General features: G+C 61.9%; 114 protein-coding genes and 2 pseudogenes (2 of these 116 only partly in view). 62 read left to right on the forward strand and 54 right to left on the reverse strand.

The genetic code is table 11. The annotated features are described in order from the left end of the window. The 5 genes from J2045_RS01065 to J2045_RS01085 form a co-directional block, all read left to right on the forward strand. A protein-coding gene (locus tag J2045_RS01065) for an ABC transporter substrate-binding protein (protein ID WP_307368235.1) crosses the window boundary here: on the forward strand, positions 1-823 show its 3' portion. The gene continues 335 nt to the left of window position 1, outside the view; 823 of the gene's 1,158 nt are visible here — the last part of the coding sequence; the start codon falls outside the window, past its left edge; the stop codon is at positions 821-823. A 182-nt stretch (positions 824-1,005) separates the two neighbouring features. Beyond that, entirely contained in the window at positions 1,006-1,995 is a 990-nt protein-coding gene (locus tag J2045_RS01070) for an ABC transporter ATP-binding protein (protein ID WP_307368238.1), read from the forward strand. Further along, a complete protein-coding gene (locus J2045_RS01075; RefSeq protein WP_307368241.1) occupies positions 1,992-2,942 on the forward strand; it encodes an ABC transporter permease in 951 nt (316 codons plus the stop codon). The genes J2045_RS01070 and J2045_RS01075 overlap by 4 nt, the downstream gene beginning before the upstream one ends. After that, the gene (locus J2045_RS01080) at positions 2,932-3,747 is read left to right on the forward strand and encodes an ABC transporter permease (protein ID WP_307368244.1); all 816 of its coding nucleotides are present in this window, start codon (positions 2,932-2,934) and stop codon (positions 3,745-3,747) included. Before J2045_RS01075 ends, J2045_RS01080 begins: the two co-directional genes overlap by 11 nt. A gap of 69 nt (positions 3,748-3,816) precedes the next feature. Further along, positions 3,817-5,241 (forward strand): gamma-aminobutyraldehyde dehydrogenase, encoded by a 1,425-nt coding sequence (locus J2045_RS01085; protein ID WP_307368247.1) that lies wholly within the window; start codon positions 3,817-3,819, stop codon positions 5,239-5,241. A 68-nt stretch (positions 5,242-5,309) separates the two neighbouring features. On the opposite strand, the gene J2045_RS01090 is transcribed toward J2045_RS01085, so the two are convergent. After that, entirely contained in the window at positions 5,310-7,235 is a 1,926-nt protein-coding gene (locus J2045_RS01090) for an FUSC family protein (RefSeq protein ID WP_307368251.1), read from the reverse strand. Continuing rightward, positions 7,232-7,687, reverse strand: coding sequence for a MarR family winged helix-turn-helix transcriptional regulator (locus tag J2045_RS01095; RefSeq protein WP_307368254.1), 456 nt, complete (start codon positions 7,685-7,687; stop codon positions 7,232-7,234). The genes J2045_RS01090 and J2045_RS01095 overlap by 4 nt, the downstream gene beginning before the upstream one ends. Positions 7,688-7,833: 146 nt before the next feature. On the opposite strand from J2045_RS01095, the gene J2045_RS01100 reads away from it, so the two are divergent. After that, entirely contained in the window at positions 7,834-8,262 is a 429-nt protein-coding gene (locus J2045_RS01100) for an SH3 domain-containing protein (protein ID WP_307368257.1), read from the forward strand. Positions 8,263-8,417: 155 nt separating this feature from the next. Here J2045_RS01100 and J2045_RS01105 read toward each other — a convergent pair whose 3' ends face one another. Both J2045_RS01105 and tal read right to left on the reverse strand, forming a co-directional pair. Next, positions 8,418-8,822 carry a GFA family protein gene (locus J2045_RS01105; protein WP_307368260.1) on the reverse strand — a complete coding sequence of 135 codons (405 nt, stop codon included), beginning with the start codon at positions 8,820-8,822 and terminating at the stop codon, positions 8,418-8,420. A 90-nt stretch (positions 8,823-8,912) separates the two neighbouring features. After that, positions 8,913-9,869: a transaldolase gene (gene tal, locus J2045_RS01110; RefSeq protein WP_307368264.1), complete on the reverse strand. Its 957-nt coding sequence runs from the start codon at positions 9,867-9,869 to the stop codon at positions 8,913-8,915. A gap of 176 nt (positions 9,870-10,045) precedes the next feature. Here tal and J2045_RS01115 point away from each other — a divergent pair, with 176 nt between their 5' ends. Together J2045_RS01115 and J2045_RS01120 are read left to right on the forward strand one after the other, a co-directional pair. Further along, on the forward strand, positions 10,046-11,023 hold the full coding sequence (locus tag J2045_RS01115) for a sugar-binding transcriptional regulator (protein ID WP_307368268.1): 978 nt from the start codon (positions 10,046-10,048) through the stop codon (positions 11,021-11,023). A gap of 67 nt (positions 11,024-11,090) precedes the next feature. Continuing rightward, complete coding sequence (locus tag J2045_RS01120) at positions 11,091-12,044, forward strand: class I SAM-dependent methyltransferase (RefSeq protein ID WP_307368271.1); 954 nt, start codon at positions 11,091-11,093, stop codon at positions 12,042-12,044. A gap of 18 nt (positions 12,045-12,062) precedes the next feature. Here the strand turns inward: J2045_RS01120 and J2045_RS01125 are convergent, their stop codons facing one another. Both J2045_RS01125 and J2045_RS01130 read right to left on the reverse strand, forming a co-directional pair. Beyond that, on the reverse strand, positions 12,063-12,947 hold the full coding sequence (locus tag J2045_RS01125) for a methylated-DNA--[protein]-cysteine S-methyltransferase (protein WP_307368274.1): 885 nt from the start codon (positions 12,945-12,947) through the stop codon (positions 12,063-12,065). Between the two features lie 80 nt (positions 12,948-13,027). Beyond that, entirely contained in the window at positions 13,028-13,525 is a 498-nt protein-coding gene (locus tag J2045_RS01130) for a DUF2244 domain-containing protein (protein ID WP_307368277.1), read from the reverse strand. A gap of 22 nt (positions 13,526-13,547) precedes the next feature. Here J2045_RS01130 and nth point away from each other — a divergent pair, with 22 nt between their 5' ends. Beyond that, the gene (nth, locus tag J2045_RS01135) at positions 13,548-14,330 is read left to right on the forward strand and encodes an endonuclease III (protein WP_307368280.1); all 783 of its coding nucleotides are present in this window, start codon (positions 13,548-13,550) and stop codon (positions 14,328-14,330) included. On the opposite strand, the gene J2045_RS01140 is transcribed toward nth, so the two are convergent. Next, positions 14,317-14,892 (reverse strand): TetR/AcrR family transcriptional regulator, encoded by a 576-nt coding sequence (locus tag J2045_RS01140; protein ID WP_307368282.1) that lies wholly within the window; start codon positions 14,890-14,892, stop codon positions 14,317-14,319. The two genes, nth and J2045_RS01140, sit on opposite strands and share 14 nt — an antisense overlap. An 85-nt stretch (positions 14,893-14,977) precedes the next feature. On the opposite strand from J2045_RS01140, the pseudogene J2045_RS01145 reads away from it, so the two are divergent. Continuing rightward, positions 14,978-15,403, forward strand: a pseudogene (locus tag J2045_RS01145) (VOC family protein). On the opposite strand, the gene J2045_RS01150 reads toward J2045_RS01145, so the two are convergent. Then, complete coding sequence (locus J2045_RS01150) at positions 15,386-16,108, reverse strand: sulfate transporter family protein (RefSeq protein WP_307368284.1); 723 nt, start codon at positions 16,106-16,108, stop codon at positions 15,386-15,388. The pseudogene J2045_RS01145 and the gene J2045_RS01150 overlap by 18 nt on opposite strands. Positions 16,109-16,171: 63 nt before the next feature. Next, the gene (locus J2045_RS01155; protein WP_307368287.1) at positions 16,172-16,960 is read right to left on the reverse strand and encodes a carbon-nitrogen hydrolase family protein; all 789 of its coding nucleotides are present in this window, start codon (positions 16,958-16,960) and stop codon (positions 16,172-16,174) included. 160 nt (positions 16,961-17,120) lie between these two features. Between J2045_RS01155 and J2045_RS01160 the strand changes: the two genes are divergently transcribed. Further along, entirely contained in the window at positions 17,121-17,609 is a 489-nt protein-coding gene (locus J2045_RS01160) for a hypothetical protein (protein ID WP_307368290.1), read from the forward strand. Between the two features lie 48 nt (positions 17,610-17,657). Here the strand turns inward: J2045_RS01160 and J2045_RS01165 are convergent, their stop codons facing one another. Beyond that, positions 17,658-19,493: an ABC transporter ATP-binding protein gene (locus tag J2045_RS01165; protein ID WP_307368293.1), complete on the reverse strand. Its 1,836-nt coding sequence runs from the start codon at positions 19,491-19,493 to the stop codon at positions 17,658-17,660. Between the two features lie 44 nt (positions 19,494-19,537). After that, complete coding sequence (locus tag J2045_RS01170) at positions 19,538-20,701, reverse strand: M20 aminoacylase family protein (protein ID WP_307368297.1); 1,164 nt, start codon at positions 20,699-20,701, stop codon at positions 19,538-19,540. Positions 20,702-21,024: 323 nt separating this feature from the next. On the opposite strand from J2045_RS01170, the gene J2045_RS01175 reads away from it, so the two are divergent. From J2045_RS01175 to J2045_RS01185, 3 genes are all read left to right on the forward strand, one after another. Continuing rightward, positions 21,025-22,731: a peptide ABC transporter substrate-binding protein gene (locus J2045_RS01175; protein WP_307368300.1), complete on the forward strand. Its 1,707-nt coding sequence runs from the start codon at positions 21,025-21,027 to the stop codon at positions 22,729-22,731. 75 nt (positions 22,732-22,806) lie between these two features. Next, the gene (locus tag J2045_RS01180) at positions 22,807-23,817 is read left to right on the forward strand and encodes an ABC transporter permease (RefSeq protein WP_307368303.1); all 1,011 of its coding nucleotides are present in this window, start codon (positions 22,807-22,809) and stop codon (positions 23,815-23,817) included. Positions 23,818-23,878: 61 nt separating this feature from the next. Further along, a complete protein-coding gene (locus tag J2045_RS01185) occupies positions 23,879-24,736 on the forward strand; it encodes an ABC transporter permease (RefSeq protein WP_307369221.1) in 858 nt (285 codons plus the stop codon). Positions 24,737-24,757: 21 nt separating this feature from the next. Here J2045_RS01185 and J2045_RS01190 read toward each other — a convergent pair whose 3' ends face one another. Then, the gene (locus J2045_RS01190) at positions 24,758-25,459 is read right to left on the reverse strand and encodes a phosphatase PAP2 family protein (protein ID WP_307368306.1); all 702 of its coding nucleotides are present in this window, start codon (positions 25,457-25,459) and stop codon (positions 24,758-24,760) included. A gap of 439 nt (positions 25,460-25,898) precedes the next feature. Here J2045_RS01190 and J2045_RS01195 point away from each other — a divergent pair, with 439 nt between their 5' ends. From J2045_RS01195 to J2045_RS01210, 4 genes are all read left to right on the forward strand, one after another. After that, a complete protein-coding gene (locus tag J2045_RS01195) occupies positions 25,899-26,897 on the forward strand; it encodes a P1 family peptidase (protein WP_307368309.1) in 999 nt (332 codons plus the stop codon). A 401-nt stretch (positions 26,898-27,298) separates the two neighbouring features. Then, complete coding sequence (locus J2045_RS01200; protein WP_307368312.1) at positions 27,299-28,663, forward strand: bifunctional enoyl-CoA hydratase/phosphate acetyltransferase; 1,365 nt, start codon at positions 27,299-27,301, stop codon at positions 28,661-28,663. After that, a complete protein-coding gene (locus tag J2045_RS01205; RefSeq protein ID WP_307368315.1) occupies positions 28,660-29,835 on the forward strand; it encodes an acetate/propionate family kinase in 1,176 nt (391 codons plus the stop codon). The genes J2045_RS01200 and J2045_RS01205 overlap by 4 nt, the downstream gene beginning before the upstream one ends. An 81-nt stretch (positions 29,836-29,916) precedes the next feature. Then, entirely contained in the window at positions 29,917-31,110 is a 1,194-nt protein-coding gene (locus J2045_RS01210) for an alpha-D-ribose 1-methylphosphonate 5-triphosphate diphosphatase (protein WP_307368318.1), read from the forward strand. Between the two features lie 18 nt (positions 31,111-31,128). On the opposite strand, the gene J2045_RS01215 is transcribed toward J2045_RS01210, so the two are convergent. After that, a complete protein-coding gene (locus tag J2045_RS01215; RefSeq protein WP_307368320.1) occupies positions 31,129-32,181 on the reverse strand; it encodes a dipeptidase in 1,053 nt (350 codons plus the stop codon). Positions 32,182-32,300: 119 nt separating this feature from the next. After that, positions 32,301-33,740 (reverse strand): amidase, encoded by a 1,440-nt coding sequence (locus J2045_RS01220; RefSeq protein WP_307368322.1) that lies wholly within the window; start codon positions 33,738-33,740, stop codon positions 32,301-32,303. 435 nt (positions 33,741-34,175) lie between these two features. Between J2045_RS01220 and J2045_RS01225 the strand changes: the two genes are divergently transcribed. The 8 genes from J2045_RS01225 (at position 34,176) to J2045_RS01260 (ending at position 43,376) form a co-directional block, all read left to right on the forward strand. Then, the gene (locus J2045_RS01225) at positions 34,176-35,276 is read left to right on the forward strand and encodes an ABC transporter ATP-binding protein (RefSeq protein WP_307368324.1); all 1,101 of its coding nucleotides are present in this window, start codon (positions 34,176-34,178) and stop codon (positions 35,274-35,276) included. An 11-nt stretch (positions 35,277-35,287) separates the two neighbouring features. Continuing rightward, on the forward strand, positions 35,288-36,202 hold the full coding sequence (locus J2045_RS01230) for an ABC transporter permease (protein WP_102018921.1): 915 nt from the start codon (positions 35,288-35,290) through the stop codon (positions 36,200-36,202). After that, entirely contained in the window at positions 36,195-37,004 is an 810-nt protein-coding gene (locus J2045_RS01235; RefSeq protein WP_307368326.1) for an ABC transporter permease, read from the forward strand. The genes J2045_RS01230 and J2045_RS01235 overlap by 8 nt, the downstream gene beginning before the upstream one ends. A 32-nt stretch (positions 37,005-37,036) precedes the next feature. Then, the gene (locus tag J2045_RS01240; RefSeq protein WP_102018521.1) at positions 37,037-38,071 is read left to right on the forward strand and encodes an extracellular solute-binding protein; all 1,035 of its coding nucleotides are present in this window, start codon (positions 37,037-37,039) and stop codon (positions 38,069-38,071) included. Positions 38,072-38,138: 67 nt separating this feature from the next. Next, positions 38,139-39,320 (forward strand): serine hydrolase domain-containing protein, encoded by a 1,182-nt coding sequence (locus tag J2045_RS01245; protein WP_307369226.1) that lies wholly within the window; start codon positions 38,139-38,141, stop codon positions 39,318-39,320. Between the two features lie 17 nt (positions 39,321-39,337). Beyond that, the gene (locus J2045_RS01250) at positions 39,338-41,008 is read left to right on the forward strand and encodes an amidohydrolase (protein ID WP_307368329.1); all 1,671 of its coding nucleotides are present in this window, start codon (positions 39,338-39,340) and stop codon (positions 41,006-41,008) included. Between the two features lie 14 nt (positions 41,009-41,022). After that, positions 41,023-42,699: an amidohydrolase gene (locus J2045_RS01255; RefSeq protein WP_307368333.1), complete on the forward strand. Its 1,677-nt coding sequence runs from the start codon at positions 41,023-41,025 to the stop codon at positions 42,697-42,699. Continuing rightward, positions 42,696-43,376 (forward strand): TetR/AcrR family transcriptional regulator, encoded by a 681-nt coding sequence (locus J2045_RS01260; protein ID WP_307368336.1) that lies wholly within the window; start codon positions 42,696-42,698, stop codon positions 43,374-43,376. Before J2045_RS01255 ends, J2045_RS01260 begins: the two co-directional genes overlap by 4 nt. On the opposite strand, the gene J2045_RS01265 is transcribed toward J2045_RS01260, so the two are convergent. Together J2045_RS01265 and J2045_RS01270 are read right to left on the reverse strand one after the other, a co-directional pair. Continuing rightward, positions 43,373-44,212 (reverse strand): amidohydrolase family protein, encoded by an 840-nt coding sequence (locus J2045_RS01265; protein WP_307368339.1) that lies wholly within the window; start codon positions 44,210-44,212, stop codon positions 43,373-43,375. The genes J2045_RS01260 and J2045_RS01265 overlap by 4 nt on opposite strands. 28 nt (positions 44,213-44,240) lie before the next feature. Then, entirely contained in the window at positions 44,241-45,041 is an 801-nt protein-coding gene (locus J2045_RS01270; RefSeq protein ID WP_307368342.1) for an IclR family transcriptional regulator, read from the reverse strand. Between the two features lie 134 nt (positions 45,042-45,175). Between J2045_RS01270 and J2045_RS01275 the strand changes: the two genes are divergently transcribed. The 4 genes from J2045_RS01275 (at position 45,176) to J2045_RS01290 (ending at position 48,085) form a co-directional block, all read left to right on the forward strand. Next, a complete protein-coding gene (locus J2045_RS01275) occupies positions 45,176-45,904 on the forward strand; it encodes an SDR family oxidoreductase (protein WP_307368345.1) in 729 nt (242 codons plus the stop codon). 21 nt (positions 45,905-45,925) lie between these two features. Then, entirely contained in the window at positions 45,926-46,768 is an 843-nt protein-coding gene (locus tag J2045_RS01280) for a fumarylacetoacetate hydrolase family protein (protein ID WP_307368348.1), read from the forward strand. Between the two features lie 106 nt (positions 46,769-46,874). Then, positions 46,875-47,327 (forward strand): DUF6978 family protein, encoded by a 453-nt coding sequence (locus tag J2045_RS01285; RefSeq protein ID WP_307368351.1) that lies wholly within the window; start codon positions 46,875-46,877, stop codon positions 47,325-47,327. Next, on the forward strand, positions 47,324-48,085 hold the full coding sequence (locus J2045_RS01290) for a DUF1829 domain-containing protein (protein ID WP_307368354.1): 762 nt from the start codon (positions 47,324-47,326) through the stop codon (positions 48,083-48,085). Before J2045_RS01285 ends, J2045_RS01290 begins: the two co-directional genes overlap by 4 nt. Positions 48,086-48,156: 71 nt before the next feature. Here the strand turns inward: J2045_RS01290 and J2045_RS01295 are convergent, their stop codons facing one another. Further along, complete coding sequence (locus J2045_RS01295; RefSeq protein ID WP_307368357.1) at positions 48,157-49,656, reverse strand: NAD(P)(+) transhydrogenase (Re/Si-specific) subunit beta; 1,500 nt, start codon at positions 49,654-49,656, stop codon at positions 48,157-48,159. Positions 49,657-49,677: 21 nt separating this feature from the next. Next, entirely contained in the window at positions 49,678-51,249 is a 1,572-nt protein-coding gene (locus J2045_RS01300; RefSeq protein WP_307368360.1) for a Re/Si-specific NAD(P)(+) transhydrogenase subunit alpha, read from the reverse strand. Positions 51,250-51,506: 257 nt separating this feature from the next. On the opposite strand from J2045_RS01300, the gene J2045_RS01305 reads away from it, so the two are divergent. Continuing rightward, the gene (locus J2045_RS01305) at positions 51,507-51,671 is read left to right on the forward strand and encodes a DUF1328 family protein (protein WP_307368363.1); all 165 of its coding nucleotides are present in this window, start codon (positions 51,507-51,509) and stop codon (positions 51,669-51,671) included. A 78-nt stretch (positions 51,672-51,749) separates the two neighbouring features. On the opposite strand, the gene J2045_RS01310 is transcribed toward J2045_RS01305, so the two are convergent. Then, complete coding sequence (locus J2045_RS01310) at positions 51,750-52,505, reverse strand: Crp/Fnr family transcriptional regulator (protein WP_307368366.1); 756 nt, start codon at positions 52,503-52,505, stop codon at positions 51,750-51,752. 123 nt (positions 52,506-52,628) lie between these two features. On the opposite strand from J2045_RS01310, the gene J2045_RS01315 reads away from it, so the two are divergent. Further along, positions 52,629-53,024, forward strand: coding sequence for a response regulator (locus tag J2045_RS01315; RefSeq protein WP_307368369.1), 396 nt, complete (start codon positions 52,629-52,631; stop codon positions 53,022-53,024). Here the strand turns inward: J2045_RS01315 and J2045_RS01320 are convergent. Next, on the reverse strand, positions 52,992-53,558 hold the full coding sequence (locus tag J2045_RS01320; RefSeq protein ID WP_370872950.1) for an RNA polymerase sigma factor: 567 nt from the start codon (positions 53,556-53,558) through the stop codon (positions 52,992-52,994). The genes J2045_RS01315 and J2045_RS01320 overlap by 33 nt on opposite strands. Then, positions 53,558-53,767: a NepR family anti-sigma factor gene (locus tag J2045_RS01325; RefSeq protein ID WP_307368372.1), complete on the reverse strand. Its 210-nt coding sequence runs from the start codon at positions 53,765-53,767 to the stop codon at positions 53,558-53,560. The genes J2045_RS01320 and J2045_RS01325 overlap by 1 nt, the downstream gene beginning before the upstream one ends. Before the next feature lie 182 nt (positions 53,768-53,949). On the opposite strand from J2045_RS01325, the gene J2045_RS01330 reads away from it, so the two are divergent. Further along, positions 53,950-54,114: a DUF1328 domain-containing protein gene (locus J2045_RS01330; protein WP_006724652.1), complete on the forward strand. Its 165-nt coding sequence runs from the start codon at positions 53,950-53,952 to the stop codon at positions 54,112-54,114. Between the two features lie 82 nt (positions 54,115-54,196). Here the strand turns inward: J2045_RS01330 and J2045_RS01335 are convergent, their stop codons facing one another. The 5 genes from J2045_RS01335 to J2045_RS01355 form a co-directional block, all read right to left on the reverse strand. Then, the gene (locus J2045_RS01335) at positions 54,197-54,388 is read right to left on the reverse strand and encodes a hypothetical protein (protein ID WP_307368380.1); all 192 of its coding nucleotides are present in this window, start codon (positions 54,386-54,388) and stop codon (positions 54,197-54,199) included. Further along, entirely contained in the window at positions 54,385-54,720 is a 336-nt protein-coding gene (locus J2045_RS01340; RefSeq protein ID WP_307368383.1) for a hypothetical protein, read from the reverse strand. The genes J2045_RS01335 and J2045_RS01340 overlap by 4 nt, the downstream gene beginning before the upstream one ends. Positions 54,721-54,812: 92 nt before the next feature. Then, positions 54,813-55,874 (reverse strand): zinc-binding metallopeptidase family protein, encoded by a 1,062-nt coding sequence (locus J2045_RS01345; protein WP_307368386.1) that lies wholly within the window; start codon positions 55,872-55,874, stop codon positions 54,813-54,815. A 42-nt stretch (positions 55,875-55,916) separates the two neighbouring features. Next, positions 55,917-56,894: a sensor histidine kinase gene (locus J2045_RS01350; protein ID WP_307368389.1), complete on the reverse strand. Its 978-nt coding sequence runs from the start codon at positions 56,892-56,894 to the stop codon at positions 55,917-55,919. A 98-nt stretch (positions 56,895-56,992) separates the two neighbouring features. Continuing rightward, positions 56,993-57,787 carry a response regulator gene (locus tag J2045_RS01355; RefSeq protein WP_307368391.1) on the reverse strand — a complete coding sequence of 265 codons (795 nt, stop codon included), beginning with the start codon at positions 57,785-57,787 and terminating at the stop codon, positions 56,993-56,995. A gap of 152 nt (positions 57,788-57,939) precedes the next feature. On the opposite strand from J2045_RS01355, the gene J2045_RS01360 reads away from it, so the two are divergent. Continuing rightward, on the forward strand, positions 57,940-58,128 hold the full coding sequence (locus tag J2045_RS01360) for a NepR family anti-sigma factor (RefSeq protein WP_166598814.1): 189 nt from the start codon (positions 57,940-57,942) through the stop codon (positions 58,126-58,128). A gap of 58 nt (positions 58,129-58,186) precedes the next feature. Here the strand turns inward: J2045_RS01360 and J2045_RS01365 are convergent, their stop codons facing one another. Both J2045_RS01365 and J2045_RS01370 read right to left on the reverse strand, forming a co-directional pair. Beyond that, positions 58,187-58,639: a hypothetical protein gene (locus tag J2045_RS01365; RefSeq protein ID WP_307368398.1), complete on the reverse strand. Its 453-nt coding sequence runs from the start codon at positions 58,637-58,639 to the stop codon at positions 58,187-58,189. A gap of 2 nt (positions 58,640-58,641) precedes the next feature. Next, positions 58,642-58,995 (reverse strand): ElaB/YgaM/YqjD family protein, encoded by a 354-nt coding sequence (locus J2045_RS01370; RefSeq protein ID WP_307368401.1) that lies wholly within the window; start codon positions 58,993-58,995, stop codon positions 58,642-58,644. Positions 58,996-59,214: 219 nt separating this feature from the next. Here J2045_RS01370 and J2045_RS01375 point away from each other — a divergent pair, with 219 nt between their 5' ends. Continuing rightward, positions 59,215-59,412: a CsbD family protein gene (locus J2045_RS01375; protein ID WP_307368405.1), complete on the forward strand. Its 198-nt coding sequence runs from the start codon at positions 59,215-59,217 to the stop codon at positions 59,410-59,412. Between the two features lie 57 nt (positions 59,413-59,469). On the opposite strand, the gene J2045_RS01380 is transcribed toward J2045_RS01375, so the two are convergent. Further along, the gene (locus J2045_RS01380; protein ID WP_307368408.1) at positions 59,470-60,327 is read right to left on the reverse strand and encodes an aromatic ring-hydroxylating oxygenase subunit alpha; all 858 of its coding nucleotides are present in this window, start codon (positions 60,325-60,327) and stop codon (positions 59,470-59,472) included. Positions 60,328-60,444: 117 nt separating this feature from the next. Here J2045_RS01380 and J2045_RS01385 point away from each other — a divergent pair, with 117 nt between their 5' ends. The 7 genes and pseudogenes from J2045_RS01385 to J2045_RS01415 all read left to right on the forward strand — a co-directional run bounded on the left by J2045_RS01385 (position 60,445) and on the right by J2045_RS01415 (position 65,734). Continuing rightward, positions 60,445-60,726, forward strand: coding sequence for a hypothetical protein (locus tag J2045_RS01385; RefSeq protein WP_307368411.1), 282 nt, complete (start codon positions 60,445-60,447; stop codon positions 60,724-60,726). Then, positions 60,723-61,394: a Rieske 2Fe-2S domain-containing protein gene (locus J2045_RS01390; protein WP_307368414.1), complete on the forward strand. Its 672-nt coding sequence runs from the start codon at positions 60,723-60,725 to the stop codon at positions 61,392-61,394. The genes J2045_RS01385 and J2045_RS01390 overlap by 4 nt, the downstream gene beginning before the upstream one ends. Further along, positions 61,394-62,020, forward strand: a complete 627-nt coding sequence (locus J2045_RS01395) for a glutathione S-transferase family protein (RefSeq protein ID WP_307368417.1) — start codon at positions 61,394-61,396, stop codon at positions 62,018-62,020. Before J2045_RS01390 ends, J2045_RS01395 begins: the two co-directional genes overlap by 1 nt. Before the next feature lie 59 nt (positions 62,021-62,079). Further along, positions 62,080-63,035 (forward strand): annotated as a pseudogene (locus tag J2045_RS01400) (D-2-hydroxyacid dehydrogenase). 72 nt (positions 63,036-63,107) lie between these two features. Continuing rightward, positions 63,108-64,181, forward strand: a complete 1,074-nt coding sequence (locus J2045_RS01405; RefSeq protein WP_307368420.1) for an enoyl-CoA hydratase/isomerase family protein — start codon at positions 63,108-63,110, stop codon at positions 64,179-64,181. 224 nt (positions 64,182-64,405) lie between these two features. Beyond that, positions 64,406-64,918, forward strand: a complete 513-nt coding sequence (locus tag J2045_RS01410; RefSeq protein WP_307368423.1) for a hypothetical protein — start codon at positions 64,406-64,408, stop codon at positions 64,916-64,918. Positions 64,919-65,353: 435 nt separating this feature from the next. Then, positions 65,354-65,734 (forward strand): DUF7674 family protein, encoded by a 381-nt coding sequence (locus tag J2045_RS01415; RefSeq protein ID WP_307368425.1) that lies wholly within the window; start codon positions 65,354-65,356, stop codon positions 65,732-65,734. A 36-nt stretch (positions 65,735-65,770) separates the two neighbouring features. On the opposite strand, the gene J2045_RS01420 is transcribed toward J2045_RS01415, so the two are convergent. The 3 genes from J2045_RS01420 to J2045_RS01430 form a co-directional block, all read right to left on the reverse strand. After that, positions 65,771-66,175: a hypothetical protein gene (locus tag J2045_RS01420; RefSeq protein WP_307368428.1), complete on the reverse strand. Its 405-nt coding sequence runs from the start codon at positions 66,173-66,175 to the stop codon at positions 65,771-65,773. Between the two features lie 13 nt (positions 66,176-66,188). Next, positions 66,189-66,434: a hypothetical protein gene (locus J2045_RS01425; RefSeq protein WP_307368432.1), complete on the reverse strand. Its 246-nt coding sequence runs from the start codon at positions 66,432-66,434 to the stop codon at positions 66,189-66,191. Positions 66,435-66,546: 112 nt separating this feature from the next. Beyond that, on the reverse strand, positions 66,547-67,956 hold the full coding sequence (locus J2045_RS01430; protein WP_307368436.1) for a helix-turn-helix domain-containing protein: 1,410 nt from the start codon (positions 67,954-67,956) through the stop codon (positions 66,547-66,549). Between the two features lie 134 nt (positions 67,957-68,090). On the opposite strand from J2045_RS01430, the gene J2045_RS01435 reads away from it, so the two are divergent. The 7 genes from J2045_RS01435 to J2045_RS01465 all read left to right on the forward strand — a co-directional run bounded on the left by J2045_RS01435 (position 68,091) and on the right by J2045_RS01465 (position 74,518). Beyond that, a complete protein-coding gene (locus J2045_RS01435; protein WP_307368439.1) occupies positions 68,091-69,623 on the forward strand; it encodes an acyl-CoA carboxylase subunit beta in 1,533 nt (510 codons plus the stop codon). Between the two features lie 104 nt (positions 69,624-69,727). Further along, positions 69,728-70,639 (forward strand): glutathione-dependent disulfide-bond oxidoreductase, encoded by a 912-nt coding sequence (yghU, locus tag J2045_RS01440; protein ID WP_307368442.1) that lies wholly within the window; start codon positions 69,728-69,730, stop codon positions 70,637-70,639. 9 nt (positions 70,640-70,648) lie between these two features. Next, positions 70,649-71,026: a hypothetical protein gene (locus tag J2045_RS01445; protein WP_307368445.1), complete on the forward strand. Its 378-nt coding sequence runs from the start codon at positions 70,649-70,651 to the stop codon at positions 71,024-71,026. 4 nt (positions 71,027-71,030) lie between these two features. Next, positions 71,031-71,444 carry a hypothetical protein gene (locus J2045_RS01450; RefSeq protein ID WP_114365133.1) on the forward strand — a complete coding sequence of 138 codons (414 nt, stop codon included), beginning with the start codon at positions 71,031-71,033 and terminating at the stop codon, positions 71,442-71,444. Positions 71,445-71,532: 88 nt separating this feature from the next. Continuing rightward, positions 71,533-72,111, forward strand: a complete 579-nt coding sequence (locus tag J2045_RS01455; protein ID WP_307368450.1) for a tetratricopeptide repeat protein — start codon at positions 71,533-71,535, stop codon at positions 72,109-72,111. Next, positions 72,108-74,117 (forward strand): acetyl-CoA carboxylase biotin carboxylase subunit, encoded by a 2,010-nt coding sequence (locus tag J2045_RS01460; RefSeq protein WP_307368452.1) that lies wholly within the window; start codon positions 72,108-72,110, stop codon positions 74,115-74,117. Before J2045_RS01455 ends, J2045_RS01460 begins: the two co-directional genes overlap by 4 nt. Then, positions 74,114-74,518 carry a hypothetical protein gene (locus J2045_RS01465; protein WP_307368455.1) on the forward strand — a complete coding sequence of 135 codons (405 nt, stop codon included), beginning with the start codon at positions 74,114-74,116 and terminating at the stop codon, positions 74,516-74,518. Before J2045_RS01460 ends, J2045_RS01465 begins: the two co-directional genes overlap by 4 nt. A gap of 269 nt (positions 74,519-74,787) precedes the next feature. Here J2045_RS01465 and J2045_RS01470 read toward each other — a convergent pair whose 3' ends face one another. Next, entirely contained in the window at positions 74,788-75,129 is a 342-nt protein-coding gene (locus J2045_RS01470; protein WP_307368458.1) for a type II toxin-antitoxin system RelE/ParE family toxin, read from the reverse strand. After that, a complete protein-coding gene (locus tag J2045_RS01475) occupies positions 75,119-75,388 on the reverse strand; it encodes a ribbon-helix-helix domain-containing protein (protein ID WP_307368461.1) in 270 nt (89 codons plus the stop codon). The genes J2045_RS01470 and J2045_RS01475 overlap by 11 nt, the downstream gene beginning before the upstream one ends. Positions 75,389-75,500: 112 nt before the next feature. Between J2045_RS01475 and scpA the strand changes: the two genes are divergently transcribed. Further along, positions 75,501-77,636: a methylmalonyl-CoA mutase gene (gene scpA, locus J2045_RS01480; protein WP_307368464.1), complete on the forward strand. Its 2,136-nt coding sequence runs from the start codon at positions 75,501-75,503 to the stop codon at positions 77,634-77,636. Positions 77,637-77,658: 22 nt separating this feature from the next. Next, complete coding sequence (locus tag J2045_RS01485; protein WP_307368467.1) at positions 77,659-79,254, forward strand: GMC family oxidoreductase; 1,596 nt, start codon at positions 77,659-77,661, stop codon at positions 79,252-79,254. A gap of 9 nt (positions 79,255-79,263) precedes the next feature. Here J2045_RS01485 and J2045_RS01490 read toward each other — a convergent pair whose 3' ends face one another. The 5 genes from J2045_RS01490 to speB all read right to left on the reverse strand — a co-directional run bounded on the left by J2045_RS01490 (position 79,264) and on the right by speB (position 84,442). After that, positions 79,264-80,064: an ABC transporter permease gene (locus J2045_RS01490; RefSeq protein WP_307368470.1), complete on the reverse strand. Its 801-nt coding sequence runs from the start codon at positions 80,062-80,064 to the stop codon at positions 79,264-79,266. After that, positions 80,061-80,915, reverse strand: a complete 855-nt coding sequence (locus J2045_RS01495) for an ABC transporter permease (protein WP_307368473.1) — start codon at positions 80,913-80,915, stop codon at positions 80,061-80,063. The genes J2045_RS01490 and J2045_RS01495 overlap by 4 nt, the downstream gene beginning before the upstream one ends. Then, on the reverse strand, positions 80,912-81,946 hold the full coding sequence (locus tag J2045_RS01500) for an ABC transporter ATP-binding protein (protein ID WP_307368476.1): 1,035 nt from the start codon (positions 81,944-81,946) through the stop codon (positions 80,912-80,914). Before J2045_RS01500 ends, J2045_RS01495 begins: the two co-directional genes overlap by 4 nt. 268 nt (positions 81,947-82,214) lie before the next feature. Next, positions 82,215-83,303, reverse strand: coding sequence for an ABC transporter substrate-binding protein (locus J2045_RS01505; protein ID WP_370872951.1), 1,089 nt, complete (start codon positions 83,301-83,303; stop codon positions 82,215-82,217). Between the two features lie 86 nt (positions 83,304-83,389). Continuing rightward, the gene (speB, locus tag J2045_RS01510) at positions 83,390-84,442 is read right to left on the reverse strand and encodes an agmatinase (protein ID WP_307368479.1); all 1,053 of its coding nucleotides are present in this window, start codon (positions 84,440-84,442) and stop codon (positions 83,390-83,392) included. A gap of 173 nt (positions 84,443-84,615) precedes the next feature. Between speB and J2045_RS01515 the strand changes: the two genes are divergently transcribed. The 3 genes from J2045_RS01515 to J2045_RS01525 are packed head-to-tail and all read left to right on the forward strand — an operon-like array spanning position 84,616 to position 88,018. After that, a complete protein-coding gene (locus J2045_RS01515; RefSeq protein ID WP_307368481.1) occupies positions 84,616-85,602 on the forward strand; it encodes a LysR substrate-binding domain-containing protein in 987 nt (328 codons plus the stop codon). Between the two features lie 19 nt (positions 85,603-85,621). Next, positions 85,622-86,797, forward strand: coding sequence for an aminotransferase (locus J2045_RS01520; protein ID WP_307368484.1), 1,176 nt, complete (start codon positions 85,622-85,624; stop codon positions 86,795-86,797). 6 nt (positions 86,798-86,803) lie between these two features. Then, positions 86,804-88,018 (forward strand): TIGR03862 family flavoprotein, encoded by a 1,215-nt coding sequence (locus tag J2045_RS01525; RefSeq protein WP_307368487.1) that lies wholly within the window; start codon positions 86,804-86,806, stop codon positions 88,016-88,018. 3 nt (positions 88,019-88,021) lie between these two features. Here the strand turns inward: J2045_RS01525 and J2045_RS01530 are convergent, their stop codons facing one another. The 7 genes from J2045_RS01530 to J2045_RS01560 all read right to left on the reverse strand — a co-directional run bounded on the left by J2045_RS01530 (position 88,022) and on the right by J2045_RS01560 (position 95,447). Continuing rightward, entirely contained in the window at positions 88,022-88,552 is a 531-nt protein-coding gene (locus J2045_RS01530; protein ID WP_298463554.1) for a DUF3833 family protein, read from the reverse strand. Positions 88,553-88,667: 115 nt separating this feature from the next. Beyond that, a complete protein-coding gene (iolB, locus tag J2045_RS01535; RefSeq protein WP_307368492.1) occupies positions 88,668-89,477 on the reverse strand; it encodes a 5-deoxy-glucuronate isomerase in 810 nt (269 codons plus the stop codon). 22 nt (positions 89,478-89,499) lie between these two features. Then, positions 89,500-89,766 carry a hypothetical protein gene (locus J2045_RS01540; protein ID WP_307368496.1) on the reverse strand — a complete coding sequence of 89 codons (267 nt, stop codon included), beginning with the start codon at positions 89,764-89,766 and terminating at the stop codon, positions 89,500-89,502. Between the two features lie 100 nt (positions 89,767-89,866). After that, positions 89,867-90,760, reverse strand: coding sequence for a myo-inosose-2 dehydratase (gene iolE, locus J2045_RS01545; RefSeq protein ID WP_307368499.1), 894 nt, complete (start codon positions 90,758-90,760; stop codon positions 89,867-89,869). Between the two features lie 2 nt (positions 90,761-90,762). Next, positions 90,763-92,583 (reverse strand): 3D-(3,5/4)-trihydroxycyclohexane-1,2-dione acylhydrolase (decyclizing), encoded by a 1,821-nt coding sequence (iolD, locus tag J2045_RS01550; protein WP_307368502.1) that lies wholly within the window; start codon positions 92,581-92,583, stop codon positions 90,763-90,765. Next, positions 92,580-94,508, reverse strand: coding sequence for a bifunctional 5-dehydro-2-deoxygluconokinase/5-dehydro-2-deoxyphosphogluconate aldolase (locus tag J2045_RS01555; protein ID WP_307368505.1), 1,929 nt, complete (start codon positions 94,506-94,508; stop codon positions 92,580-92,582). The genes iolD and J2045_RS01555 overlap by 4 nt, the downstream gene beginning before the upstream one ends. A gap of 120 nt (positions 94,509-94,628) precedes the next feature. Beyond that, the gene (locus J2045_RS01560) at positions 94,629-95,447 is read right to left on the reverse strand and encodes a MurR/RpiR family transcriptional regulator (protein WP_307368509.1); all 819 of its coding nucleotides are present in this window, start codon (positions 95,445-95,447) and stop codon (positions 94,629-94,631) included. Positions 95,448-95,652: 205 nt separating this feature from the next. On the opposite strand from J2045_RS01560, the gene iolG reads away from it, so the two are divergent. Next, positions 95,653-96,648: an inositol 2-dehydrogenase gene (gene iolG, locus J2045_RS01565; protein WP_307368512.1), complete on the forward strand. Its 996-nt coding sequence runs from the start codon at positions 95,653-95,655 to the stop codon at positions 96,646-96,648. A gap of 225 nt (positions 96,649-96,873) precedes the next feature. Further along, on the forward strand, positions 96,874-97,761 hold the full coding sequence (locus J2045_RS01570; RefSeq protein ID WP_307368515.1) for an MBL fold metallo-hydrolase: 888 nt from the start codon (positions 96,874-96,876) through the stop codon (positions 97,759-97,761). A 51-nt stretch (positions 97,762-97,812) separates the two neighbouring features. Here J2045_RS01570 and J2045_RS01575 read toward each other — a convergent pair whose 3' ends face one another. Both J2045_RS01575 and J2045_RS01580 read right to left on the reverse strand, forming a co-directional pair. Beyond that, positions 97,813-98,871 carry a Gfo/Idh/MocA family protein gene (locus J2045_RS01575; RefSeq protein WP_307368518.1) on the reverse strand — a complete coding sequence of 353 codons (1,059 nt, stop codon included), beginning with the start codon at positions 98,869-98,871 and terminating at the stop codon, positions 97,813-97,815. Next, on the reverse strand, positions 98,868-99,653 hold the full coding sequence (locus tag J2045_RS01580; protein WP_307368520.1) for a ThuA domain-containing protein: 786 nt from the start codon (positions 99,651-99,653) through the stop codon (positions 98,868-98,870). The genes J2045_RS01575 and J2045_RS01580 overlap by 4 nt, the downstream gene beginning before the upstream one ends. Before the next feature lie 346 nt (positions 99,654-99,999). Between J2045_RS01580 and J2045_RS01585 the strand changes: the two genes are divergently transcribed. From J2045_RS01585 to J2045_RS01595, 3 genes are all read left to right on the forward strand, one after another. Further along, positions 100,000-101,028: a substrate-binding domain-containing protein gene (locus J2045_RS01585; protein WP_307368523.1), complete on the forward strand. Its 1,029-nt coding sequence runs from the start codon at positions 100,000-100,002 to the stop codon at positions 101,026-101,028. Beyond that, entirely contained in the window at positions 101,025-101,891 is an 867-nt protein-coding gene (locus J2045_RS01590) for a PfkB family carbohydrate kinase (RefSeq protein WP_307368525.1), read from the forward strand. Before J2045_RS01585 ends, J2045_RS01590 begins: the two co-directional genes overlap by 4 nt. A gap of 304 nt (positions 101,892-102,195) precedes the next feature. Beyond that, positions 102,196-102,438: a hypothetical protein gene (locus J2045_RS01595; protein WP_307368529.1), complete on the forward strand. Its 243-nt coding sequence runs from the start codon at positions 102,196-102,198 to the stop codon at positions 102,436-102,438. A gap of 18 nt (positions 102,439-102,456) precedes the next feature. On the opposite strand, the gene J2045_RS01600 is transcribed toward J2045_RS01595, so the two are convergent. Continuing rightward, positions 102,457-103,395, reverse strand: a complete 939-nt coding sequence (locus J2045_RS01600) for an ATP-grasp fold amidoligase family protein (RefSeq protein WP_307368532.1) — start codon at positions 103,393-103,395, stop codon at positions 102,457-102,459. A gap of 129 nt (positions 103,396-103,524) precedes the next feature. Between J2045_RS01600 and J2045_RS01605 the strand changes: the two genes are divergently transcribed. The 3 genes from J2045_RS01605 to J2045_RS01615 are packed head-to-tail and all read left to right on the forward strand — an operon-like array spanning position 103,525 to position 106,683. After that, on the forward strand, positions 103,525-104,202 hold the full coding sequence (locus tag J2045_RS01605; RefSeq protein ID WP_307368535.1) for a response regulator transcription factor: 678 nt from the start codon (positions 103,525-103,527) through the stop codon (positions 104,200-104,202). Continuing rightward, entirely contained in the window at positions 104,189-105,583 is a 1,395-nt protein-coding gene (locus J2045_RS01610; RefSeq protein WP_307368539.1) for a sensor histidine kinase, read from the forward strand. Before J2045_RS01605 ends, J2045_RS01610 begins: the two co-directional genes overlap by 14 nt. After that, positions 105,580-106,683 carry an ABC transporter substrate-binding protein gene (locus tag J2045_RS01615; RefSeq protein ID WP_307368543.1) on the forward strand — a complete coding sequence of 368 codons (1,104 nt, stop codon included), beginning with the start codon at positions 105,580-105,582 and terminating at the stop codon, positions 106,681-106,683. The genes J2045_RS01610 and J2045_RS01615 overlap by 4 nt, the downstream gene beginning before the upstream one ends. A 49-nt stretch (positions 106,684-106,732) precedes the next feature. On the opposite strand, the gene J2045_RS01620 is transcribed toward J2045_RS01615, so the two are convergent. From J2045_RS01620 to J2045_RS01640, 5 genes are all read right to left on the reverse strand, one after another. Beyond that, positions 106,733-108,238, reverse strand: coding sequence for a tripartite tricarboxylate transporter permease (locus J2045_RS01620; RefSeq protein ID WP_307368546.1), 1,506 nt, complete (start codon positions 108,236-108,238; stop codon positions 106,733-106,735). A gap of 10 nt (positions 108,239-108,248) precedes the next feature. Next, positions 108,249-108,707 carry a tripartite tricarboxylate transporter TctB family protein gene (locus tag J2045_RS01625; protein ID WP_166598855.1) on the reverse strand — a complete coding sequence of 153 codons (459 nt, stop codon included), beginning with the start codon at positions 108,705-108,707 and terminating at the stop codon, positions 108,249-108,251. 102 nt (positions 108,708-108,809) lie between these two features. After that, positions 108,810-109,790, reverse strand: coding sequence for a tripartite tricarboxylate transporter substrate binding protein BugD (locus J2045_RS01630; RefSeq protein WP_307368551.1), 981 nt, complete (start codon positions 109,788-109,790; stop codon positions 108,810-108,812). Positions 109,791-110,012: 222 nt separating this feature from the next. Next, positions 110,013-111,362, reverse strand: coding sequence for a sigma-54-dependent transcriptional regulator (locus tag J2045_RS01635; RefSeq protein WP_307368554.1), 1,350 nt, complete (start codon positions 111,360-111,362; stop codon positions 110,013-110,015). Continuing rightward, on the reverse strand, positions 111,359-111,988 hold the end of the coding sequence (locus J2045_RS01640) for a sensor histidine kinase (RefSeq protein WP_307369229.1). It continues 1,143 nt past the right edge of the window; 630 of the gene's 1,773 nt are visible here — the last part of the coding sequence; the start codon falls outside the window, past its right edge; the stop codon is at positions 111,359-111,361. The genes J2045_RS01635 and J2045_RS01640 overlap by 4 nt, the downstream gene beginning before the upstream one ends.

Consider the following 111,988-nt stretch of genomic DNA (forward strand, 5'->3'; position numbering starts at 1 on the left):
CACGGCCCTCATCCCCTCCTGGAGCACCATCGACGAGCGCCTGCAGAACGCCCCCTGGCACACCAAGGACGGCGTCCATTACGGCACGCCTTACGTCTGGGGCCCGAACGTGCTGATGTACAACACCAAGGCCTTTGGTGACAAAGCCCCTGACAGTTGGAACGTCGTCTTCGAAGAGATGACGCTTGCCGACGGCAAGTCCAACAAGGGCCGCGTCCAGGCTTATGACGGCCCGATCCATGTCGCCGACGCCGCCAACTACCTGATGTTCCACAAGCCGGAACTCGGCATCAAGGACCCCTTCGATCTCAACGAAGACCAGTACAAGGCAGCCCTTGATCTGCTGCGCGGCCAGCGCCAGCTCGTCAGCCGCTATTGGCACGATGCCTTCATCCAGATCGACGACTTCAAGAATGAAGGCGTTGTCGCCTCCGGCTCCTGGCCCTTCCAGGTCAACCTCCTGAAGGCCGACCAGCCCATCGCCTCCGTATTCCCGAAGGAAGGCGTCACTGGCTGGGCCGACACCACCATGCTGCATGTCGACAGCGAGCATCCGAACTGCGCCTATATGTGGATGGAGCATTCGCTCTCGCCCAAGGTCCAGGGTGACGTCTCGGCTTGGTTCGGCACAGTTCCTTCCGTTCCTGCAGCCTGCAAGGGCAATGCGCTCCTGACCGACGCTGGCTGCACCAACAACGGCTTCGACAACTTCGAAAAGATCAAGTTCTGGAAGACCCCGGTCTCCAAATGCGAAAGCCAGGGTGAATGCGTCCCCTACCACCGCTGGGTTTCCGACTACATCGGCGTGATCGGCGGACGGTAACATCCCACCTCCCCCTTGAGGGGGGAGGTCGCGCGGAACGCGCGGGTGGGGGTGATCTGTGGTTCAATAGAACGCTGGCGGTCACCCCACCCCGGACCTCCGGTCCGACCCTCCCCCTCGAGGGGAGGGTGTAGACCCACGCTGGCCTTGTGCCGGCACCCTGCTGAAATTCTGGAGTCCCCATGACCGCAGCCGTCTCCTTTTCGAAGGTCTCGCGCCATTTCGGCAACGTGAAAGCCGTCGATGCCGTCGACCTGACGGTCGAACCAGGCGAATTCTTCGCCATGCTCGGCCCATCCGGCTCCGGCAAGACGACCTGCCTGCGCCTGATCGCCGGCTTCGAACAGCCGACCGCGGGCCATATCGAGATCTTCGGCGAGACCGCCGAGGGCGTGCCGCCCTATCGCCGCAACGTCAACACGGTCTTCCAGGACTATGCCCTCTTCCCGCATTTGAACATTCTCGACAACGTCGCCTATGGCCTGATGGTCAAGGGCGTCGCCAAGGCCGAGCGCCACCGTGAGGCCGAGAAGGCGCTGGAAATGGTCAAGCTACCCGGCTACGGCGCCCGCAAGCCCGGCCAGCTCTCCGGCGGCCAGAGGCAGCGCGTGGCGCTTGCCCGTGCGCTGGTCAACAAGCCCAAGGTTCTCCTGCTCGACGAGCCGCTCGGCGCGCTGGACTTGAAGCTGCGCGAGCAGATGCAGGAGGAGCTGAAAAGCCTGCAACGCTCGCTCGGCATCACCTTCGTCTTCGTCACCCACGACCAGGGCGAAGCGCTGTCCATGGCCGACCGCGTCGCGGTCTTCAATGCCGGCAAGATCGTCCAGGCGGGGACGCCGCACGAGATCTACAACCGCCCGCGCACCCGCTTCGTCGCCGATTTCGTCGGCTCCTCGAATGTGATTGCACCAGACGCGATGAAGGCACTGGGCGGCGAAGCCCGCTGGACGAGCCTGCGCCCAGAAGCGATCCGCATCGTCTCTGAAGGTGGCGTGGAGGCGACGGTGCGCTCGACCAGCTTCCTCGGCGCTTCGACCAAGCTCTTCGTCGAGACCGCGGTGACCGCTCTCACGCTCTCGCTGCCCGCAGGCCAGGCAGCACCGCAGGCCGGCGAAAGCATCCGCATCACGTGGTCGGCGTCCGACCCGCATTACATGGAGGCCGGCGCATGACGGCGATCTCCACATCTGCCATCACCCCTGGCCGTCAGGGCCTGATGGGGCGGCTCTCGGATCTGTTCTGGCGGAGGCCCAACCTGCTGCTGGTTCTGATGCTGGTGCCGCCCCTGCTCTGGCTCGGCATCATCTATGTCGGTTCGCTGGTGGCGCTGCTCCTGCAGAGCTTCTTCTCAATCGACGAATTCTCCGGCCTGATCAATTACGAGTTCACGCTGGCAACCTATGGCGAACTGCTCCGTCCGGCCAATTTCGACATCATCCTGCGCACGCTGCTGATGTCGGCTGCCGTCACGCTGGCCTCCGCCGTCATCGCCTTCCCGATCGCCTATTACGCCGCGCGTTATGCCCGGGGGCGCTGGAAGGCCGTCTTTTATCTCGGCATCATGCTGCCGCTCTGGTCGAGCTATCTCGTCAAGGTCTATGCCTGGAAGCTGATCCTCGCCAAGGAAGGCATCCTCACCTGGATCTTCGCCAAGCTGCATCTCACCTGGCTGCTCGATGGGCTGCTCGCCATTCCCGTCATCGGCGGCAACTCCCTGTCGATCAGCTATCTCGGCACCTTCATCGTCTTCGTCTATGTCTGGCTACCCTTCATGATCCTGCCAACCCAGGCAGCCCTGGAACGTGTGCCCGGCAACCTGATCGAAGCCTCGGGCGATCTCGGCGCCGATAGCCGCCAGACCTTCCGCCACGTGCTCTTTCCCTTGGCGCTGCCCGGCATCGTCGCCGGCTCGATCTTCACCTTCTCGCTGACCATGGGTGATTACATCATCCCGCAGATCGTCGGCACCTCCAGGCTTTTCATCGGCCAGGCCGTCTATGCCCAGCAGGGCACCGCCGGCAACATTCCGCTCGCTGCCGCCTTCTCGGTCGTGCCGATCGTCATCATGGGCATTTATCTCACCATCGCCAAACGCATGGGGGCCTTCGATGCGCTCTGACCGCTCCCAATCCGCAGGTCTGTCGCTTAAGATCGCCGCCGGCGCCGGCCTTGCCTTCCTGCATCTGCCGATCCTGCTGATTTTCGTCTATGCCTTCACCACGGAGGAAAAGAGCTTCCAGTGGCCGCCGCCGGGCTTCACCAGCAAATGGTTTGCCGTCGCCTGGAACCGCCCCGACATCTGGGAAGCGCTGTGGCTCTCGGTCAAGGTCGCCAGCATCGCCACCGTGATTGCGCTGGTGCTCGGCACGCTTGCCGCGGCCGCCGTCGCCCGCACCAAGTTCTTCGGCCGCGAAGTCATCTCGCTCCTCGTCATCCTGCCGATCGCGCTGCCCGGCATCATCACCGGCATTGCGCTGCGCTCGGCCTTCTCGCTGGCGGATATCCCCTTCTCCTTCTGGACGATCATCCTCGGCCACGCCACCTTCTGCGTCGTCGTGGTCTACAACAATGCGGTGGCCCGCTTCCGCCGCACCTCCGGTTCGCTGATCGAAGCCTCCATGGATCTCGGCGCCGATGGCTTCCAGACCTTCCGCCATGTGATCCTGCCGAACATTGCAACGGCGCTTCTGGCCGGCGGTATGCTCGCCTTCGCGCTTTCCTTCGACGAGGTCATCGTCACCACGTTTACCGCCGGCCAGCAATCGACACTGCCGATCTGGATGCTGGAAGAATTGATCCGCCCACGCCAGCGCCCGGTCACCAATGTGGTCGCGATGCTTGTCGTGATCGTCACTTTCCTGCCGATCCTGGCGGCCTATTATCTGACCCGCGATACCGACCAGATCGCCGGCAGCGGCAAATGATGAACCACCGAACCCGTGCAGCCTCGGCTGCCGGTTTCGCAATTGAAGTCTGATAAAAGGGAGAACGACATGGACACCCAGATGCTGATCGGCGCCAAGTTCGAAGCCGGCACAGAGACGGACGAAAAGATCCTGAACCCTAGAAACGGCGATGTCATCGTCGATCTCCCGGAAGCCTCGCTCGCCCAGGTCGAGGCGGCCGTCGACGCTGCCGAAGGCGCCTTCGTCTCCTGGTCGCAGACGACGCCCGGCCAGCGCGCCGGCTACCTGCTCGCGATTGCCGATGCGATCGAAAAGGACGCCGCCGGTTTCGCCGCACTCGAAAGCCTCAACTGCGGCAAGCCGATCAATGCCGTTCTGAACGATGAAATCCCGGCGATCGTCGACTGCTACCGCTTCTTCGCCGGCGCAATCCGCACGCTGCAGGCTCCGGTATCAGGCGAATATCTGCCGGGCTTCACCTCGATGATCCGCCGCGATGCCGTCGGCGTCATCGGCTCGATCGCGCCCTGGAACTACCCGCTGATGATGATGGCCTGGAAGCTCGCACCGGCCCTTGCCGGCGGCAACACCGTGGTCTTCAAGCCCTCCGAGCAGACGCCGCTGACGGCACTCAAACTCGCCAAGGTCATGGCCGACATTCTGCCGGAAGGCGTGGTCAATGTCGTGCTCGGCCGTGGGGAAAGTGTCGGCAATGCGCTGATCAACAACCCGAAAATCCAGATGCTGTCGATCACCGGCGATATCGCCACCGGCAAGAAGATCATGACGGCAGCCGCCAAGACCGTAAAGCGCACGCACCTGGAACTCGGCGGCAAGGCCCCGGTCATCGTCCATGACGATGCCGATATCGACGCCGCCGTGGCCGCCATCCGCACCTTCGGCTATTACAATGCCGGCCAGGACTGCACCGCCGCCTGCCGCATCTATGCGAGCGACAAGATCTATGACCGCTTTGTCGCCGATCTGGCCGCCGCCGTGTCCACCATCAAGTTCAATCAGGCCGACGACGCCGAAAACGAGATCGGCCCGCTGATCTCCAAGCGCCAGCGCGACCGTGTCGAAAGCTTCGTGACGCGGGCTGCCGAACACAAGCACATGGAAGTGGTCGCCGGCGGCAAGCTCGGCTCCGACAAGGGCTTCTTCTACACCCCGACCGTCATTGCCGGCGCAACCCAAGACGACGAGATCGTCCGCCGCGAAGTCTTCGGGCCGGTCGTCTCCGTCACACGCTTTACGGAAGCCGAACAGGCCGTCGCCTGGGCAAACGACAGCGACTACGGCCTTGCCTCCTCCGTCTGGACCAAGGATATCTCCCGCGCCATGCAGACCGCCGCCAAGCTGCGCTATGGCTGCACCTGGATCAACACCCACTTCATGCTCTGCAACGAAATGCCCCATGGCGGCATGAAGCAGTCGGGCTATGGCAAGGACATGTCGATCTATGCACTGGAAGACTACACGACCGTCCGCCATGTGATGATTGCGCATTGAGCTGACGGAAACCGTCAGACCATCAACAACAAAGGGCGTGATCCGTCAAACGGTTCACGCCCTTTCCATCAGACAGGGCCTGCGGCTGTAAAAAACTGCCGCTCGACGTCAAGCGCCTGCGCCCCGGCCCCGACAATCCGCGCCCGCCCATCATGCCGCGCCTGCAGACGCATCGCGACACGCGCAAGCGCCGTCTGCGCCTTGTCCGGATCAGGCTGCAAGTGTTTCAGCCGCTCCAGGGCGGCCAGCGCAGCGCGCGTCTCGCCAGGATTGAGCTGCTTGCCCAGCACCGCTTCCTGCAAGGCCACAATGGCCTCGCCGACCGCGAGAACCGCAATCCCGCCCTCGATCATCTCCGGGCTCGACGTGCCGCTGCGTTCGGCATGACGCACAAGCCTGAGAAGCCGATGATAGAGCCTTGCCCGCCAGACCAGACGATGGCGCGAGGCATCCTCTTTGCGTGCCATGATCTGCAGCTCGTCGATCATCATCCGGATCAGCGTTGCCAGACGTCGCTTTGTGGTGAGCGGGTAGATCAGCCGGAAGACGCCGTAAGCAACAACAGGTGCTCCGACCAGGGCGGCAACCGTAAAGAGCGACTGGAGGAAATCGCCGGTGACCGGATAATGCGGATGCAAAAGCAGAAGCGAGACCATGGCATAATCGAAGGCTGAAGCCACGGTATGCCGATGCGAAAAAAGAAGCGGCGCCGCGAGAATGAAGGGCAGGGTCAAGAGCACCACCTGGAATTCGCTGCCGGCGAGCGGCCAAACAAGATAATGGCAGATAAGGGCGGCACAGCAGCCATAGACCTGCCCCAGGAAGACGGCCCGCAGGATCTGCGTCGGATTGTCGAAGGTGGAGAAGATCGTCACCATGATCGACAGCCCGAGCAGGAGGAAGGCAAGCGACGACCAACCCGTCGCAACCCAGACCAGCCCGGTGAGGAGAAGACTGACGCTTGCCCGGATGCCTGCCTCGCGCGCACCGATCCAGTCGCGATGCATGACGCCCGGATAGGCAGCCGGCGGCTCCAGCGTCTTGGCGGCAAGGCTTGCGCGATGGGCGCGGATGCCGCCGGCAAGCGCGCTGAGCGCCTGGGCGAGGTCCGGCAGACCATCCGCCTCAGCCGCCGCCTGATCCAGAAGCCTTAGCGGCTCTTCCGACAGATCGAGTGCGGCAAACCGTGCAATCGCAAGGTCAAGCGTCGCCGCACACGCCTCCTGCCCGCCGGTTTCGATCCGTCTGGCGGCCAGGAGCAGCGAAATCTGCATCGACAGGATGGAGCGGATGGCCCGCACCGTCTGTCGGCGCCGCAAGGAGCCCGCCGCATGCGGGTCACACTGCTCGTCAATGGCGGCCATGTCCGACAGGAGCGCCATCTCGTCGACCGTCAACCCAGGAGATCCGCCATGGCGCAAGCGATCGGCCAGACGCTCCAGAAGCCGGATCGTCAGGCGCCGCATCCGCCCGACCATCTCCTCTTCGGCAGCCGCAGGCGTCAGCAGGAAACCGATGACTACGGCCACCACAACCCCGAGAAAGATCGTCGCCGCACGATCGAGACCGAGGACGAAGACATGGCCCGGCTGACCGAAATCGAGAAGGGCGACCATCGCCGCCGAATAGCCGGCCAGGATGACGCCGTAGGATATCAGACCTCGCAACAGGTTGCCGGCGGTGACACAGATCCCGATCCACACTGCAAGCCCGAGCACCAGAACCAGCGGCGCCCCATCCGCCATCAGCAGCAGACCGACCCCGGCCAGAACCCCGATTGCGGTGCCGATTGCCCGAAACAGGCCCTTTTCCAGCAATTGCCCCCGCGTCGGCTGTGAAGCCGCCCAGACCGTCATCGCCGACCATTGCGGATGGTCGAGACCCAGCCGCCAGGCGATGAGAAAGGCGATGCAGGCCGCAATGGCGGTGTGAAAGGCAAAACGCAGTCGCGGCAGATCAAAGCCGAGCCCTGTCCAGAACGCGGTGGATGTCATGTCCGCTCCTCCCGCGCTGCCGTGGCGGCCAGCCGCGCCTCGATCCGTACAAAGGCCTGCAGCAGCGCCTCTGTCGCCGCGTCGTCGAGATCCTGCAGCAAGTCGTCCTCCAGCGGTTCGACCAGACCGCGGATCCGCGCCACCTGAGCATGGCCGGCAGGGGTCAGGAACAGGCGCTTGGCCCGCCGGTCATGCGGATCTGGTTGCCTCTCGACCAGTTCCCGTGCCTCAAGAATATCGAGCAAACGCACAAGACTGGAGACATCAAGGCCAACCCTCGCAGCAAGATCGCGTTGCAGCAGCCCCTCACCGGCCCGATGCAGGTGCATCAACGGCGCCCATGTGGCATCGCTCAGCCCGGAACTCGAAAGCTGCATATCGAGATATTGGCGCCAGCGCCGGGCAAGTCCCACCAGCCGGATACCAAGGACACGTTTCGGATTCTCTGTCATGCAAACTACTTTGTATCAATATAATTTGTATAGCAAGCATTTGACGACAGACTGCAACTCTCTTCGCGTTTACCCTGCCGTGCCAAACCGGTAGCGACCGTGCCGAAGCCCCGTTATGCTGCATGGTGACCACACCGGAGAACCGCATGCGCCAACTCTTCATCCTGGGACTGGGACTGACCCTTGCCCTGACCGCCGGCACAGCGTTGGCACAGGAACCGCAAGTCATTCCGGCACCGGAGCTTGGCAACGGCGCATTGATGGACACCTATCTCTGGCATGTCCGTGGGCTGCCACCCGGCCAGCGCCTGGCCGTCCATTCCGGCGCCGGCCCCGATTTTCGCGTCATCCATGCGCTTGATGAAGGCACGCCGATTGAGCGTTTGTCCTGCAAGGACAGTCGCGGCGGCTATTGGTGCCGCATCGCGACCGTTGATCTACCCCGCATCTCCGGCTGGGTCGACGGACGTTTCCTGCTGGAAGAACCGGGTTTCGCTCCGCCTGACGATCTGCGCAATCCATCCTTCGAGCCGGAGATCGTGATCGATCCATTCCTGCGGCCGAGACGGCCTTGAGGGGCGGTCCGACGTCCCTCAGCCAAGCAGGACGAAAAACCGGGGGCTTGAGCGCTGCGCCAGCCGCCTGAGGCTCGGATGTCCCGGTGAGGGGCAGGCGCTGCGGCCATCAGAGGACGCATGCGCTGGTCTAGTCGGTCGACTTTGCTTCGTCCTTATCTTTCACAGGAGGGAAAGGAAGCCCCCTCGCCCGGCCGGTCATGCTCGTAGCGGAGCTCCACCGGAAAGGTTGGCAGCCAGCTCTCCCGCCGGATCGTCCAGAGTTCGTAGCTCGGCTGAAACACGTTGATGTCGTCGAGAGCCCCGAGATGAAGCTCGACCTCATTGCCGGAGCGGTTGAAAACTCGTGATCCGCAGGTCGGGCAGAAATGCCGGCCGGCATACATCTGCGTCTCACCCGTGACCCTCACTTGAGTATCCGGATAGATCGCTGCCGCATAGAACAGAGCACCGTGAGACTTCCGGCAATCGAGGCAATGGCAGATGCCGACGCGGTCCGGCTCGCCTTCAGCCTCGAACCGCACCTTGCCGCAGACGCAGCCACCCGTAGCGATCGCCATGTTCTTCCTCCTATGCGTCCCGCCAAATGGAAAATGGCCGCAGCTTTCGCCCCGGCCATCCCCAAACTCAGAACGAAAGGCTTTGCCAACTTAGGCAGCGAGCGCCTTCGCGATCTGGCCGCGCAGCGTGCCCAGATCCTTGGCAAAGCCGCGAATGCCTTCGGCGAGCTTTTCGGTCGCCATGGCATCCTCGTTCATCGCCCAGCGGAAGGCCTTTTCGTCGAGCGAAACCAGTGGCTCGGTCTTGATCGTGTCGGGCGACAGCGCGCGGGTGAGAGTGCCTTCGGCAGCATTCAACTCGTCAAGCAGCTGCGGGCTGATGGTCAGGCGGTCGCAACCGGCCAGCGCTGCGATTTCGCCGGCATTGCGGAAGGAGGCGCCCATGACGATCGTGCCGATGCCGTTCGCCTTGTAGTAATTGTAGATCGAGCGGACAGAGACGACGCCCGGATCGGTCTCGGACGTGTAGTCCTGACCGGTCGACTTCTTGTACCAGTCGAGGATGCGGCCGACGAAGGGCGAGATGAGGAAGACCTTGGCTTCGGCGCAGGCAATCGCCTGGGCCTTGGAGAAGAGCAACGTCAGATTGCAGTCGATGCCTTCCTTCTGCAGCACTTCGGCAGCGCGGATGCCTTCCCAGGTGGAGGCGAGCTTGATCAGGATGCGGTCCTTCTCGATACCACGCTCCTTGTAGCCGGCGATGATCTGATGCGCCTTTTCGATCGAGGCCTTGGTGTCGAAGGAGAGGTCGGCATCGACCTCGGTCGAGACGCGGCCCGGAACGAGGGCTGCGAGTGCTGCACCAACGGAAATCGCCATGCGGTCGGCAATCGCGCCGATTACGGCATCGTCCTTGCCGCCCTTGGCCTTGCCCCAGGTGATCGCTTCCTGGAAGGCGTCCTTGAAGGCATCCGTGCCGAGTGCCTTCAGCACGATCGACGGATTGGTGGTGCAATCGACCGGCTTCAGGCGGGCGACGGCCTCGATGTCACCGGTATCGGCGACCACGGTCGTCATGGAACGAAGCTGTTCGAGTTTCGAGGTCATCGGGTCATCCTTCGGCTCAGCGCTATGAGGGCGACCGGCAGAGAATTGCCGATCCTGTTGGTTCAGACTATCGCCATCCGAAGGTGGCGAAGTCAAGACATATGTCCTTTGAATTTGACATAAGTATCACAAGAACGGATAGTGCCCGTCGGAAGTTCCCCAATTCGAGACAGATCTTGGCGAAGCTCAGACGCGAACACCATACGACCTTGTCGGACGCGAGCGCCCTGCGCATCCGCGCCGCCTGGCTCTACTACAACGAGGGCCTGACGCAGAAGGATGTGGCGGATCGACTGGGCATCAGCCGGTCCACGGTCATCCGCATGCTGGAAGAGGCTCGCAAGCGCGCCGAAGTGCAGATCTGGATCAGCGACGGCGTCGCCGACTGCGTCGATCTCGCGGTCAGGCTCGAAAAGGCCTATGACCTCGACGAAGCCGTCGTCGTGCCATCGCCGGACGGCAAGGATGCCGGCGCAATCGCCAAGGCCGTCGGCCTCGCCCTTGGCCAGTTCCTGACCGAGGTGATCACCAACGACATGACGATCGGTGTTGGCTGGGGCCGCACCATGACGGCGTCACTGGCCGGCTTCCGGTCGCCGGGCCGGGAAAACTGCAAGGTCGTCTCACTGCTCGGCGGCATCGTTGCCGTGCACCAGACCAATCCGATCGACTATACTTGGCGCCTGGCAAGCCAGCTCGGCGCCGAATGCTACATGTTCCTCGCACCACTGCTGGTCGATTCCGTCGCCACCAAACGGGCACTGATCGAGGAATGCGGCCTGAAGGCGATCTACGATCTCGCCGAAAACCTCGACCTCGCCATCGTCTCCTGCGGTGACATCGGCCCGCATTCCACCTCGCTCTCGGAAGGCTTCATCAGCCACCAGACGCTTACGGAACTGGTAGAGGCCGGCTGCATCTGCGACACCATGTTCAACTTCCTGGATGCGGACGGGAACTCTGTCGCCCACCCGATCAACGAACGGGTGATGTCAGTCGATTTGGACACGCTCAAAAAGGCGAAGCACATCGTGCTGTCCTCCGGGGGCGCCCACCGTGCCCAGGCCATCCGCGCGACGATCCGGCGGATCGGGTGTAACACGCTGATCACCGATGAAGCGGCGGCAAGGGAGTTGCTGGGGCTGGCGGGTTAGAGAGCATTTGACCTCGCCACATCCGCCCATTAGGAGAAAACACCCTCATCGCCCCAGGATTTTCACTTTGGCTCAGCGTCTTCTTCGCCACTTCCGCTATGGCAGAACCTTCGCCTTCTTGAGACGGCTGACCAGCAGCCGCTCGAAGAGCATCAATGCGGTGCGCAAGCTCTATCAGGAATTTGGCCTGGAAAACCGGCCCTGCGTGTTGTGTGGAGGCAAGGCCTTCACCCTGATCTGCGAAGGTGATCGCTATGGCTTTGATCTCGACAAGCAGATCTGCGACCAGTGCGGTCTCGTGCAGACCAGCCCGGCGGTGAAGAAGGACTTCCTCAACGTCTTCTACCGCGACCACTATCGCCGCCTTTACACCAAGCGCAACGATGTCGACCACGCAAGCCTGGTCCGCGAGCAGAGGCAGAAGGGCGAGCGCTTTCTCGCATATCTTGAGAAAACGGCTGTCGCACCGAAATTGAACGATCTCGCGGTCATCGAGATGGGCTGCTCTTCGGGTGGCATCCTGGAAAAATTCAAGCCCCATTGTCGCAGTGTCCAGGGCTGTGATCTCGATGTCGAGGCAATCCGCTACGGGAAGGAACAGCTGAAGCTCGACCTCGAAGTCGCAGAATTTCCGACGCAACTGCCGGAAGGCCCGCGCCTCTTCATTCTCTCGCATGTGCTGGAGCACACGCATGATCCGCTGGCATCGCTAAAGCAGATCAAGTCCCTGATGGCAGCCGAGGACTACCTGTTCATCGAGGTCCCCGGCATCAACCTTGTCGCCGAAGGTGCCTACAAGCACGATCTGAAGTCCTACTTCCATCTCGCCCATGTCTGCGACTTTTCAGAGGGCACGTTGCGCGCGCTCGCCGCACGCGCCGGCTACGAGGTATTGAGCTGCAACGAGACGGTCACGGCGCTGCTGCGCCCGTCGAGCGAAACGGAATTGCCCTGGCGGCGCAGCGAGAAGGACACGACGGAGAACATTCTCCGGATAGAGGCGACCCGCAAAAGACGGTGACCAGGCTCAGGTCGGACCTCAACCCTTCCCGGCTTCCCACCCGAGCATCGCCCGCTTGCGTGTCAGCCCCCAGTGATAGCCGGTCAGCGCACCGCTCTTTCCAAGTGCCCGATGGCAAGGCACGACAAACGAGATCGGGTTGCGGCCGACGGCCGCCCCCACCGCGCGGCTGGCGGTCGGCTGGCCGATCTTTTGGGCGATGTCCGAATAGGTGACGGCCTTGCCGAGCGGGATTTCAAGCAAGCTCTCCCAGACGCGGATCTGGAAGTCCGAGCCGATCAACACGACACGCAAGGGTTCCTCCGCAGACCAGCGCTCCGGGTGGAAGACGCGTGCCGCATAGGCTACGGTTGCCTCGATATCCTCGACATAATTCGCGTTCGGCCAGCGCTTCGCCATATCGTCGAAACAGGCGACCTCATCGCCCGTGTCGGCAAAGGCGAGACCCGCCAGTCCCCGATCGGTGATCATCACAAGCGCCTGGCCGAAGGGTGACGGGTGATAGCCGTAGCGGATGCTGAGCCCGGCACCCCGGGCCTTCCATTCCCCGGGGCTCATCGCCTCATGGGTGACGAACAGATCATGCAGGCGACCGGGACCGGAAAGGCCAAGCTCGAACGACGTCTCCAGCAACGGCAATTCTTCACGACCCAGCAACCGCTTGGCATGATCGAGCGTCACGGCCTGCAGGAAGGCCTTAGGCGAAAGGCCAGCCCAGCGGGTAAACGTCTTCTGAAGCTGCGTCGGCGACTGCCCAAGCCGATCCGCGATCATTTCCAGCGACGGCTGGCGCTGGTAGTCGAGCGTCAGCATCTCGATCACCTGCCGCACGGTGTCGTAATCCGTGCCATCGGGCGTGATGTCGGTGGTGCGGGACAAGTCGATCTGTTGGGCGAGCGTCATGGTGAAATCCTCATCTGACCTGGACTTCACCACGGAGAGGCGACGGATGCCACCCGTTTCTTGCAGAGAAATTCGACGGATCAGATCCGCTGCTTGGCGGTGGCCAGGGCACCCGTCATGGCCACCGCGAAACTTTCGCGATCATCAGGGTTGAGGAAGGAGCCGATATCCGTCTGCCGCCCCTCGCCGGCAACCGCCATGGAGGTGATGCCGAATTCCTCGTGCCGATTGACGAAGAAACGCGCCCAGAGCGTCTTGAAATGATGCTCGGTCATCTGACCGGTCGGCGTGAATTTGCGGATGGAGAGTTCGGTGCGCGACACCGTCACCTCTTCGCGAGCGCGGGCAGAGCGATAGTTCAGCCAGAAGGCGCCGTAGAGCAGCAGGAAATCGAGGCCGAAAAACAGCCCGATCGGCCAGGCGCCCGTTGCCATGAAGAAGATCGCATGCACGAGGCATACGGTTCCGGTGATGGCAAAGAGGATGCGATACCCTTTGCGGCCCAGAGACCGGTAGGGCGTCAGTTCCGCTGCGAAAATCGGCTGATCCGCCGCCTGCTCGACATTGCCTTCCATCATCGCACCCGATTATAGATTTTGCATGACCGATCCGAAGCCGAAATCCAGCACCGAAACCTTGAAAAAGTCAAATCCCGTGACCCGTCGCAAGCCGGCGACACGCCGCCGCACGGCCTATTCCAGGGCCGAACTGGAGGAGATATTCCGCCGCTTCTCGATCCAGAGGCCGGAGCCCAAGGGCGAGCTGGAACACGTCAACCCGTTCACACTCGTGGTCGCCGTGGCGCTCTCCGCCCAGGCGACCGATGCGGGCGTAAATAAGGCGACGCGCGCGCTCTTCAAGGTCGCCGATACGCCGGAGAAGATGCTTGATCTCGGCGAGGAAAAGGTCCGCGACTACATCAAGACGATCGGGCTTTTTCGCAACAAGGCAAAGAACGTCATCGCCCTTTCCAAGAAACTGGTCGACGACTTCGGCAGCGTCGTGCCCCGCACCCGGGAGGAATTGGTGACGCTCCCCGGCGTCGGACGAAAGACCGCGAATGTGGTGATGTCCATGGCCTTCGGCATCCCGACCATGGCCGTCGACACGCATATCCTGAGGATCGGCAACCGCATCAAGCTCGCCCCCGGCAAGACGCCTGACGAGATCGAGGACATCCTGATGCGGATCGTCCCCGAACAATATCTCTTCCACGCGCATCACTGGCTGATCCTGCATGGCCGCTACTGTTGCAAGGCGCGCAAGCCCGAATGCGAGCGCTGCGTGATCGCCGACATCTGCAAATCTCCGGAAAAGACGGTGGATGTACCGGCTCCGCTGGTCGAACTGCCGCAGCAGGTGATCGGCGCTAGCGAGGAATGAGCCCGTCGATCAGCCGGGCGATGGCGGTCTCGTAGGTCGCACGGTCGCCCCCCTTCTCGATCTCGAGAACCGCCCGGTCGAAGGCGGCGGACAACAGACCGGTCAGCGCACGCACAGCGTCATCAGACGCACCATTTCCAAGATACTCGCAAACGCCCTGGCGAAGCCGATCCTCGGCATTCTCCCGTTCGATATCGGCCGTTCCCTCGACACCGAGCACCGCCGGCGCCTCCAATAGCATCAGCCGCGCCCGCCCCGGTTCAGCCATGGCGGCGAAATAGGCCGAAGCGCCTGAGAGCAGCGCGTCGCGTGGCGTTACAGCCGGCGCAGAGACGCGGTCGATCTCATCAGCCACAGTCGCCGCCTCCTGCTCGATCACTGCCCGGAACAAGGCCTTCTTGTCCTCGAAGTGATGATAGAGAGCGCCGCGCGTCACGCCGGCAGCCGCGACGATCTCGGGCGTCGCCGTCTCCGCATACCCCTTGTCGATGAAGAGCGCCCGTGCCGCCGTAATCAGCGCCAGCCGAGTTGCTTCCGTGCCTTCTCTGGTATTGCGTGCCATGCCACCTCTTAACATACAAACAGAATGTATGTTAATTGAAATCATACATGCAGACTGTATGTTAAATCGCGACGGAGGAAAAGAGATGAAGACGACCAGCTATTACCCCGTCATCATGACCGACGACGTGGCAGCGACGACGGCTTTCTACCAGCGCCATTTTTGCTTCGAGGCGCTCTTTTCCGCAGATTGGTATGTCCATCTGCAATAGGCGGAAGACGCGAAAGTGACCCTCGCCATTCTCGACGGCAATCACGAGACAATCCCTGTAGGACACCGGGGCCGAGCCTCTGGCATCCTGCTGAACTTCGAAGTGGAGGATGTGGATACGGTCTATGACAGGCTGAAGGAAGCCGGTCTGCCAATCCTGCTTCACATCAGAAACGAGGATTTCGGCCAGCGGCACTTCATCACCGCCGACCCGAATGGTGTCCTGATCGACGTGATCAAACCGATCCCGCCGAGTCCCGAATTTGCCACGCAGTACGAGGCCTCAGCTTTGCCGCAGTGATGGCGCCGCATCCCGTGCGGCCAGTGCCTTGTGAAGATGGACCATCAGGCCGGCGGCAAAGAGCGGGGTGAGCAGGTTGACGATCGGCACCGCCAGGAACAGGGCGATCACGAGACCTGCCATGAAGACGGTGCCGGAATGTCGGGACCTTAGCAGCTTCGCGTCCTCGACGCTGCGGAAGCGCATCGCGGCAAACTCGAAGAATTCCCGGCCGAGCAGATAGCCGTTCACCAGGAAGAAGGCGATGATGTTGACGCCGGGGATGAAGAGCAGCATCAGCGCAAAGAGATTACCGACAATGACAACACCGAAGAACTTGATCGAGGCGACGATCGCTTGCGCCATCGGCATAGCCTTGCCCGGCGGGTCATTGGGATAGTCGCGTCTTTCGACGACTTCGGCGACATCATCAAGGAAAAGGCCAGCGATGATCGCCGTGACGGGCGACAGCAGCAGTGCCAGCCCGAGTGCAAGCCCGATGCTGGCGAGGATCCCGAAGATGAAGGTCAGCCAGCCGGCCCAATCCGGAAGGTCCGGGATAAAGCCCTGGATCATGGGCATGACGAAGGCGATGAAGCTTTCGCGAAGCCCGAGCCACAAGCCGATCAACACCAGGATCGTCAGACCCAGCGTCTTCCAGAAAACCGTCCGCGTTTCAGGCGAGAAGAGATTGCGCGCGGACAGCGCGGCAGCGTCGAATATCATCGGGGCCTCCTTCAATGGCAGCCCTGATGTAGGAGCCATAGCCGCCCGCTGCAATCCGCAGAATCAGCCCAGTCGATAGAGCCCGGGGCGTCGATCGGCGAGATAGGGGTTCTGCGCCTTCGCGTCTTCATAGGCACCAGTGTTGATCTCCGCGACCAGCAGGGTTTCGCGCATCCCGGCGCGCGCCAGCTCGTCACCGTCCGGCGCCAGGATCACGGAACGACCGCCATAGGAGAGCTCGTTTTCGTTACCACAGAGATCGGCATAGACGAGGAACACGCCGTTCTCGAATGCGCGCGTCGGAACAACGGTATCTGCGATCCGGCGGCTGATGATGCCCTGCGGCAGGGCGGTCGGCACCAGGATCAGCTCGGCACCGGCGAGCGCCAGCGTGCGGACGTTTTCCGGAAACTCCACATCATAGCAGATCAGCATGCCGGTCTTGATGCCGTTGAGGTCAAAGACATGCGGTGCGGCGTGTCCCGGCACGAAAGCCGCCCGTTCACTCTCACCGTAGAGATGGCTCTTGCGGTAGAATTCGGCGGTCCCGTCGGGCCGTATCAGCACCGAGGAATTGAAGACTTGGTTCCCGTCGCGCTCGGGAAAGCCCGCACAGATTGCCAGTCCGCAATCCGCAGCGATCTCCGTCAGCGCGCCGATGATCGACCCGTCACGCCCCTCCGCAACCTCCTCGAACAGGGCGCCGAGGGCATAGCCGCTGGTACCGAGTTCGGGCGTCACGAGCAGTTCCGCCCCCATCTCCGCGGCCGCCATCGCGGCCTGCGCAATTTTCCCGAGATTGCCGGGGACATCGCCGGAAAGCGGCTGCATTTGGTAGAGGGAGATCAGCATGGAGACACCTGTTTGCCTGGTGGGCGGGAGACGAAGGTTAGAGCCGCATGCCTAGCCGAGGCAAGCGGCAACTCGAAGGCAGGACGACGGTGCGTTGCCTTTCCCGGTCAAGACCTTATCTTCATGACATGGAACCTGTTTTCGACATCGTCTCCCCGTCATGATCTGGATCGTCGCCGCAGCGCTGGCCCTGTTGCTGATCGAGCTTTTCCTGAGGCGGAGGCCCTGGGCGCTTGCCCTCACCGCCATGATCGCAGCGATCGGCATCATCGTCTGGATCTTCAGCGACAGCCAGTCGCGCCAGCATCTTGACGCGGTCTCGGCGGTCACGGTCAACGTTTCCGCCGATGGCAGGACGTGTGTTGATCCGGCTCTGCCTGTCGCCGCAGTCATCACCAACGGCTCCGGCAACGCCGTGAGCCGTCTGTCATTCGACCTGATCGGGCGACAGCAGGGCAAGTCGACCATCGCCTATCGCGGATATCTGCGGCACGATCAGATCATCGCCCCCGGGGCAACGATCACGCGCTGCTATCCTCTGCTCTACCACGGCTTTGCCCATCCGCGACCGCAGATCATCGATGCGACGAAATACGAGTGGAGCGCCCATGTTTCGCTGATGAGCTTCGGCGAGCCTCCCGCCGAATAGCGGCGGAAAGCCGGACACAGGGCAAGCGACGGACCGACCGCCGTGTCCTTACACCTGGACGAGATGCCCCTCGGCGACTTCGCGATATTGCCGCACCGGCGGCTGATAGCCCACCGGGCGGATCGGGCTCTTGATCTCGTCGGTCGACAGATTGCGCTTCAACTTCCGCCGCGCCGGATCAGGCACCGGTACCGCCGCCATCAGCTTCTTGGTATAGGGATGCTGCGGATTGTCGAAGACGGCCTGACGCGGTCCGATCTCGACGATCTCGCCGAGGTACATGACCGCCACTCGGTGGCTGACCCGTTCGACGACCGCCATGTCATGGCTGATGAACAGATAAGCGAGATTGAAGCTCTGTTGCAGATCAAGCAGCAGATTGCAGACCTGAGCCTTGATCGAGACATCGAGTGCCGAGACCGCCTCATCCGCCACGATGATCTTGGGATCAAGGATGAGCGAGCGGGCAATCGCGATACGCTGGCGCTGACCACCGGAAAACTCGTGTGGATAACGCGGCATCATATCGGCAGACAGGCCGACGCGTTCCAACAGATCGGCAGCCTTTTCGCGCGCCTCAGCCTTCGAGCCGAGCTTGTGCTCGATGAAGGGCTCCATCACCGCCTGGCCGATGCTCATGCGCGGATCAAGGCTGGCGAAGGGATCCTGGAACACCATCTGGATGCTGCGGCGCATGCGGCGCAGCGACGGCTCGTCCAGTCGACCCACATCATAGCCATCGACATTGATCTGCCCCGACGTCGGCTGCACCAGCCGCGTGATCGAGCGCCCGGTGGTCGACTTGCCGCAACCGGATTCGCCGACTAGCGACAGCGTTTCGCCAGGCTTCAGGGTGAAGGAGACGTTTTCCACAGCATGCACGGCGCCACTCTTGCGTCCGAACAGGCCGGAGCGGATGTCGAAGCGCGTCGTGAGGTTCTTCACTTCGAGCAGCGGCTGGCTGGCCTTCTCCGGAATGCCGGCTTCGGCCTCCGGCACCAGCGTCGCCCCCGTCTTGATGTCGATCACCGGAAAGCGCATCGGCCGCTCGCGCCCACCCATCGATCCCAGCTTCGGGACGGCCGAAAGCAGCGCGCGGGTATAGGGATGCTGGCCGCGATTGAAGATGTCGTCGGTCGTTCCGGTCTCGACCGCCTCGCCACGGAACATCACGATGGTCCGATCGGACACTTCGGCGACGACGCCCATGTCGTGGGTAATGAAGAGAACAGCCATGCCCTCTTCGTCCTGCAGCGTCTTGATCAGGTCGAGGATCTGGCCCTGGATCGTCACATCGAGCGCTGTCGTCGGCTCGTCTGCAATCAGGAGCTTCGGCTTCGAGGCCAGCGCCATGGCGATCATCACGCGCTGGCGCATGCCGCCGGAGAACTGGTGTGGATATTCGTCGAACCGGTTCTTCGCATTCGGAATGCGCACCCGATCCAGCAGCCGCAGCACCTCCGTTTTGGCCTCGGAAAACGAGATGTCGCGATGGCAGGTGATGGCCTCCGCGATCTGCTTGCCGATCGGAAAGATCGGATTGAGCGAGGTCATCGGCTCCTGGAAGATCATCGAGATCTGGTTGCCGCGCACCTGGCGCATCTGCTCCGCATCGAGCGTCAGAAGCTCGCGTCCCTCAAGCTTGACGCTGCCTTCGATCCGGCTCGTCAGCTGCGGCAGGAGCCGCATGATCGACAGAGAGGTGACGCTCTTACCCGAGCCCGATTCCCCGACGATCGCCACCGTCTCGCCCGGCGCGACGTCGAGATCCATGTTGCGCACCACCGATCGCCACTCAGTGCCGACCCGGAAGGATGTCGTCAGCCCCCGCACGGACAAGACCGGCGTCACGCCCGCTTCTGTGCCCAGTTCCACCGCAGCCATATCCCGTTCCCCTTTTTTTGTCTGTTCGAGATGTGGTTGTTCGTTCAGGCGGCCAGGGCCGTTTCGGCGAGCGTCACCCAATAGCTGATGCCATAGGGAATGACCTCGTCGTTGAAGTCATAGGCCGAATTGTGCAGGTTCGCCGTATCGCCGTTGCCGATGAAGACAAACGAGCCGGGGCGCGATTCCAGCATGTAGGAGAAATCCTCCGCGCCCATGGTCGGGGGGAAGGCATCGCTGACGGCATGATCACCAGCAACCTTGCGCATGATATCGATGGCGAAATCGGTTTCGGACGCATGGTTGAAGGTGACGGGATAGCCGCGATGATAGCGCAGCGTCGCCTTGGCGCCCATGGCCATGGCCACGCCGCTGGCGATCTCGCCGATACGCGTCTCGGCCATCTGCCGCATCTCCGGCAGAAGCGTGCGCACGGTTCCCGAGAGCTTCACCATATCGGGAATGACGTTATAGGCATCGCCGCCATGGATCTTGGTGACCGTAATGACGACCGAGCTCAAGGGATCAGCCTCGCGTGATGCGATCGACTGCAGCGCGACCACGACCTGGGAGGCCGCCAGCACCGGATCGACGCTCTTATGCGGTTGCGCCGCGTGGCCGCTGCGGCCTTCGATCTCGATGTCAAACTGATCGGCCGCAGCCATGATCGAGCCCCTGCGCGTGGCGAAGGTGCCAACCGCCATGCCCGGATGATTGTGCATGCCGTACACTTCCTTAATGCCGAAATTCTCCATCATGCCGTCGGCGACCATTTCGCGCGCACCACCGCCGCCTTCTTCCGCTGGCTGGAAGATCACAGCAATTGAACCGCGGAAATTCCGGGTTTCGGCAAGATACTTGGCGGCACCCAGCAGCATGGCGGTGTGACCGTCATGGCCGCAGGCATGCATCTTGCCGGGCGTCTTGGAGGCCCAGGGCTTGCCGGACATTTCATGGATCGGCAGGGCATCCATGTCCGCACGGAAGCCGACGACCGGTCCGTCGCCGCGATTGCCCTTGATGATGCCGACCACACCGGTACGGCCGATCCCCGTCTTTACCACGTCGCAGCCGAACTCCTTCAACTTCTCGGTGACAAAGGCTGCGGTGCCATGCACATCGAACAGGAGTTCTGGATTCTGGTGCAGGTGGCGGCGCCACTCAGCGACTTCGGGCTGAAGTTCGCTGGCACGGTTGAGCACTGGCATGAAAGTAACCTCTTTTTGTCGTTGTTCCCCGCAGGATTTCGCGCATACTGTGCAGCGATGCGCAGCTTTGGCAAGCCGCAAAATTCCATCTTGCATGGAAAATAGGCTTGTGTTTACATGGCCTAAATTTTAGCCAACCCGACGAAGACCAATTCGTCCGGGAACGCATGGCGCGACTCCGAAAGACGCCTTGAATTGAAAAACTTTCCTGTAATACCAAGACGATAGGTGGTTGACATTTCACCAATGGGCTGGCCACATCGCGGGCCGGCAATTCGGTTCAACACCATGCCTGCAAACAAAAATAAATGGGGAATGAGCACATGAACACTCGCAAACTGATGCTGGCGGCGTCTGCTGCCGCTTTCGCGCTGACGGCAGTACCGGCCATGGCCGAACGCGGCACGGACGGCGACCTGAAGATCATCTTCTGGCAGGCGGTCTCGACGATGAACCCGTATCTGTCCGGGGGCACCAAGGAAGTCTACGCGGCCTCGATGGTCATCGAGCCGCTGGCCCGCTATGACGAAACAGGCGCACTGGTGCCGATGCTCGCCGTCGAGATCCCGACCGTCGAGAACGGCGGCGTTTCTGCCGACTTCAAGAGCGTGACCTGGAAGCTGAAGCCGGACCTCAAGTGGTCCGACGGCTCGGCTGTGACGGCTGACGACGTCATCTTCACCTGGAAATACTGCACGGCACCGGACGGCGGCTGCGCCCAGGGTGCCTATTTCGAAGGTGTGAGCAATGTCGAGGCCATCGACGCTTCCACGGTCAAGGTTTCCTTCTCCGAAGCCAAGCCCTATCCGTACAGCGCCTTTGTCGGTGGTCAGTCGCCGATCATCCAGGCCGCTCAGTTCAAGGATTGCCTGGGCCTCAAGGCACCGGAATGCACGGCTGCCAACTTCGGCCCTGTTGGAACCGGCCCCTTCGTCGTCAAGGAATTCAAGCCGAACGACGTCGTGACCTTCGAAGCCAACCCGAATTACCGCGATGCCGCCAAGCCGGCCTTCGCCTCGGTCACCCTGAAGGGTGGTGGTGACGCTGCCTCTGCCGCCCGCTCGGTTCTTGAGACCGGCGAGTTCGACTATGCCTGGAACATGCAGGTCGAGCCGGAAATCCTCGAACAGATGATGGCTGCCGGCAAGGGCAAGATCGAAGTCGCCTTCGGCACCCAGGTCGAGCGTATCGACTTGAACCCCTTCGGCGTGGATCCCTCGCTTGGCGACAAGCGCTCGACGAAGGAAGCCGGCCCGCATCCGGCCCTGTCCGACCCGGCCGTTCGTCGCGCGCTGTCGATCGCCATCGACCGCGAAATCATCGATGAAGCCGGTTACGGCCCGAACGGCCAGCCGACCTGCAATATCCTGCCGGCTCCGGATATCTATGTCTCGACCGCCGTCAACTGGTGCCTGAAGCAGGACATCGAAGGCGCCAACAAGCTGCTCGAGGACGCCGGCTGGAAGATGGGCTCCGATGGCATCCGCGAAAAGGATGGTGTGAAGCTGTCCTTCCTCTACCAGACCTCGACCAACTCCGTTCGCCAGGGCACCCAGGCACTGGTCAAGGACATGTGGAGCCAGATCGGCGTCTCCGTCGAACTGCGCAACATCTCGGCATCCGTCTTCTTCGGTGGCGACCCGGCCTCTCCGGACACCTTCCAGAAGTTCTATGCCGACATCCAGATGTACACCAACAACTTCGATGGCACCGACCCGGAGAAGTACATGGCCGGCTGGATGTGCGACAAGCTGCCGAGCCCGGCCAATGGCTGGCAGGGTGAGAACATCGTCCGCTATTGCAACCCGGAATATGACGCCCTCGTCAAGAAGCTCGGCACCACCGGCAAACTTGAAGACCGCGCCGTCATCGCCAAGCAGCTCAACGACATGCTGAGCAATGACGTGGCCCAGATCCCGCTCATCCATCGTGGCCAGCCCTCGGCTGTCAACAACACGCTGCTCGGCGTCAAGATGAACGCCTGGGACTCTGAACTGTGGAACGTCGCCGACTGGTCGCGCGCTAAGTAATGCCATCAGTGCCGGGCCTGCCCCTTTCGGCAGGCCCGGCATTCGCATTTTTGCCGACAGTCTGGAGACCAGCCGATGTTCACCTTCACCGTGCGGCGACTGCTGTTCGCAGTCCCGACGCTACTGGCCATCAGTTTCATTATTTTCGCCCTGCTCGATCTCGCTCCGAGCGATCCCTTGAGCGACCTGCCGCTGACAATCCCGCCGGAAGTGCGTGAGCAGATCCGCTTGGCCATGGGCCTCGATCAACCCTTCATCATCCGCTATCTCAAATGGCTGCAGCAGTTCTTCATCAATGAACCGCTCAACATTTTCGAACAGATCACCGGCCTGACCGTCGGCACCGGCGAACGCATGCGCGTCCTGTCCTGGGCGACCCGCAGCCCCGTGGTCGATCTCATCGTCCAGCGTCTGCCGCAGACGCTCTGGGTCGTCGGCCTGTCCTATCTCTTCGGCGTTCTCTTGGCGATCCCGATCGGCGTCATCTCCGCCTACCGCCAATACTCCTGGTTCGACCAGATCGGCACCTTCATCTCGATGGTCGGCTATTCCGTCCCGACCTTCTTCACCGGCGTGCTGCTGATCGTCGTCTTCTCCTCCTGGCTGCAGTGGTTCCCGTCGATCTATGACACCACGCTGGTGGTCAACAGCTGGGACAGCTTCGTCCTCCAGGTGAAGCAGATGTTCCTGCCCGTGCTGGTGCTGACGCTGTTCAACGTCTCGCAGATCAGCCGCTTCGTGCGCGCCTCCATGCTCGACAACCTGAACATGGATTATGTCCGCACCGCCCGTGCCAAGGGCGTGAGGGAAAAGGTCGTGCTGCTCGTGCATGTCCTGCGCAACAGCCTGATCCCGGTGGTGACAGTGATTGCCCTCGGCGTACCCACCATCTTCTCCGGTGCGATCATCACCGAGCAGGTCTTCCGCGTGAACGGCCTCGGCCAGCTGCTGATCACCGCAATCCAGGGCGCCGATATCCCGCTCGTGCAGACCCTGACCTTCATCTTCGCGATCCTGATCGTGCTCTTCAACCTGATTGCCGACGTTCTCTACGGCATACTCGATCCGAGGATCCGCTATGAGTGATGCCGCCATCGTGACCGCAACAGCACCGCAGACAAGGCCCCAGAGCGGCGGCTTCTGGCCCATGCTCTGGCGCCAGTTCCGCGCCCACAAGGGCGGCGTCGCCGGCCTCATCGTCTTCACCTTCATCGTGGCCGCCGTCTTCATCGGCCCCTTCATCCACACGATCGACCCGAACAAGATCGACATCCGCGCCAAGAACCAGGGCCCCTCCTGGGAACACCCCTTCGGCACGGATAATCTCGGCAAGGACATGCTGGCCCAGGTGCTCGCCGGCGGGCAGATCTCGCTCGCCGTCGGCATGGCCGCGATGCTGCTCTCGCTCGTCGTTGGAACGCTGATCGGCGTGCTCTCGGGCTATTCCCGCAAGCTCGACGGCCCGCTGATGCGCATGACGGACCTGTTCCTGGCGCTGCCGCTGCTGCCGCTGCTGCTTGTCATCATCATGCTCTTCCGCGACACGCTGCGTGCGGCCTTCGGACCGGAAACCGGCATCTTCATCCTGATCGTCTTCGTCATCGGCATCACCAGCTGGATGCACACGGCCCGCATCGTTCGCGGCGACGTGCTGGCGATCAAGAGCCAGGAATTCATCCTGGCGGCGAAATCGAGCGGCATGCGCGAACACCGCATCATCAGCAAGCACATCCTGCCGAACGTCATGTCCTCGATCATGGTCTCGGCAACACTCGGCATCGCCACCGCCATCATCACCGAGTCCGCGCTGTCCTTCTTGGGGTTAGGCTTCCCGCCTGACTTCCCCACCTGGGGCCGCCTGCTCTTCGACGGCGCCAACTTCCTGCAGATCAACCCCTCCCGCGTCATCTGGCCGGGGCTCGCGATCTCGCTGACGGTCTTGAGCGTGAACTATATCGGCGACGCCATCCGCGATGCGCTCGATCCGAAGGCGTTGAAGCATTGATGCTTAAATCAAGTGGGCGCATCAGCGCCCACTTGGCCTGCCCAATACCCGCCTCGCCACAAACCAGCTCGCACAGGCCCAAACGGTGCCCGCAGCCCAGCCGCCCAGAACGTCGGTCAGATAATGCACGCCGAGATAGATGCGGCTGAGACCGATCAACAGCGTCAGCACGACAGCCACCAGCGGGAAGAAATAGCGCAGCGTCGGCTGTTCCTCGATCCGCGACAGCATGGCGCCGAGCGTCAGATAGGTGATCGCCGACAGCATGGCGTGGCCGCTCGGAAAACTCATGTCGGTGACTTCGACGAGATGCTGGACCACCTCCGGGCGCGGCCTCGCGATACCGAGCTTCATGGCGCTGCTCAAGCCCCAGCCGCCGAGGATCGACACGGTGACGAAGATCGCCGTGCGGAATTTTCGGCGCAACGCGAGATAGACGACAACAAACGTGACGAGCAGCGTCAGCACGGTCACGCCACCCAGCGCCGTGATATCGACCATCATCTTGGTGAGCCAGGCAGGCCCGATCGGCAGGGAGGGATCGAAGGGGTCGCGCAGCATCAGAAGCACGCCTTCATCGAAAGCCCGCGTCTCCCCTTCCAGCACCTCGCCCGTCAGCTCGAACAGGAAATAGGCGACAAGCGCTGCGACCAGCGCCGTCAGCCAGACACGCCTTTCCGTGGCAGAGGCGATGCGGGTGAGATGGTGCTTGAAACGCTGCATGGGGCGGTATCCTGATCTATGGCATGGGGTTTCACATTGCGTCGGCAGGCGGGCGCGTCAACCGGGTCTAAGGGGGCAAATCTGGGCGGGTGGGGGTTGTTCAATTCTGAGGGCCCTGCCGCTTGGTACCCCCCCTCTGTCCTGCCGGACATCTCCCCCTCAAGGGGGGAGATCGGATGGGGCAAACCTTTCACCGACATTCAGAGAAACACTCCGCGACTTCCCCTTTGAGATTGCGCCCTGCCACATCAAGGAGGGCAAGTGACAAAGCAGGAGATAGCCGCGCGCCAATCTCCCCCCTTGAGGGGGAGATGTCCGGCAGGACAGAGGGGGGTACCACACGGCACAGGCTTTGAGCCGACCAGCTTACGCACCAAAACCACCTTGATCTTATCCACCACCCCCGCCACTCTCCGCCCACCCACCCGGAGACATCCCCATGCCCCACGGCCCCCTCAACCTCCTGACCGATATCGACGGGCTCTCGGTCGGCCATGCCACAGATCTGGCGCTTGGCTCCGGCGTGACGGTGATCCTCTTCGACGAACCGACAACCGCGTCTGGAACAGTGCTGGGCGGCGCGCCAGGTGGGCGCGACGTGACGCTGCTTGATCCCTCGATGACGGTGCAACAGGTCGATGCCTTCGTGCTCTCGGGCGGCTCGGCCTTCGGGCTGGATGCGGCAGGCGGCGTGCAGTCTGGCCTGAGGGCAGCCGGTCGCGGCTTTGCCGTTGGCTCGGTGCGTGTACCGATCGTGCCGCAGGCGATCCTGATGGATCTCTTGAATGGCGGCGACAAGGATTGGGGTCTGCATGCCCCCTATCGCAACCTCGGTTACGAGGCCTATCAAAATGCCGCCAAGGGCACCTTCCCGCTCGGCACGGTCGGTGCCGGAACGGGGGCGACCACGGCAAACCTCAAGGGCGGCCTCGGTTCGGCAAGCGCCATCTCCTCATCAGGCCACACCATCGCAGCCCTCGTCGCCGTCAATGCCATGGGTTCAGTCACGGTTGGCGACGGTCCGCATTTCTGGGCCGCCCCCTTCGAGGAGGGGGAGGAATTCGGTGGTCTCGGCCAGCCTGCTCATGTGACCGCCGAAGATCGGGCCATGCGCATCAAGGGACTGCGGCTGACGGCAACGACCATCGGCGCCGTGGTCACCGATTGCACGCTTTCGAAACCCGAGCTCCACCGCCTGTCGATCGCCGCCCATGATGGCCTCGCCCGCGCCGTGCTTCCGGCCCACCTGCCCTCCGACGGCGACACGATGTTTACTGCCTCGACGGGAAGACGCGAACGCAGCGGTCAGGCCGACCTCATGGAACTCTGCCATCTGGCCACGCTGGTGACGGCCCGGGCGATTGCGCGCGGGGTGTTCGAGGCTGTGGCGCTGCCCTATGCGAATGCGTTGCCGGCCTGGCGTGACAGGTGGGGGTGATCTCGGCTCCCTGCGGATACCCCCCTCTGCCCTGCCGGGCATCTCCCCCACAAGGGGGGAGAGCGGATCGCCGCACCGTTTCAACCGCCGCTAAGTTCCGGCTGTCGAAGGAGAAGGGATGTTTGGTCACGAAGCATAGCGCCGGCTGGCAATCTCCCCCCTTGAGGGGGAGATGTCGGCGTAGCCGACAGAGGGGGGTATCGCGCGGCAAACACAGATGAGGACTTGCCAAGAAGCGGAGCCCCCCACTTTCGTCCAACCCACCCTTGACCCAAGTCAAGGACAACCCGCCCTCCACCGCCGAGATTGCCCGCCAAGCTCGGTCATGCCTTTGACGCAGACCGGCTGCAGGATGACACGGATCGGGGGAGGACGGTTCGAGAATGGAAGACGAAAGCGACATGGAAAGACCAGTCCTCACCAACCGCATGTTCGACGAGCTGAAGCTCGGCGATGCCGCCAGCATCACCCGCGTGATCGGCCCCGATGACATCGAGCTGTTTGCAGCGCTTTCGGGCGACAACAATCCGATGCCGCTCGGCCAGTCGCTGATCCCGGTCGGCATGATTTCGGCCGTGCTCGACACCCGCCTGCCAGGCCCCGGCACCATCTATCTCGGCCAGGACCTCGAATTCTGGAAGGACATCGCAACCGGCGATCGGATCACCGCGACCGTCACTCTGATGAACAAGGAAAGCGATGGCCGGACGCTGATCTTCGACACCCGCTGCGTCAACCAGAAGGGCGAACCCGTGCTTGCCGGCAAGGCCCGCGTGCGGGCGCCGAACGAGCGCATCAGCTGGTCGGAAAATGCAGCGCCCGGCGTCTCGCTGCAGCGCCACGATCGCTTCGACGCCATTGTCGCCGAGGCACGCAGCCTGCCGATGGTGCGAACTGCCCTTGTTCATCCCTGCTCGCCGGAAGCCATCGAGGCTGCCGTCGAAATCCGCGATGAGGGCCTGCTCGACCCGATCCTGATCGGCCCGGAGATGAAGATCCGCGCTGCCGCCGAACAGGCCGGCATATCCATCGACGGCTTCGAGATCCTATCGACCGAACACAGCCATGCGGCAGCGGCGCTCGCCGTCGAACTTGCCATCGCCGGCAAGGTCGGCTCTGTCATGAAGGGCAGCCTGCATTCCGATGAACTGCTCGGCGCCGTCGTCGGCAGCGGTTCAGGCCTCAAGACAGAACGCCGCGTCAGCCATGTCTATGTCATGGACGTGCCAGCCTATTCCAAACTCCTGATCGTCACGGATGCGGCAATCAACATCGCGCCGACGCTGGAGCATAAACGCGACATCTGCCAGAACGCGGTGGATCTCATGCATATGCTTGAGGTGGCCGAGCCCAAGGTCGCCGTGCTCGCCGCCGTCGAGACGGTCAACGACAAGATGCCGGCGACACTGGAGGCCGCAGCCTTGACCGTCATGGCCGCCCGTGGCCAGATCAAGGGGGCCAAGGTTGACGGTCCCCTTGCCTTCGACAATGCGATCAGCATGGAAGCCGCCCGCACCAAGGGCATCATTTCGCCGGTTGCCGGCGACGCCGACATCCTGCTGGTGCCGGATCTCGAAGCCGGCAACATGCTGGCAAAACAGCTCCTCTATTTCGCCAATGCCGATGCCGCCGGACTGGTGCTCGGCGCGCGTGTGCCGATCATCCTGACGAGCCGCTCCGACAGCCTGCGCGTCCGCATCGCGTCCGCCGCGCTGGCAAAGCTGGTCGCCGCCAAGCGCGCGGCAGCCCTTGGTGGGAAAGCATGAGCCACAAACTGCTGCTGACCTTCAATGCCGGTTCGTCCACGGTGAAGATCGGCATTTTCGCCCGCGAACAAGCAGGCGCCAGACGCATCGGCAAGGGCGTCATCGACTTCCGCGCCGAGCCGCTGACATTCCATCTGGTCGAAGGCCCCGCCGTCTTCGACGTGCCCCTGGTGGCGAAGACCGATGACCTGCTGCACGACGTGCTGGAAGAGGTCTTCGACTGGCTCTCCGAGCACTACGATCTCGACGCCGTTTCGGCCGTTGGCCACCGTGTCGTGCATGGCGGTGATCTGTTCAGCGATGCCGTCCGCATTGATGGGGCCAGTCTTTCCGGCATCAATAGCCTGGTGACGCTCGCCCCGCTGCACCAGCCGCAGAACCTGCGCCTGATCCGTGCCATAGCCGAGCTGAAACCGGGCATTGCCCAGACGGCCTCTTTCGACACCGCCTTTCACCGCACGCAATCCGATGTCGTGCGCCGCTTCGCCATCCCGCGTGCGTGGTTCGACAAGGGCGTCAAGCGCTACGGCTTTCACGGCCTGTCCTATGCCTATGTCGCCGGTACCCTGAAGAGGCTCGAACCGGAAACGGCTGGCGGCCGCGCCGTCGTCGCCCATCTCGGCTCCGGTGCCAGCCTCTGCGCGCTGAACCACGGGATCAGCCGCGATACCTCCATGGGCTTTTCCACCATCGACGGCGTGCCCATGGCGACCCGCTCCGGCGCCATCGACCCCGGTGTGTTGTTCCACCTGATCGAGGCCCATGGACTGAGCATCAGGCAAGTCGAGGACATGATCTACAAGCAGTCTGGCCTGCTCGGTCTATCCGGCATCAGCGCCGACAGCCGGGTGCTGCTGGAGACTCCGATTAAGGAGGCCTGCGAGGCGCTCGATGTCTTCACCTTTCGCATCGCAGGCGAAGTGGCACGGCTCTCCGCTTCGCTTGGCGGCTTGGACACGCTGGTCTTCACCGCCGGCATCGGAGAGAACCAGCCGGCAATCCGCCGCTCGGTCATCGAGCGCCTGCGTTTTCTCGGTCTGCTGCTGGACGGCGAGGCGAACGACCGCAACGAAGGCGTCATCTCACGCGAGGAAAGTCGGGTGAAGGTCCGCGTGATCGCGACCGACGAGGAACAGGTGATCGCCGACGACTGCCTGAGACTTCTCGGCTGAGAAGATCCGCCGCCGCTGACACCAAAGCGTCATGAAACGCGCCTAGAGACGCTTCGATTGAAAGCGGATGGAGGCTCGGACATGCTGCGACAGACGGATACGACGGGTGACGTCCATGAAGCAGCGCGCGGTGAGGTTCTGATCCTCTCCAACGCCCGCGTCGTGACGCCGGACCATGTGCTGCATGGCTCGGTTGTGGTTCAGAACGGTGAGATCGTCGAGATCCACGAAGGACCATCACGCCATCAGGATGCGCTTGATTTTGCCGGCGACTATCTCCTGCCCGGCCTTGTCGACATCCATACCGACCATTTCGAAAAGCACCTCTATCCCCGCGCCCATGTGCGCTGGGACTTCATGCGCGCCGCCTTGGCCCACGATGCCCAGATCATCGGCGGCGGCGTGACGACCGTTTTTGACAGCCTTTGCGTCGGGGCAACCACCGACAATCCGGAGCGTGCCGAGATCCTGAAACCGATGATCGAGGCGCTGGAGCAGGCGCAAAACTCAGGCATGCTGCGGGCCGAACATCTCGTCCACCTGCGCTGCGAACTGACAGACCCGGTGACGCCGCAACTGACGGTCGAGAACATCGACCGCGAGATCGTCCGCGTGATCTCGGTCATGGAGCACCTGCCCGGCATCCGCCAGAGCCGCGACATCGAGGCCTATGTCGCAAGGGCCTGCAAATCGACCGGCGAGAGCCCCGAACTGGTGCGCGAGAAGATCAAGGTGCTGGTGGCCGAAAAGAGCCATATCGCCGCGACGACCCGGCCTGACATCGTCGCCCTTGCCCGCGCGCGGTCCATGCCGCTGATGAGCCACGACGACACCGATATCGCCCACATCGAGGAAGGCGTGGCGGAGGGCGTGTCGATCTCGGAATTCCCCTGTTCGATGGAGGCGGCGGAAGCAGCCCGCGCGGCGGGCATGCACATCGTCGCCGGCGCACCGAACCTCGTTCGCGGTGGCTCGCAATCCGGCAACATTGCCGTGCGTGATCTGCTCGCCGCACGGCTCGTCGATATCCTGGCTTCTGACTACGTGCCGCGCTCGATGCTCGACGCCGCCTTCATGATCGCGGCCGATCCGGGCCTCGACTACGACCTGCCAAGTGCGGTCGCTATGGTCACCCGCACACCGGCGCTTGCCGGCAATCTGCCTGACCGCGGCGCCATCAAGAACGGCCTCAAGGCCGATCTGATCCGCGTCGACCTCCAGGACGGTCATCCCTTCGTCAAATCCGCCTGGCGCTCCGGCCACCGCGTCGCCTGACGCTCAAGACAGCCTGGCTCACTCATGCCAGGCAGACGCCAGCACCCGCAGCCAGTTTTCCCGGCAGATCTTGTCGAGATCGGAAGAACCGTATCCGCGTTCCTTGAGCCCGGTGATGAGCCGCTGGTTGCCGGCAGCGTCGCCGATGACATTGGGGATCGTCGCACCGTCGAAATCCGAGCCGAGCGCCACGCAGTCGATGCCCATGCGACCGACGAGATAATCGATATGGCTGATCATGGTGGAGATCGAGGTCTCTGCATCGTCGCGCCCATCCGGCCTCAGCATGGTGACGGCATAGTTGAGGCCGACGAGACCGTGGCTTGCCTTGATCGCATCCATCTGACGGTCCGTCAGGTTGCGGGCAACGGGCGTCAGCGCATGCACGTTGGAATGGCTGGCGATCAGCGGCTGGTCGCTCAGGCGCTCCACATCCCAGAAGCCCTTTTCGGTGATATGGGCGAGGTCGATCAGGATGCCCAGCCGGTTGCAGGCCCGGATCAGCTCTTCGCCGGCTTTCGTCAGGCCGGGCCCGGTATCGGGCGAGCTCGGATAGGCGAAGGGCACGCCATGGCCGAAGATGTTGTTGCGGCTCCAGACCGGCCCGAGCGAGCGCAGACCTGCGGCATAAAACACCTCCAGCGTTTCGAGATCCGCATCGATCGCCTCGCAGCCTTCCATATGCATCACGGCCGCAAAGACGCCGTCCGACATGGCCTGGCGGATCTCGGCGGTCGTCCGGCAGAGCCTCCAGCTCCCGTCCTGGTCCAGGCGATGGGCAATCGCCGCCATCTGCAGCGCGATGTCGAGCGAGGACATGCGCTCCAGCGGCGGATCGAGCGGCGTGGAGTAATGCCCGTTGGCATCCGGCTCGCGCAGGGAGAAGTCATGCGGCGACGGGATGTAGATCGCGCAGAGACCGCCGGCGAGCCCACCCTTTTTCGCACGCGGCGCATCGATGTGCCCGGCGCTGGTGCCGTTGCGGAATTCGGCCACGGGATTGCGGCCCTCGTTGCGGCTGCGCCAGAGACGCAGGAGGACATCGTTGTGGCCGTCGAAGACTAGGTTCATGAATTGAGATCCAGACGTGACATCCGGACCGTGAGCCCGGACGAGGAGAAAGGCGGAACACCGCGACTGTTGCGGAATCGTTGGACCAAATCATGTCGCGCTTCAAGTCACGGAACGATTTATCCCGCGCTGTCCTGAGCAAGGGACGGCATGCGCGCAAGCCAGTCGGTCGCTGCCTCGTAGGCCGCCGCAGCGGATAACACCGCCTGATCAGCACGCGGCTTCCCGATCAGCTGGAAGCCGTTGGGCAGGCCCGTCGTCGAAAAGCCGGCAGGCAGAGCCGCTACCGGCAGCCCTGCCATGCTGGGGCCAATCACCACCTCCATCCAGCGGTGATAGGTATCCATGTGCTTGCCCGCGATCTCGCGTGGCCAGGGAATGTCGGCATCGAAGGGGAAGACCTGGGCCGCAGGCGCGATCAGGTAGTCGTAGGTCTCGAAAATCTTGGCCAAGGCCTGATACCAGGCCGTGCGGATCGCCGAAGCCTCGTAAACGTCTGCCGCCTGGACGCGCAACCCGGAACGAACCTCATAGAGGATCTCCGGCTTCAGCGACCCTCGGCGGCCGGGGTCTTCGTAGAAGTCCCGCATGCTGCCGGCGGTGAAATAGCTGCGCAATGTCGTCCAGGCCCACCAGAGGCGTTCCATGTCGAAGTCGACGCGCACGGGCTCGACGGCGAAGCCGAGCCGTTGGAAGACACCGAGCGCCTTCTCGTTCAGTTCGAGCACGCCCGCTTCAAAGGGCAGATGACCACCAAAATCACCAAGCCAGCCGATGCGACACCCCTTACCCGCGATCTCTGGGGTGAGGCTGATCGGCCCGCTTTCGAATGAGGACGGGTCGCGAGGGTCGAAACCGGACTGCACGTTAAGAAGCGCCACGACATCCTCGACGGATCGCCCCATCGGCCCAAGCGTCGCGAGCTGGTTGAGATAGGCGTCCCGACCGGGAAGCGTCGGGATGCGCCCGAAGCTCGGGCGGAAGCCGACGACATTGTTGAAAGCGGCGGGATTGCGCAGCGAGCCCATCATGTCGCTGCCATCGGCGACCGGCACGAGACGCGCGGCAAGGGCTGCCCCTGCCCCGCCGCTCGATCCACCGGCGGAACGGCTCAAATCCCAGGGATTGCGGGTCACCCCGAAGACGGGATTATAGCTGTGCGAGCCGAAACCCCATTCCGGCGTGTTGGTTTTGCCGATGATGATCGCACCGGCGGCGCGGATGCGCTCGACCTGGATATCATCGAAATCCGGCACATAGTCGTGGAAGAGCGGCGAGCCATAGGTGCAGAGAAGACCCTTCGCCTCGCTCAGATCCTTGATGGCAATGGGCACGCCATGCAGCGAACCGAGCGGAGAACCGGCAGCGCAAGCGGCGTCCTTTGCCCGCGCTTCGGCGAGCAGGGCCTCGCGCGATCGCAGGCTGACAAGGGCATTGATCTCCGGGTTGAAACGGTCGATCCTGTCGAGATAACCCGCCATGACCTCCTCTGCCGTCAGGCGCCCTTCGCGGATAGCCTTGATGAGTTGGGAGAGGGACAAGCAGGTGAGGTCGGACACGGGTGGCTCCGTTTGAATGGACGCTCTGGTCAGGCAGATTGAGACGATGGGCTTCACGACACAAGGCTGTCAAGCGCCCGGCCAAGCGCTTCATGCAGGCCTGCCATGCACATCCGGAAAACTTTGAAAGCGCCAAAAATAAAAATGGTCAAACGACCAAATTAGAGGCAACATGCCACAAAAGAGGATGATGCGGGCCTCGTCGAACCGCACGTCCGATACACGGGAACTTCGGCGAACCAAGGCAAAAGCCGGCAGTTTCCCTGTTCCGGGGTCATATTGCAGGCTCTGCCGCAAGGGGAGAGCTCAGCATGCCGAAAAGCTGGCACGTCAATTGCGTGACACCACTTGCGCCACCCCTGATACGGCAGGTTCTGCCGCACAAGGGGTCGAACGAAGAACTTCGCGCATAACCCGAACGCCAGGGGGCACGGCTTGAGTTCCGCATCAGACAAGGCAGCCATCGAAATCCGCGGCGTCAGCCGCGTTTATGGAACCGGACCCGACAAGGTCACAGCACTCGACGGGATCTTTCTCAAGATCAAGGAAAACGAGTTCTTCACGCTGCTGGGGCCATCCGGCTGCGGCAAGACCACGCTTCTGCGCCTGATCGCAGGCTTCGATTTCCCCACCACGGGCGAAATCCTGCTGCACGGCGAAGACATCGCACCGCTCCCGCCCTTCAGGCGACCGGTCAACACCGTTTTCCAGTCCTACGCGCTCTTCCCGCATATGTCGGTCGCCGACAACATCGGCTTCGGCCTGAAGATGCTCGGCAAGCCGAAGGCGGAGATCGAAGCGCGCGTCGCCGAGATGCTGGAACTCGTGCACATGACCAAGATGCGCGACCGCCAGGTGAGCCAGATCTCCGGCGGCCAGCAACAGCGCGTGGCACTGGCCCGAGCACTCGCGCCTAAGCCAAAGGTCCTGCTGCTCGACGAGCCGCTGTCGGCGCTCGATTACAAGCTGCGCAAGGAAATGCAGATCGAGCTGAAGCGCGTGCAGGCCGAAACCGGCATCACCTTCATCTTCGTCACCCACGACCAGGAAGAGGCGCTGACCATGTCGGACCGCATTGCGGTCATGTCGACGGGAAGCCTCCGCCAGGTCGGCTCCCCCTGGGATATCTATGATCGCCCGGCCGAGCGCTTCGTCGCCGACTTCATCGGCGAGACCAACTTCCTTGAGGTCGAGGTGGCCTCCGTCACGGGTGACCGGGCGAGCGTCCGGCTACGTTCGGGCCGCGAGATCCCTGCGACCTTCCCGGACAACACCACGCCATCCGGCAAGGTCACCATCGTGATCCGTCCGGAGCATGCAGAGGTCGTCGAACCGACGGATGCGGCAACACTGAAGGGCACCGTAGAAAGCGTCGTCTATCTCGGCACAGACACGAACATCAACGTCCGCCTTGACGGCGGCTCGCTGTTCACCGTCCGCCAGCAGAACAGCCGCAGTGGCAGCTGTGGGGTGACGGAAGGCCAGGGCGTCGGCATCCTCGTCAGCGACGATGTCGCGCAGATCCTGAGGGATTGACCATGAGCGCGATGAAAACGGCCCCCGAAACTGCCAGATCGCGCGATGTCAAAAACCGTTGGTTGCTCAGCCTCCCGGCCCTTGCGATCATCTTCGTCGCAGCACTTGGTCCGCTCTTCGTCATGGTGCTCTATTCCTTCCTGGAGAAGGGCGACTATGGCGACGTCAAGTTCGGCGTCTTCTCGCTCGAAGGCTGGACCTCGGTCTTCATGCAGCGCGATATCTTCGATGACACCCTGGGCATCGCCGACGCGCATCTGGCGATCTTCTGGCGGTCCATCAAGCTCTCGCTCTATACAACCCTCTTCACCCTGATCCTGGGTTTCCCGACCGCCTACTTCATCGCGACCCGGCCAGCTCGGACCCGCGAGATCTGGGTCTTCCTGATCACCATCCCCTTCTGGACCAACCTGCTGATCCGCACCTTCGCCATGCAGCAGGTGATCCGCAACGAAGGCATCCTCAACAACCTGCTGATCTGGCTCGGCATCATCGATACCCCCCTGCAGATCATCTATACCGACACCGCCACACTGCTCGGCATGACCTATGTCTACCTGCCGCTGATGGTGCTGCCGCTTTACGCATCAATCGAGAAGCTCGATTTCCGTCTCGTCGAGGCCGGCTACGACCTCTACGCCAACCGCCTGCAGGTGCTCTGGCGCATCGTCATTCCGCTGGTGAAGCCCGGCCTGATCGCCGGCTCCATTCTCGTCTTCATCCCCTCGCTCGGCGCCTATGTCATTCCACGCGTACTGGGCGGCGGTAAGAACCTGATGCTGGGCAACCTGATCGAACTGCAGTTCGGCTCTGGTCGCAACTGGCCGCTGGGGGCGGCAATGTCGATCACGCTGATGGCCCTCGTCATGATCGCACTGCTCTTCTATGTCCGCAACGCCGCAAAGTCGGGGGTGCGTCATGGCTGAACGTCGCTTCGACATCCGCTCGCAACCGGGCTTCGGCCTGATCGCGCTCTTCACCTTCTTCGCGCTCTATTTGCCGATTGCGACCCTCGTCGCCTATTCCTTCAACGCCAATGACTCGCTCTCGAGCTGGGGCGGTTTCTCGCTGCGCTGGTTCGCGTCCGCCCTGGAGAATGGTACGGCCCAGGAGGCGGCCCTGCGTTCGGTCATTATCGCCCTCTGGGCGGCGGGGCTGGCAACGATCGCCGCCACCATGGCGGCGTTGGCCACGACCCGCACCGAACCCTATCGCGGTCTGACGGCGAAGTATGCTGTCATCAACCAGCCGCTGATGATCCCGGAAATCGTCACGGCGGTGGCGCTCCTGATCGTCTTCTCGCGCATCAAGGTCTGGACCGGCTATTCCGGCCTCGGCTATCTGATCATGGCGCATACGGCCTTTTGCATTCCCTTCGCCTATCTGCCCATCCGGGCACGGCTGGAAAGCATGGACCTCACGCTCGAACGAGCGGCGGCCGACCTCTATGCAACCCCGTGGCAGGCTTTCCGCTTCGTGACGTTTCCCTTGCTGCGCCCGGCCATCATCGCCGGCTTCATGCTCGCCTTCGTCATCTCGCTCGATGACGTCGTCATCACCGAATTCGTGAAATCCGGCGGACAGGACACCCTGCCCACCTACATGCTCGGCCAGATCCGTCGCGAGACGACGCCGGAGATCAACGCGATCGCGACGATCTTCCTCGCCGCCTCGACGGTGCTGATCGTGATCTTCTTCTTCATCAACCGGCGCAAGCCGCAAGCATAACGACAACCAAAAGAGAGGAACGGAGAATGACAATGAAATGGATGACGACCACGGCGATTGCCGCCATCTCGGTGCTGGGTTTCGCAGGCGCGGCCTCGGCCGCTGGCGAGCTCAACATCTACAACTGGGGTGACTATACCAGCCCCGAACTGATCAAGAAGTTCGAGGAACAGTTCGACGTCAAAGTGACGATCACCGACTATGACTCCAACGACACCGCACTCGCCAAGGTCCGCGCTGGCGGCCATGGCTTCGACATCGTCGTGCCCTCGGCCAACTACATGCCGATCTGGATCAACGAAGGTCTGCTGCTCGAAGCCCGCCCCGACCAGATGGAAAACTTCAAGAATGTCGACCCGCGCTGGGCGGATGTCGAATGGGATCCGGGCCGCCGCTACTCGGTTCCGTGGCAGTGGGGCGTGACCGGCATCGGCGTCAACACCAAATTCTACAAGGGTGACATCAACACCTCGGCCATCTTCCTCGATCCGCCGGAAGAACTGGTCGGCAAGCTGAACGTCACGCCGGAAATGAACGACGTTCTCTTCGCCACCATCAAGTATTTTGGCGGCGCCTGGTGCACGACCGACAAGGAAGTGCTGATGAAGGTCCGCGACAAGCTGGTCGAAGCCAAGGCGAAGTGGCTCGCCATGGACTATAGCGTCACCGACAAGCTGCCGACCGGCGACTACGCGGGCGTCTACTACTGGAACGGCGCCATCATGCGCTCGCGCCTGCAGAACCCCGAGGTCAAGTTCGGCTATCCGAAGGAAGGCTATCCTGTCTTCATGGACAGCGTCGTCATCCTCAAGGATGCCAAGAACGTCGACAACGCCAAGGCCTTCATGAACTTCATCATGGCCCCGGAAAATGCGGCCATGCTGTCGAACTTCGCCAAGTATGCCAACGGCATCAAGGGTTCGGAAGCGTTCATGGACAAGGAGATGCAGGGCGCGCCGGAACTGGTGATCCCCGCAGAACTGGAGAGTGCCGGCGAGTTCCTGCTGAGCTGCGAACCTGACGTGCAGCAGCTCTACACCCGGATCTGGACCGAAGTTCAGAAGTAACCTCGACCCAAAACAAAAGACAGAAACGGGAGGGCCAATGGCCCTCCCGCAGGAGGAGCACACCCTGATGACGACGCAGTTTGCCGAGGCCCATGGCTTCGAAAGACGGGACGTGACGCTTGCCAACTGGCGCACGGCCCCTTTCAGCCGTTTCAGCTTCGGCCATGCCGACGAGGTGGTGCCGAGCGCCAGGATCTCAGCAGGCGCCGAAGAGCCCGAAGGCGCGCCGGTGGTCTCCGACCTCATGCGCCAGTCACTCCCTGAGGGTCTTGCCGGCCAGCCTGACGTCGGCGCCTATCTCCACTATGCCCACACCGACGCCTTCGTCCTGATGAAGGCGGGCCGCATCGTCGCCGAACACTATGCCCCGAATGCCGGCATCGACCAGCGCCACATCGTCTTTTCGATCAGCAAGTCGCTGACCGCTCTGGTGATCGCAACCCTGGAAGCCGAGGGGCTTATGGATCCCGACGCCCCTGTCACCAGTCTCCTGCCCGAAGCGGCGGGCTCCGCCTATGGCGACTGCACCATTCGCGACGTGCTCGACATGCGCGTCAGCCTCGCCTTTGACGAGGCCTATCTCAACACCGATGGCGCCTATGCCCGCTATCGCCGTGCAACGCTATGGAACCCGGCCGATCCGTCCCAGCCGGATGAAACCTTGCTCGCCTTCCTGCTGACGCTCAAGAAAGACGCCCATCCGCATGGCGGCGCGCATTTCTATGCTTCTCCGAATTCTGACCTTCTCGGCATCCTGATCGAGCGAGCGACCGGAGAACGCTACGCCGATGTCTTGTCGACGCGCCTTTGGAAGCCGCTCGGCGCAAGGAACCATGCCAGCGTCACCGTCGATGCCGAGGGCACGGCGCGGGCGGCAGGCGGCATCTCGGTCACAGCCCGCGACCTCGCCCGCGTCGGCGAGATGCTGCGAAATGGCGGCATGGTCGCCGGCAACCGCCTCATCCCCGAGGCGTGGCTCGCCGACATGCTGACGGCAGGCGACCACCAGGCCTGGGTCGACGGCAAATCCAACTTCTTCCCCAAGGGTCGCTATCGCAGCCAGTGGTACCAGTCGGGTGAGCCTGATGGAGCCTTCTGCGCCATCGGCATCCACGGTCAGTGGCTCTATGTCGATCCCTCCACCGAGACCGTGATCGTCAAGCTCTCCTCCCAGCCCAATCCGCTGGACGACGAGCTGAAACACGACAATTTCGCCTTCTTCCGTGCGCTCAGCGCCTGGACCGCCTGAGATCAAAGGAGCCTGAAATGGCAACCACCGCAGACATCATCATCACCAATGGCCGCGTCCTCACGATGGATAACAGCTCTCCCCGCGCGGAAGCCGTGGCCCTTGCCGGCAACCGCATTCTCGCCGTCGGCAGCGAGGCCGAGGTGCAGGCTCTGGCGGGTCCCAACACCAAGCGGATCGACGCCAAGGGTGCCACCGTCATGCCCGGCTTCAACGAAGCCCATATGCACATCTTCCCCGGCTCGGTATCGCTGCGCCAGCTGAACCTGCATGGCATCCAGGGCTTCGAGGCCCTGAAATCCGCCATCCTCGATTATGCGGAGAAGAACCCGGATGAGCCGCTGCTCATGGGCTTTTCCGCCGACTATTCGATCATCTCGCTGACCGAACCCTGCACCCGCCATCACCTGGATGCGATCCTGCCGGATCGCCCCTTCATGATGTTCGCGCCCGACCATCACACAGCCTGGGCCAACACCGCAGCACTGGAGAAGGCAGGCATCCTGCAGGGCAAGGACGTCGGCATCGGCAACGAGATCGTCATGGGCCCCGACGGTCTGGCGAATGGCGAGCTGCGTGAGGGCAATGCCTTCGGCCCGGTATCGGCGCTGGCCTCGACAGGTGGCCGCGAGGAACTCGGCATGGTAACCGGCATGGACCCGGAAAACGTCACGCCGGAACAGTTCGCCCTCGATCGCGCCATCCTGAAGGCCGGCCTCGACTACTGCGCCTCCTGGGGCGTCACCTCGATCCAGAATTTCGATGGCAACCACTACCAGCTTCGGCTGATGCGCGATCTGGAGCTTTCGGGCGAACTCTGCTGCCGCATCCGCATCCCCTATCACATGAAGAACTTCATGGCGCTGGAGGACCTCGACAAGGCCGCCGCCTGGAAGAAGGAATTCGCCACCGACATGCTGCGCGGCGATTTCGTCAAGGTCTTCATGGATGGCGTGCTGGACAGCCAGACGGCCTATATGCTCGACGGATATGGCGACAGGCCGGGCTATACCTATGAGCCGCTGTTCACCCCGCAAGCCTTCAATGCGATTGCGACGAAGGCCGATGCGCTCGGCCTGCAGGTCGCAGTCCACGCGATCGGCAGTGCCGCCATCCGCCAGACGCTCGACGGCTATGAGGCGGCGTTAAATGCCAATGGCCCACGCGGCAATCGCCACCGCATCGAGCATATCGAGATCATCCACCCGGACGACATTCCACGCTTTGCCACGCTCGGCATCGTCGCTTCGATGCAGCCGGTCCACTACCCCGGCGGCACCTGCTTCCCGGCCGAGCCGACCACCGCCAAGATCGGCGAGGACCGCTGGGACGAGGCATACGCCTGGCGGACAATGAAGGAAGCAGGCGCGCCCGTCGTCTTCGCCTCCGACTGGCCGGTCTCACCGGTGTCACCCTTCCAGTGCATCCAGGATGCACTGACCCGCAAACCCTGGAAGGACGGTCTGAAAGACCAGCGCTTCTCGCTGATGGAAGCTCTCGAGGCCTACACTTCGATAGGCGCCTGGGTAGAGTTCATGGAAGACCGCAAGGGTTTGCTGAAGCCCGGCTACCTCGCCGACGTCGTGATCCTCACCAGGGACATCGAGGCTGTCGCACCCGAGGAGATCATGGACACCGTTCGTCCTGCCGTCACCATCTGCGACGGCCACATCACCTTCCAGGCTTGAAGAAAGACCGTCCCATGAGCGCCGATCTCGTCATCCACAATGCCCGTATCCTGACCATGGATGACGAACGTCCGCGCGCGGAAGCGATCGCGCTCACCGGCAACCGCATCACCGCCGTAGGCGGCAATGACGAGATCCTTGAGCTCGCGGGACCACAGACCCGCGTCGTCGATGCCGGGGGCGCAACGGTGCTGCCGGGCTTCAACGAAGCGCATATGCACATCTTCGGCGGCTCGGTCTCGCTCGGCGAACTCTCGCTCTTCGGCGTTAGTGGATTCGACGCCCTGTCAAAATCCGTGCGGGACTATGCGGCCGCCAACCCGGACCTGCCGCTGCTTGTCGCCCAGACGGCCGATTATACCATCCTGTCGGAAACCGAGCGCGTCACCCGCCACCATCTCGACCGCATCATTCCCGACCGCCCGTTCATGATGGTCGCCCCAGACCGGCACACGGCCTGGGCCAATACCATCGCGCTGGAAAAAGCCGGCATCCTGCAGGGCCGCGATGTCGGCGTCGGCAACGAGATCGTTATGGGCGAGGACGGGCTGGCAAACGGCGAACTGCGCGAAAGCAACGCCATGCGTCCTGTCGCGTCGATGAGCGTGACGGGCGGTCGAGAAGGCCTCGGCGTCGGCACCGGCGGTGATCCCGAACACGTCAGCCCGGAAGAGCGCGCCGCGGATATGGCAGTGCTGAAGAAGGGGCTGGCCTATTGCGCCTCGCTCGGCATTACCTCGTTCCAGAACATGGACGGCAATCTCTATCAGCTGGAAATGCTGGATGAGATCGAGAAAACCGAAGTCCTGCCGGTTCGTGTCCGCATGCCTTACCACATGAAGAACTTCATGCCCCTCTCCGATCTGGAGGAAAAGGCCGCCGTCTGGAAGGCCCGCTTCGACACGGACAAGCTCCGCTGCAACTTCGTCAAGCTGTTCATGGATGGCGTCACCGAGGGCGAGACCGCCGTCTTCGTCGACGACTATGCCCACAAGCCCGGCTGGAAGGGCGAGCCGTTGTTCTCGGGCGACGCCTTCAATGCGGTCGCAACGGAGGCAAACCGCCTCGGCATGCCGGTCGCGGTGCATGCTATCGGCGACGGAGCGGTCCGCATGGTACTCGACGGCTATGAGGCCTCGATCAACGCCAATGGCCGGAACGACATGCGCAACCGCGTCGAGCATATCGAGGTTGTCCATCCCGACGACATCAAGCGCTTTGCCGAAACGGGCACCATCGCCTCGATGCAGCCGACCCATCCGCCAGGGTCCGCCGGCCTGCCTCTCGAACCCTATCTAACCTATATCGGCCGTGAGCGCTGGCCTCTCGCTTTCGCTTGGAAGACGCTGGTGGATGCAGGCGCCACGATCGTCTTCGCGACCGACTGGCCCGTCTCCCCGCTTCCACCTTTGAGCTGCATCGGCGATGCCATGACGCGCCAGCCCTGGGCAGATGATATGCCCGACCAGCGCCTGAGCCTTCAGGAAACGCTGGCCGCCTACACAAGGACCAGCGCCTGGGTCGAATACATGGAAGACCGCAAGGGCGTGTTGAAACCGGGCTACCTGGCGGACGTGGTTCTTCTCTCGGGCGACATCGAGGCGACCGCGCCGGAGAGCATCGCGGCCCTTTCACCCGTGCTGACCATCTGCGACGGCCGCGTCACCTTCGAAGCCGGAGGAGGCCGATGAGCGAGGCAGCGGACGCGACGCAGGAGAAACCGGCAAACGCTCCGGCACGTGGTCGCCCCACGGGCGCCACCCGCAAGGGGCTGGAAACCCGCGTCCGCATCATCAAGGGTGCCCGAGAAGCCCTGGAGGAAGGCGGCATGGAGGCGCTGACGACGCGCCGCATCGCCGCATCTGCCGGCGTCAAGCTCGCGACACTGCACTACTATTTCGACAGCAAGGAGAGCCTGCTGCTCGCCGTGCTCGAAGACCTGATCGCGGAGATGGACGAGGCCTACCGGCAGGATGTCGCCTTGCCGAAAGCACCGGAAGACCGGGTGGAGGCCCTGATCCGGGCGAGCTGGCGCTACATCCAGCGCACCAGGGGCAAGCAGATCGCCCAGACGGAACTGACGCTCTATGCGCTGCGTACCAAGGGATCAGAGTGGCTCGCCGCCCGCCAGTACAATGCCTATATTGACTTCTACGGCCATCTCGTTTTCGAGGACGACAGCGACGAGGAGCTCCGCCGCATCGGTCGCGCCGTCGCCCGCCAGATGCTGATCGGCATCGACGGCATCATCCTGCAGAGCTACGCCCTCGAAGATCTTTCCGCCTCGAATGAGGACATCGAAGCCCTCATCATTGCCATGCGCGGCTATCTCCGCCGTCTCCTGGCGGAGCATGGCAAGGCGCGTTAGGAGAGGCCCCAGATCCGTTTCGCATTACCCGAGAAGAGCTTGTCCTTCTCTTCTTTCGTGCAGCCATGCAGAAGCGCCTGTGTCGTCGCGACCCAAGTCGACAGCCCCCCACCCAGCGTGCAGACCGGCCAGTCCGAGCCCCAGATCGCGCGATCGAAACCGAAGGATGCGATCGTATGCTGGAAATAGGGTTTGAGATCCTCCAGCGTCCAATTCTCCAGATCGCCATAGGCCGGGATGCCGGAAATCTTCACCCGAACATTGTCGCGTCTGGCAATGTCGGTGATCCCGCTCTTCCAAGCATCATAGCCATTGCCCTTGATGTCGGGCACGCCGCAATGGTCGAGGATGAAGGTGACATCGGGGGCGAGATCGACCAGCGCCTTGGCCTTGTCGATCTGATGCGGCAGCATGCAGAGATCGAAGGTGAGGCCTGTACCCGAGAGCCGCTTCACGTTCTCGCGGAACAGCGCCCCCTCGGACACATCATCGGGCACCACATGCAGCACGCGGCGGAAGCCTTTGACGAAGGGGGTCGTTAGCTGGGTCTCCAGGTACGCGGCAAAGCCCTGTTCCTCCGGGCGGCAGGAGGCGATCACACCTCGGAGCAGGCTATCCGGCCTCCGCGACAGCTGCTGAACCATCGCGGTTTCCGCAGCAATGTCCTCGGGCGCGACATCGACCTCCATATGCAGCACGGAGGAAATTCCGAGCCGCCGGGCCTCGCGCGCGTAGGTCTCCCAGGTGAAATCGACATCAAGGGCGGGCACATCCTTCAGCCAGGAATAGCCGAGCCGATCGCGATAGATGAGATGCAGATGGGTATCGATGATCATGGCGGGCCCCTCCCAAGGCCTTGGAAATTCAGTTCATATCGGGGGCGTCAGCGCCGAGACCGGCACCTGCAAGCGCCGAGATACGACGCGCAGTCTCTGTCAGCGCCTCGATGGTGCGGGTGATATCGGGGGCCTCAGGCGCGTTGATGATGGTGATGTAAGGCACGGTGAGCGCGCCCAAGGCCTCGCCATCGGCACTGACGATCGGTGCCGAGAGGTTGACGACGCCGGCCGTCTGCGCGCTCGGCATCATCTCGTAGCCGCGTGCCCTTATCTGGTCGAGCCTGCTGATGAAGGCATCAGTCATCCGACCTTCGGGGCCACCGCTCGCGACGTGTTCCGCCACCATCATCGCCCGCACCTCAGGGCTGCGGAAGGCGAGAAGTATATGGCCGGAACCGGTGTCGAACAGCCCCATGCGCGAGCCGACCCGGATCGAGATGCCCCAATAGCCCGGCGCCTCAAGCTGCGCGATGACCACCGGATGTCCACGGTCATAGACGACGATGTGGTTCTCCTGCCGGGTGATCTCAGCCAGCTCCCGCATCAACGGCATGGCAAGCGAAGCCAGCCGCCGCGTCGGCGCGTGCATCTGCGCAAGGCCGAAGAGCTTGAGCGTCAGCACATAACGATCGCCATCGAGCCGCGCGACATAGCCGCGCTTCACCAGCCGGTCGAGCATCCGGTAAAATTCATTCGGACTGCGGTCGAGCTTCTTGGCGATCTCGGCCTGGCTCAAGCCCCCATCAACGCCCGCCAGAAGCTCCAGAATGTCGAGACCCTTGTCGAGCGCCGGCGCCCGGTAACGGTCCTGATCCACATCATTCACGCATGTCTCTCCTCGCAGCCCCGAACCACTCTTGACCTTTATGAATAAATGTTTTGCATATGAATGATGCTCGCATCGACCGCGGGAATATGCAAGGGTCGAGTGACGGGGGATCGGCTGGAGGAGCCAAGAAGATGAACCTTGAGAAGAAGCATGTGCTGGTGACGGCCGCTGGCCAGGGCATTGGTCGCGCGAGCGCGATTGCCTTCGCCCGCGCCGGTGCGACGGTCGTGGCGACCGACATCAACACCGAGGCGCTGGCGAGCCTGGATGGCGAGACCGGCATCACAACGCGCCAGCTCGACGTGCTGAACGACGACGCGGTCAAGGCCGTGGTCGGCGAAGCCGGCCCCTTCGATGTGCTGTTCAATTGCGCCGGCGTCGTACATGGCGGAACCGTTCTGGACATGAACGACAAGGATCTGGACTTCGCCCTTGACCTCAATGTGCGTGCGATGATCCGCACCATCCGGGCCGTCCTGCCCGCCATGCTGGAACGCGGCGACGGCTCGATCATCAACATGGCCTCTGTGGCAAGCTCCATCAAAGGCGTGCCAGACCGCTTCGCCTATACCGTCACCAAGGCAGCCGTCATCGGTCTCACCAAGTCGGTCGCTGCCGATTACGTGACGCAGGGCATCCGCTGCAATGCGATCTGCCCGGGCACCGTCGAAAGCCCGTCGCTGCAGGACCGCATGCGCGCTCAAGGTGACTATGACGCCGCCCGCGCCGCCTTCATCGCCCGCCAGCCCATGGGGCGCCTGGGCACGCCGGAAGAAATCGCCGATCTTGCCGTCTATCTCGCCGGCGCCACCTATACCTCTGGCCAGGCCTATGCCATCGACGGCGGCTGGACGATCTAATTCTGAAGAAGGAAGAACACGATGAAACTGATGCGCGTCGGCCCGCTCGGCCAGGAAAAGCCTGCGATCCTCGACAAGGATGGCAAGATCCGTGACCTCTCAGCCCATGTGACCGATATCGGCGGCGCTGCCATTTCGCCGGAAGGTCTGGCGAAGATTGCAGCCCTGGATCTCGCCTCGCTGCCAGAAATCGCCGCCGAGCGCATCGGCGCCTGCGTCTCTGGCACCGGCAAATTCATCTGCATCGGTCTCAACTATTCCGACCACGCCGCCGAAACCGGCGCTGCCGTCCCGCCGGAGCCTGTCATCTTCATGAAGGCGACCTCGGCCATCTGCGGTCCGAACGACGACGTTCTGATCCCGCGCACCTCGGAAAAGACCGACTGGGAAGTCGAACTCGGCGTCGTCATCGGCAAGACCGCAAAATATGTCTCGGAAGCCGACGCCATGGACTACGTCGCCGGCTACTGCGTCTCCCACGACGTCTCCGAACGCGCCTTCCAGACGGAACGCGCGGGCCAGTGGACCAAGGGAAAATCCTGCGACACCTTCGGCCCGATCGGCCCCTGGCTCGTCACCAAGGATGAAATCGCAGATCCGCAGAACCTCAAGATGTGGCTCTCGGTCAATGGCAAGATGATGCAGGACGGCTCGTCGAAGACCATGGTCTATGGCATCGCCCACCTCGTTTCCTATCTCAGCCAGTTCATGAGCCTGCATCCCGGCGACGTCATTTCCACCGGCACCCCTCCGGGCGTCGGCCTCGGCATGAAGCCACCGCAGTTCCTCAAGGCCGGCGATGTAGTCGAGCTCGGCATCGAAGGCCTCGGCACGCAGAAGCAGACGTTCAAGGCGGATGTCTGAGTTGAACTAGCCAAAACTGCGGTCTTCGCGGAATATCGAAGACCGCAGATACACCACCTTGAGTTTAGAAACAGTTAGACTAGGCTACCCAACACGGGGGAAGTCAATGTCAGAACTGGATATATCGGAACAAGAAGCAGAGTACCTTCTGCAATTACCGAAGATCGCCGAGACGACCGAGCCGGTGGAATTGCCAGATTTGGGTGGCAGAACTGACATTCCACTCGTGAGCGATGACGGCAGAGAAGAATTTGTGGTGTCTTTCACCAGGTCGTCAATTTCGCTAACAAAGCGCAACCATCATCTGCGGGCACGTAAGGTCATCGGACTTGCCCGCCTCGACTTGGATGGGCCGCCCCACAGAAATCCAGATGGGCAAGAGATCGGACCACGGCACCTGCATATCTACCGGGAAGGCTACCGGCTGAAGTTTGCGATTGAAGTTCCCCTCGACAAATTTGGTGATCTCGATAATGCATTGAGAACGCTGGAAGACTTTTTGACATACTGTGGCGTCAAAAAGCTGCCGGAATTTTCACGAGGCTTGTTTAGCAAATGAGCGAGATTGACGGCCTGATCGATAGATATCATTCGTGGTTACGCGACAAGTCTGCTTGGCGCACCGTGGATCGCTGGACGGAGATCACTGCACCCTACCTCGACAGGAACAACGACTACCTGCAACTATATCTTAGGAAATCGGATGATGGCTTCATTCTTACCGACGATGGTGAGACGATTCAGGGACTTCTCGCTGAAGGCTGCACTTTAGATAGCCCAAAACGGCAAACGCTATTGCGAACCACGTTAGCGGGCTACGGGGTCCACGAAGAAAAGGGCAAGCTAACAGTTAGAGCAACCTTAGACAATTTCGCACTCAAAAAGCATTCACTAGTGCAAGCGATGCTTGCTGTAGGCGATATGTTCTACCTAGCAGAGCCTCACATTGTGAGCCTGTTCATGGAAGACGTAAAAACGTGGCTAGACGAAATAGACGTTCGATACTCTGAAAACATTTCTTTCGTCGGCAAGAGCGGATACGCCAGAAAATTTGACTTCCTAATACCGAAGTCAAAAACAGCGCCAGAGAGAATCATAAAGACGATAAATAACCCGGCGAGACATGCAGCCGATTCGATAATAATGGATTGGATCGACACAAAAGAATCTCGGAAAGAAGACGCCAAACTGTACGCCTTTGTTAATGACAACGATCGAAAAATATCGAGCACAGTGATTGACGCGCTAGAAAGCTACGACATCTCCTCTGTTGTTTGGAGCAATAGAAATTCAGCACGGGCAGCACTGGCCGCATAAGCACATCTGATAAGCTTTTAAAAAAGCCGGGCGTCACCACCCGGCTTTAAAGCTCAGATCTGATCCGAAGCTTACTTGATCAACGGCAGGATGCTGTCGATCGACTTCTTCGCGTCACCGTAGAACATGCGCGTATTCTCCTTGTAGAACAGCGGGTTCTCGATGCCGGAGTAACCGGTGCCCTGGCCGCGTTTGGAGACGAAGACCTGCTTTGCCTTCCACACTTCCAGAACCGGCATGCCAGCGATCGGCGAGTTCGGGTCTTCCTGGGCGGCCGGGTTGACGATGTCGTTCGAGCCGATGACGATGACGACATCCGTCTCGGGGAAGTCCTCGTTGATCTCGTCCATTTCCAGAACGATATCGTAGGGCACCTTGGCTTCGGCGAGCAGTACGTTCATGTGACCCGGCAGGCGACCGGCGACCGGATGGATCGCGAAGCGCACCGTCTTGCCGGCAGCACGCAGCTTGCGGGTCAGCTCCGAGACCGTTTGTTGCGCCTGCGCGACCGCCATGCCGTAGCCGGGAACGATGATGACGCTGTCGGCATCGTTCAGGGCATTGGCAACACCGTCGCCGTCGATGGCGATCTGCTCGCCCACGACTTCCATCTGCGGTCCGGTCGTGCCGCCAAAGCCGCCGAGGATGACCGAGACGAAGCTGCGGTTCATCGCCTTGCACATGATGTAGGAAAGGATCGCACCGGACGAACCGACGAGCGCGCCGACGACGATCAAGAGATCGTTCGACAGCGAGAAGCCGATGGCTGCTGCCGCCCAGCCGGAATAGCTGTTGAGCATGGAGACGACGACCGGCATGTCGGCACCGCCGATGCCCATGATCAGGTGGTAGCCGATGAAGAGCGCCAGAAGCGTCATCAGGATCAGCGTCCAGCTGCCCGCACCCTGGAAATAGAGGATCAGCAGGATCAGCGAGCCGAGGGCGGCAGCCGCATTCAACATGTGACCGCCCGGCAGCTGCTTGGCCGTCGTATCGACCTTGCCGGCAAGCTTGCCATACGCGACGACCGAACCGGTAAAGGTGATGGCTCCGATGAAGACGCCGAGGAAGACCTCGATCTTCAGGACCGCAATCTCGGCTCCGGTCTTCTCGGCAATCTTGAGGGCAAAGCCGGCGAATTCGCCAAACAATGTCGTCTGCCCGGCCTGCGCGGCACAGGCAACGGCGCTGAGCGGCCCGCAGGTCATCAGCCCCGCATCCGAAAGCGTGCTGGCAATGCGCCACATCTCGATTTCGGCATTGAAACCGATGAAGACGGCGGCAAGACCAACCAGCGAATGCATGGCGGCCACAAGCTGCGGCATTTCCGTCATCTGGACGCGCTGGGCTACAACCCAGCCGATGCCGCCGCCGATCGCGATCATGACCAAAGAGACGAACCAGTTGCCGGCACCGGGGCCGAGAAGCGTCGCGATGACGGCAAGCGCCATGCCTGCTATGCCATACCAGACCGCGCGCTTGGCGCTTTCCTGGCCTGAAAGCCCGCCCAGCGACAGGATGAAGAGAACGGCTGCGACGACATAGGCCGCTGTGGTGAATCCGTATTCCATGTGTGTGTCCCCTCCCCTAACTCAAGACTTCTGGAACATGGCGAGCATACGCCGGGTGACCATGAAACCACCGAAGATGTTGATGCCGGCCATCAGGACCGAAAGCGCGCCGAGAATGATCACCAGGAAATTGCCGGATCCGATCTGCATCAGGGCACCCAGAATGATGATCGAGGAGATGGCATTGGTGATCGCCATCAGCGGCGTGTGAAGCGAGTGGCTGACATTCCAGATGACCTGGAAGCCGACGAAGCAGGCGAGCACGAAGACGATGAAATGGTTCATGAAGCTCACCGGCGCATAGAGACCGGCGAGCAGGATGAGTGCGCCACCACCGGCCAGCATCGCCACCTGACTCTTGGTCTGCGCCTTGAAGGCGGCGATCTCCTGTTCGCGCTTTTCTTCCCGCGTCAGTTCCTTCGCCTTTTCCTTCGGTTTCGCGGCAGCAATCGCCTGGATCTTCGGCGGCGGCGGTGGGAAGGTGATCTCGCCGTCCTTGGTGACGGTCGCGCCACGGATGACATCGTCTTCCATGTTGTGCACGACGACGCCGTCCTTGGCCGGCGTCAGATCCGTCATCATGTGGCGGATATTGGTCGAGTAAAGCGTCGAGGACTGCGCCGCCATCCGGCTCGGGAAGTCGGTATAGCCGACTATGGTCACGCCATTGTCGGAAACGATCTTCTGGTCAGGAACCGTCAAGTCACAGTTACCGCCACGCTCGGCGGCGAGGTCGACAACAACAGAGCCGGGCTTCATCGCAGCCACCATGTCGGCGAGCCACAGCTTCGGTGCATCACGACCGGGGATCAGCGCCGTGGTGATGACGATGTCGATCTCAGGCGCCAGTTCGCGGAACTTGGCAAGCTGCTTCTCGCGGAATTCCGGCGAGGACGGCGCAGCGTAACCACCGGTGGCTGCTCCATCCTGGGCGGCTTCGAATTCGAGGAAGACGAACTGCGCACCCATGCTCTCGATCTGCTCGGCGACCTCAGGGCGAACGTCGAAGGCATAGGTGATCGCACCGAGCGAAGTCGCCGTGCCGATCGCGGCCAGACCCGCGACACCCGCACCGATGACCAGCACCTTGGCCGGCGGCACCTTGCCGGCAGCGGTCACCTGGCCGGTGAAGAAGCGGCCGAAATTGTTGCCAGCCTCGATGACAGCGCGATAGCCGGCGATATTCGCCATCGACGACAGCGCATCCATCTTCTGGGCGCGCGAGATGCGCGGGACCATGTCCATGGCAACGACGGTCGCGCCCTTGGCTTTGGCCTGCTCCAAGAGGGCCGAGTTCTGGGCCGGATAGAAGAAGGAGATCAGCGTCTTGCCGGGGCCGAGACGATCGACTTCGGATGTCTCCGGCGGCCGCACCTTGGCAATGATGTCGGCCGTCTCGAAGAGGGCGGCAGCCGTCTCGACGACGGTCACGCCAGCGGCGCGATAGGCGTCGTCCGACAAGCCCGCGGCCTTGCCGGCGCCGCTTTCGATGACACACTCATAGCCGAGCTTCTGCAGTTGCGTGGCGCTGTCCGGCGTCATCGCGACGCGGGCCTCGCCGGCGTAAATCTCCCTTGGCGATCCGATCTTCAATCCCATCTCCCTAACTCCGTTCGAACGGGCAAACCTCAGTCCCTCGCCTAAAGTCGAAGGACGCTCCGATGGCGGACACGAGCAGAAGCGAGGTCGCCTGTCTAGTCCAGCTTTCAGGACAAGTGACGGTTTTAGGCGATGGCACGTCGGCTTAAACCGATTTTTGTTGCGCCGCACAATATCGACGCCTTTGCCCCGAGAGGGAACAATTGCGGCAAGTCACTGTTTCCCCATGGAACAATGCAAGGGAGACACGCATGCTACAATGGATCCTCATCCTCCTTCTCATCGCCGCCGTTGCCAGCCTTCTCGGTTTTCGCGGCGTCGCAGGAGCCTCGGTCGGGATCGCCAAGATCCTGATCTTCATCGTATTGATCGTGATCATCATCGCGCTGTTTACCGGCGTGCTCATCGTCGCATGACATCAGGTCTGGAACGACAAGGCCCGCCGTGAAGCGGTCACGGCGGGCTTTCTTCTTGGCCATGCATGGCTTGCATTGCTAGATGAAGGGACGGATGCGCGCCTCTCCGGGTGCCCAGCCAGCAATGTCCTCAAGGCCGCGCGCATTGAGGATCTCGCATCCGCGATCGCGCCACAGGATCAAGCCTCGGTCGGAAAGCTTTTTCAACGTCTTGTTGGTATGCACGATCGACAGGCCGAGCGTATCGGCAAGATGGCTTTGCGTGATCGGTACATGGCGTCGCTCCTCAGTCACGATGCCGGACACACGTCCCCGTTCGAACAGGAAGGCGAGAAGATAAGAGGCCCGTTCCAGGGCCGAGCGTCGACCGACACTCAGCAGATGCTCGTCAAGGATCGTTTCTTCCCGCGCGGCGAGCCAGGTGAGGTCGAAACCAAGTCCCGCGTGACGCTCAAACAGGGAGAACAACCGACTGCGTTCGAAGACACACAGCGTCGTCGGCGTCAGTGCCTCGACAGAATGCTGCATCTCCGCCATGACCGCGCCCTGCAGCCCGATCATGTCGCCCGGCACCACATAGTTGAGGATCTGCCGCCGACCATCCTCCAGGATCTTGTAGCGGAAGCCCCAGCCTGACAGGACGGTGTAGAGATGGGCGCTGCGCGCGCCCTCCACCAGCACGGTCGTGCCGGGATCGGCTTGCAGTTCGCCGCGCTTGAAATTGGAAACGAACTCCAGTTCGGCCTCGGTGAACGGCCGGAATTGCTTCATACGGCGCAGCGGACACTCATAACAACTGACGCGGATCGGATTGTGACGCGGTTCCGGTGCCATTCGATAACCTCGTTTGGAGGCCATGCTGTTCCGGTATGGAACAAGCGAGGCTTCGACATGTCTTATTTAAATGACGCCCGTCAGGAGCGGCCTCATAAAGCGCCCCTGACAGAAGGAACTCCCATGTACACACCGCCGCCGCGCGTGCTTGTCGCAGAAAACCAGTATCTGATCGCGATGGAGGTGGAGCGGATCCTGCACGACAATCTGGCCTGCAAGGTCAGGATCATACCGATCTCCGGCCTTGCTGAAGAGATCAACGCTGACGCCTATGACGTGGTGATCCTCGACGCCGCACTCGCAGCCCCCCTCAACGTGGAGCGGGCGACGCTGATCCTGGCGGCCGGTGCCGTGCCCGTGTTTTTCCGGTCCTATGATCATTTCCCCGATGCCGGCACGACCGTGTCGTCCTGCCCCATGATCTCGAAACCGCCGCAGCCAGACGAACTGACCGCAGCCGTGCTCGACGCAATGAGTCGCAAGTCATCAGACGGCAAAGGCCTTCTTGGTGACCGCTGAGCTGTGGGCGTCGGGGCCATAATCGCCCTCGCCGCTGACGCCGAGGATCTCCTGCAGCTTGTTTCGCGCCCGGTTGATGCGGCTCTTGATGGTGCCGACGGCACAACCGCAGATCTCGGCTGCCTCCTCATAGGCAAACCCGGACGCTCCGACGAGGATGATCGCCTCGCGCTGGTCGCTCGGCAGCTGGTCCAGCGCCCGCTTGAAATCCTGCAGGTCGAGCGAACCATATTGCTGCGGATGCGTGGAGAGCTGCGACGTGAAGATGCCGTCCGTATCGGAGACCTCACGTCCGCGCTTGCGCATCTGCGAGTAGAACTCGTTGCGCAGGATGGTGAACAACCAGGCCTTCATGTTGGTCCCGGGCTCGAAGTGATCCTGCTTGGCCCAGGCCTTCATGATCGTGTCCTGGACAAGGTCGTCGGCCACGTGATGGCGTCCGGTGAGCGAGACGGCAAAGGCGCGCAGGTTCGGCAAAGCGGCCAGAAGGTCGCGCTTGAACGCTTTCTCGATCGACAGGGTCTCGTCAGCCATCATTGAGCACCATCCTTCATGAGGCTACCCTCGCCAGCCTGTCGTTCGGCCACATCCAGCCGCTCCAGAAGCTCGAGAAACCGCTCGGGGATCCCCTCTTCCTGTACCGACTGGTAGTATTCCCGCAATTGCACGGACACGCCGGGATAAAAGTTGGCCAATCCTGGCTGCGGGTTCGGAACCGGCGCCTTTTTCGAATGTTCTGTCATGAGTTCCAACGGATTTGAAAAGGTGTCGGCTGACAACGCCCGACAGGCAGGAAGGTTCCCGCGCGGCAAATGTTTTTGTCGCTCGCTTCGGTTGCTGGCCGGGCAGCTCCCCGAAATGGAAACCGATGGAACAAAGCATGCCAGGCAACGTTGTTCGGGCATCGAAAATGGGAGAAGCCATCATGTTATACTATGCCCTCGTCTTTCTCGTCGTCGCCTTGATCGCCGGCGTGCTCGGCTTCGGCGGCATTGCCGGGGCGTCTGCCGGGATCGCCAAGATCCTTTTCGGCATCTTTATCATTCTCTTTCTCGTTTCGCTGGCGATGCGTCTGTTCCGACAGGCGTGACGCAGCGTCGCCGAGCAAAGCGAGGCCGCGAGGGACACGGTCTTGCTTTTTGCCGATCTCCAGAGCCAAGGGCCAGCTGGCGTCAGATCACCATCCAGATGACGGAGGCGAACAGGATCGCCAGGATCACGCCGAGTGTGATGACGGTGAAAGACCCATAACGGGGCGGAACCTGCGATTCGAGTTCCTGATCGAGGCCTGCCTTTTGCGAGACATGCCGATTTATCTGGTCTACGCGGACGGCCTGCGCTTCAGGCGTGTCGGGCGAATTCATCGGATGGCTCCGTATCTGTCTGTGAGGACGGGTGCGGTCAGAGCCTGGGCGCTCGCAGGTCCGGCGACCGCAGCTGGCTGATCGAGACCGGCAAGCTTGCCGGGGGAAATAGTCTGGCGGATGCTCCGACCGGCCACGAGGTCGGGACTGACGGGAATGCAGTCACCATAGACGAGTTTTGCCAGCACACGGGCACGCCGAAGTTCTTCCGGCAATGTCTTGTAACAGGCGTCCTCCGTTTCATAGGAAATGACAGCGACCGGATCCTGAAGACACGAGGTGTCTTGCGGGTGGCAGGCCACAATAACCAGCAAGGCAGCCATAATGTTCATGATCTTTCTCCGCGTTACTGGAAGGTTAACGCGGGGCGACGAAGGAGGTTCCGGGCAGGATGGGACACCGCCCCAAGAGCCAGGAGGACTGCTCAGCCGCGGATCAGGGCGTGAATATAGGCGAGTTTGGCGAAGACCGGTTCCGACAGCACGAAGGGATAGAGGTCTGGCTGTCCCATGCTGCGATTGATGGAGTTGATCGCAAGCGTCAGGGGCACCCAAGCCCGGATCAGGGAATCGGCACTGCCGAGCCTGTAGCTGTCGAAGGTGCGATCGAGCTCGATGGCAGGCACATCAGCCTCGACATCTGGACTTGTTCTCAGCCCGAAGGCATCGGCGGTGTCGAGCGCATCGACAATGTGGAAGTAGTGCGCAAAGGTTTCCGCAAAGTCCTCCCAAGGGTGGCTTGCCGCATAGGCGGAAATGAAGTGGTTCTTCCAACCGGCCGGAGGCCCTTCGCGATAGTGACGCTCAAGGGCGGCACCATAATCCTGACGTTCATCACCGAACACCGCGCGGCAGGCATCAAAGGCACCGCGGTCTCGAACAAGGACATTCCAGTAGTAATGCGCGACCTCATGGCGGAAATGGCCGAGCAGGGTCCGAAACGGTTCGCCCAGAGCCACCCTGCGCGCCTCCCGCTCCGCATCGGAGGCCTCGGCGATGTTGAGAGTAATCAGACCTTCGGCATGGCCGGTCAGCACAGAGCCCTCACCCACCTTGCCCGGATCGTCGGCCAGGAAGGCAAACCCGAGACCACCGTCCGGGCTTTCGTTCCGGGTCACCAGGGGCAGCCGGAACCGCAGCAGGGAATAGAACAGGCCCCGCTTGGCAAGTTCGATACGCTGCCAGTTGTGCCTGTGTTCACTGATTGAAAGATCAGGAATCGTCACATTGTGGCGACAGGCGACACAGAAGCCGGATGCATGGCCATCATCAACCAGCCAGTTGCAGCCACCGACCCGCGAATTCGAGCAGGGACTGACGGTCAGGATGTCACGGCGTCCGTCATGCAGGACATGTGTGCCTTCGCTATCGATCGCCACCATGTCGAGCGTCGACGATCGGAAGGCCAACCGCGATCCGCAGGTGACACAACCATCGTTTTCGAAATGCACGACATTGGCGCAGTTGCTGCAGCTGAACAGGCGCATGGGCGGGCCTCTATGTAGCCGGAACGACCGACAGTCGGATGGTCAGTCGAAGATCTCAAGCGGGAATCGCAGTTCGTAGCGCAGCTGCCCATTCTTCAGTTCATGCCGTGCCTCGCCATTGACGGAAGACGGCACCACACGTTCCAGCACCGTGCTTCCGAAGCGCGCCGACTTGGCCTCGTCGTCACTGCGCGCAGTAAAGGGTTCTGCCCACAAGATGACCACCACCGACCCGACCGGAGTCTCGATCCGGTTGCAGGACACTTCGATCGCAAGGCGTCTCTGCAGGAAGTCGCCATGACTGACAGCATTGACGACGAGTTCGTGAAGGGCAAGCCCGATATGCAGGGAAGCATTCGGCGTGAGCAGGACATCATCGCCGGAGACATGCACGAGATCGGAATTCTCCTGCACATAGCGATCGACCTGCTGTTTCAGCAGGTCCCGGAAATGCGCGCCGCGCCAGCTCGAATCCGTGATCAGATCCTGGGACTGGGACAGGGCGTGCAGCCGTCCGCGAAACTTGCCGAGGAACATGTCGAGCGTGCCGGAGTAACGCGCGGTCTGCGAAGCAATGCTCTGGATTATGGCGAGCAGGTTCTTCGAGCGGTGGCTGACCTCCCGCAGCAGCGCCCGCAGGAGCCGCTCGCGGCGCCGATCTTCGGTCCGGTCGATCACCACGGTGATCATGTGCAGGTCATGATCGGCCATTTCGACCATGCGGCAGCGGAATTCAAAGAAGGTATCGTCGCCCGCTTCGATCTCCACCTCCACGCGGTCGCCGGCCTTGACCAGACCGGCTTTCATTTCCGCCAGCTTCCGGCCGATTTCGGGCCCGAAGATCGAGTTGTCGCTGGGAACGACGCCAGGCACGAGACGCCAGCGAGCCGGCAGGGAAGTGATACAGACATAGGCACCATCCCTGTCCTGCAAGATCAGGCTGGCGCCCATGTCGATGAGCGCGGTTATGAAGAACTCACGCAACTGCTCGTCGCCGCGCTGAGGTTCAAACCATGTCAACCGATGTACCAAATGTCCTGCTCCGCCGTGTTCGTCCGTCGGGTCCGGCATTCTGCGGCCGGATCCGAACCGCGAACACTGCCGGCCCGAGAGAGCCCTCAGGCCTGCTCCGTCACGCGCTCATTGAAGAACAGCGCCTGACTGATGAGAGCCTTCACCATGTCGGGATTGAACGGCTTGGTGACCAGGAACGCAGGCTCGGGCCGCTCCCCGGTCAGCAGGCGTTCGGGGAATGCGGTAATGAAGATGACCGGAATCGTGTCGACCTTGAGGATTTCGTTGACCGCATCAATCCCCGAACTGCCGTCGGCGAGCTGGATGTCGGCGAGCACCATTTTCGGGTTCGTGCGTTTGTAGAGGTCGACGGCCTCGGAATGCGTACGGGCAATGCCGGTGACGCGATGACCGAGGTCCTCGACCATCTGTTCGATGTCGAGCGCGATCAGCGGCTCGTCCTCGATGATCATGATGTCGGTGGCGACCTGGCGGGAGATTTCCGTCGACGCCTCGTTGAACAGGCTGTTGAACTCGCCTTCGCTGACGCCCAGCACATTGGCCGCCTCGGCCGTCGTGAACCCTTCCACCGTGACCAGAAGGAAAGCATGGCGGGCGCGTGTCGGAACGGCTGCGAGATTGGCCGCCGCCCGCTTTTCCCAGGCGAAGGGCGAGGTGATCTGCGGCAGCTCCACCTTGGTGGAATCGTAGATCGTCACGAAAAGCCTGTAGAGGGCAACCCGGTCGTCTCCGGTATCGGGGAAGATCGAAATGTCCGCGATCAGCGCCTCGAGCACGGCAGCGACATAGGCATCTCCTGATGTCTGCGAACCGGTGACGGCGCGTGCGTATCGCCGCAGATAGGGAAGGTGGACGGCGACGCGGGCAGTAAGGGACATGCAGTTCTCCAATCGATATGGAATACGGTGCGGACTCGGCTGAAAACGCAACGCCCGCAAAAAAGTTCCCATCCCACGGGAACTATTTTGCATCCTCAAGCTTATCAGGATAATTCACACTCCGCCTCGCAAAACGATGGAACTCGATGAACATGGCTGAAGGCCCTCCGGACAAGCCCAGGACGAAAAAGCCATCCGATGCAGGACGCCAGAATTCGCATGCGCTGATCGCATCAAAGTTGCGCGGCTACTACGACAGTATCATCGACGAAGGCACGCCGCCGCATTTGCTGGAACTGCTCGAACGCCTGCACGAAGCCGAAACCCAATCCAGGAAGTAGTGGCCACAAGGCAACGACCGGTCCCTGCCGGGAGCCGGTCGTCGCGGTTTGGCTGTTGTCAAGGCGTCCTGTCATCGTCAAGCCCCACGCCCTGAGACTTGGCCAAGCCATAGGCCGCAGCAGCAACGGCGATGACAGTCAGAATCGAGCGCCCCTTGAGCATGCCGGTCATATCAGCCAGAAGCTGCAGCATCACTGGATCCGGAAGACGGGCCTTCGCCGCGCGACGCCGGGCCTCCATGCGCCGTTCTGTGCGGCGGTTCATCGATTGCACGATAACCAACACGAGCAGCCCGCAGGCCGCAGTCAGTGCGGCAACGAGGAGCGCCGACACGACCGGACCGACCAGGCCGGTCAGGTAGAAGCCGAGTGCGAGCAGTAAAGCCACATAGGCCGTGAGCCCGAAGACTGCAGCTATCGCACCGCCCAGCGCGGTTCGCGCAATACGCGTCGCCGTCGGTCGCACGCTCCCGAAGGCGACAACGCCCAAATGGTGCAGCAGCGGCAACATGATCAGCGCCGGCTAAGAAGGGCGAGCACATAGCCGATGCCCGCAGCCATGGCGAGCGATTGCATCGGCCGGGCGCGCACATAGGCCTCAAGGTCTTGCTCGGCGTTGGCGAAGGTTTCGCGGGCGGTGTCCATATACTGCTGCGAAGTTTCTCCCGCCTGGCGGATCTTGCCGCTGCCGAAAGACGCCACCGTCTGGGTGAGTGAAGCGAGATCGCGTCGCAGTGCCTCCAGGTCAGCCTGCACGTCGTCGCTGGACGCCTCCCCTGCCGTAGATGCCTTGCTTTCGATACGGGCGGCAACGTCGTTCGCAACGCTTTCGGCCTTGTTCTTCGAGGCACTCGGTACCTGCGCCATGACTGGTCTCCTTTTGTCGGATTGAACGTCGAGTTCGCAGGCACAACGCCCCGTCGCGAAGAGTGTTCCCGGCATCTGCCAATTTATTGTGAGGCAGGCCGCGACCGGCTGCCAAATTGATCGATCCGCAAGAAACCACAGGAACTTCCCGCAGCACCGCGCGTTTCCAGATCCGAGGACGTGGAGCCTCGACGAAACACCAGACACGGGAGATATCCGATGAATTGGAATCAGATCGAAGGCAATTGGGCGCAGTTCAAGGGCAAGGCCCAGACCCAGTGGGGCAAGCTGACCGGTGACGATCTCGACGTCATCGACGGTAAGCGCAAAGAGCTCTCTGGCAAGATCCAGGCCGCCTATGGCAAGACCCAGGAGGAAGCCGATCGCGAGATCGACGACTGGATGACCCGCAACTGACAGGTCACGACCGAAACGAGAAACCCGGAAGCCTCGCTTCCGGGTTTTTTGTTGCCCTCAGGCAGCAACCGTGCTTGCCCCGTAGGTCACGCCCTTTTCCTTCAGCCACCGGCGATAGGCGATCGAGGAGGCATCGGCCCGCGTCGGGATCTCCTTGCGCGGCTCAAGCGGCAAGAGCACCGGCCGCTGGTTTTCCAGAATGATCCGGTCCTGCAGGAAGATCATCTGCTGAAAATGAATGAGCTCCGTCGTCGTCGAGACATCGTCGATCAGATACATGATCGGATGTGCCCGGCAGCGGCCCGGATCAAGCGGCTGGACAAAGAGACCGATGACATCCCAGCGATTGGCCGCATTGGGGCAGGTCTTATAGAGGATCGTCGTGAACGGCGTCATCACCCGGTACATGTATTGCGTGGTGATACCGTCCTGCGCAGACAGGGCCGCCTGTGGCTGGAAGAAGGTGCAGTTGGTCGCCCAGACCTCGTCTTCCTCGCGCCTGATCTCGACATCATAGCTCTGCACTTCCGTATGCGGCTCGGCGCCCAGAACATCGGTATGAACGAAGGGGAAATGCGCCATATCGAGAAAGTTCTCGACGATGCGAAGCCCTGATGCCTTTACGGTCACGACACCGCAGGGCACGTAACGCCGGTCAGGCTCGTCGGCTTCCGGCAGCGGAAAAATCTCGCGCTCGGGCTGACCCAGCGTCGCCCAGAGAAAGCCGAATCGATGGCGAAGCGGCAGTGGCTCGACGCGTCCTTCGGCAAAGACTTCGATGACGCCATCCGCCTGCTTGACGACGGTGAGATCCGTGCCGAGCAACCGGTTCTGCGACCTTCCGACCGGGATCAACGCCTCGGTATCGAGCACATACCACTGATCGAGCGACGCCTTGTCGATACCGTTCTGCATTCTCTTATCTTTCCTCTGGAGCATGGGAGAAAGCACTTGAACCCCCATCTCGTCGCCCGTTAGATTGCCCAAAAATTAGAGCGCGCACAATTGCCAGGCAACACTGATCCCCATCCTATGACGGCGAAGGCCGACCAGTCGACCGTCGGCTTTACCTTTTCCGGAAGGCTGGAGCCGAAGGGCTTCATTGCGTTTGCCGAACATCGAGCGGCCCGCCTGTCACTCGGCCTTAACATTGCCTCCTGTGACCGGGACCGCTGTCGACTGACCCTGTCGGGCCCGGAAGCCCTGATCGACGCCTTCGAAATGGCGGTCAGCCTCGGCCCCTATGACAGCATCGTGCTCGACGTATCGAGATTTCAAACCGACGAAGACCTGCCCGAAAAGGCCGCATCATGACATCAGCCACCCTCTGGATCCCCGTTGCCCTTTCCGCTGACATCGAAGTCGGCACCTCTGCCGGAACGCTCGTCAACGGCGAGGAGCGCGTCGTCTGGCGCGACGAGAAGGGCGAAATCCATGTCTGGGAAGACCGCTGTCCGCATCGTGGCATGCGCATGAGCTTCGGCTTCGTGCGCGGCGACCACATTGCCTGCCTCTATCACGGCTGGCGCTACGATACCGGCGGTCAATGTCGCTACATTCCGGCCCATCCCGATCTCGAGGTGCCAAAGACCATCAAGGTCCCGACCTTTGCCGCAACCGAACGCGCCGGGATCATCTGGATGGCCGAGGAAGGGGCGGATGCGGCTGATCTCTCGACGCTTCATGAGACGGCCGAACCAGTTCGCAGCCTGTTCTTCGACATTACGGCGGAAGCGGCTCTTTCGGCGGTGACTTCAGCGCTGCCGGAAGGCTACAGCGTGAGCGCAACCACTGCCGCAACACTCACCCTGCAAGGAAACGGCACGACTGTCCTGATCGCAGCCCAGGCCCGTGACGCCGAGCGCACAGCACTCCATATAACAATCACCGGCAACGCCGACACCAACGCCCGCCGCGACTTGATCCTCTGGGCCACGAACCTCCGCAATAGCCTCGAAGCCCAGACGATGGAGGCCGCGTGATGATCAGGCTGCACGACTACCACCTCGACGAAAACGGTTTTCGCGTTCGTCTCCTCCTCTCCATGCTCGGCCTTGCCTTCGAAACGGTCGCCGTCGACAAGGCGCCGGGCCGCGAGCAGGAAAAGCCGCACATGCTGGCGCTCAACCCGACCGGCACGCTGCCGATCCTCGAAGACGGCGATGTCAGGCTCTTCGGCACTGCCGCCATTCTCGCTTATCTCGTCCGCGCTTATGCGCCTGACAGCCCCTGGCTGCCTGCAGATGCCGCAGACTTCGGACGCGTCCAGCAATGGCTGGGTTTCTCCGGTCGCGAGCTGAAACCCGCCATCGACGCCCGCGAGGCGGCTCTTTTTACCTCGGAGGGCGCCAGCGACAGCGATCTCAAGGCCGCGCGAAAAGCCTTCCGCATCATGAACGACCATATGACGCTCAGGCAGATCGAAGGCTCGGACTGGTTCGTCGGCGCCAGCCCGACACTCGCCGATCTGGCCCTCCTGCCGAGCTTTGCGCTTTCGCGTGACTGCGGCATCGACCATGACGAATACCCCGCCCTTCGCCGCTGGCTGCGCCGTTTCCGCGCGCTTCCGGGCTTCATCACCATGCCGGGCGTACCGGATTACCATTGACCTGCCTTGCTGGCCGAAAGCCGCTCGGCTAGGTCGATGACAACGCAGGGAGGTCCGCCATGATCCGCATCGTCTTTCTCGACCGCGACACGCTGTCGCCGGAAACCGTGGTCCGCGCGCCCTCCGTGCCGCATGAAATGGTGGTCCATGGCCGCACCGCTCTGCACGACGTGGCTGAGCGCATCCGGGACGCCGATGTGGTGATCACCAACAAGGCCCCTGTCCGCGCCGAGGCACTGGCCGGCGCCACGAAGCTCAAGCTGATCGCCGTCTCCGCCACCGGCACCGACATTGTCGATCTCGCGGAGGCCAAGGCGCGTGGCATCGCCGTCTGCAATATCAGGAACTACGCCAAACACACGGTGCCCGAACACACCTTCGCCCTGATGCTGGCGCTGCGCCGCTCGATCCTGCCCTATCGCCAGTCTGTGATCGAGGGCCGCTGGCAGCAGGCGGCGCAATTCTGCTATTTCGATTATCCCATCGCCGATCTCGGCGGTTCGACGCTCGGCATCATCGGCCATGGCACGCTGGGCCAATCCGTCGGAAAGATCGCCGAAGCCTTCGGCATGACGGTGCTCTCAGCTGGTCGTCGCGGCGCAACCGAGCTGAAGCCCGGCCAGACGGCCTTCGACGAGGTGTTGAGACGCTCTGACGTGATCACACTGCATTGCCCGCTGACACCGGAAACGCGCGGCGTCATCGGTGCGCGCGAATTCGGCCTGATGGAACGCAAACCACTCCTGATCAACACAGGTCGCGGCGGCCTCGTCGATGAACTGGCGCTGGAAAAGCCCTCGACGCCGGCCAGATCTCCGGCGCCGGATTCGACGTGACCGATGGCGAACCGCCCGCGCCAGACAGCCCGATGATGCGGATCGCGTCACGCGAAAACGTCATCCTCACCCCGCATGTCGCCTGGGCCAGCCGCGAGGCAATCCAGGCGCTGGCCGACCAGCTGATCGAGAACATCGAGCTGTTTCTCGGCGGCGCGCCCCGCAATCTCGTGACGTAATCCAACCATCGCAGCCCTTGCCCTTTCCCCGCGACGCATATCTAACTCTCTCAAAAGACACGGGAGGACGGCATGCGGTATCTGGAGGCGGACTATCAGGGCGAGGAAATCCTGACCGCGAAAAAGGGCGCACTCGGGCTGATTGCCCTCAATCGGCCCCGCGTGCTCAATAGCCTCTCCCACGACATGATCCTCGCCTTCGGCAAGGCGCTCGATGCCTTCGAGGCCGATCGCCAAGTGGCCGCCGTCCTCGTCACCGGCGAGGGCGAACGCGGGCTTTGCGCCGGCGGCGACATCAGGATGTTCTATGAAAGCGGCAAGGCCGGCGATGGCAAGGCCTCCCATTTCCTCAAGGCCGAATACCGCCTGAATGCCCGCATCGCTGGCTTCAAGAAACCTTACATCGTCGTGATGGACGGCATCACCATGGGCGGCGGCGTCGGCGTCTCCAGCCATGGCAGCCACCGCATCGTCACCGAAACGACCAAACTCGCCATGCCCGAAACCGGTATCGGCTTCTTCCCCGATATCGGCGCCACCTGGCTGCTTTCCCGCGCACCCGGCGAACTCGGCACCTGGATGGGGCTAACAGGCGAGGCGGTGAACGGCGCGGATGCCATCACCGCAGGTTTTGCCGACTGGTATGTGCCGCAGGACCGGGTGGCCGAACTTGTGGGAACGATCGCCGCCCTCCCCGCGCCAGCCCTCGGGGCAACCATCGCCTCAATCATCCGCGACTATACGGTGGACGGCCCGACCGGCATTTTTTCCGAAGGCCGCGCCATGATCAACCGCTGCTTCGCCTTCGACACGGTGGAGGAAATCTTCGCCGCCCTAGACAAGGAACAGGGCGACCTCGCCGCCAGAACCCTCACCGCCATGCGCGCGAAATCGCCGACCAGCCTGAAGGTGACGCTCAAGATGCTGCGCGAGGCCCGCCGCTCCAGGGACCTCGAAACCTGCCTGGAGCGCGAATTCGCCGGCACGCTCCAGGTGGTGAAAGTCCCCGACTTCTACGAAGGCATCCGCGCGGCGATCATCGACAAGGACCGCAACCCGAAATGGTCGCCTGCGACGCTGGAGGATGTGGCGCCGGAGAGTGTTGAGGCGTTCTTTGCGGTTAGGGATGAGCGGTTGTTTGGGTAGGGTCGGAGAGGCTGGGCAGTCTGCGGAGCTTTCTCTTGATAGGCATGACGCTCTCCAACTGCAGCAACTCAACGTCGCCGCTTCGGAACAGGCCGCAACATTCTGAAGGTAAAGAGTGTGCCGCAATGGGCCTTCAGGGATCTAACGCTGTGCGCAAATTGCGGTCGTCAGCGTACGTCCGAATAGGCTATGCAGTGATCTGCTTGACGCGGCTCGGGGCAAAAATGCAAGCAAACATCGAACACCGATACAATACTATGGCGGCTGAAGTCGTCGCACGAAGCGCCAGGATTGTGACCCCCGTCATCCCGAAAGCTTTGGCCGACTGGCTTGTGGAGGCGCGTTTTTACAACGGCTATTTCTTAGGCCCTCGCAATCCACCGACATCCATAGATAGGCAGATTGCTGAAGCAACAACATACTTAGATGCCTTCTCGGTGGAAATGCTTCTAAACAAGCTTCATCTGCAGGATGACCTGGACGATAACTATCCTGCTCATGACGTCGTCCTGATCTATCTTGCCGTCTGCGATTACTTCGCCCGGTATTTGGTGATGAACCGGATAACAAGCCCAATGCTGCTGTGGTATTCAACCGACGCGTTCGATCCCGACGCAGAATTCCCCAGCCACACCATGAGCTTCGGATTCCCTCGGTCCATGAGCGACTACTACCCTTTGGATATTTCCGAAGGATCGCAAGTCCGTATCGTCACAAAGATCACGCTAGCGGTGTGATAGTTTGGTGGCTCAGAGCCGAGATACGGCATGACAGCGATACCGTCATTACAATGCCTTGGTAGGCAATCCAAACTCCGCCGACGGACCAAGGAAAACATGTCATGACATCATCTGAAGAGGTTGGGGTCGACACGATCCACGTTCGCCTTCTCGATGAGCCAGTTTCCGTATGGCGACCAGTCAAGGCGAAAGCACTCGGCAATGGGCGCTTCGTTATCCTACCACAAGAGGTTCCAGACTATGAAAAGTGGGAGTTTGCCCCGGGGGAGACAGTCGCGGTTGAAGCTCATGTGAGCGCGGCAGGTGATTACTTCAGGGCCGTAAGCGCGTATTAGGCACTGGAAGTCCACTCGAAAGGCAAATTCAGATCTAATTTGCGGCCATCCAATCGGATCGGCCCTATCCACCATGTCACATTTGGAGGGTGAGAAGTTGAACGCGATCGAGTTCACAAATCGCTTGAGAATTCTCATGCCAGAATTCGAAGAGATAGAAGAGAGATTGACCCTAGAGTTTCGCCCCGAGCCCGCCGGAATTGTTTCCCTGTGCGCTGAGGCCGGTTGGCAAATAGCAGCCAATTTTCATTCCATCCCAAATCCGGGAGCACTCTTCGAGGTCATCGAAGCCGCCATGGCCAGCGGAGACGACACACTGTCAACTGCCGTAGCAACAGGCCTGATCGAAGGGTTGATATCCTCATCGGATAACCGTCCCGGTGAATGGGGCATGATCCTTCCATATCTCGGCGTGAAGTCGAAGGCCTATGCGGACGCTTGGATCGAGTTTACAGACACCGGATCAATTTCGGCATAGGACCGGGGGCTATCGCTCAGGTCTGGAAGACGACTCCTATTTTGATTTTGTCCAAAGTTCCTCGTCCGACTTGATAGCGGCCACCACCGATTTTGCGCGTTCATACGTATCGGTTTGCAGCGTCAAGCCCATGTGGTCCGTCTCTATGCTTACGAGCAGTTCGACAACATCTTGATCAGGAGTACCTCTTCGCAGGAGTCCAGCGGCCTCTATCAGATACGAATCATATTCGTCTGCAACCCCTTGCGCGTTGCCCTCGTCCCATCGCTGATCTGGACCCAGTAACCCTATTGGGTCCCAAAGCGACCAGCCAATGTCACGCAGTCGCGAAAGCCTGAGCATAGGCGGGTTGGGAAGGCGAGGCATCGATTTAATCCATTTCCTTCGCAGCAACGCTGCATGACTTACGCACATGTCCGCTTCGGGCCGACTGGCGGTCATCAGATGGTCCTTGTCACTTGAGAGCCGATTTTCTCTGCTGCCGATGGACGAGGAGGGTCTGTTCGGCTTCCTCCCGTGATGGCAAAGGGCGCTCTGATCTCAAGATATGAAATGCGCCGCAGTTTTCGTCAGGGCAACCACAGGAAACGACGTCCACATGGTGCTTGGTTTTTCCCGCTCGCTTTTGCACAGCGTTTATGCGCTCTTCGCTCTTGATGGTGTCAATGATCGCACCCCGCCTCAGGAATTTTCCGGTCATTGCTGTGCTCCAAGATGTCTTGTCGTCTGCGCCAAAATGACATCACGACCGAACGTTCGCAATGGGCCGAATGCAGCCGAAGATTTCCCACGCCCCAACCAGAGAAAAGCCGCTACTCAATCTCATACGGCATCGAATTCCTCACCCGGTGATCCACCACCAGCTTCCTTTTTAGCGGCGGCACGGCGCGGCTGGTGCATTTGACGCGCTCGCAGATGCGGCAGGAAATGCCGATGGGGTCGAAGGCGCCGCGGTTGGAGAGGTCAAGGTCGTCGGCATAGACGAAGGCGCCAGCATAGGAGATTTCGCAGCCGAGCGCGAGCGCATAGCGCGGATTGGCGGCGCGGAAGCCGGCGGAGCCTTTTGACACTTGCGTCGCGATGCAGAGATAGCGCACGCCGTCGGGCGTTTCCGCCGTCTGGCGGATGATCCGGCCCGGCGTCTCGAAGGCCTGATGCGCATTCCACAGCGGACAGGCAGCCCCGAAGCGGGCGAATTGCAGGCGGGCCGCGCTGTGCCGCTTGGTGATATTGCCGGCCCGGTCGATGCGGGCAAAGAAGATCGGCACGCCCTTGAGGCCCGGCCGCTGCAGCGTCGAAAGCCGGTGGCAGACCTGTTCGAGCGACGCCTCGAAACGGGCGGCGAGCAGTTCGATGTCGTGGCGCAGATCCCGCGCGGCGGTGAGGAAGCTGCGATAGGGCAGGATCAGCGCGCCGGCGAAATAGTTGTAGAGCCCCATGCGACAGATCTCGACCGCCTCTTCGCTGCGGAAATTGGCCTGTTTCAGCACCTGGTCGATCTTCGTGGCAGCCCCGAGCTGGGCGATCTGGATGGCGATCTGGAAATCGCGGGTGGGGGCCGATGCATAGCGGCTGACGGTGAGGATCCGCCCCACCGGATCGAAACGGCGTATCGCCTCGTCGCCCGCCTCGCCGCGCACGACGCGGACACCATGGCGCGCTTCGAGATGGCCTGAAAGGGCCGCGTAATTTTCCCCCTCGCCGAGCTTCAGCTCTGTCGCCAGCTGCTCGGCGGCAAGATCGAGATCGTGGATGTAATTGTCGACGAAGTGGAAGAAGTCGCGCACCTCGTCATAGGGCGTCACCTCCTGGCTGGGCGCCGCGCCCAAGCGGTCGTCGAGGCTCGCCAGCTGCTCATTGCCGCGCCTGTAGGCCTGGTGGGCGGCAATCAGCGCATGGGCAAAGCCGGGGGCGTTCTGGGTGACGAGCTTCAGCTCCTGCAGGCTTGGCGAATAGGTCTCGAACAAGGGATCGGAGAGCGCCTCCGTCAGCGCCGAGAGGAGCCGATCGTTCTGGCCCGAGGAAAGCTCGGTGATATCGATGCCGAACTTTTCCGCCAGCGACAAAAGCACCGAGGCCGAGACCGGGCGCTGGTTGTTTTCGATCTGGTTGAGATAGCTGGTGGAAATGCCGACCATATCGGCAAACTGCGCCTGCGTGGCCCCGTTCGCCTGGCGGATGTCGCGGACCTTGCGGCCGATGAAGAGTTTCCCGATGGCCATTTCGCAAATTCGCAATTTTCACTTTGCAAATTCATAAATCCACAGATGCACCTGTTCAACCGTTTTCTTCTGCGGCACAGTGGAATAGGTGTCACATCAAGGCTTAAGAGCCAGAAGACCATTCGGGAGGAAGCATGTCGACGATCCTGGACCAGCTCGAAGCGCGCCGCGCGGAGGCCCGCCTCGGCGGCGGCGAAAAGCGCATCGCCGCCCAGCACGGCAAGGGCAAGCTGACCGCCCGCGAGCGCATCGAGGTCCTGCTCGACGAAGGCTCGTTTGAAGAATACGACATGTATGTCACGCATCGTTGCGTGGATTTCGGCATGGAGACCCAAAAGGTGCCGGGCGATGGCGTCGTCACCGGCTGGGGCACGATCAACGGCCGCCAGGTCTATGTCTTCTCCCAGGATTTCACCGTGCTCGGCGGCTCGCTGTCGGAAACCCATGCCCAGAAGATCTGCAAGATCATGGACATGGCGATGAAGGTGGGCGCGCCCGTGATCGGCCTCAACGACTCGGGCGGCGCCCGCATCCAGGAAGGTGTCGCCTCGCTCGCCGGCTATGCCGATGTCTTCAAGCGCAATGTCGATGCCTCAGGCGTCATTCCGCAGATCTCCGTGATCATGGGCCCCTGCGCCGGCGGTGCCGTGTATTCGCCCGCCATGACCGATTTCATCTTCATGGTGCGCGATAGCTCCTACATGTTCGTCACCGGCCCCGATGTGGTGAAGACGGTCACCAACGAGATCGTCACGGCAGAAGAACTGGGCGGCGCCTCGACGCACACCAAGAAGTCTTCGGTTGCCGATGGCGCCTATGAGAACGACATCGAAGCCTTGGAACAGGTTCGCCTGCTCTTCGACTTCCTGCCGCTCAACAACCGCGAAAAGCCACCGGTTCGCCCCTTCCATGACGATCCGGCCCGCATCGAAATGCGGTTGGACTCGCTGATCCCCGACAGTTCCAACAAGCCCTATGACATGAAGGAGCTGATCTACGCGCTGGCCGACGAGGGCGATTTCTTCGAGATCCAGGAAGCCTTTGCCAAGAACATCATCACCGGCTTCATTCGCATGGAAGGCCAGACGGTCGGCGTCGTCGCCAACCAGCCCATGGTGCTCGCAGGCTGCCTCGACATCGATTCATCGCGCAAGGCCGCCCGCTTCGTCCGCTTCTGCGATGCCTTTTCGATCCCGATCCTGACGTTGGTCGACGTGCCCGGCTTCCTGCCCGGCACCGCCCAGGAATATGGCGGCGTCATCAAGCATGGCGCGAAGCTCCTCTTCGCCTATAGCCAGGCGACCGTGCCGATGGTCACGCTCATCACCCGCAAGGCCTATGGCGGCGCCTATGACGTCATGGCGTCGAAACATATCGGCGCCGACATCAACTATGCCTGGCCGACGGCCGAAATCGCCGTGATGGGTGCCAAGGGCGCTGCCGAAATCCTGTACCGCTCGGAACTCGGCGATGCCGAGAAGATCGCGGCGCGGACGAAGGAATACGAAGTCAACTTCGCCAACCCCTTCAAGGCCGCCGAACGCGGCTTCATCGACGAAGTGATCATGCCACATTCCTCCCGCCGCCGCATTGCCAAGGCCTTTGCGAGCCTCCGCAACAAGCAGGTTGGCACCCATTGGAAGAAGCACGACACGATCCCGCTGTGAGGGGCCCGTTGTAACGACCGATTGAGAGTGGGCAAGGACGACACGGAAGGCCTATATAACTCTCGGCGCGCCCGAGGCGCTTGACCGAGAAAGGATCCGATTTCATGAGCGACGAAAAATTCCCGCCCGAAAAGAACCTGCCCGCCGGCTACGTGCCGCCGAAGGTCTGGACCTGGGAACCCGGCAATGGCGGCGCGTTTGCCAATATCAACCGGCCTATATCAGGCGCGACGCATGACAAGGAACGCCCGGTCGGCAAGCATCCGCTGCAGCTTTATTCGCTCGGCACGCCGAACGGCCAGAAGGTGACGATCCTGCTTGAGGAACTGCTGGCGGCCGGTCACGAAGGCGCCGAATACGATGCCTGGCTGATCAATATCGGCAAGGGCGACCAGTTCGGCTCGGGCTTTGTCGAGGTGAACCCGAATTCCAAGATCCCGGCCCTGATGGACCACGCCCCCAAGGATGGCGGCGAGCCGATCCGGCTGTTCGAGAGTGCCTCGATCATGACCTACCTCGCGCAAAAATTTGACGCCTTCCTGCCGACCGAGACCCGCGCGCGCGCAGAAACGCTGAACTGGCTGTTCTGGCAGATGGGCTCCGCCCCCTTCCTCGGCGGCGGCTTTGGCCATTTCTACGCCTACGCGCCGATGAAGATCCAATATGCCATCGACCGCTATGCCATGGAGGTGAAGCGCCAGATGGATGTGCTGAACCGCCACCTCGCCGACAACGAGTTCATGGCCGGCAAGGACTACACCATCGCCGATATGGCCATCTGGCCCTGGTATGGCAGGCTTGCCCTGCATGGCGCCTATGACGATGCCGGCACGTTCCTCTCCGTCGATGAATACGAAAATGTCCAGCGCTGGACGAAGCAGCTTGCCGCCCGCCCCGCCCTCAAGCGCGGCGCGATCGTCAACAAGACCTCCGGCCCGCTCTCCGAACAGCTGCATGAACGCCACGATGCCTCCGACTTCGATACGAAGACGCAGGACAAGATCGCTGCGGCGTAAGGAGAGACCATGCCAAGCCTCCCCGACATGACCAAACATCGCGGTTTCCCCGGCGGCATGCCGGGGACCGGTGTGCAATTCACCATCCGCCGCGCCAATCCGCGCGGCGTCACCCCCATCAAGGCCTTCCCGCGCAAGGCGCGCCCCGGCACCAAGGAACACCGCATCGACGCGGCCTTCCTGCATGCGCTCTGGCACCATTTCGGCGCGGAACCCTTCGAACGCGGCAATCTCGATGCGGCACGCCTCAGCCTGCTCTTCGGCCGCGAAGTGATCCCGGCCACCAAGGACTTCGACCCGCTCTCCTATGAAGCCATGCTGGTCATCGACGAGAGGGTGGCGCGGAAGAACTTCCCCGAATCCTTCGAAGACGTGTTCGAGGTGTGAACCTATGGCAAAAGATCCGCTCATGCCGAAACACCAGGGCTTTCCGCTCGGTCTGCCCGGAACGCAGTGGCAATACACGATCCGCCGCGCCAATCCGAAGGTCACACCGGTGACCAACTGGCCGCGCCACCGCACCATGGACCAGACGGTGGCACTGGCCGATCTCGGCTTCATGCAGGCGCTCTGGCAGTATTTCGGCACGGAACCCTTCGAGCGCGGCAATCTCGACGGCGAACGCCTCTGCCGCCTCTTCGGCCGCGAAGTCATCGCCGCCGAACGCGGCTTTGATCCGCAATCCTATTTTGCCAAGCTGAAGATCAACGAGCCGCTGGCCCGAAAGAATTTTCCGGAAGCCTTTGGCGAGGTGAAGGATGAGCAGAGCGTGGCCAAGGGCTTGAAGAAGAAGGCGCGGGAATAGCGGGAAAACATCGGGATTGCACGGCATCCTCGGTGCTTTCCATTTACATGTCAGCGGGAAAGATCGGCGAACTCCAGGGGGCAAGAGAATGTTCAGAAATATCGTCAAGTACCTGGCCGTTATGGCATTTGTGCTCCAAGCCCCCTTCGCCGGCGCGAAGGAAATCCCGATGTGGGAAGGTCTCATCAAGAGCGAGCAACAGAAGAGAGCTGACACGGAGTTGATAGAGGCAGCGCGCAAAGCTGGCGCCGGTACCTTGGACAAGGCCACCTATCGCGCGATCCAGTTGGGCTGGCAGTTTGTTGCGCAGGGGGATCCCGACATGGCCATCAAACGGTTCAATCAGGCTTGGCTGTTTGAACCAGCTAACGCTGATATCCACTGGGGATTTGCTGTGGCGACCGCTCTGCAAGGGGCGCCATTATCAACCGTGGAGCGACATTTCGCCAAGGCAGAAAGTCTGAAGAAGAACGATGCCGCGCTCTTTGCCGATCATGGACGCATACTACAGCAACGGGGCGAGAATGAGCGAGCAATCGAGTATTTCAAAAAATCTCTGAGCATCAACCCCGATCATCGGGATGCGCATGTCGGAATGGTGCTCGCCTCGGCAGCCCTTGGCGACATGAAGACAGCGGAAGAACACCGAAGGTTGTTAGGCAAATGATCCAGAAAATCCTCATCGCCAACCGGGGCGAAATTGCCTGCCGGGTCATCAAGACCGCGAAGAAGCTCGGCATCAAGACGGTCGCCGTCTATTCCGATGCCGACCGCAATGCGCTGCATGTCGAGATGGCCGATGAGGCCGTGCATATCGGTCCGGCACCATCGAACCAGTCCTATATCGTCATCGACAAGATCCTCGACGCCATCAGGCAGACCGGCGCCGATGCAGTCCATCCCGGCTACGGCTTCCTCTCGGAAAACGCCGCCTTTGCCGAAGCGCTGGAAAAGGCGGGCGTCACCTTCATTGGCCCGCCGGTGAACGCGATCCAGGCCATGGGCGACAAGATCACCTCGAAGAAGCTGGCCGCCGAAGCCGGCGTCTCGACCGTGCCAGGGCATATGGGCCTGATCGCCGATGCCGACGAGGCGGTGAAGATCTCCGACCAGATCGGCTATCCCGTGATGATCAAGGCGTCTGCCGGCGGCGGTGGCAAGGGCATGCGCATTGCCTGGAACGCCGAAGAGGCCCGCGAAGGCTTCCAGTCGTCGAAGAACGAAGCGAAGAATTCCTTCGGCGACGACCGCATCTTCATCGAGAAGTTCGTCACCGAACCGCGCCATATCGAAATCCAGGTGCTCGGCGACAAGCATGGCAACACGCTTTATCTCGGCGAACGAGAATGCTCGATCCAGCGGCGCAACCAGAAGGTCATCGAAGAGGCCCCCTCGCCCTTCCTCGATGCCGCGACCCGGAAGGCCATGGGCGAACAGGCCGTGGCACTGGCAAAAGCCGTCGGCTATCACTCCGCCGGTACCGTGGAATTCATCGTCGATGGCAAGCAGAACAAGTTCTACTTCCTCGAGATGAACACCCGCCTGCAGGTCGAACATCCCGTCACCGAACTGGTGACCGGCCTGGATCTTGTCGAGCAGATGATCCGCGTCGCAGGGGGCGAAAAGCTGTCCTTCGGTCAGGACGATGTGAAGCTCAATGGCTGGGCCATCGAAAGCCGGCTCTATGCCGAAGACCCCTATCGCAACTTCCTGCCCTCGATCGGCCGCCTCACCCGCTACCGCCCGCCGGCAGAGGGCACGACCGCAGACGGCACTATCATTCGCAACGACACCGGCGTCTTCGAAGGCGGCGAGATCTCGATGTATTACGACCCGATGATCGCCAAGCTCTGCACCTGGGCTCCTGATCGACTGACCGCCATCGAGGCGATGTCGGAAGCGCTCGACAGCTTCGAGGTCGAAGGCATCGGCCACAACCTGCCCTTCCTTTCAGCAGTCATGAACCAGGATCGTTTCCGCTCCGGCAAAATCACCACGGCCTATATCGCCGAGGAATTTAGGGACGGTTTCACCGGCGTCACGCCGGACGCGGCCTCGGCGGAAAAGCTCGCCGCGATCGCCGCCGTCATCCATCATCGCCTGCAGGCGCGCGCCATCCAGATTTCCGGCACCATCGGCAACCATACCCGCAAACTCGGCAAGGACTGGGTCGTCAATCTGGCCGGTAGCGACCACGCACTGGTCGTCACCGAAGGCACCGGCAACACCCGCGTTGCCTTCGAGGCTGGCAGCGAACTTGTGGTCGCCACCGACTGGCAGCCGGGTCAGACACTCGCCCACATCGATATCGGCGGGGAGACGCTCGCGGTGAAGGTCGACCTCAAGGGCCCCGCCATCCGGCTCCGCTGGCGCGGCATGGATTTGACCGCCCGCGTCCGCTCGCCGCGCGTCGCAGCCCTTGCCAAACTCATGCCCGAAAAGCTGCCGCCGGATACGTCGAAGATGCTGCTTTGCCCGATGCCGGGTGTCATCACCGGGGTTGCGGTCAAGGAAGGCGAGACCGTGGAAGCCGGTCAGGCGCTCGCCACCGTCGAGGCGATGAAGATGGAAAACATCCTGAAAGCCGAACGCCGCGGCACCGTAAAGAAGATCGTCGTCAAGCCGGGGCAGAGCCTCGCGGTGGATGAGTTGATCATGGAGTTCGAGGGGTGAGGATCAGTCTGCGCAAGGAGCTCGGCATTTTTGGCGCGCTGTTTGCCGCAATGATCATCATGTCGGTTCTAGACATTTACTATGTCGCTACAGCAGGTGGGTTCTTGCTTCTGACGGGCATTCCAACACCTGGAGGTGCGCCGCTATGGGTGCATGTCATCAACATGGGCATTAAAGGGTTTTGGGCGGCAGTTGCATATGCAGTGGTCATGAAGACAGTCTTTGGTGGAGTTTCGGCAATTCGCGTTGCGGTGTTGTGGATCTCCGGGCTCTTGATCATCGCCCTTCTAGGGGGGCTAGCAGACAGTGGCGCCTTGCAGATTTCATCAGCAATGCTTGTGGGCATGGCTGCGTACTTCTTCATCGGCCAGATCATTGCCAGAGACTGGGTGTCTCGATGAGGCTAGGCCATGGATCAATCAATCATGGAGTTCGAGGGGTGAAGTCGCCTTCGACAATCGCGGCTTGGGTACCCCCCTCTGTCGGCTACGCCGACATCTCCCCCACAAGGGGGGAGAGTGGCCGCTCGCGTTGCGCCTGCCTCACAGATTCGAAGTTACATTTGAGGCAAAAGGCCGACCCCACTCTGCTCTCCCCCCTTGTGGGGGAGATGTCCGGCAGGACAGAGGGGGGTATCCACGCGGCAAACCGGCAGCCGATGCAAAACCGCCTAGGACAGACGCTTCAGCATATGCCGCTGATGATCCTGTCCACCGAAGAAGACGGCAATGACTTGTACGGTCCGCGTTGTCTCGTAAACGTCGAAATAGATGACTGCGCGGTTCTTGGTGACGTGACGCAGACCATCGCCAATCTCCTTCGACAATGTCCCCTGATAGGGCGCGTTCCCGAGGCCAAAGATGTCGCTGCGGATTCGGCGAACGCGTTCGGATGCTTGATCAAAGGCATCTTCGAGAGGTTCACCCAACTGGGTGTAGGACTGAACAAGATGATCGAAGATCTGCTTGAGATCGCTCTCGCTTTCTTCCGAAAGTTCGATCTCAAAGACCATACTCGGCCTTCTTTGCAGCAATCATCGCCTCGATCCGCTCGTGGCTTTCAGCCTCAGAGAGGAAAGGCCCCTTGCGCCGACGCTCAATTAGTGCCCGCAACGCCTCGACATCGTCCTCCCGCATCGCTGTCTCCTCCCGCACCAGATCCAGCCCTCGCTCGACGACAGCGGCAAGGCTTGGAAAATGGCCGTCCTCGACCAGCTTGCGGGCGAATTCTTCCTGCTGCGGCGACAGCGAGACAGAGGCTTTCACGGTCATGGCAAGGCACTCCGGTTGAGGCCTTCAGAATAACCCGACCCCGAAACCCCGTCAAACAGACCTCCCTCGGCGCACCGCCGAAACGCGCAGCCTTCGCGAAAGGATCGCATCGATGACCAAGAAAACCATCGCCGACTGGCAGGCGCTTGCCGAGAAGGAATTGAAGCGTCCGGCCGACAGCCTTGTCTGGAACACGCCCGAGGGCATTCCGGTCAAGCCGCTTTATACGACGGACGATATCGCCGGCATCGGCCATCTCGACAGCCTGCCGGGCTTTGCCCCCTTCGTGCGCGGACCGCGTGCTACGATGTATGCCGGGCGCCCCTGGACGATCCGGCAATATGCCGGCTTCTCGACGGCAGAGGAGAGTAACGCTTTCTATCGCAAGGCGCTTGCTGCGGGTCAGCAGGGCGTATCCGTCGCCTTCGACCTTGCGACCCATCGCGGCTATGACTCGGATCATCCCCGTGTCGAGGGCGATGTCGGCAAGGCGGGTGTGGCAATCGACAGCGTCGAGGACATGAAGATCCTGTTCGACGGCATCCCGCTTCAGGATATCTCCGTCTCGATGACCATGAACGGTGCCGTTATCCCGATCCTCGCCAATTTCATTGTCACCGGCGAGGAACAGGGCGTTTCGCGCGAAAAACTGTCCGGGACCATCCAGAACGACATCCTCAAGGAGTTCATGGTCCGCAACACCTATATCTACCCGCCCGAACCCTCGATGCGGATCATCGCCGACATCATCGAATATACGGCGAAGGAGATGCCGAAGTTCAACTCGATCTCGATCTCCGGCTATCACATGCAGGAGGCAGGCGCGACGTTGGTGCAGGAACTGGCCTTCACACTGGCCGACGGGCGCGAATATGTTCGTGCTGCCATCGCCAAGGGCCTGAATGTCGATGAATTCGCCGGGCGCCTCTCCTTCTTCTTTGCCATTGGCATGAACTTCTTCATGGAGGCGGCAAAGCTGCGCGCCGCCCGCCTGCTCTGGACCCGCATCATGCAGGAATTCGAGCCGAAGAAGGCGTCGAGCCTGATGCTGCGCACCCATTGCCAGACCTCGGGCGTGTCGCTGGCCGAACAGGACCCCTACAACAACATCGTCCGCACCGCCTTCGAGGCGATGTCGGCGGTACTCGGCGGCACCCAGTCGCTACACACAAACTCTTTTGACGAGGCGATTGCGCTGCCGACGGAATTCTCCGCCCGCATTGCCCGCAACACCCAGCTGATCCTGCAGCATGAGACGGGCGTGACCAAGGTCGTCGATCCGCTGGCCGGCTCCTATTATGTCGAGAGCCTGACCAACGACATGGCCGATAAAGCCTGGGCCCTGATCGAGGAAATCGAGCGGCTGGGCGGCATGACCAAGGCCGTCGATGACGGCTTGCCGAAGCGCCTGATCGAGGAGGCCGCGACCCGTCGTCAGGCAGCTGTCGACCGTGCCGAGGAGGTGATCGTCGGCGTCAATAAATACCGCCTCGAAAACGAGGAGCCGATCGATATCCTGCAGATCGACAACACCGCCGTTCGTCTGTCGCAGATCAAGCGCATCGAGCAGACGCGCCGCCAGCGTGACCCGAAGCGGGTCAGCGAAACGCTGGCACGCCTCACCGAAATCGCTCGCTCAGGCGAGGGAAACCTCCTCGAAGCCGCAGTGGACGCGGCTCGCGCCCGCGCCACCGTCGGCGAAATCTCGGATGCCATGCGCGCGGTCTTCGGCGATCACATTGCGGTCCCCGAAGTGGTGCATGACATCTATGGCAAGGCCTATGAAGGCGATCCGGAAATGGAGACGCTGTCCACCCGCCTCAAGGATTACGGCAAGGCGGCTTCCAAGCCGCGCATCCTGATCGCCAAGCTCGGCCAGGATGGCCATGATCGTGGCGCCAAGGTGATTGCATCCGCCTTCGGTGACATCGGCTTCGATGTGGTGGCAGGGCCTCTCTTTCAGACGCCGGACGAAGCGGCCGATCTCGCCGTCGCCAACAAGGTCCAGGTCGTCGGCATGTCCTCGCTCGCCGCCGGTCACAAGACGCTCGCCCCACAGCTGGTCGAGGCGCTGAAGGCCAAGGGCGCCCATGACGTGATCGTGGTCGTCGGCGGGGTCATTCCGCGCCAGGATTATGACTTCCTGCTGGAGCATGGCGTCTCCGCCGTCTTCGGTCCCGGCACCAATGTCATGGATGCCGCGCGCTCGGTGCTTGACCTCCTGGAGGGTCGCCTGCGAAACAGTTGAGGCTGACGGCTCGGGGAGGGGCATGGAGACCTACGATTACATCGTCATCGGCGCCGGCACAGCCGGCTGCCTGCTGGCCAACCGGCTCTCCGCCGATCCCACGCGCCGCGTGCTGCTGCTGGAGGCCGGCGGCAGCGACAATTATCACTGGATCCATATCCCGGTCGGCTATCTCTATTGCATCAACAATCCCCGCACCGACTGGTGTTTCAAGACGGAAGTCGAGCCGGGCCTGAACGGTCGCGCCATCGGCTATCCCAGAGGTAAGGTGCTTGGCGGCTGCTCCTCGATCAACGGCATGATCTATATGCGCGGCCAGGCCCGCGACTACGACCAATGGCGCCAGATGGGCTGTGAAGGCTGGGGCTGGGATGACGTGCTGCCGCTCTTCAAAAAGACCGAAGACTTCCACCGGGGCGCCGACGACAAGCATGGTTCAGGCGGCGAATGGCGGGTGGAGAAGGCGCGCCTGCGCTGGCAGGTGCTGGAAGCCTTTCGCGAGGCGGCCAAACAGGCAGGCATCCCGGAAACCGACGACTTCAATCGCGGCGACAACGAGGGCTCCGGCTTCTTCGAGGTCAACCAGCGCTCCGGCATCCGCTGGAACACGGCGAAGGCCTTTCTGAAGCCGGTCCGGCACCGTAAGAATCTGACCATCCTCACCCGCGCCCATGTCAAGCGGCTGACCATTGAGGGCGACCGCGTAACCGGCGCCGACGTCCATCACGACGGTGAGTTGAAACGCTTCGCCGCCCGCCGCGAGGTCGTGCTGTCAGCCGGTGCCATCGGCTCGCCGCAGATCCTCGAACTCTCCGGCATTGGCCGCGGTGACGTCCTGCAGAATGCCGGGATAGAAACGGTGCGCGAAGTGCCAGCCGTCGGCGAAAACCTGCAGGACCACCTTCAGCTCCGCCTCGTCTTCAAGGTCAAGGGCGTGCCGACCCTCAACGAACGCGCGTCGAGCCTACTCGGCAAGGCGATGATCGGGCTGGAATATGCGCTCCGCCGCTCGGGGCCGATGTCCATGGCGCCGAGCCAGCTCGGCATCTTCACCCGGTCCGGCCCGGACAAGGAAACCGCCGACCTCGAATATCATGTCCAGCCGGTCTCGCTCGACAAGTTCGGTGACCCCGTTCATCCCTTCCCGGCGATGACGGCAAGCGTCTGCAATCTGAGACCCGAAAGCCGAGGCTCGGTGCACATATCGGGACCGGACTTCACCGCCCAACCGAAGATCGCGCCGAACTACCTCTCGACACCTGGCGACCGCGACGTCGCCGTCCGCTCGATCCGCCTCACCCGCCGCATCGCCTCCCAGCCTGCCTTTGCGCGCTATCAGCCGCAAGAATATCGCCCCGGACCTGATCTCGAAAGCGATTTGGATCTGGAGAAGGCCGCCGGCGACATCGGCACAACGATCTTTCACCCCGTCGGCACCTGCCGCATGGGTGCCGATCTCGACAGCGTCGTGGATACGCGGCTCAGGCTGAGAGCACTGAAAGGCCTGCGCATCGCCGATGCCTCGGTGATGCCGACCATCACCTCGGGCAACACCAATTCCCCGACCCTGATGATCGCCGAAAAGGCCGCAGCGATGATCCTGGAAGATCACCGCTGAGCGCTCACATCAGCTGCGATCGTCTGCATTCGCCCCAAGCAGTTTCGGCAGATCGCCAAAGCGTGCCACAAGCCCGAAGACCGTGGCAGCGATCGCCACAAACAGGATCGTCACCGAAGCCATGACCGGCGTATAGCCGTAGCGCAGCGCGTTGAAGATCTTGATCGGCAGGGTCTCCATTACGAACCCGACCGTCATGTAAGCCACGATGTATTCGTTGAGCGAGAGCACGAAAGCGAAGGCATAACCTGACACGAGGTAGGGCGCGATCAGCGGCAGCACGACCGTCCGAAAAATCGTCCGGTCGTCGGCGCCCATGGTGGCGGCCGCCTCGACCAGTGAGCGGTCAATCGCCGAGAAACCGAGCGAGAGCGTCACGAGCGGCAACGTCACGAAGAAGATCGCGTGACTGATGACCGCCGTCCAGGGCTGGCCATAGAAGCCGGTCGCGGCCCAGAAGGTGAGCAAGCCCAGCGCCGTGATGACGGGCGGCAGCGTGAAGGGCGCGATGCCCAGCAACTGGAAGACCTGCGCCCAGGGTGCAAGACGCCGCCAGAGGAACCAGGCGAGCGGCAGCGCAATCGCAACCGCAAGAGCCGCTGCACAAAGCGCCAGGATGACCGAGGCGAAGAAGGCCGCGCGCCAGCCCGGATCGGTAAAGATCGCGCCGTACCACGAAAGCGAAAAGCCCTGCGGCGGGAAATTTAGGCTCTGCTTGGCATTCACCGAGACGCCGGCAACGACGACGATGGGGGCGGCGAGGAAGATGCCGATGAGGGTGAAGTAGAGACGGGTCAGGATCGTGTTCATGCCGCCTCTCCCTTGCGACCGATCAGCAGCGTCAGCGCCACCATGCCCAGCGTGACCAGCACGAGGAACACGGCCATGGCGGCTGCGAACGGCATGTTCGACTGGTAGATCGCCTGATCGGTAATCAGCACCGACAGCGTCCAATGCGAGGGCCGACCGAGGATCTGCGGCAGCAGATAGGAGCCAAGCGCGAAGATGAAGACCATGATCAGCGTGGCGATCAGCGTATTGCGCAGCGCCGGCACGACCACCGTGAAGAAGGCCTTGATCGGCGAAGCGCCAAGCGTGCGGGCCGCTTCCGTTAGCGTTGGATCAAGCCGGACGAGGGCGGGATAAAGCACGAGCACCGTATAGGGCAGCGCCTGATAGGTCATGCCAGTCAGAACCGCGCCGAAATTCGGCATCAGCGCCACGGGCTTTTCCATGAGGCCGATCATGACCAGCAGGTTGGTGATGCCGGCGGTGCGCGAGAACAGCGTCGACCAGGCAAAGCCGATAATGACTTCGGAAAGCGACAGGATGGAGAGGAGCGCGACGAGCCACAGCACCTGGGCTTTGCGCGACATGCGCGCCAGCAGATAGGTGAACGGTAGCGCCAGCGTCACGCAGACCACTGCGACAGCGACCGCCAGCATCAGCGAGAAGCTGAGCACGCCACCAAAGAAGAAGGACAGGAAGCGGGCGTAGTTGTCGAAGACGAAATCGGGCGAATAGAAACCCGCCGGATCGCGGCGGAAGAAAGAGACGGCGATCATCGTCGCAAAGGGCACGACGAAGAACAGGATCAGCATGCCCGCCGGAAAGGCAAGCGGCGCATAGTCGAGTGCGGTTTTCGGGGGCTCGCGTCTCATGCCGACAGCACCACGGCAGTTTCGGGGTCGATGACGATGCCGACATCCTGACCGACAGTCACGACCGGCCGTTCGCGCGGCGTCGAGACGGCAACGACTTCGGTCCCGGCGACATCGAGGAAGGTTTCGATCGTACCGCCGAGATCGCGGATGAAGGTGACCTTGCCGGTGATACGGCCTTCGCCGGGGGCCGCGAGCTTGACGTCCTCGGGCCGAACCGAGAGGCTGACCTGCCCCTGCCCCGGGGGTGCCGAGATGCCGGCGACGCTATGGCCAAGCACAAGCGCCGTTCCACCTTGCGCTGTCAGCGGCAGGAGATTGGTCGAACCGATGAAGTCGGCCACGAAGCGGTCTGCCGGCTTGCGATAGATCTCGATCGGGCTTGCCGCCTGACGGATCTTGCCCCCGTTCATGACGACAACCGTATCTGCCATGGTCATCGCTTCGCGCTGATCGTGGGTAACGACAATGGTGGTGATGCCGAGCTGCTGCTGCAGCTTGCGCAGCTCCACCTGCATCGCTTCGCGCAGCTTGGCATCAAGCGCCGACAGCGGCTCGTCGAGCAGGAAGAGTTTGGGCGAAATGGCGAGCGCCCGCGCAATCGCCACACGCTGCCGCTGGCCGCCGGAAAGCTTGTGCACCGGACGGTCGGCATAACCGGTGAGGTGGATCATGGAGAGCAGCTCGTCGACCCGCTTCACCTGCTCTTCGCGACCGATGCCACGGATGCGCAAGGGATAGGCGATGTTCTCGCCGACGGTCAGATGCGGGAAGAGCGCCAGCGACTGGAAAACCATGCCGAGATCACGCTTATGCGTCGGCACCTGCGTGATGTCGCGGCCATCAAGCACGATCGCGCCATGGGTCGGACTGTCGAGCCCGGCGACCATCCGAAGCAGCGTGGTCTTGCCGCAGCCGGAGGGGCCGAGCAGGCAGACGAAGGTGCCGTGCGGCACGGAAAGCTCGACATTGTCGACCGCCGTGAACGGGCCGAACTGCTTGGTGACGGAATTGAGGGCGAGGCCAGACATCATGTCTCCGAAATCAAATGGTGTAGGCTCAAAGCCCTTTGGCGCGGCAATAGCATCTCACGCCCGAATTGTCTTGCACACGGCTAGGATCGAATACTGCACGATATGCGTTTGAGACTGGAGGCTGGGGCATTTGCCCCTCACCCTACCCTCTCCCCGCAAGCGGGGAGAGGGGAAGCAGGCGCCGCGCGATCCGCGTGTCTCCTTCTCCCCGCGTGCGGGGAGAAGGTGCCGGCAGGCGGATGAGGGGCAACCGCCCCCAGCATCATCAACCGACGATCAGTTCCGTCCACTTCTGGTTCAGCCAGTCCGACTTGGTCTGGTAGAGATCATAACGCGGCGTGATCGGCTCGATATCCGAAGAGACGGACGCAAATTCGGCATCGGTCAGGTCGAGCAATTCGCGCTTGACCGTCGGGGCCGTGCCGACCTTGCGCGACAGGGTCGCCTGGATCGACGGCTGGCACATATAGTCGATGAAGATATGCGCTTCTTCCGACTTGGTCGAGGCACGCGACAGCGCCCAGCAACCGGAATCCTGAATGCCGCCTTCCTTCGGGAAGGTCGAGCGGACCGGCTGGCCATCGGCTGCGGCAAGACCCGTGACGTCGTGGTAATACTGGCCCATCGGGATCTCGCCGGATTTCAGCGACTGCTCGAACTGGGCTTCGTCGCGATACCAGAGGCGCACATTCGGCTTCACTTCGGCAAGCTTGTCGAAAGCCTTCAGGATGCCTTCTTCGGTATCAAGGGCATTGGTGCCGCCGAAATGGGTCTTGGCGGTCACTTCCAGCAAAAAGGAGTTGGACACGAGCGCCAGCAGGCCGAGCTTGTCGGCATTGGCCGGATCCCAGAGCGCATTCCAGGAGGTCGGCGCTTCCTTGAAGACATCCGTATTGGTGACGAGCGTGATGTACCAGGCAACGGCGCCGACGCCGGCGACACGACCATCCGGATACTTGTTGACGAAACGGTCGATCAGGCCCGAGGCATTCTTGATCTTCGCCATATCGATCGGCGCCCAGAGCTCGGTCGCTTGCCCCTTCAGCATGGCGACCTGCGACATCATCGAGAGGTCGGCCGGAGCTTGGCCGGCCTTGGCGGCCTGCTCGAGCTGCACCAACCAGGCTTCACCGGTCGGCTCAGCCACGGATTCGACGGCAATCCCGGTTGCCTTGGTGAATTCCGGGAAGATGTTCTTGTCGAATGAGTCTTTGAAGTAACCGCCATAGACGCCGATCTTGATCGACTTGTCCTGGGCGCGCAGGATCGACGGCATGGCAAGCGCGCCGGCAGCGGCGAGCGAGCCTGCGAGCACGCTGCGACGGCTGACGGAAGTGGAGAGAATGTCTTTCATGGTCCTGTTCCCTTGTTTTGGTTGAGGCGTTCGTCGCCCGTTTTCGGTTCTGGCCGTGCGGTGCGAACCGCCCGGAATGTCTCTGCTCAGCGTCCCGTAATCGACGGACTATAGACCATCAGGCTGAGGATTTCGAACAGCACTTGTGCCCCCGCATGAGCCGTGTTGGCCGTTGCATCATATTGCGGCGCGACTTCCACGACATCGCCGCCGACCAGGTTGACGCCCTTGAGGCCGCGCAACAGTTCGAGCACTTCCCGTGTCGTCAGGCCACCGACTTCCGGCGTGCCTGTGCCCGGCGCAAAGCTCGGATCAAGGCTGTCGATGTCGAAGGAGAGATAGGTCGGGCCGTCGCCAACGATCGCCTTCGCCTTTTCGATGATTGCCGGCATGCCGAGGCCCGTCACCTCTTCGGCATGAACAACGGTCATGCCGGATTCATAGGTGAACTCCCAGAGATACTCAGCCGAACCCCGAATGCCAATCTGGATTGTGCGGGTCGGATCGAGCACACCATCCAGCACCGCCTGGCGGAACGGGCCGCCGTGATGGAACTTGGTATCCTCGAAGGGGGCGCTGGTGTCGCAATGGGCGTCGATATGGATGAGACCGACGGGCGCTTTTTTGCCAACAGCCTTCAAGATCGAATAGGTGATGGAATGGTCACCCCCGACGGCAAGCGGGGTGACGCCGGCATCGACGATCTGGTTGAACCGGCGCTCGATATCCTCATGCGCGGTTTCCAGTCGATAACGGCTTCTGAGCGGCACATCACCGATATCGGCAACCCGAAGTTCATGCACGGGTGCACAGCCAAGCACGTGATTGTACGGGCCGATCCGGTCGATGGCACGCAGCGCCCTAGGTCCGAAGCGAGAGCCCGGACGGTTGGTCACACCGAGATCCATCGGCACACCGGTGATCGCCACCTGCAGGTCACCGAAATCCGGCTCGTCCTTCGCGACTTCCCGGTAAGGCGCCGACAGAAAGGTGGGCAGGCCAGCAAAGGGGGCAGCCCTTGTACCCTTGGAAAAGATCTTGTCGCCGACCTTCTGGAAGTCGGGATCGAAGATTTCGCCATTGCGACTCTCACCGTATTTGGCCCGAAGTGCCGCGAGCTTGTCCGCGTCAAAGGTCATGAAGCGTTTCCCTGCTTTGCCAAGCGCAGCACGGTCATGCCCGCGCTGGCTGTTTTTGCGGCAGCGCACACCGCTGCTCTTATTGTGAGCATTAACAGTCAACGCACTTGGAAAATCAATTCACGATGTTATAGCATTCAATGTGAGAAAAATTCACGGATCGTGACGACCTCATGGCCAGCCGCCTGCCCCCGCTCAATCCCCTGCGCGCCTTTGAGGCAGCCGCCCGACGCGGCTCGATCTCAGCGGCTGCGCGCGAATTGAGCGTCACACACGGCGCCGTCTCCCATCAGATCCGTAGCCTCGAAGACAGCCTGAAGACGGTATTGTTCGAGCGCGGCGGCAAGCGGCTGAAGCTAACACCCCAGGGCGCCCTGTTGCTGCCCGCGGTCACCCAGGCCTTTGACGGCATCGCGGCGGCAACGGCCCTCCTCGACCGGCCGACGACGAGCGGCAATCTGCGCATATGCTGCGTGCCCGCCCTTCTCTCGCTCTGGCTGGTTCCAAGGCTCGGCGCTTTTACCGAGCGCTATCCGGATATCAGCCTGAAACTCACCTCCAGCAATGACGCCAACCTGATCTATTCGCCCGATATCGACATTGCGATCCTTTATGGACAGGGTGGCTGGAAGGATTGCTGGACGAGGCTCTGGAGCAATTTCGAGCTCTTCCCGGTGGTAAGCCCAACACTCCTCAACACGCGGCCATTGCGCTCGGTGCGCGACATCCGGGATCATGTGCTGCTGCATGGCGACGACGGACGCGAATGGCATTCGTGGCTGGCGGCAGCCGACCAGCTGGACATGCCCAAGCCTCGCGAACATTTTATGGGTGACGCCCGCCTGGCGACCGAGGCCGCCCGCCATGGCCAGGGCGTCGCACTCGGCGACAGCATCACAGCCTCAAGTCTGATTGCCGCAGGCGAACTCGTGATCCCCTTCGATCTCGCAGTACCCGCACCGGATGCCTTCTATGTTGCTGCCCGCAATGACGTGCGCGCCGCGCCGATCGCCAAGGTCTTCATCGACTGGATCTTCGACACCATCGAAAGCGAACGCGCCGCCCAGCCGCGTCCTGCCAGCCGTAGCAACGGACGAAGCCTCACCTCCGCCCGCAAGCGCAACACCAATACCACTGCTCCGCTCTTGGAAGAGAGCTGATAACACCGAGGAAACTGCCATGCCCGCCGCTCCCTTCAATCCGCTTGTTGCAGATCTCTCGGCGCCGCCCGTGCCCTCCGTCTTTGCCTGGGCGCGCGCCTATGACGGCGCTAGCGGCCCGATGATCGACTTGAGTCAGGCCGTACCCGGCTATCCGCCGCATCCCGATCTCTTCGCCTGGCTGGCCGAGGCCGCTTCCGCCCGGGCGAATGCCGGCTACGGCCCGATCGAAGGCGAAGTGCCGCTTCGCGAGGCCTATGCGGCGGAGGTTGCTGCCGTCTATGGCGCGCCTGTTACCGCCGATAACATCCACATCACGGCGGGCTGCAACCAGGCCTTCATGGCAACAGTCTCAGCGATTGCGGGGAGCGGCGATGCGGTGGGGCTGACAGATCCCTTCTACTTCAACCAGGAAACTACGCTGGCGATGATGGGCATCCGCCGCGAGTTGATCCCGCTAGATCCCACGACCGGTTTCGTCCCAACCATCGAAGGCATTGAGGCAGTACTGGCCAAGGGCGTGAAGGCCGTGGCGCTGGTCTCGCCCAACAATCCGACCGGGGCGATCTATCCGCCGGATCTGCTCCGCCAGGCCTTCGAGGCCTGCCGAAAGGCTGCTGCCTTCCTGATCCTCGACGAGACCTATCGCGACTTTCTGCCGGGCGGCGAGCGTCCCCATGATCTGCTGTCGATCCCGGGCTGGGAAGAGAACCTGATCCTGCTCTATTCCTTCTCGAAATCCTTCTGCATCCCCGGCCATCGCCTCGGCGCAATCACGGCAGGGACCCGGGCCGTCTCCGAAATCGCCAAGGTCATGGACAACCTGCAGATCTGCGCACCCCGGGCGCCGCAAGCGGCTGTCGCCAGGGCCATTCCGGCGCTGAAGGCCTGGCGCGAGGAGAACCGCATCGAAATCGTCAAGCGTGCCGAAACGCTGAAGGGCGTAATGGCCAAGCTTCCCGACTGGAAGATGGACTCGCTCGGCGCCTATTTCGCCTTCATCCGTCACCCGTTTACGGGCGAAAACTCCGCCCATGTTGCCGAACGGCTGGCGAAGAAGGCCGGCGTGCTTTGCATCCCCGGAGCCTATTTCGGGGGGGACCAGCAGGATTATCTGCGCTTCGCCTTTGCCAATGCCGACAGCCAGACGATCTCCGGCCTCGTCAGCCGCCTCTCGACCTTTGCCCTGGACTAAGCGCACATGACCAAAAGCGTGGCGATCATCGGTGGCGGCCCGGCAGGGCTGATGGCGGCGGAACGGCTGGCAAGGGCTGGCCTGTCTGTGACCGTCTATGACGCCATGCCGACGGTCGGGCGCAAGTTCCTGCTCGCCGGCAAGTCGGGCCTCAACATCACCCATGCCGAAGACTATGCCCGCTTCGTCACCCGCTATGGCGCGGCGAACGATAGGCTGCGCCCCGTGCTCGACCTCATGACACCAGAGGAGATCCGCGTTTGGGCCGCGGGCCTCGGCACGGAAACCTTCGTCGGAACCTCAGGCCGCGTCTTCCCGAAAGTGATGAAGGCCTCGCCGCTTTTGCGCGCCTGGCTGAAACGGCTGGAAGGAATGAGCGTCACCATCCTCACCCGTCACCGCTGGACGGGATTTGACGCTGACACTCTGCTCTTCGACACGCCAGACGGTGCAAAACGCGTGACGGCAGACGCCACACTGCTCGCGCTCGGCGGCGCAAGCTGGCCAAAGCTCGGTTCGGATGCCGCCTGGGTGCCGTGGCTTAAAGCCGAAGGCATCGACATTGCCCCGCTCCGCCCGGCCAATTGCGGCTTCGACTGCGATTTTTCCGAAAGCTTCGACACGCGTTTCTCCGGCCAGCCGGTCAGGTCGGTCAAGGCCACCTCGGCAGCGGGCACCACCCAGGGCGAATTTGTCATCAGCCGGGGCGGCATCGAGGGCAGCCTGCTCTATGCCCATTCGGCAGCGCTGAGAGACGCCCTCGACCGGGACGGCAAGGCAACGCTGATCCTCGACCTCGCACCGGGACGAACGGTCGAAAGGCTTGCCACAGACCTCGCGCGTCAGGATCGCAAGGCGAGCTTTTCGACACGATTGAAGAAGGCCGCCAATCTCGATGGCCTGAAGATCGCCCTGCTGCGGGAAGTCGACCCCACAGCCAACCAGCGTGAGGCGAGTGGCCTCGCAAACCTCATCAAGGCTCTGCCGCTCCCCGTCAAACGCCCGCGCCCGATCGCCGAGGCGATCTCGACGGCGGGCGGCGTAACCCTCGACGCGATCGACGATGGCTTCATGCTGAAAAGCCGGTCGGGCACCTTTGTGTCAGGCGAAATGCTCGACTGGGAGGCGCCGACAGGCGGCTATCTGCTCACCGCCTGTTTCGCGACCGGCATTGCCGCAGCCAGCGGCATCGACCGCTGGCTCGCGGCACCAAGGGCTTGAGCCTTAGCGGCTCGCCGTCTTGTGCGAAGAACCCGGCTTGCGGAACTCGACGGTGGTCTTGGCGACCGGGATGCCGAATTTGGTGACGAGCGCCGTATTCAGCACAGTCCCATCCTCGCGCAGCACCATCTTGTCCCAGAAGCGCACCTTGTTGCTCTGCGTCTGCGGTGTCAGGTAGACGAGATAGTTGAAGCGGGCGACGGCGCCGTTGATCGTCACCTTCGTCTCGCCGATCACGTCCTCGCGGGTGCCGCTATAGGTGGTCGGGCTTGTCTTGGTGAAACGCCAGGTCTTGCGATCCTTGGTCCCGTCGTCGAAGACAAAGTCTTCGCGCAGCGTCAAGGTCTTCCCATCCCAGCTTCCGGTCAGATCGACCGTAAACGTCCGCTTCACGCCATTGATGGCGCTGAACGAACCGACGGCTTCCGTGCGGCCGGTGAAGTAGTCTTCGAAGGTGAACTTGTCCGCTGCCTGTCCGGCGGACGGCAGCAGACTCAGTGCAAGCCCGACAAGGGCGAGGCTGATCTTCGGCATGTGTGCGTCTCCATCATTGGCGCGTTGTGCTCCCACTACGGCGCCAACTGATGAACGGATTTGGAATTGTTCCAGGAAACGCATTCGTGAAGGCGATGACCGCCTTCACCAAGCCCTATTTGCTGTCGCGCTGATAGATCCAGTCATGGTCCGGATGGTTCTGGAAGCGCCACTTGCGCAAGGGGCCAGCCATCACGTTGAGATAATACATCTCGTAGCCATGCGGCACACCGCAGGGATGGTGCCCCTTCGGCACCAGCACCAGATCGCCATCCGATACCGCCATGGTCTCGTCGAGCGAGCCATCCTCGGTGAAGACACGCTGGAAGCCGAAGCCCTGGGCGGGATTGAGACGGTGGTAATAGGTCTCTTCGAGATAGGTCATCTCGGGATAGTTATCCTCGTCATGTCGATGCGGCGGATAGGACGACCAGTTGCCCGAGGGCGTGAAGACTTCCGTCACCAGCAGGCTGTCGGCGACATCCCGGTCTTCCATGGCGATCGGATAGATATGCCGGGTATTGGCACCCTTGCCACGATCGACAAGCGAAATCCCCTCCGGCCCGATCTGCTGGGCTTCGCGTCCCGGCAAGGCAGGCGCCGTGCAGACCGCAAGCACGCAGTCGGTCGTCGCCTTGGCCGACCAGTCGCTGCCGGCGGGCACGTAGACGCAGTGCGGCGGCGTCTTCTCAAACACCGACATGCGATCACCGAGTTCGCCGAAATCCTTGCCACCGCCGGAGATATCAGCCTTGCCCTCAACGAGGACAAGAATGACCTCTGTCTCGCCGGTCGGCTCGGCAGCGCTTTCGCCCGCCTTCAGGCTATAGAGCCCGAAGCCGACATAACCCCAGCCTGCGGACGCAGGCGTGATGTCATGCACCTTGCCGGATGTGGCCGAAGGCTTGCGCAACAGATCGGTCATTCCTCGTCTCCTGTGTTTTTGCTCAATCGTCGTCGGAGCGTTCGGCCTCTGCCGCGATCCTGGCACGCTCGGCCTCCGCCTTGGCTTCGGCCTTCTTGATTGTGTGGTCATACATGAACAGCAGTTCGTAACCGGCATAGAGACCGCAGGCGACGAAGATCATCGCCCAGCCGGTGGCACCTTTCGAATACTCCACCCCAGACCAGGCCAGCGGCAGCACGACGCAGAGAATTCGGCGCCAGAGCGGCTTGTAGAACGGATGGGTCGGGTCGAGGATCGTAATCTTCACGTCGGCTCCTGTGGCTGGCGAAACAGGACCCAGCAATAAAGCGGGGAGCCCTGCCCTGTCAAAGCGGGAGGCGCTACCAGCGTCACACCTCCCAAGGCGATCAGATCAGGCCGGCTTCCTTGGCGAAGCCCTTGAGCGACTTGAGGCCCAGGCTCTGATACTCGAACGGATTGCGCACGTCAGGGTCCTGTTCGGCCTCGATAACGATCCAGCCCTGATAGCCATGCTCGGCCGCGATCTTCAGCACAGGCGTAAAATTCACGCCGCCTTCGCTATCGCCGGGCACGGTAAATACGCCGCGGCGAACACCTTCGAGGAAGGAGAGCTTTTCGTTGCGCACCTGATCGGCGATGACGGGACGAACATTCTTCGCGTGGATATGGCCGACGCGGTGCATGTATTTCTTCGCAACCGCTTCCGGGTTGCCGCCGCCGAAATAGCAATGGCCGGTATCGAGCAGCAGCTTGGCATGCGGACCGGTATGCTCCATCAGCTTGTCGATCTCGGCCTCGGTCTCGACGACCGTTCCCATGTGGTGGTGATAGACGAGCGAGATGCCCTGGCTTGCCGAGAACTCCGCCAGCGCCTCGACCCCGGCGCCAAACTTCGCCCATTCGGCATCGGACAGAACCGGGCGGTCGGCAAGAGCCGTGTCATCGGCGCCGTGAATGGCGTTAGACGTTTCGCAGACGATGATGACCTTGCAGCCCATGGCCTTGAGCACATCGAGGAAGGGCTGCATGGCGGCCTTTTCTTCCTCGATCGTGTTGGTGAGCAGGTTCAGCGAATGCCAGCCGGACACGAATTTCAGGCCGCGCGGCTCCAGCACCGACTTCAATCCGGCCGGATCGGTCGGCAGCTTGTGACCCTTCTCGATGCCGTCGAAACCGATCTTGGCGGTCTCGTCCAGGCATTGTTCGAGGCTGATATGGGCGCCGAGACGGCGGTCGTCATCGTTCGACCAGGCGATCGGGTTGGTTCCGAAAAGGATCATGATCAGGTTCTTTCCTTCAGAGCCGCTTCATAGGCTGCGCGGGCTTGATTGACTTCGGCGCGGGCGGAGACTTCCGGCACCGCGACATCCCACCAGTAGCCACCGGCTCCGGTGGTCGGATAAGGATCGGTATCGATGACGATGACCGTCGTGTCGGTCGCCGCGCGGGCTGCGTCGAGGGCTGTTTCCAGCTCTGCAATCGACGACACCTTGTGGGACCGCGCGCCCATCGATGCCGCATGAGCGGCAAAATCGATGGCGATCGGGCTGACATTCGAATGGGCGTAGAGGTTGTTGAACTGCGCGCCGCCGGTGCCCATCTGCAACCGGTTGATGCAGCCATAGCCCCTGTTGTCGGTGATCACCAGCGTGATCTTCACGCCCATGCCAACAGCGGTTGCCAGCTCCGAATTCATCATCATGTAGGAGCCGTCGCCGACCATGACGATGACGTCACGCTCGGGTTCCGCCATCTTGATGCCGAGGCCGCCGGCGATCTCGTAGCCCATGCAGGAGAAGCCGTATTCCATGTGATAGGAAAGCGGCAGCTTCGACTTCCACAGCTGATGCAATTCCCCCGGCATTGTGCCGGCGGCGCACATGACGACCGTGTTGTCACGCGAGGCGCGCTGCACCGCGCCGATCACCTGCATGTCGGTCGGCAGCGAATTGCTGTCCTTGGGTGCTGCCGTCACGGCATCCGCCTTGGCAAACCAGGAGGCCTTGAGTCCGGCATCCGGTGCGGCATACGTGTGATCGCCGAGCGCGGCCGAGAGCTTTGCGAGGCCAATCTTGGCGTCAGCGACGAGTGGGATCGCATCATGCTTGGCGCTGTCGTATGGCTGAACGTTCAGCGCCAGGATCTTCCGATTGGGGTTCTTGAACAGCGCCCAGGAGCCGGTGGTGAAATCCTGGAAACGCGTGCCGACGCCGATGACCAGGTCGGCCTTTTCCGAGACGACATTGGCGCTCTCGGCACCGGTCACACCGACAGGGCCGAAGTTCAACCCATGATCCCAGGCAAGCGCCGACTTGCCGGCCTGCGTCTCGACCACCGGGACCTGGTGCTTCTCGACAAAGGCCTTCAGCGTGTCCGTGGCGCCTGCAAAATGCACACCGCCACCGGCGACGATCACAGGGTTCTTCGCCGCCTTCAGCGCCGCAACCGCCGCTTCGAACTCCACGACGTCAGGCTCCGGACGACGGAAGCGCCAGGTCTTCTTGGCGAAGAAGCTCTCCGGATAGTCATAGGCCTCGGCCTGGACGTCCTGGCAGAAGGCAAGAGTGACGGGGCCGCAATCCGCAGGATCGGTCAGCGTCCGCATGGCGCGCGGCAAAGCGGTCAGAAGCTGCTCCGGCCGCATGATGCGGTCGAAATAGCGGGACACCGGGCGGAAGCAGTCATTCGCCGACATCGTGCCGTCACCGAAATCCTCGATCTGCTGCAGAACCGGATCGGGGCCGCGATTGGCAAAGACATCGCCGGGCACGAAGAGCACAGGGAGCCGGTTGACATGGGCGAGTGCCGCCGCCGTCACCATGTTGAGCGCACCGGGGCCGATCGAGGACGTCACCGCCATGGCGCGACGACGGCCAAGCTGCTTGGCATAGGCGATCGCCGCATGCGCCATCGACTGCTCGTTCTGGCCGCGATAGGTCGGCAGCTCGTCGCGGATGCCATAAAGCGCTTCGCCGAGACCGGCGACATTGCCGTGACCGAAGATCGCCCACATGCCAGCGATATAGGGAACGCCATCCTCATTCAGCTGGTTGGCGAGGTAACGCACCATCGCCTGGGCGGCGGTCAGCCGGATCGTCTTCATGCTTTTCCTCCCTTGGCGGAAACCGCCTTTTGGCGCGCCGCATCCCAGATCGCGCAGAGGCTCTGGTAACGGGCCGCCATGTCCTCCACGGCCTGGGCGTCATTGATGCTGCCGGCGAGCCACTTGCGAGCGGCATCCCCGAAGATCGTGCGGCCGACGGCGAAACCTTTGACCAGATCGAAGCCGGCGGCAAGCTGGAAGCTCTCCTCAAGCTCCGCCTGTGGCGCATCAAGCCCGAGCACCACGATGCCGCGCGTGTTCGGGTCGTTGCGTTCGATGGCGTTGCAGGCATTGGCCCAGGACGCCGTGGTCTTCATCGGCTCCAGCTTCCACCAGTCGGGATAGACGCCGATTTCATAGAAGCGCTCGATGATCTTGGCCACCGTCTCGTCATCGCAGGCGCCGACCTTGGAGGGGATGACCTCCAGCAGGAATTCGAGCCGATTGCGGCGCGCCGCATGGAAGAGCCGCTGCACGGTCTTCTCCTGCTCGACCTTCATCTCTGCGGTATCGTCAGGGTGATAGAAGCAGAGCACCTTGACGACATGCTCAACCGGCCATTCGACGAGGCCGCCGAAATCAGGGCCGATTTCCGGCTCAAGCGTCAGCGGGCGTGAGCCCGGCCATTCGACGGGGCGACCGATCCACAGACCCGTGCCAGCCGCGCGGTAGAGCGCCTCGCGGCCAAGGCGGCTGTCGCAGAGCAGGCCGTAACCGGCATTGCCGCCGGAGACCTTGAGCGCCGCATCGAGGCAGAGGTTCTTGAAGGCACCGATCTTCTCATCCGAAACGCCGGCATCCTTCGCCATGGCTTCGAGCTGCATGCGGTGATCGAAGGCAAAGACCCGCATGGTCGACCAGTCATTCTTGCGGTTGGTCGACCAGTGCACCTGCTCCAGCGCCTCATCCTTGCGCAGCGCCTTGTTCCTGATGCCAGTGCGGAAGAAGTATTGCAGCTCTTCCCAGCTCGGATAGGCCGGCGTGCAGCCGTGGCGCGAGACGGCGAAGGCACCGCAGGCATTGGCGAATTTCAGGCTGGTCGGCCAGTCCTGGCCGGTGAGCCAGCCCTTGAGCAGCCCCGACATGAAGCCGTCGCCGGCGCCCAGCACATTGAAAACCTCGATCGGAAAACCCTGGCCGGTCTGGCCGGCATCGAGGCTATCAGGGATCGCGCCATCAAAGACCACGGCACCCATGGGGCCACGCTTGCACACCAGCGTCGCGGATGAGACCTTGCGGACAGCCTTCAACGCCTCGATCGTGTCGGTCGAGCCGCCGGCAATGTGGAATTCCTCTTCCGTGCCGACAATAAGATTGAAGAGATGCAGCGTCGACTGCAGCTTCGCCGTCACCTGAGCGGATTCGATGAAGCGGCTCTCGCCTTCGCCATGCCCGGCGAGACCCCAGAGGTTCGGGCGGTAATCGATATCGAGCGCCGTCAGCCCGCCCTTCTCGCGGGCGATCTTCAGCGCCTTCAACACGGCGGCCTCCGTGCGCGGATGCGACAGATGCGTGCCGGTCGCACAGACGCAGCGCGCCTGGGCGATGAAATCCGGATCGATATCCTCTTCCGACAGCGCCATGTCGGCGCAGTTCTCGCGGTAGAAGATCAGCGGAAACTGATGCTCGTCCCGGATGCCGAGCAGAACCAGCGCGGTGAGCCGCTCCTTGTCCGTCTTGACGCCGCGCACATCGACGCCCTCGCGCACCAGCTGCTCGCGGATGAAGCGGCCCATATGCTCATCGCCAACGCGGGTGATCAGTGCCGATTTCAGGCCGAGCCGCGCCGTGCCCGCCGCGATATTGGTCGGCGACCCCCCGATATACTTGTTGAAGGAAGCCATATCCTCCAGCCGACCGCCGACCTGGGCCCCGTAAAGGTCCACGGACGAGCGACCGATCGTGATCAGATCGAGCGAAGCCAAGCGATGTCCTCCCTGTGATGCGGGATCTGACGCCCCGCCTCGAAACCATTCCACGATTTGGAACGGCAATTTCTGAAAATGGACTATAAATTCTATTTTCTAGAATTTCAATACGGACGTTCAGCCATCCTGTCGCGCAGTCCCGACGGCCACGGAGAGCGCGATAGCAAGACAGAGGGTGGCCGACAGCGACCTGAACGCACCGAAATCGACTTCGGAGACCGACAGGAGTGTGGCACCCAGCCGTCGGAGTGGACTGACCACCGTATCGGTGACGGCGACAACGGGAACGCCGCGCGCCCGGACCTGCTCGACCAACTCAAGCGTTTCGGCAGAATAGGGCGAGAATGTCACGGCAAGCAGGGCATCGCCCGCCTGGATCGCATGATGGTTGTCGAGCCGACCGACGACGCTGTGCAACATGGCCGGCACACCCATCTTCTCGAAGGCATAGGCCATGTAACTTGCAACCGGAAAGGAGCGGCGCAGACCGATGATGTGGATCATCCGCGCTTCGGAAAGCTGCTTGACAGCCACTTCCATGGCTTGTGGATCAACGGTTTTGACAAGATTCTCAAGCGAAAGCCGCCCGGCCTCGACGAACTCGGCGAGAAGCGCCGAGGGCGATCCTTCAGCCTTTTCGCGCAAGTGCTGGAGGCGCGTGGAATAGTCAGGCCAGCCGCCGACGAAGCTCTCGCGAAACAGCTTCTGCATTTCCGAGAAGCCGGAAAAACCCATGATCTGGCAGAAGCGCATGAAGGCCGAAGGCTGGACGCCCGCCCCTTCCGCCATCTCGGCGACGGTCGACACGGCAATGCGATCCTTGTTGCCAGCGACATAGTCGGCGCATTGCTTCAGCCGCTTGGGCAGACTACCAGAGACTTCCAGCAACCGGTCTTCGAACTCCTTGATCGTCTGCGGTCCGCCGTTCTCGCTCATGCCGTCCCCTACCCTCATCCGGACACATCGTCACGCTTGACAGAAACCGTGTCACGATCTAGCAAAATAGAACATATATTCCAAAACACGGCATTTGCCAGCGTGAAATGGAACATCGATCAGGCGCAGCCATCAGGAACGCCCAACGACATCACAATCGCCTCCTCTTGACGAGAGACCAAGGCGTGACAGGGAGGAAATGAACATGGTCACGAGACTGGCACTTCTGGGCGCCGGCCGCATCGGCAAGGTGCATGCAAAAGCCATAGCCGAAGACAAGCGCGCGAAACTCGTCGCAGTCGCCGACGCTTTTGCAGACGCCGCCAACGCCATCGCCGCCCAGACCGGCTGCGCGGTGAAGACGATCGAGGAGATCGAGGCCGACAAGGACATCGACGCCGTCATCATCTGCACGCCGACCAACACCCATGCCGACCTGATCGAGCGCTTCGCCAAGGCCGGCAAGGCGATCTTCTGCGAAAAGCCGATCGATCTGGATGTTAACAGAGCCAAGGCCTGCCTCGAGACCGTGCGCGCCGTCGGCGGCAAGGTCATGCTCGGCTTCAACCGCCGCTTCGACCCGCATTTCCAGGCCGTGCGCAAGGAGATCGACAAGGGCTCGATCGGCAAGGTGGAGATGGTGACGATCACCAGCCGCGACCCGGGCGCACCGCCGGCCGAATACATCAAGGTCTCCGGCGGCATCTTCCGCGACATGACGATCCATGACTTCGACATGGCCCGCTTCCTGCTCGGCGAAGAGATCGAAACGGTGCAGGCCTCGGCCTCCGTGCTCGTCGATCCCAAGATCGGCGAACTCGGCGACTACGACAGCGCCTCGCTGATCCTGACGACCAAGAGCGGCCGCCAGGCGATCATCTCCAACTCGCGCCGCGCATCCTATGGCTACGACCAGCGGATCGAAGTGCATGGTTCGCTCGGCTCGGTCTCGGCCGAAAACCAGCGCCCGGTCTCGATCGAAGTCGCCAACAAGGACGGCTATACCCGCCCGCCGCTGCACGACTTCTTCATGACCCGCTACACGGCAGCCTACGCGGCTGAAATCTCCGCCTTCATCGACGCCCTCGACAACGGCACGCCGATGTCACCGTCCGCCGAAGACGGCCTGATCGCGCTGGCGCTGGCCGATGCGGCCGTCAAGTCCGCCAAGGACAAGTCTGCCGTCACCGTCGCCTACTGACGACGAAGAGCTCCCGCGTTGCCGCAAGGTGACGCAGAATGGAAGCGCCGCCCGAACCTCCTCGGGCGGCGCTTTCCGTTTCAGCCCGCCCCATCCGCTCGACACGTCGTCAAGGGCTAGTTTCCTGCAGCATACCAGCGCTCTAAAAGCTGCCTTCTTTCGAGACTTCTAAATCTCCGATATGAGTCGGTCTATATTTTAGACCAGCACTAAAAAGGAGAGCTAATGTTTATTCTGAACCGCCGAAACTTCATCAGCCTCGCGGCTGCGGGCGCCGCAGCGACCGCCTTTGCCGGACGTTTTGCCCATGCAGCTTCGACCGGTACGGAGGTCTTCACTTCCGACGAGGCCGGGCTTCTCGTAGACAGCACCGTGATCCTGGGAGAAAAGTCCGCCGTCGTCGTCGATGCGCAGTTCACCCAGGCCAATGCCGCAGCACTCGCGGATCTGATCGCAGCCACGGGTCGCAAGGTCGAGACCATCCTCATCACCCACTTCCACCCGGATCACATTCTCGGTCTCGCCGTGCTGATGGACCGTTTCCCGGATGCCAAGCCGGTCGCCCACGCTGCGGTTCAAGGCATGATCGCCCAGACCGCACAGCCAATGCTCGACCGCATCGGCGGCGCCGCGCCGGCAGGCGTCTTCGCCAGCCGGGTGGTGATCCCGGACGTACTCTCTGCCGACCACATCAAGCTGGAAGGCGAGCGTATCGAGGTCCTCGCCCCCCTCCACGGCGATACCGCACTCATCACGCCCCTGCACATTCCGGCCCTGAAGACCGTGATCGCGGCAGACATTGCCTATGCCGACACGCATCTCTGGCTGGAGGAAAACACGAAACCAGAACAGATCGCCGCCTGGCGCGAAAGCATCAAGACCCTGCAGGGATTGAATGCCGAAACGGTCATCCCCGGCCATCGCAAGGCCGACAGCAAGTCCGATGCATCGGTCTTTGCCCAGACCTCTGCCTATCTCGATCATTGGGAAAAGGCACTTGCCGAAAGCAAGTCGGCGGAAGAACTGAAGGCAGCCTTGCTCGCCGGCAACGAAGGGCTCGGCTTTGCCTTTGCGATCGACCGTGCCGTGGCAGCCGTCTACCCGCCGAAGTGACGCAATCCTGCTGTCGCCTGCCCTTCGGCAGGCGACAGCACTGGCCCAAAGTCAGACAACAAGTTCCCGCCGCTCGACTTCCGTCAGCATCGCGAGATCAAGGATCTTCTGCAGATTGGCTGCATGGCGGAAGTTCGGATCTTGAGCATGGCCGGACTGGATGGCGGCGATGAACTTCTGATAGTTCGTCTCGACCGGAGCGACCTCGATCTCCCGCCACACGCCTTGCTCGACATCGTCTCGCAGGCAGGCCTTGAGGGTCGATCCATCCACCCGGTGGATGACTTCGAGCGCGCCCTTGTCACCATGCACCCTGAGCCGCAGCTCGTTCAGGTGGCCGGTCGCCCAGCGGCTGGCATGGATGACCCCCATGGCGCCATTGGCGAACTCCGCCGTCATGGTGAAGCTGTCATTGGCGTCGAGATCGTATTCGCCGATCTTGTTGCCGGGCGCCTTGTCGAAGGTCTTCAACCGCGCAAAGACATGATCGATGTCCGTGGCGGCGCCATATCCGGCAAAGTCGAGAATATGGATGCCGACATCCCCGAGCACGCCATTCGATCCGTGCTTCGTCGAGAGCCGCCAGAGCCACTGGCTCTCGGTCGCCCAGTCACCCCAGGCCTTGGAGACCAGCCAGCTCTGCAGGTAGGAGGCCTCGATATGGCGCACCTTGCCGATCTCGCCACCGATGACCATCTGCCGGGCCTTCTGCACCGGCGCCACGTTGCGATAGGTGAGGTTGACCATGTTGACGAGGCCGGATTTCTCCGCCGCCGTCGCCATCTCGTCGGCCTTGGCATAATTCTCCGCCAGCGGCTTTTCGCACATGACATGCTTGCCGGCGGCGAGCAGCTTCAGCGTCGTCGGATAGTGCACGCGGTCCGGCGTGACATTGGTGACCGCATCGAACTCACCCCAGGCGATTGCCTTCTCCAGCGAAGTGAAGGTATTGGGTATGTCGTGGCGGGCCGCAAAGGCACGCACGGTCGCAAGGTCGAGATCAACCGCCGCGACGAGTTGGACGTCCGGGATGGTGGAAAAGTTCATCGCATGGGTATTGGCCATGCCACCCGTGCCGAGGATCAGAAGTCGAATGGGGGCAGCGCTCATTTGTAGCCTTCCTCACCGGCCTGATGCAGGCGCGGGCCGCGTTCGGTGATCGGCTCCAGGGCCTGTTCGACTGGAACATTCGGCGCATCATGCACGGCGCCGTAACGCGGCATCGAATTATAGGCCCATTTTACCCCGTTGCGGATGACCTGCTGCACGGTCGCATCATGATAAGTCGGATAGGTCTCGTGGCCGGGACGGAAATAGAAGATATTGCCCGCACCACGGCGCCAGGTGAGACCGGAACGGAAGATTTCACCGCCGGCAAACCAGGAGATGAACACGGTTTCCAGCGGCTCTGGCACCGAAAAGAACTCGCCGTACATTTCCTCGTTTTCCAGCACGAAATTCTCAGGAATACCGGCCGCGATGGGATGGCCGGGATTGACCGTCCAGATCCGCTCGCGCTCGCCGGCTTCTCGCCATTTCAGCGCGCAGGGCGTACCCATCAGCCGCTTGAACGGCTTGGAAAAATGGCCGGAATGCAGGACGATCAGGCCCATGCCTTCCCAGACACGCTTTGCCACCCGCTCGACGATCTCGTCGGACACGTCGCCATGCGCCTTGTGGCCCCACCAGACCAGCACATCCGTCTCCGCCAGCCGCTCGACCGAGAGGCCATGCTCCGGCTCCTGCAGCGTCGCCGTCGTTGCCTCGATCTGCGAATCCGTATTGAGCGCGGCGGCAATCGTCGCATGCATGCCGTCGGGATAGATCCCGCGGACAATGGCGTTTTCACGCTCGTGAATGTTTTCACCCCAGACAACCGTTCTGATCGTCACCTGTCTTCTCCTTGGTTAGCGCCAGTGCGACCAGCCATCGGCAATGCCTCAACGAGACCTATCAACCCCTCTGACCTACGCGGGCAAAGAATCGAAACCGGGGCCTGAGAGGAAAATTTGAAAGCGGTTTGGCAAGCAACATTTGCAAACTTGAAGGCCCATGTCAAATCGCATTGCAAGGGTTTTCAACACTCACTGGAATGCTTCCGCCGATCATGAGATCCTGTCGAAGTGAAACCACCTTGGAAGCGCTTTGACAGCCCGAGCCGAGAATTGCCAGAGTGGCAGCTTGCATGTGATAAGCGGCAGAAGCGGAGATGTTCCCGCAGGAGTTCGACGACACGACATGAAGCTCAAGGAATTTGCCAGAGAGATCGGACTGTCACCGACGACGGTAAGCCGCGCGCTCAGTGGCTATCCGGAAGTCAACGAGGCCACGCGCGCCCGCGTCATGGAAGAGGCGGCCCGTCTGGGTTACCGGCCCAACATCAATGCCGTCCGGCTGGCAACGGGCCGGGCCGGCGCCATCGGCGTGGTCATGACCAAGGCCGGCGACTACCAGTTTTCGGAGTTCATGAGCGGCATGGCCGATCGCCTCAGCAGCGAGGACATCGACATCCTCATTACGCCGATGGCCGAACACGATACCGGCGATGAATTGCAGCTCTACCGGCGCCTCGCCGAGAGCCGCCGCGTCGATGCCGTCGTCATCCATTCCCCGCGCCCAAGGGATCCCCGCATTGCCCTGCTCCACCAACTCAAACTGCCCTTCATCGTCCACGGCCGTTCGGCCACCGAGGTGCCGCATGCCTGGCTGGACATCGACAATGAGGGCGCCATCAAACGCAGCACCGAACATCTGCTCGATCTCGGGCATCGGCGCATTGCCCTTCTGAACGGTCGCGAAGGCCTGACATTCACGCTGCACCGCCTTGCCGGCTACAGGGCGGCACTGGCCGAACGCGGCGTTGCTTTCGACCCGAAGCTCGTGACCCATGGCAACTTCACCGACGAGATCGGCTTCCGGTTCGCCCGTACCGCCCTTGAGCAGCGCCCGCGCCCGACCGCTTTCGTTGCCGGATCGATGATGACGGCACTGGGAGTCTATCGTGCAGCCCGTTCGATGAACCTCGTCATCGGCCGCGACATCTCGGTCATCGCCCATGACGATGTCTTTCCCTATCTGACAGCCGAGAATATGGCGCCGTCACTTTCGACCACACGGTCGTCGATCCGCGCTGCCGGAAGCCGGATTACAGACCTGCTTTTGCAGATGCTTTCGGGACGCGAGGCGAGCGATATCGGCGAACTCTGGCCGATTGAATTGATCCTGCGCGAAACCAGTCGCCCTGCACCGAAGGATGCAGCCGAATGACGGGCGCGCGGCGAAACCGGGTCGTCGTCATCGGCCACATCAATCACGACCGCATCTGGCGGCTGAGCGAACCGTTGCGGGCCGGCGGCAGGATTGCCTGGACGTCGCGCGAAACGCGGCTTGGGGGTGGCGGATACTTCACAGCGAGACGGCTGCTGGAGCTCGGTCACCCCGTGGCTTTGCTGTCGAACCTGATGGATGACACCAATGGCGACGCCGCTCTTGCCGAGCTTCAGGAAGCCGGGTTCGACACGACGCTCATTGCCCGCCGCGAAGGCGCCACAGACTTTGCCGATATTCTGCTGGACCCGACAGGCGAACGGACGATCCTCTCCAGCGAGAGGCGCCTGTCGCGAACCTTCCTGCTCGATCAGCCGATCGCGGCCCTAGCATTTTATGTCAACGCGCCGAAGCTGCCGGAAGCGATCATCGCCTCACTGGCCGCAGCCCCCCTCGTGGTCTCGCAAATGCCCTTGCGTGAAGGCGAGCCGCGACCGGCGGATATCATGGTGGGCTCGAAGGCAGACCTTCCGGGCGTCAACCTGACGGATACCTGGCGGCGGGCGCAGGCGCTTGGCAGCGCCCGTCTCCGGCACCTGGTCATGACCGATGGACCGGGGGCGATCTCGGTCTTCGACGGAAAGGATGAAACAAGAGTGACCCTCAAGCGGGTCGTTCATGTCCGCGACACGATCGGCGCCGGCGACAGCTTCAGTGGCGCGCTGATACATGCCTTGCTGCGCGGAATCGACATCGTCGAGGCGAGCCGCAGCGCCGGGGACGAAACCGCAGACTGGCTGGAACGTCGCGAGGCACGATCAGCGCAGCAACAGCAAAATCCGGCCCCCCGCACCTTTGCCTGATCAGCATCCCGGAACCCACATGACAGCCTCGGAGTTGGAGGGGACTGGAACACGGTCCCATTTTTGCAGCCCTGGCAGGTCATGACACCTACTCGGAGCCATGTCCTCCTTTGAACATGGGGCCCTCACGGAAGCTTGAAGCCTGCTACGCGAGCAGTTTCAGAATAAGCAACCGACTTGCCCTATCAATTCATGACCTTTTTGGGTCTCTCATTTAACAAATCGAGATAATCGAATATCCTTTAAACATGAGGCTGATTCGAGAAAGCCTCGCGGGCTAAATGATTTAGCTGGGGATGCGGACATGCGGGAACAGATCGATATCGAGACCTGGGCGATGGTCAGGGCTCAGCAGATCGTCATGCAACACGGTGCCAATCTGGTCGTCGCCGCCCAGAGACTGGACCACAAGAAGACCACGGCAAATACGTATGCTTTGCGTGCAGCGATCATGACGTCGCTGATCGAAGCGCTGCATTCGCTGCAGGCACCGCCGGCTGAAACGGTCTCCCTGATGGAGATCCAGGCGGCCGCACACCAGGCCTGAAGCTTCACAAAGGGCGCGTCAGAACGAACGACGAAGCGACTTGGCCGGCAGCGGCCAGATGTCACCGATCAGCCGGTCATATTCCGGCGGTTCGAATGCTTCGAATCCACCACCCGGATAGAGCGTGAGTTCTCCGACGTAAAGCGCATCGCCCGTGTCGAAAAGGTCGACGCGGACGAAATCCAGATCACGCCCAAGGGTTTCCGACAGCGACACCATCAGGTCCAGCTGCTCCGGGCGCGGGATCTCGTGCGGATAGGGCGGATAATAATCCGGGTCGTAGAACGGCAGGCGTTCCCATGAACGCGAATAGGTGGCGGAGTAGCCCTGATCGTCGGTGCGGGTGTCGATGATGATATGCGACAGCCGACCGCCAAAGACAAAGCAACGATAGTCCCAGGGGATACCGCCGTCCTTGCTCAGCATCTTCTCGATGACCACCTTGCGGTCAACCTGTGAATAGGCCCATTCGCGATTGTAGCGGGCATGGTCGATCGACAGCCATTCACCGAAGGGATCGTTTCTCTTCAGCGTTTCGACGTCCTCGGGTGTATAGATGAATTCCCCAAGGCCACTGGCGTGGTTCGGTTTCACCACAGCCGGCAGCGGGATCTTGGACCAGTCGACGTCAGAGAGTCTCGTGCCCGCCCAATAGGTTGGTATGACATGCGCCGCACCGACCTTTTCGGCCACATAGTCCTTCACCGCCAGCTTGTCGACGAGCTTGCCATAGAGCGGATTGCGGTCATGGATCTTCCGGTACTGGACCTTCTCCGAGAAGGTCTTCGGGTGGTCAATATCGGGCCATTCGCCCTTGATGCTCCAGAACTTGAGCTGCACGTAGAGCTTGTCCGGCAGCGGCGCGATCAGGCGCCAGAAGATCCGCTTGAGCAGATAGCGGAAGGAGTTCTGGTCGTAACCAGCCCGGATGAAGCTTTCCTTCTGTTCGCTCGCCAATATGCCATCTCCGCTTCCGTTGCCGGCGAACTTTAGAGGTCCCGGTTTATCGTCGGGTTAACCGCAGCGTACAGGATACCACCTTTCCTCCAGCTTGATCGAAGCGGCCAGACATGCGAGCGTCCCGCCATGCGCATTCTGCTCGTGGAAGACACGCTCGACGTCGGAGAGGCGATCTCTCGCCGCTTTGAAACCATCGGCCATACCGTCGACTGGGAAACGAACGGCCGTGTCGCAGCCGAAATTCTTGATTTCACCGAATACGATCTCGTCATCCTCGACGTCATGCTGCCCGGCATGGACGGCTTCGCAATCCTGAAGCGCATGCGCGACAAGGGCAGCGCCGTGCCCGTTCTGGTGCTGACCGCGCGCTCCGAGATCGATGACCGCGTTGGCGCCCTCGACCTTGGAGCCGACGATTACCTCGTCAAACCCTTCGACTTCCGCGAACTCGAAGCCCGGGCGCGGGTACTGATGCGCCGCCGCGCCGGTGGCGAGGCAACCAACTTGATCGTCTGCGGCGACGTGCTGCTCGACCGCTCCCAACGATCGGTGAAGGTGGGCAATCGCGAAGTGCCGCTCAAGCGTCGCGAGATGACGCTGCTCGAAATCCTGGCCAGCCGGCCGGGACGGGTGTTCAGCAAGGACCAGCTCCTCGACCAGCTGTTCGGTTTCGATGAACCGGCGGGGCCGAATGCAATCGAGCTTTATGTCGGTCGCCTGAGAAAGAAGCTCGAAGGAGCCAAGGCCCGCATCGTAACCGTGCGCGGCGTGGGCTATCAGCTGGTGTCCGATGCAGAGGACTAGACGCTCTCTCTTCGCCCGACTGGTCATCCGTGTCGCCGTGGTTCTTGCCGGCGGCGCCGCGATCCTGGTAACCGCCGCGTGGTTCTATGCCCGCGCAGCCGCCGACGAAGCCTATGATCGGTTGCTCCAGGGCGCGGCCATCCAGATCCTCGACAGCCTGGTGGTCGAGGAAGGCCGGATCACCGTCGACCTGCCACCGAGCGCCTTTGAGCTCCTCGGCCTCGCGCCACGCGACAAGATTTTCTACCGCGTGGTGGCCCCCGACGGCTCTACGCTGACAGGCTATGAAGATCTCGACTTCCCCACCGATGTCACCAATGCCCGCACCGAGACGCTGTTCGAGACGGCGAGCTTCCGTGATCAACCGGTCCGCATGGTCGCCGCGAGCCGCGCCATTGCCGATCCCGTGATCGGCGGCTGGGCGAATGTGCTGATTGCCCAGACGACCGAAGCCCGGCAGGCGCTGACAACCGAACTCACCACGCGTGCGCTCGTGCTTGTTGGCGTCATGAGCCTGCTCGCGCTCGGCGGCACGGTCCTGGCCGTGCGCTATTCGCTGCGGCCGCTCGATGCGCTGGGCGATACGCTCCGCCGCCGCGACAGCCAGGACCTGACACCGCTGGCCGTCGACGTGCCCCGGGAACTCTCGCCCTTCGTCGAGTCGATCAACCACTTCATGCGGCGTCTCGATGATCGCCTGCGCCTCCTGCAACGCTTTATCGCCGACAGTGCTCACCAGATCCGCACGCCGCTGACGGCGCTGTCCGCCCAGGTCAGCCTGATCGACGAGAATGCGCTGTCCGAAAACGATCGCCGCCATCTCGACCGGGTGAAGGACCGTGCCTCGGAACTCGCGCGCTTCACCACGCAGCTTCTCAACCACGCCATGGTGATCCACCGCTTCGATTCCGTGCAGCTGTCGCCGACCGATGTCGTCGACGTGGCCCGCAAGGCCTTCCGCGCCGCCGTTCCGATTACCATCGACCCCGACATCGTCGTCTCCTTCGAGGCCCCGCCGGAAGCCTTGACCGTCATGGGCGATGCCCTGAGCCTGCGCGAGGCAATCGTCAACATCATCGACAATTCGCTCCGTCATGGCGTCGAAGCAAGCCTTGCCGTGCGTGTGATCAAGCGCGGCAATTTCGTCCTGGTCGAGGTGGAGGACGATGGCCCCGGCATCCCGGCGCAGGACTGGGCCCAGGTGACACGCCGCTTCGTCTCGTCGAAAACAGGCGAAGGCAGCTCCGGCCTCGGTTTTGCGATCGCCTCGGAAGTGGCAACGACACTGAACGGTGCATTGGCCTTTCGCGAACGCACTCCTCAGACCGGCTTTACCGTCTTCCTCGAACTCCCCCTGATCGATGCGAGGCCAGCCGCATGAACCTGTCGACGACAACACGCTCGTTCACCGCAGCTCTCGTCGCAGCAGCCCTCTGTACGACCTCAGTCCTTGCGCTCGAGGGCGATCGCTCGGTCTTTCCGGCTCTGGCAGAAGAGCGCACCCGGCTTGTCATAAACGGCGTCACCGACGCCGATGTGATCGCACCGCTGATCCGTAACTTCCAGGAGACGGCGCCGGACGTGACGGTCGAATTCAACGACTATGTCAGCAACGACCTCTTCCGCGAAGCGGAACTGGCCTGCCGCCTGAAACGCAGCCATGGCGACCTCTGGATTTCCTCCTCCGTCGACCATCTGGTGAAGCTTGCCAATGATGGCTGCGCGCGGGCACATCAGTCAGTGGAGACCGAAAGGGTCTCGGCCTGGGCCAACTGGCGCGACGAAGTCTTTGGCTTTGCCTTCGAGCCGGCCGTCATTGTCTATGATGCCTCCCAGGTGCCGCCGGAGGATGTGCCCCGCTCGCATGTCGAGATCGCCGAACTTCTGCGCCGCAAGCCGGACGAATACTGGACCCGGATCGGCACCTACAACGTCCAACTGTCAGGCGTCGGTTATCTGCTGGCCTTCCACGATGCCCAGCAGGCACCGACGAGCTACGGCCGCCTGCTCGAAAGCTTCAGCCGCGCCCAGGTGGTGACAAGTTGCTGCAACAAGGAAGTGCTGGATCTGATCGAAAGCGGCCGGCTGAAGATCGCCTACAACATCCTCGGCTCCTATGCCTATGCGCGCTATCTGCGCAACAACGACATGCGGGTCGTGGTACCCCGCGATTATACCTTGATCCTGACACGCGGCGCGATGATCCCGACCCATTCACCCCAGCCGGAACTCGCCGCCCGTTTCCTCGACTACCTGGTCTCCGAACGCGGTCAGCAGGTTGCGCGGGAGAAGGCCTTTTACTTCGCTGAAAATGCCCCCCTGCCGCCGGGGGTGGACGGCCCGATCTCCCTGATCGAATCCGGCATCGGCCGGCCGATCCGGGTTGGCCCCGCTTTGCTCGCCGCCCAGGACAGAGCAACCCGGGAAGAGTTCATCCGCAACTGGACCTCGCTCTTCGCACCCGGCGCCCCACAGCAATAAAAAAGGCTGGCGTCGCAGCCAGCCTTTAGAAGTGACAGGATGACAGACCTCAGTCTTCTTCCTGGAAGACCTCCTCGCGCTTCTTCTTGACGCTCGGAAGGAAGACCACGACCAGAACGGCAAGCGCAATCAGGAGAAGCGTCAAGCTGATCGGTCGGGTGACGAAGGTCGACGGGTCCCCGCGCGACAGGATCATCGCTCGCCGCAGGTTCTCTTCAAGCAATGGCCCGAGAACGAAGCCGAGCAGCAAGGGCGCCGGCTCGCAACGCAGCTTGACCAGCACATAGCCGATGAGCCCGAAGAAGGCGACGGCATAGAGGTCAAAGATATTGCCGTTGACGCTGTAGACCCCGATCGAGCAGAAGGCCATGATGATCGGGAATAGCACGTAGTAAGGGATCGTCAGGAGCTTCACCCAGAGCCCGATCAGCGGCAGGTTCAAGACCAGCAGCATCAGGTTGCCGATCCACATCGAGGCGATGATGCCCCAGAACAGCGCCGGCTGTTCGCTGGCGACGTTCGGACCGGGCACGATGCCCTGGATGATCATCGCACCGACCATCAGCGCCATGACCGGATTGGCGGGAATGCCGAGGGTAAGCAGCGGGATGAACGACGTCTGGGCACCGGCATTGTTGGCCGATTCCGGACCCGCGACCCCTTCGATGGCGCCATGGCCGAATTCCCCAGGGTTCTTCGCCATGCGCTTTTCGACCGTGTAGGACGCAAAGGATGCAAGGATCGCGCCGCCACCCGGCAGGATGCCAAGCGCCGAGCCAATGCCCGTACCGCGCAGCACCGGGCCGATCATCCGCTTGAAATCGTCACGCGTCGGCATCAGACCGCTGACCTTGGTGATCAGCACGGTGCGATTGCGGTCGCTTTCGAGGTTGCGCAGGATTTCGGCAACACCGAAAACGCCAACGGCGACCGCGACGAAGTTCAAACCATCCGCATATTCGGTGATGCCCATCGTGAAGCGCGGCGTGCCCGAATAGATGTCCGTGCCGACAAGCCCGAGCAGCAGGCCGAGTGCGACCATGGCAAGCGCCTTGATGATCGAGCCGTGGGCAAGCGCGATCGACGAGACCAGACCGACGATCATCAGGGAGAAGTATTCGGCCGCACCGAATTCAAGCGCGATGGCGGTGAGCGGCGGCGCAAAGATCGCGACGAGGAAGGTCGAGACGGTGCCGGCGAAGAAGGAGCCGATGGCGGCGATTGCAAGCGCTGCCCCTGCCCTTCCCTTGCGGGCCATCTGGTAGCCGTCGATCGCGGTCACTGCCGAGGAGGATTCACCCGGCATATTGATCAGGATCGCCGTGGTCGAGCCGCCATATTGCGCGCCGTAATAGATGCCGGCGAGCATGATCAGCGACGAGACGGGTTCGAGCTGGAAGGTGATCGGCAAGAGCATGGCGATGGTCGCTGTCGCGCCGATGCCGGGGAGAACACCGATCAGCGTGCCAAGGATGACGCCGACCAGGCAGAAGAACAGGTTCTCGATGGAACCAGCTGTCGAGAAGCCGAGGGCGAGATTGCTGATGAAATCCATGGTCGCCTCCTCAACGGAACCAGGGGCCGAAGCGTTCGAACGGCAGACCGAGGCCGTAACTGAACACGAGGACCGAGAAGAAGGTGATGCCGGTCGCAAGCGCCAGCGCTGCCGGAACCCGGAGCCGCTCCGAGGCGAAGCTTGCGATGAAGGCGGCAACGAAAAGGGCCGGCACGAAACCGGCGCCACGCACCAGAAGGCCGAAGACAATCGGTGCCGGCAGAATGAAGAGCATGCCGCGCCAGGCAATTGCGCCGATGACGTCACCCGTGACTTTCACGGACTGCACGAGAATGACGGCGCCAAGAAGCGTCAGCACACCGGCAAGCACGAGCGGAAAGTAACCCGGCCCCATGCGGAAGGCCGTTCCCAGTTCCAGCGACAGTGATTGAAAAACGAAGAAGAGGCCGAGCCCGATGAACAGCAGACCGCAAAGCAGGTTGGCCGTGTCGAAGCGTAAGGATTTCATGATGTCCCCCGACAAAAGGCGCGGACGGCCTTGGAACTGGCCGGCCGGCACGACAAGTCGCGGACCCGGTCGCAGGACCGGATCCGCACAGGTGTGGATGGATCAGTCGGCGTACTGGCCGGCAGCTTCGATAACCGGCTTCCAGCGCGCGATTTCGCTTTCAAGCTTGGCCTTGAGAGCCGCAGGCGTGACATCGGCCTCGGGCGACGGAGCGGTGCCGAGCTCGGCGAAGCGTGCGGCGACATTCTCGTCCTTGAGAGCCTTCTTGAGCGAGGCATTGAGCTTGTCGATCGCTTCAGCAGGCGTGCCCTTGGGCGTGTAGACGCCGTGCCAGATGCCGACCTGGAAGTCGGTGAGGCCACCTTCAGCCGCCGTCGGCACATCAGGCAGAACCGGCAGGCGCTCGGCAGAGGTCACGGCATAGGCCTTGATCGTGCCGCCCTGGATCTGCTTCGTCGTGTTGGTGGTCTGGTCACACATGATGTCGACCTGACCGCCGAGCAGATCGGTCATGGCCGGACCTGTGCCCTTGTAGGGAACTGTGACGAGCGGCGTCTCGATCTGGCTCATGAACAGCATGCCGCAGAGATGCGAGGCAGCGCCGATGCCGGCATTGGCAACCGTGACCTTGTCCTTGTTGGCCTTCACATATTCCACAAGACCCTTGAGGTCGGTCGGCTCGAAGTCCTTGCGGGCGACGATGGTCATGGGGACATCGGTGACGAGACCGACATAGTCGAAGGCATTCAGCGGATCATAGGCGAGCTTGCGGTAAAGGCTGGCGCTGGTCGCCATGCCGATGTGATGAAGAAGGATGGTGTAGCCATCCGGCTCCGAGCTCGCGACGCGGCCAGCACCCAGCGTACCACCGGCACCGCCGACATTCTCGACGAGGACCTGCTGGCCGAGATCCTTGGACATGGATTCAGCGACGAGACGCGCGACCGTATCTGTCGGACCACCGGCCGCAAACGGCACGACCATGGTGATCGAGCGCTCGGGATAGGTCTGGGCCGATGCAGATGCTGCGATGAAGGTTGCCGCAATGGCGGTCGCGCTGAAGAGCGACTTGAAGAAAGTCATGAAAGCCTCCCGGTTCGATTGATCCTGCCGGTTCGGCTCCTCCCGCCGGCATTGGATGGCCCGATCTTCTTCAGGTGAGGCCCGGTCACAATTGCCTCGGAGACATAGTGTTAAGCTATTCTGACCTGCCGCACCGCAACATGGGTAGGTTTCCGCCCAAGTCGCTTTTCGGATGTGTGGATTCCCACCCATCAGCCCGACTGCGACAGTGCAAGCGGCGCCTCAATCGCGGCCGTCGATGGCCAGGCTCTTGTCGAGACCGTGCTTCTGCATCTTCTCATAAAGCGTCTTGCGCGAAATTCCGAGCTGCTCGTAAACCGGTCGCAAAGCGCCCCCATGCGCGGTGATCGCATTGGCGATCAACTGCTTCTCATAGGCGGCAACCTTGTCGGCGAGACGTGTATTGGCGGTTTCGAGCGCCGCCGCACTGTCAAGGCCGGTTTCGAGCCCTAGCACCAGCCGATCGGCCGCGTTGCGCAATTCACGCACATTGCCCGGCCAGTCTCGCTCGGCGATCTCGGAGAGGATCTCCGGCTCGACTTCCATGTCGTCGCGCCCATAGCGGGCGCAGGCTTCACGCACCAGATGCAGGAAAAGCAGCGGAATATCGGCCCGCCGCTGGGCCAGAGACGGCACCCGAAGCGTCACCACATTCAGGCGGTAGAAGAGATCCGCCCGGAACCGCCCGGCGGCCACCTCGCCCTCGAGGTCCACCTTGCTGGTTGCGAGAAAGCGCACGTCGAGCGGCACCGTCTCGTTCGACCCGAGCCGCGTGATCGTCCGCTCCTGCAGCACACGCAGGAACTTCGCCTGCAGGTCGAAGGGCATCGAACCGATCTCGTCGAGCAGGATCGTGCCGCCACGCCCATGCTCGAACTTGCCGTAGCGCGCCCGGATGGCGCCTGGAAAGGCACCCGCTTCATGGCCGAAGAGTTCGCTCTCGATCAGGGTTTCCGGCAGCGAGGCGCAGTTGATGGCGAGGAAGGGTCCCTTGGCTCTTGCACTCACATCATGCAGGCCGCGTGCAACGACCTCCTTGCCGGCACCTGTCTCGCCGATAACAAGCGCGTCCGCCTCCGTCGCACCGATGGCCCGCATCCGGTAGCGCAGGTCGACCATGACGGGCGTTCGCCCCGGAAGCCGGGTCTCGATATCGTCCCGCTTGCCAGCGACAGCGCGCAGACGCCGGTTTTCAAGCACGAGCGACCGGCGATCCAGCGCATGGCGCACCACGCCTGCCAGCGCCTGGCTCGCAAACGGCTTCTCGATAAAGTCATAGGCGCCCTCGCGCATCGCCTTGACTGCGAGTTGCACCTCCCCGTGTCCGGTCACCAGGATGACGGGGATCTCATGATCGAGTTCACGAATGCGATGCAGGAGCGTCATCCCGTCCATGCCGGGCATGCGGATGTCAGAGACCACGACCCCGTCGAAACCAAAGCCGACCCTTGAGAGAACCTCCTCGCCGGAGGAAAAAGCCTTCACCTGCAGGCCATGCAGTTCGAGCGCCTGACTGGTGGAGAAGCGCAGCTCCTCCTCGTCATCGACGAGCAACACCAGACCTGAATTCATTCCGCCGCCTCGTTCAATGCTTCCGCTTGCAGGAGTTCGATCCGGAACAGCGCGCCGCCACCGTCACGCGGCCCGACCGTCAGGCTCCCGCCGAAATCCTTGATGATATTGTAGGAAATCGAAAGGCCGAGACCAAGTCCCTTGCCGACGCCCTTGGTAGTGAAGAAGGGATCGAAGATGCGCTCAACGATAGCAGGCGGCACACCCGGACCACGGTCGGCGATCTCGATCACCACCCGCCCCTGATCCCGCCGTGCCGACAGCTCGATCTTTCGGTCATCGAGACCTTCCACGGCATCACAGGCATTGGTGAGAATGTTGACCAGCACCTGCTGCAGGCGCACCGAGCCACCCTGCACCGGCGGCAATGCGGGTTCAAAGGCAAGCGACAGCGTCGCATCGGCGGTTCCGAGCCGCGCGGAGACGATTTCGAGCGTTTCCTCGACCACCTCCTCGATCGATATGGGTCCCAGCTTCTCGTTCGGCTTGCGCGCGAAATTGCGCAGGTGACGCGAGATGGAGGCCATCCGATCGATCAGGTTCGAGATCCGACCGAGATTGTCGCGCGCCTCGGAGATCCGGTCGCGGTCGATCAGCATGGTCGCACTGTCCGCATAGGTCTTGGC

Source organism: Peteryoungia aggregata LMG 23059 (assembly GCF_030814435.1).
Taxonomy (GTDB): Bacteria; Pseudomonadota; Alphaproteobacteria; order Rhizobiales; family Rhizobiaceae; genus Allorhizobium; species Allorhizobium aggregatum.

Excerpts from the sequence above, each read along its gene's own strand:
- J2045_RS01070 (WP_307368238.1), top strand. The coding sequence starts at position 1,006 with ATGACCGCAGCCGTCTCCTTTTCGAAGGTCTCGCGCCATTTCGGCAAC.
- J2045_RS01075 (WP_307368241.1), top strand. The coding sequence starts at position 1,992 with ATGACGGCGATCTCCACATCTGCCATCACCCCTGGCCGTCAGGGCCTG.
- J2045_RS01080 (WP_307368244.1), top strand. The coding sequence starts at position 2,932 with ATGCGCTCTGACCGCTCCCAATCCGCAGGTCTGTCGCTTAAGATCGCC.
- J2045_RS01085 (WP_307368247.1), top strand. The coding sequence starts at position 3,817 with ATGGACACCCAGATGCTGATCGGCGCCAAGTTCGAAGCCGGCACAGAG.
- J2045_RS01090 (WP_307368251.1), bottom strand. The coding sequence starts at position 7,235 with ATGACATCCACCGCGTTCTGGACAGGGCTCGGCTTTGATCTGCCGCGA.
- J2045_RS01095 (WP_307368254.1), bottom strand. The coding sequence starts at position 7,687 with ATGACAGAGAATCCGAAACGTGTCCTTGGTATCCGGCTGGTGGGACTT.
- J2045_RS01100 (WP_307368257.1), top strand. The coding sequence starts at position 7,834 with ATGCGCCAACTCTTCATCCTGGGACTGGGACTGACCCTTGCCCTGACC.
- J2045_RS01105 (WP_307368260.1), bottom strand. The coding sequence starts at position 8,822 with ATGGCGATCGCTACGGGTGGCTGCGTCTGCGGCAAGGTGCGGTTCGAG.
- tal (WP_307368264.1), bottom strand. The coding sequence starts at position 9,869 with ATGACCTCGAAACTCGAACAGCTTCGTTCCATGACGACCGTGGTCGCC.
- J2045_RS01125 (WP_307368274.1), bottom strand. The coding sequence starts at position 12,947 with ATGACGCTCGCCCAACAGATCGACTTGTCCCGCACCACCGACATCACG.
- J2045_RS01130 (WP_307368277.1), bottom strand. The coding sequence starts at position 13,525 with ATGATGGAAGGCAATGTCGAGCAGGCGGCGGATCAGCCGATTTTCGCA.
- nth (WP_307368280.1), top strand. The coding sequence starts at position 13,548 with ATGACCGATCCGAAGCCGAAATCCAGCACCGAAACCTTGAAAAAGTCA.
- J2045_RS01140 (WP_307368282.1), bottom strand. The coding sequence starts at position 14,892 with ATGGCACGCAATACCAGAGAAGGCACGGAAGCAACTCGGCTGGCGCTG.
- J2045_RS01150 (WP_307368284.1), bottom strand. The coding sequence starts at position 16,108 with ATGATATTCGACGCTGCCGCGCTGTCCGCGCGCAATCTCTTCTCGCCT.
- J2045_RS01155 (WP_307368287.1), bottom strand. The coding sequence starts at position 16,960 with ATGCTGATCTCCCTCTACCAAATGCAGCCGCTTTCCGGCGATGTCCCC.
- J2045_RS01160 (WP_307368290.1), top strand. The coding sequence starts at position 17,121 with ATGATCTGGATCGTCGCCGCAGCGCTGGCCCTGTTGCTGATCGAGCTT.
- J2045_RS01165 (WP_307368293.1), bottom strand. The coding sequence starts at position 19,493 with ATGGCTGCGGTGGAACTGGGCACAGAAGCGGGCGTGACGCCGGTCTTG.
- J2045_RS01170 (WP_307368297.1), bottom strand. The coding sequence starts at position 20,701 with ATGCCAGTGCTCAACCGTGCCAGCGAACTTCAGCCCGAAGTCGCTGAG.
- J2045_RS01175 (WP_307368300.1), top strand. The coding sequence starts at position 21,025 with ATGAACACTCGCAAACTGATGCTGGCGGCGTCTGCTGCCGCTTTCGCG.
- J2045_RS01180 (WP_307368303.1), top strand. The coding sequence starts at position 22,807 with ATGTTCACCTTCACCGTGCGGCGACTGCTGTTCGCAGTCCCGACGCTA.
- J2045_RS01185 (WP_307369221.1), top strand. The coding sequence starts at position 23,879 with ATGCTCTGGCGCCAGTTCCGCGCCCACAAGGGCGGCGTCGCCGGCCTC.
- J2045_RS01190 (WP_307368306.1), bottom strand. The coding sequence starts at position 25,459 with ATGCAGCGTTTCAAGCACCATCTCACCCGCATCGCCTCTGCCACGGAA.
- J2045_RS01195 (WP_307368309.1), top strand. The coding sequence starts at position 25,899 with ATGCCCCACGGCCCCCTCAACCTCCTGACCGATATCGACGGGCTCTCG.
- J2045_RS01200 (WP_307368312.1), top strand. The coding sequence starts at position 27,299 with ATGGAAAGACCAGTCCTCACCAACCGCATGTTCGACGAGCTGAAGCTC.
- J2045_RS01205 (WP_307368315.1), top strand. The coding sequence starts at position 28,660 with ATGAGCCACAAACTGCTGCTGACCTTCAATGCCGGTTCGTCCACGGTG.
- J2045_RS01210 (WP_307368318.1), top strand. The coding sequence starts at position 29,917 with ATGCTGCGACAGACGGATACGACGGGTGACGTCCATGAAGCAGCGCGC.
- J2045_RS01215 (WP_307368320.1), bottom strand. The coding sequence starts at position 32,181 with ATGAACCTAGTCTTCGACGGCCACAACGATGTCCTCCTGCGTCTCTGG.
- J2045_RS01230 (WP_102018921.1), top strand. The coding sequence starts at position 35,288 with ATGAAAACGGCCCCCGAAACTGCCAGATCGCGCGATGTCAAAAACCGT.
- J2045_RS01235 (WP_307368326.1), top strand. The coding sequence starts at position 36,195 with ATGGCTGAACGTCGCTTCGACATCCGCTCGCAACCGGGCTTCGGCCTG.
- J2045_RS01240 (WP_102018521.1), top strand. The coding sequence starts at position 37,037 with ATGAAATGGATGACGACCACGGCGATTGCCGCCATCTCGGTGCTGGGT.
- J2045_RS01245 (WP_307369226.1), top strand. The coding sequence starts at position 38,139 with ATGACGACGCAGTTTGCCGAGGCCCATGGCTTCGAAAGACGGGACGTG.
- J2045_RS01250 (WP_307368329.1), top strand. The coding sequence starts at position 39,338 with ATGGCAACCACCGCAGACATCATCATCACCAATGGCCGCGTCCTCACG.
- J2045_RS01255 (WP_307368333.1), top strand. The coding sequence starts at position 41,023 with ATGAGCGCCGATCTCGTCATCCACAATGCCCGTATCCTGACCATGGAT.
- J2045_RS01260 (WP_307368336.1), top strand. The coding sequence starts at position 42,696 with ATGAGCGAGGCAGCGGACGCGACGCAGGAGAAACCGGCAAACGCTCCG.
- J2045_RS01265 (WP_307368339.1), bottom strand. The coding sequence starts at position 44,212 with ATGATCATCGATACCCATCTGCATCTCATCTATCGCGATCGGCTCGGC.
- J2045_RS01275 (WP_307368345.1), top strand. The coding sequence starts at position 45,176 with ATGAACCTTGAGAAGAAGCATGTGCTGGTGACGGCCGCTGGCCAGGGC.
- J2045_RS01280 (WP_307368348.1), top strand. The coding sequence starts at position 45,926 with ATGAAACTGATGCGCGTCGGCCCGCTCGGCCAGGAAAAGCCTGCGATC.
- J2045_RS01285 (WP_307368351.1), top strand. The coding sequence starts at position 46,875 with ATGTCAGAACTGGATATATCGGAACAAGAAGCAGAGTACCTTCTGCAA.
- J2045_RS01290 (WP_307368354.1), top strand. The coding sequence starts at position 47,324 with ATGAGCGAGATTGACGGCCTGATCGATAGATATCATTCGTGGTTACGC.
- J2045_RS01295 (WP_307368357.1), bottom strand. The coding sequence starts at position 49,656 with ATGGAATACGGATTCACCACAGCGGCCTATGTCGTCGCAGCCGTTCTC.
- J2045_RS01305 (WP_307368363.1), top strand. The coding sequence starts at position 51,507 with ATGCTACAATGGATCCTCATCCTCCTTCTCATCGCCGCCGTTGCCAGC.
- J2045_RS01310 (WP_307368366.1), bottom strand. The coding sequence starts at position 52,505 with ATGGCACCGGAACCGCGTCACAATCCGATCCGCGTCAGTTGTTATGAG.
- J2045_RS01315 (WP_307368369.1), top strand. The coding sequence starts at position 52,629 with ATGTACACACCGCCGCCGCGCGTGCTTGTCGCAGAAAACCAGTATCTG.
- J2045_RS01320 (WP_370872950.1), bottom strand. The coding sequence starts at position 53,558 with ATGGCTGACGAGACCCTGTCGATCGAGAAAGCGTTCAAGCGCGACCTT.
- J2045_RS01325 (WP_307368372.1), bottom strand. The coding sequence starts at position 53,767 with ATGACAGAACATTCGAAAAAGGCGCCGGTTCCGAACCCGCAGCCAGGA.
- J2045_RS01330 (WP_006724652.1), top strand. The coding sequence starts at position 53,950 with ATGTTATACTATGCCCTCGTCTTTCTCGTCGTCGCCTTGATCGCCGGC.
- J2045_RS01335 (WP_307368380.1), bottom strand. The coding sequence starts at position 54,388 with ATGAATTCGCCCGACACGCCTGAAGCGCAGGCCGTCCGCGTAGACCAG.
- J2045_RS01340 (WP_307368383.1), bottom strand. The coding sequence starts at position 54,720 with ATGAACATTATGGCTGCCTTGCTGGTTATTGTGGCCTGCCACCCGCAA.
- J2045_RS01345 (WP_307368386.1), bottom strand. The coding sequence starts at position 55,874 with ATGCGCCTGTTCAGCTGCAGCAACTGCGCCAATGTCGTGCATTTCGAA.
- J2045_RS01355 (WP_307368391.1), bottom strand. The coding sequence starts at position 57,787 with ATGTCCCTTACTGCCCGCGTCGCCGTCCACCTTCCCTATCTGCGGCGA.
- J2045_RS01360 (WP_166598814.1), top strand. The coding sequence starts at position 57,940 with ATGGCTGAAGGCCCTCCGGACAAGCCCAGGACGAAAAAGCCATCCGAT.
- J2045_RS01365 (WP_307368398.1), bottom strand. The coding sequence starts at position 58,639 with ATGTTGCCGCTGCTGCACCATTTGGGCGTTGTCGCCTTCGGGAGCGTG.
- J2045_RS01370 (WP_307368401.1), bottom strand. The coding sequence starts at position 58,995 with ATGGCGCAGGTACCGAGTGCCTCGAAGAACAAGGCCGAAAGCGTTGCG.
- J2045_RS01375 (WP_307368405.1), top strand. The coding sequence starts at position 59,215 with ATGAATTGGAATCAGATCGAAGGCAATTGGGCGCAGTTCAAGGGCAAG.
- J2045_RS01380 (WP_307368408.1), bottom strand. The coding sequence starts at position 60,327 with ATGCAGAACGGTATCGACAAGGCGTCGCTCGATCAGTGGTATGTGCTC.
- J2045_RS01385 (WP_307368411.1), top strand. The coding sequence starts at position 60,445 with ATGACGGCGAAGGCCGACCAGTCGACCGTCGGCTTTACCTTTTCCGGA.
- J2045_RS01390 (WP_307368414.1), top strand. The coding sequence starts at position 60,723 with ATGACATCAGCCACCCTCTGGATCCCCGTTGCCCTTTCCGCTGACATC.
- J2045_RS01395 (WP_307368417.1), top strand. The coding sequence starts at position 61,394 with ATGATCAGGCTGCACGACTACCACCTCGACGAAAACGGTTTTCGCGTT.
- J2045_RS01405 (WP_307368420.1), top strand. The coding sequence starts at position 63,108 with ATGCGGTATCTGGAGGCGGACTATCAGGGCGAGGAAATCCTGACCGCG.
- J2045_RS01410 (WP_307368423.1), top strand. The coding sequence starts at position 64,406 with ATGCAAGCAAACATCGAACACCGATACAATACTATGGCGGCTGAAGTC.
- J2045_RS01420 (WP_307368428.1), bottom strand. The coding sequence starts at position 66,175 with ATGACCGCCAGTCGGCCCGAAGCGGACATGTGCGTAAGTCATGCAGCG.
- J2045_RS01425 (WP_307368432.1), bottom strand. The coding sequence starts at position 66,434 with ATGACCGGAAAATTCCTGAGGCGGGGTGCGATCATTGACACCATCAAG.
- J2045_RS01430 (WP_307368436.1), bottom strand. The coding sequence starts at position 67,956 with ATGGCCATCGGGAAACTCTTCATCGGCCGCAAGGTCCGCGACATCCGC.
- J2045_RS01435 (WP_307368439.1), top strand. The coding sequence starts at position 68,091 with ATGTCGACGATCCTGGACCAGCTCGAAGCGCGCCGCGCGGAGGCCCGC.
- yghU (WP_307368442.1), top strand. The coding sequence starts at position 69,728 with ATGAGCGACGAAAAATTCCCGCCCGAAAAGAACCTGCCCGCCGGCTAC.
- J2045_RS01445 (WP_307368445.1), top strand. The coding sequence starts at position 70,649 with ATGCCAAGCCTCCCCGACATGACCAAACATCGCGGTTTCCCCGGCGGC.
- J2045_RS01450 (WP_114365133.1), top strand. The coding sequence starts at position 71,031 with ATGGCAAAAGATCCGCTCATGCCGAAACACCAGGGCTTTCCGCTCGGT.
- J2045_RS01455 (WP_307368450.1), top strand. The coding sequence starts at position 71,533 with ATGTTCAGAAATATCGTCAAGTACCTGGCCGTTATGGCATTTGTGCTC.
- J2045_RS01460 (WP_307368452.1), top strand. The coding sequence starts at position 72,108 with ATGATCCAGAAAATCCTCATCGCCAACCGGGGCGAAATTGCCTGCCGG.
- J2045_RS01470 (WP_307368458.1), bottom strand. The coding sequence starts at position 75,129 with ATGGTCTTTGAGATCGAACTTTCGGAAGAAAGCGAGAGCGATCTCAAG.
- J2045_RS01475 (WP_307368461.1), bottom strand. The coding sequence starts at position 75,388 with ATGACCGTGAAAGCCTCTGTCTCGCTGTCGCCGCAGCAGGAAGAATTC.
- scpA (WP_307368464.1), top strand. The coding sequence starts at position 75,501 with ATGACCAAGAAAACCATCGCCGACTGGCAGGCGCTTGCCGAGAAGGAA.
- J2045_RS01485 (WP_307368467.1), top strand. The coding sequence starts at position 77,659 with ATGGAGACCTACGATTACATCGTCATCGGCGCCGGCACAGCCGGCTGC.
- J2045_RS01490 (WP_307368470.1), bottom strand. The coding sequence starts at position 80,064 with ATGAACACGATCCTGACCCGTCTCTACTTCACCCTCATCGGCATCTTC.
- J2045_RS01495 (WP_307368473.1), bottom strand. The coding sequence starts at position 80,915 with ATGAGACGCGAGCCCCCGAAAACCGCACTCGACTATGCGCCGCTTGCC.
- J2045_RS01500 (WP_307368476.1), bottom strand. The coding sequence starts at position 81,946 with ATGTCTGGCCTCGCCCTCAATTCCGTCACCAAGCAGTTCGGCCCGTTC.
- J2045_RS01505 (WP_370872951.1), bottom strand. The coding sequence starts at position 83,303 with ATGAAAGACATTCTCTCCACTTCCGTCAGCCGTCGCAGCGTGCTCGCA.
- speB (WP_307368479.1), bottom strand. The coding sequence starts at position 84,442 with ATGACCTTTGACGCGGACAAGCTCGCGGCACTTCGGGCCAAATACGGT.
- J2045_RS01515 (WP_307368481.1), top strand. The coding sequence starts at position 84,616 with ATGGCCAGCCGCCTGCCCCCGCTCAATCCCCTGCGCGCCTTTGAGGCA.
- J2045_RS01520 (WP_307368484.1), top strand. The coding sequence starts at position 85,622 with ATGCCCGCCGCTCCCTTCAATCCGCTTGTTGCAGATCTCTCGGCGCCG.
- J2045_RS01525 (WP_307368487.1), top strand. The coding sequence starts at position 86,804 with ATGACCAAAAGCGTGGCGATCATCGGTGGCGGCCCGGCAGGGCTGATG.
- J2045_RS01530 (WP_298463554.1), bottom strand. The coding sequence starts at position 88,552 with ATGCCGAAGATCAGCCTCGCCCTTGTCGGGCTTGCACTGAGTCTGCTG.
- iolB (WP_307368492.1), bottom strand. The coding sequence starts at position 89,477 with ATGACCGATCTGTTGCGCAAGCCTTCGGCCACATCCGGCAAGGTGCAT.
- iolE (WP_307368499.1), bottom strand. The coding sequence starts at position 90,760 with ATGATCCTTTTCGGAACCAACCCGATCGCCTGGTCGAACGATGACGAC.
- iolD (WP_307368502.1), bottom strand. The coding sequence starts at position 92,583 with ATGAAGACGATCCGGCTGACCGCCGCCCAGGCGATGGTGCGTTACCTC.
- J2045_RS01560 (WP_307368509.1), bottom strand. The coding sequence starts at position 95,447 with ATGAGCGAGAACGGCGGACCGCAGACGATCAAGGAGTTCGAAGACCGG.
- iolG (WP_307368512.1), top strand. The coding sequence starts at position 95,653 with ATGGTCACGAGACTGGCACTTCTGGGCGCCGGCCGCATCGGCAAGGTG.
- J2045_RS01570 (WP_307368515.1), top strand. The coding sequence starts at position 96,874 with ATGTTTATTCTGAACCGCCGAAACTTCATCAGCCTCGCGGCTGCGGGC.
- J2045_RS01575 (WP_307368518.1), bottom strand. The coding sequence starts at position 98,871 with ATGAGCGCTGCCCCCATTCGACTTCTGATCCTCGGCACGGGTGGCATG.
- J2045_RS01585 (WP_307368523.1), top strand. The coding sequence starts at position 100,000 with ATGAAGCTCAAGGAATTTGCCAGAGAGATCGGACTGTCACCGACGACG.
- J2045_RS01590 (WP_307368525.1), top strand. The coding sequence starts at position 101,025 with ATGACGGGCGCGCGGCGAAACCGGGTCGTCGTCATCGGCCACATCAAT.
- J2045_RS01595 (WP_307368529.1), top strand. The coding sequence starts at position 102,196 with ATGCGGGAACAGATCGATATCGAGACCTGGGCGATGGTCAGGGCTCAG.
- J2045_RS01605 (WP_307368535.1), top strand. The coding sequence starts at position 103,525 with ATGCGCATTCTGCTCGTGGAAGACACGCTCGACGTCGGAGAGGCGATC.
- J2045_RS01610 (WP_307368539.1), top strand. The coding sequence starts at position 104,189 with ATGCAGAGGACTAGACGCTCTCTCTTCGCCCGACTGGTCATCCGTGTC.
- J2045_RS01615 (WP_307368543.1), top strand. The coding sequence starts at position 105,580 with ATGAACCTGTCGACGACAACACGCTCGTTCACCGCAGCTCTCGTCGCA.
- J2045_RS01620 (WP_307368546.1), bottom strand. The coding sequence starts at position 108,238 with ATGGATTTCATCAGCAATCTCGCCCTCGGCTTCTCGACAGCTGGTTCC.
- J2045_RS01625 (WP_166598855.1), bottom strand. The coding sequence starts at position 108,707 with ATGAAATCCTTACGCTTCGACACGGCCAACCTGCTTTGCGGTCTGCTG.
- J2045_RS01630 (WP_307368551.1), bottom strand. The coding sequence starts at position 109,790 with ATGACTTTCTTCAAGTCGCTCTTCAGCGCGACCGCCATTGCGGCAACC.
- J2045_RS01635 (WP_307368554.1), bottom strand. The coding sequence starts at position 111,362 with ATGAATTCAGGTCTGGTGTTGCTCGTCGATGACGAGGAGGAGCTGCGC.